Source organism: Micromonospora sp. NPDC049048 (genome assembly GCF_043197615.1).
In the GTDB taxonomy this organism is placed as follows: Bacteria; Actinomycetota; Actinomycetes; order Mycobacteriales; family Micromonosporaceae; genus Micromonospora.
In genome coordinates this window covers 1-115,343 of record NZ_JBICTM010000012.1, presented here as the reverse complement: position 1 = coordinate 115,343, position 115,343 = coordinate 1, and the positions used below count along the sequence as shown (strand labels likewise).

At 72.8% G+C, this 115,343-nt stretch carries 80 protein-coding genes (1 of these 80 running past the window's edge); 53 read left to right on the top strand and 27 right to left on the bottom strand.

Annotation, left to right across the window (positions count from 1 at the left end):
* The 7 genes in view from ACGFIG_RS29245 to ACGFIG_RS29215 are tightly spaced (each overlapping or abutting the next) and all read left to right on the top strand, a layout consistent with a single transcriptional unit that may run on beyond the window.
* Positions 1 to 4,095 carry the 3' portion of an SDR family NAD(P)-dependent oxidoreductase gene (locus ACGFIG_RS29245; RefSeq protein ID WP_393008355.1) on the top strand. Its footprint begins 1,182 nt before the window's first position, so the window shows 4,095 of its 5,277 coding nt (coding positions 1,183-5,277); its start codon lies beyond the left edge, outside the window; it ends in the stop codon at positions 4,093 to 4,095.
* On the top strand, positions 4,092 to 6,248 hold the full coding sequence (locus ACGFIG_RS29240; protein WP_393008353.1) for a lantibiotic dehydratase: 2,157 nt from the start codon (positions 4,092 to 4,094) through the stop codon (positions 6,246 to 6,248). Before ACGFIG_RS29245 ends, ACGFIG_RS29240 begins: the two co-directional genes overlap by 4 nt.
* The gene (sbnB, locus tag ACGFIG_RS29235) at positions 6,242 to 7,249 is read left to right on the top strand and encodes a 2,3-diaminopropionate biosynthesis protein SbnB (protein WP_393008351.1); all 1,008 of its coding nucleotides are present in this window, start codon (positions 6,242 to 6,244) and stop codon (positions 7,247 to 7,249) included. The genes ACGFIG_RS29240 and sbnB overlap by 7 nt, the downstream gene beginning before the upstream one ends.
* Positions 7,246 to 13,590 (top strand): amino acid adenylation domain-containing protein, encoded by a 6,345-nt coding sequence (locus ACGFIG_RS29230; RefSeq protein ID WP_393008349.1) that lies wholly within the window; start codon positions 7,246 to 7,248, stop codon positions 13,588 to 13,590. Before sbnB ends, ACGFIG_RS29230 begins: the two co-directional genes overlap by 4 nt.
* Entirely contained in the window at positions 13,587 to 20,990 is a 7,404-nt protein-coding gene (locus ACGFIG_RS29225) for an amino acid adenylation domain-containing protein (RefSeq protein WP_393008347.1), read from the top strand. Before ACGFIG_RS29230 ends, ACGFIG_RS29225 begins: the two co-directional genes overlap by 4 nt.
* Positions 20,987 to 21,838: an ABC transporter ATP-binding protein gene (locus tag ACGFIG_RS29220; protein WP_393008345.1), complete on the top strand. Its 852-nt coding sequence runs from the start codon at positions 20,987 to 20,989 to the stop codon at positions 21,836 to 21,838. The genes ACGFIG_RS29225 and ACGFIG_RS29220 overlap by 4 nt, the downstream gene beginning before the upstream one ends.
* Entirely contained in the window at positions 21,835 to 22,662 is an 828-nt protein-coding gene (locus ACGFIG_RS29215; protein ID WP_393008343.1) for an ABC transporter permease, read from the top strand. The genes ACGFIG_RS29220 and ACGFIG_RS29215 overlap by 4 nt, the downstream gene beginning before the upstream one ends.
* A 4-nt stretch (positions 22,663 to 22,666) precedes the next feature.
* On the opposite strand, the gene ACGFIG_RS29210 is transcribed toward ACGFIG_RS29215, so the two are convergent.
* Entirely contained in the window at positions 22,667 to 23,713 is a 1,047-nt protein-coding gene (locus ACGFIG_RS29210; RefSeq protein WP_393008419.1) for a pyridoxal-phosphate dependent enzyme, read from the bottom strand.
* 100 nt (positions 23,714 to 23,813) lie between these two features.
* On the opposite strand from ACGFIG_RS29210, the gene ACGFIG_RS29205 reads away from it, so the two are divergent.
* From ACGFIG_RS29205 to ACGFIG_RS29175, 7 genes are read left to right on the top strand one after another with little or no spacing between them, the layout of a single operon-like run.
* On the top strand, positions 23,814 to 29,201 hold the full coding sequence (locus tag ACGFIG_RS29205; protein WP_393008341.1) for an SDR family oxidoreductase: 5,388 nt from the start codon (positions 23,814 to 23,816) through the stop codon (positions 29,199 to 29,201).
* Positions 29,191 to 30,165: an LLM class flavin-dependent oxidoreductase gene (locus tag ACGFIG_RS29200; protein ID WP_393008339.1), complete on the top strand. Its 975-nt coding sequence runs from the start codon at positions 29,191 to 29,193 to the stop codon at positions 30,163 to 30,165. Before ACGFIG_RS29205 ends, ACGFIG_RS29200 begins: the two co-directional genes overlap by 11 nt.
* Positions 30,162 to 32,345 (top strand): lantibiotic dehydratase, encoded by a 2,184-nt coding sequence (locus tag ACGFIG_RS29195; RefSeq protein WP_393008337.1) that lies wholly within the window; start codon positions 30,162 to 30,164, stop codon positions 32,343 to 32,345. Before ACGFIG_RS29200 ends, ACGFIG_RS29195 begins: the two co-directional genes overlap by 4 nt.
* Before the next feature lie 5 nt (positions 32,346 to 32,350).
* Positions 32,351 to 32,560, top strand: coding sequence for an MbtH family protein (locus tag ACGFIG_RS29190; RefSeq protein ID WP_101415078.1), 210 nt, complete (start codon positions 32,351 to 32,353; stop codon positions 32,558 to 32,560).
* On the top strand, positions 32,557 to 33,300 hold the full coding sequence (locus tag ACGFIG_RS29185; RefSeq protein ID WP_393008335.1) for a thioesterase II family protein: 744 nt from the start codon (positions 32,557 to 32,559) through the stop codon (positions 33,298 to 33,300). The genes ACGFIG_RS29190 and ACGFIG_RS29185 overlap by 4 nt, the downstream gene beginning before the upstream one ends.
* A gap of 27 nt (positions 33,301 to 33,327) precedes the next feature.
* Positions 33,328 to 34,317 (top strand): ATP-binding cassette domain-containing protein, encoded by a 990-nt coding sequence (locus ACGFIG_RS29180; RefSeq protein ID WP_393008333.1) that lies wholly within the window; start codon positions 33,328 to 33,330, stop codon positions 34,315 to 34,317.
* Positions 34,314 to 35,090, top strand: coding sequence for an ABC transporter permease (locus ACGFIG_RS29175; RefSeq protein WP_158242009.1), 777 nt, complete (start codon positions 34,314 to 34,316; stop codon positions 35,088 to 35,090). Before ACGFIG_RS29180 ends, ACGFIG_RS29175 begins: the two co-directional genes overlap by 4 nt.
* 1,846 nt (positions 35,091 to 36,936) lie before the next feature.
* Here the strand turns inward: ACGFIG_RS29175 and ACGFIG_RS29170 are convergent.
* The 5 genes from ACGFIG_RS29170 to ACGFIG_RS29150 are packed head-to-tail and all read right to left on the bottom strand — an operon-like array spanning position 36,937 to position 41,350.
* Entirely contained in the window at positions 36,937 to 37,884 is a 948-nt protein-coding gene (locus tag ACGFIG_RS29170) for a 3-hydroxyacyl-CoA dehydrogenase family protein (RefSeq protein WP_393008331.1), read from the bottom strand.
* Positions 37,881 to 38,909 (bottom strand): HAD-IIIC family phosphatase, encoded by a 1,029-nt coding sequence (locus tag ACGFIG_RS29165; protein WP_393008329.1) that lies wholly within the window; start codon positions 38,907 to 38,909, stop codon positions 37,881 to 37,883. Before ACGFIG_RS29165 ends, ACGFIG_RS29170 begins: the two co-directional genes overlap by 4 nt.
* On the bottom strand, positions 38,906 to 40,060 hold the full coding sequence (locus ACGFIG_RS29160) for an acyl-CoA dehydrogenase family protein (RefSeq protein ID WP_393008327.1): 1,155 nt from the start codon (positions 40,058 to 40,060) through the stop codon (positions 38,906 to 38,908). The genes ACGFIG_RS29165 and ACGFIG_RS29160 overlap by 4 nt, the downstream gene beginning before the upstream one ends.
* Positions 40,057 to 40,326 (bottom strand): acyl carrier protein, encoded by a 270-nt coding sequence (locus ACGFIG_RS29155; RefSeq protein WP_393008325.1) that lies wholly within the window; start codon positions 40,324 to 40,326, stop codon positions 40,057 to 40,059. Before ACGFIG_RS29155 ends, ACGFIG_RS29160 begins: the two co-directional genes overlap by 4 nt.
* A 13-nt stretch (positions 40,327 to 40,339) precedes the next feature.
* Complete coding sequence (locus tag ACGFIG_RS29150; protein WP_393008323.1) at positions 40,340 to 41,350, bottom strand: 3-oxoacyl-[acyl-carrier-protein] synthase III C-terminal domain-containing protein; 1,011 nt, start codon at positions 41,348 to 41,350, stop codon at positions 40,340 to 40,342.
* Positions 41,351 to 41,569: 219 nt separating this feature from the next.
* Between ACGFIG_RS29150 and ACGFIG_RS29145 the strand changes: the two genes are divergently transcribed.
* The 6 genes from ACGFIG_RS29145 to ACGFIG_RS29120 all read left to right on the top strand — a co-directional run bounded on the left by ACGFIG_RS29145 (position 41,570) and on the right by ACGFIG_RS29120 (position 54,483).
* A complete protein-coding gene (locus ACGFIG_RS29145) occupies positions 41,570 to 43,408 on the top strand; it encodes a condensation domain-containing protein (protein WP_393008321.1) in 1,839 nt (612 codons plus the stop codon).
* On the top strand, positions 43,405 to 50,751 hold the full coding sequence (locus ACGFIG_RS29140) for an amino acid adenylation domain-containing protein (RefSeq protein ID WP_393008319.1): 7,347 nt from the start codon (positions 43,405 to 43,407) through the stop codon (positions 50,749 to 50,751). Before ACGFIG_RS29145 ends, ACGFIG_RS29140 begins: the two co-directional genes overlap by 4 nt.
* A complete protein-coding gene (locus ACGFIG_RS29135; protein WP_393008317.1) occupies positions 50,748 to 52,421 on the top strand; it encodes an amino acid adenylation domain-containing protein in 1,674 nt (557 codons plus the stop codon). The genes ACGFIG_RS29140 and ACGFIG_RS29135 overlap by 4 nt, the downstream gene beginning before the upstream one ends.
* Positions 52,422 to 52,606: 185 nt before the next feature.
* The gene (locus ACGFIG_RS29130; RefSeq protein ID WP_393008315.1) at positions 52,607 to 53,170 is read left to right on the top strand and encodes a hypothetical protein; all 564 of its coding nucleotides are present in this window, start codon (positions 52,607 to 52,609) and stop codon (positions 53,168 to 53,170) included.
* 105 nt (positions 53,171 to 53,275) lie between these two features.
* Positions 53,276 to 53,938, top strand: coding sequence for an HAD family hydrolase (locus ACGFIG_RS29125; protein WP_393008313.1), 663 nt, complete (start codon positions 53,276 to 53,278; stop codon positions 53,936 to 53,938).
* Between the two features lie 77 nt (positions 53,939 to 54,015).
* The gene (locus tag ACGFIG_RS29120; protein WP_393008311.1) at positions 54,016 to 54,483 is read left to right on the top strand and encodes a hypothetical protein; all 468 of its coding nucleotides are present in this window, start codon (positions 54,016 to 54,018) and stop codon (positions 54,481 to 54,483) included.
* Positions 54,484 to 54,548: 65 nt separating this feature from the next.
* On the opposite strand, the gene ACGFIG_RS29115 is transcribed toward ACGFIG_RS29120, so the two are convergent.
* From ACGFIG_RS29115 to ACGFIG_RS29100, 4 genes are read right to left on the bottom strand one after another with little or no spacing between them, the layout of a single operon-like run.
* Positions 54,549 to 54,893, bottom strand: coding sequence for a YrhB domain-containing protein (locus ACGFIG_RS29115; RefSeq protein WP_393008309.1), 345 nt, complete (start codon positions 54,891 to 54,893; stop codon positions 54,549 to 54,551).
* A 47-nt stretch (positions 54,894 to 54,940) separates the two neighbouring features.
* Entirely contained in the window at positions 54,941 to 55,792 is an 852-nt protein-coding gene (locus tag ACGFIG_RS29110; RefSeq protein ID WP_393008307.1) for a MaoC family dehydratase N-terminal domain-containing protein, read from the bottom strand.
* A gap of 43 nt (positions 55,793 to 55,835) precedes the next feature.
* On the bottom strand, positions 55,836 to 56,633 hold the full coding sequence (locus tag ACGFIG_RS29105) for an HpcH/HpaI aldolase/citrate lyase family protein (protein WP_393008305.1): 798 nt from the start codon (positions 56,631 to 56,633) through the stop codon (positions 55,836 to 55,838).
* A complete protein-coding gene (locus ACGFIG_RS29100) occupies positions 56,630 to 57,790 on the bottom strand; it encodes an acyl-CoA dehydrogenase family protein (RefSeq protein WP_393008303.1) in 1,161 nt (386 codons plus the stop codon). The genes ACGFIG_RS29105 and ACGFIG_RS29100 overlap by 4 nt, the downstream gene beginning before the upstream one ends.
* Before the next feature lie 106 nt (positions 57,791 to 57,896).
* Between ACGFIG_RS29100 and ACGFIG_RS29095 the strand changes: the two genes are divergently transcribed.
* Entirely contained in the window at positions 57,897 to 58,556 is a 660-nt protein-coding gene (locus ACGFIG_RS29095) for a GntR family transcriptional regulator (RefSeq protein WP_393008301.1), read from the top strand.
* A 9-nt stretch (positions 58,557 to 58,565) separates the two neighbouring features.
* On the opposite strand, the gene ACGFIG_RS29090 is transcribed toward ACGFIG_RS29095, so the two are convergent.
* A complete protein-coding gene (locus tag ACGFIG_RS29090; protein WP_393008299.1) occupies positions 58,566 to 59,450 on the bottom strand; it encodes an SMP-30/gluconolactonase/LRE family protein in 885 nt (294 codons plus the stop codon).
* A gap of 13 nt (positions 59,451 to 59,463) precedes the next feature.
* On the opposite strand from ACGFIG_RS29090, the gene ACGFIG_RS29085 reads away from it, so the two are divergent.
* The 7 genes from ACGFIG_RS29085 to ACGFIG_RS29055 all read left to right on the top strand — a co-directional run bounded on the left by ACGFIG_RS29085 (position 59,464) and on the right by ACGFIG_RS29055 (position 67,488).
* Complete coding sequence (locus tag ACGFIG_RS29085) at positions 59,464 to 60,579, top strand: CaiB/BaiF CoA transferase family protein (protein WP_393008297.1); 1,116 nt, start codon at positions 59,464 to 59,466, stop codon at positions 60,577 to 60,579.
* 7 nt (positions 60,580 to 60,586) lie between these two features.
* Complete coding sequence (locus ACGFIG_RS29080) at positions 60,587 to 61,741, top strand: hypothetical protein (protein WP_393008295.1); 1,155 nt, start codon at positions 60,587 to 60,589, stop codon at positions 61,739 to 61,741.
* Entirely contained in the window at positions 61,738 to 62,139 is a 402-nt protein-coding gene (locus ACGFIG_RS29075) for a Zn-ribbon domain-containing OB-fold protein (protein WP_393008293.1), read from the top strand. The genes ACGFIG_RS29080 and ACGFIG_RS29075 overlap by 4 nt, the downstream gene beginning before the upstream one ends.
* Positions 62,140 to 62,252: 113 nt before the next feature.
* Positions 62,253 to 63,377: a sugar ABC transporter substrate-binding protein gene (locus tag ACGFIG_RS29070; RefSeq protein WP_393008291.1), complete on the top strand. Its 1,125-nt coding sequence runs from the start codon at positions 62,253 to 62,255 to the stop codon at positions 63,375 to 63,377.
* A 40-nt stretch (positions 63,378 to 63,417) separates the two neighbouring features.
* Positions 63,418 to 64,488 (top strand): ABC transporter permease, encoded by a 1,071-nt coding sequence (locus tag ACGFIG_RS29065; RefSeq protein ID WP_393008289.1) that lies wholly within the window; start codon positions 63,418 to 63,420, stop codon positions 64,486 to 64,488.
* On the top strand, positions 64,485 to 65,918 hold the full coding sequence (locus tag ACGFIG_RS29060) for an ATP-binding cassette domain-containing protein (RefSeq protein WP_393008287.1): 1,434 nt from the start codon (positions 64,485 to 64,487) through the stop codon (positions 65,916 to 65,918). The genes ACGFIG_RS29065 and ACGFIG_RS29060 overlap by 4 nt, the downstream gene beginning before the upstream one ends.
* Before the next feature lie 22 nt (positions 65,919 to 65,940).
* The gene (locus ACGFIG_RS29055) at positions 65,941 to 67,488 is read left to right on the top strand and encodes an amidase family protein (RefSeq protein ID WP_393008285.1); all 1,548 of its coding nucleotides are present in this window, start codon (positions 65,941 to 65,943) and stop codon (positions 67,486 to 67,488) included.
* Between the two features lie 18 nt (positions 67,489 to 67,506).
* Here ACGFIG_RS29055 and ACGFIG_RS29050 read toward each other — a convergent pair whose 3' ends face one another.
* Positions 67,507 to 68,175, bottom strand: a complete 669-nt coding sequence (locus tag ACGFIG_RS29050; RefSeq protein ID WP_393008283.1) for a GntR family transcriptional regulator — start codon at positions 68,173 to 68,175, stop codon at positions 67,507 to 67,509.
* A complete protein-coding gene (locus ACGFIG_RS29045; RefSeq protein ID WP_393008281.1) occupies positions 68,172 to 69,548 on the bottom strand; it encodes an MmgE/PrpD family protein in 1,377 nt (458 codons plus the stop codon). Before ACGFIG_RS29045 ends, ACGFIG_RS29050 begins: the two co-directional genes overlap by 4 nt.
* Positions 69,549 to 69,625: 77 nt before the next feature.
* Here ACGFIG_RS29045 and ACGFIG_RS29040 point away from each other — a divergent pair, with 77 nt between their 5' ends.
* The 8 genes from ACGFIG_RS29040 to ACGFIG_RS29005 all read left to right on the top strand — a co-directional run bounded on the left by ACGFIG_RS29040 (position 69,626) and on the right by ACGFIG_RS29005 (position 76,739).
* Positions 69,626 to 70,042: a Zn-ribbon domain-containing OB-fold protein gene (locus ACGFIG_RS29040; RefSeq protein ID WP_393008279.1), complete on the top strand. Its 417-nt coding sequence runs from the start codon at positions 69,626 to 69,628 to the stop codon at positions 70,040 to 70,042.
* Positions 70,039 to 71,193: a thiolase family protein gene (locus ACGFIG_RS29035; protein ID WP_393008277.1), complete on the top strand. Its 1,155-nt coding sequence runs from the start codon at positions 70,039 to 70,041 to the stop codon at positions 71,191 to 71,193. The genes ACGFIG_RS29040 and ACGFIG_RS29035 overlap by 4 nt, the downstream gene beginning before the upstream one ends.
* Positions 71,190 to 71,708, top strand: a complete 519-nt coding sequence (locus ACGFIG_RS29030; protein ID WP_393008275.1) for a hypothetical protein — start codon at positions 71,190 to 71,192, stop codon at positions 71,706 to 71,708. The genes ACGFIG_RS29035 and ACGFIG_RS29030 overlap by 4 nt, the downstream gene beginning before the upstream one ends.
* Complete coding sequence (locus ACGFIG_RS29025) at positions 71,705 to 72,496, top strand: SDR family NAD(P)-dependent oxidoreductase (protein WP_393008273.1); 792 nt, start codon at positions 71,705 to 71,707, stop codon at positions 72,494 to 72,496. The genes ACGFIG_RS29030 and ACGFIG_RS29025 overlap by 4 nt, the downstream gene beginning before the upstream one ends.
* Positions 72,497 to 72,501: 5 nt before the next feature.
* On the top strand, positions 72,502 to 74,136 hold the full coding sequence (locus ACGFIG_RS29020) for a class I adenylate-forming enzyme family protein (RefSeq protein ID WP_393008271.1): 1,635 nt from the start codon (positions 72,502 to 72,504) through the stop codon (positions 74,134 to 74,136).
* On the top strand, positions 74,126 to 74,875 hold the full coding sequence (locus ACGFIG_RS29015) for a carboxymuconolactone decarboxylase family protein (RefSeq protein ID WP_393008269.1): 750 nt from the start codon (positions 74,126 to 74,128) through the stop codon (positions 74,873 to 74,875). Before ACGFIG_RS29020 ends, ACGFIG_RS29015 begins: the two co-directional genes overlap by 11 nt.
* A gap of 113 nt (positions 74,876 to 74,988) precedes the next feature.
* Entirely contained in the window at positions 74,989 to 75,768 is a 780-nt protein-coding gene (locus tag ACGFIG_RS29010) for an electron transfer flavoprotein subunit beta/FixA family protein (protein WP_393008267.1), read from the top strand.
* A gap of 11 nt (positions 75,769 to 75,779) precedes the next feature.
* Positions 75,780 to 76,739 (top strand): electron transfer flavoprotein subunit alpha/FixB family protein, encoded by a 960-nt coding sequence (locus ACGFIG_RS29005; protein WP_393008265.1) that lies wholly within the window; start codon positions 75,780 to 75,782, stop codon positions 76,737 to 76,739.
* A gap of 140 nt (positions 76,740 to 76,879) precedes the next feature.
* Here the strand turns inward: ACGFIG_RS29005 and ACGFIG_RS29000 are convergent, their stop codons facing one another.
* Both ACGFIG_RS29000 and ACGFIG_RS28995 read right to left on the bottom strand, forming a co-directional pair.
* Positions 76,880 to 77,755 (bottom strand): alpha/beta fold hydrolase, encoded by an 876-nt coding sequence (locus ACGFIG_RS29000; protein ID WP_393008263.1) that lies wholly within the window; start codon positions 77,753 to 77,755, stop codon positions 76,880 to 76,882.
* 478 nt (positions 77,756 to 78,233) lie between these two features.
* The gene (locus ACGFIG_RS28995) at positions 78,234 to 78,902 is read right to left on the bottom strand and encodes a DedA family protein (protein ID WP_393008261.1); all 669 of its coding nucleotides are present in this window, start codon (positions 78,900 to 78,902) and stop codon (positions 78,234 to 78,236) included.
* A 216-nt stretch (positions 78,903 to 79,118) separates the two neighbouring features.
* Between ACGFIG_RS28995 and ACGFIG_RS28990 the strand changes: the two genes are divergently transcribed.
* The gene (locus ACGFIG_RS28990; RefSeq protein ID WP_393008259.1) at positions 79,119 to 81,365 is read left to right on the top strand and encodes an NACHT domain-containing protein; all 2,247 of its coding nucleotides are present in this window, start codon (positions 79,119 to 79,121) and stop codon (positions 81,363 to 81,365) included.
* Between the two features lie 59 nt (positions 81,366 to 81,424).
* Here the strand turns inward: ACGFIG_RS28990 and ACGFIG_RS28985 are convergent, their stop codons facing one another.
* Positions 81,425 to 82,405, bottom strand: a complete 981-nt coding sequence (locus tag ACGFIG_RS28985; protein WP_393008257.1) for a DUF2804 domain-containing protein — start codon at positions 82,403 to 82,405, stop codon at positions 81,425 to 81,427.
* Positions 82,406 to 82,583: 178 nt separating this feature from the next.
* Here ACGFIG_RS28985 and ACGFIG_RS28980 point away from each other — a divergent pair, with 178 nt between their 5' ends.
* Together ACGFIG_RS28980 and ACGFIG_RS28975 are read left to right on the top strand one after the other, a co-directional pair.
* Positions 82,584 to 83,945 carry an MFS transporter gene (locus ACGFIG_RS28980; RefSeq protein WP_393008255.1) on the top strand — a complete coding sequence of 454 codons (1,362 nt, stop codon included), beginning with the start codon at positions 82,584 to 82,586 and terminating at the stop codon, positions 83,943 to 83,945.
* Complete coding sequence (locus ACGFIG_RS28975) at positions 83,942 to 85,744, top strand: glycoside hydrolase family 2 protein (protein ID WP_393008253.1); 1,803 nt, start codon at positions 83,942 to 83,944, stop codon at positions 85,742 to 85,744. Before ACGFIG_RS28980 ends, ACGFIG_RS28975 begins: the two co-directional genes overlap by 4 nt.
* 23 nt (positions 85,745 to 85,767) lie before the next feature.
* On the opposite strand, the gene ACGFIG_RS28970 is transcribed toward ACGFIG_RS28975, so the two are convergent.
* A complete protein-coding gene (locus ACGFIG_RS28970) occupies positions 85,768 to 86,595 on the bottom strand; it encodes an SGNH/GDSL hydrolase family protein (RefSeq protein ID WP_393008251.1) in 828 nt (275 codons plus the stop codon).
* Positions 86,596 to 86,812: 217 nt separating this feature from the next.
* On the opposite strand from ACGFIG_RS28970, the gene ACGFIG_RS28965 reads away from it, so the two are divergent.
* Both ACGFIG_RS28965 and ACGFIG_RS28960 read left to right on the top strand, forming a co-directional pair.
* Positions 86,813 to 87,352 carry an RNA polymerase sigma factor gene (locus tag ACGFIG_RS28965; protein ID WP_393008249.1) on the top strand — a complete coding sequence of 180 codons (540 nt, stop codon included), beginning with the start codon at positions 86,813 to 86,815 and terminating at the stop codon, positions 87,350 to 87,352.
* Entirely contained in the window at positions 87,345 to 88,616 is a 1,272-nt protein-coding gene (locus tag ACGFIG_RS28960) for a hypothetical protein (protein WP_393008247.1), read from the top strand. The genes ACGFIG_RS28965 and ACGFIG_RS28960 overlap by 8 nt, the downstream gene beginning before the upstream one ends.
* Before the next feature lie 64 nt (positions 88,617 to 88,680).
* On the opposite strand, the gene ACGFIG_RS28955 is transcribed toward ACGFIG_RS28960, so the two are convergent.
* On the bottom strand, positions 88,681 to 89,289 hold the full coding sequence (locus ACGFIG_RS28955) for a TetR/AcrR family transcriptional regulator (RefSeq protein ID WP_393008245.1): 609 nt from the start codon (positions 89,287 to 89,289) through the stop codon (positions 88,681 to 88,683).
* A 112-nt stretch (positions 89,290 to 89,401) separates the two neighbouring features.
* On the opposite strand from ACGFIG_RS28955, the gene ACGFIG_RS28950 reads away from it, so the two are divergent.
* A complete protein-coding gene (locus ACGFIG_RS28950) occupies positions 89,402 to 89,866 on the top strand; it encodes a MarR family winged helix-turn-helix transcriptional regulator (RefSeq protein WP_393008243.1) in 465 nt (154 codons plus the stop codon).
* Positions 89,863 to 91,503, top strand: coding sequence for an MDR family MFS transporter (locus ACGFIG_RS28945; protein WP_393008241.1), 1,641 nt, complete (start codon positions 89,863 to 89,865; stop codon positions 91,501 to 91,503). Before ACGFIG_RS28950 ends, ACGFIG_RS28945 begins: the two co-directional genes overlap by 4 nt.
* A gap of 178 nt (positions 91,504 to 91,681) precedes the next feature.
* Here ACGFIG_RS28945 and ACGFIG_RS28940 read toward each other — a convergent pair whose 3' ends face one another.
* Positions 91,682 to 92,548 carry a hypothetical protein gene (locus tag ACGFIG_RS28940; protein ID WP_393008239.1) on the bottom strand — a complete coding sequence of 289 codons (867 nt, stop codon included), beginning with the start codon at positions 92,546 to 92,548 and terminating at the stop codon, positions 91,682 to 91,684.
* A gap of 482 nt (positions 92,549 to 93,030) precedes the next feature.
* Positions 93,031 to 94,131: a cellulose binding domain-containing protein gene (locus tag ACGFIG_RS28935; RefSeq protein ID WP_393008237.1), complete on the bottom strand. Its 1,101-nt coding sequence runs from the start codon at positions 94,129 to 94,131 to the stop codon at positions 93,031 to 93,033.
* Between the two features lie 268 nt (positions 94,132 to 94,399).
* Between ACGFIG_RS28935 and ACGFIG_RS28930 the strand changes: the two genes are divergently transcribed.
* Together ACGFIG_RS28930 and ACGFIG_RS28925 are read left to right on the top strand one after the other, a co-directional pair.
* Positions 94,400 to 95,635 (top strand): S8 family peptidase, encoded by a 1,236-nt coding sequence (locus ACGFIG_RS28930; protein WP_393008235.1) that lies wholly within the window; start codon positions 94,400 to 94,402, stop codon positions 95,633 to 95,635.
* Positions 95,636 to 95,917: 282 nt separating this feature from the next.
* Positions 95,918 to 97,372, top strand: a complete 1,455-nt coding sequence (locus ACGFIG_RS28925; RefSeq protein WP_393008233.1) for a cellulase family glycosylhydrolase — start codon at positions 95,918 to 95,920, stop codon at positions 97,370 to 97,372.
* A 76-nt stretch (positions 97,373 to 97,448) separates the two neighbouring features.
* On the opposite strand, the gene ACGFIG_RS28920 is transcribed toward ACGFIG_RS28925, so the two are convergent.
* Positions 97,449 to 99,530, bottom strand: a complete 2,082-nt coding sequence (locus ACGFIG_RS28920; protein ID WP_393008231.1) for a penicillin acylase family protein — start codon at positions 99,528 to 99,530, stop codon at positions 97,449 to 97,451.
* Between the two features lie 310 nt (positions 99,531 to 99,840).
* On the opposite strand from ACGFIG_RS28920, the gene ACGFIG_RS28915 reads away from it, so the two are divergent.
* Genes ACGFIG_RS28915 through ACGFIG_RS28895 form a run of 5 tightly spaced genes read left to right on the top strand, consistent with a single transcriptional unit; the run spans position 99,841 to position 106,621 of the window.
* Complete coding sequence (locus ACGFIG_RS28915; protein WP_393008229.1) at positions 99,841 to 101,397, top strand: pyridoxal phosphate-dependent decarboxylase family protein; 1,557 nt, start codon at positions 99,841 to 99,843, stop codon at positions 101,395 to 101,397.
* A gap of 28 nt (positions 101,398 to 101,425) precedes the next feature.
* Complete coding sequence (locus ACGFIG_RS28910; RefSeq protein WP_393008227.1) at positions 101,426 to 102,724, top strand: lysine N(6)-hydroxylase/L-ornithine N(5)-oxygenase family protein; 1,299 nt, start codon at positions 101,426 to 101,428, stop codon at positions 102,722 to 102,724.
* A 5-nt stretch (positions 102,725 to 102,729) separates the two neighbouring features.
* Positions 102,730 to 103,296: a GNAT family N-acetyltransferase gene (locus ACGFIG_RS28905; protein ID WP_393008417.1), complete on the top strand. Its 567-nt coding sequence runs from the start codon at positions 102,730 to 102,732 to the stop codon at positions 103,294 to 103,296.
* Complete coding sequence (locus ACGFIG_RS28900; protein ID WP_393008225.1) at positions 103,293 to 105,116, top strand: IucA/IucC family protein; 1,824 nt, start codon at positions 103,293 to 103,295, stop codon at positions 105,114 to 105,116. Before ACGFIG_RS28905 ends, ACGFIG_RS28900 begins: the two co-directional genes overlap by 4 nt.
* Positions 105,113 to 106,621 (top strand): MFS transporter, encoded by a 1,509-nt coding sequence (locus ACGFIG_RS28895; protein WP_393008223.1) that lies wholly within the window; start codon positions 105,113 to 105,115, stop codon positions 106,619 to 106,621. The genes ACGFIG_RS28900 and ACGFIG_RS28895 overlap by 4 nt, the downstream gene beginning before the upstream one ends.
* 82 nt (positions 106,622 to 106,703) lie before the next feature.
* On the opposite strand, the gene ACGFIG_RS28890 is transcribed toward ACGFIG_RS28895, so the two are convergent.
* The 4 genes from ACGFIG_RS28890 to ACGFIG_RS28875 form a co-directional block, all read right to left on the bottom strand.
* The gene (locus tag ACGFIG_RS28890; protein ID WP_393008221.1) at positions 106,704 to 107,264 is read right to left on the bottom strand and encodes an NADPH-dependent FMN reductase; all 561 of its coding nucleotides are present in this window, start codon (positions 107,262 to 107,264) and stop codon (positions 106,704 to 106,706) included.
* Positions 107,265 to 107,275: 11 nt separating this feature from the next.
* Complete coding sequence (locus tag ACGFIG_RS28885) at positions 107,276 to 108,211, bottom strand: ROK family protein (RefSeq protein ID WP_393008219.1); 936 nt, start codon at positions 108,209 to 108,211, stop codon at positions 107,276 to 107,278.
* A gap of 8 nt (positions 108,212 to 108,219) precedes the next feature.
* On the bottom strand, positions 108,220 to 108,573 hold the full coding sequence (locus tag ACGFIG_RS28880; RefSeq protein ID WP_393008217.1) for a DoxX family protein: 354 nt from the start codon (positions 108,571 to 108,573) through the stop codon (positions 108,220 to 108,222).
* A gap of 91 nt (positions 108,574 to 108,664) precedes the next feature.
* Positions 108,665 to 109,096 carry a type II 3-dehydroquinate dehydratase gene (locus ACGFIG_RS28875; RefSeq protein ID WP_393008215.1) on the bottom strand — a complete coding sequence of 144 codons (432 nt, stop codon included), beginning with the start codon at positions 109,094 to 109,096 and terminating at the stop codon, positions 108,665 to 108,667.
* Positions 109,097 to 109,431: 335 nt separating this feature from the next.
* On the opposite strand from ACGFIG_RS28875, the gene ACGFIG_RS28870 reads away from it, so the two are divergent.
* Genes ACGFIG_RS28870 through ACGFIG_RS28860 form a run of 3 tightly spaced genes read left to right on the top strand, consistent with a single transcriptional unit; the run spans position 109,432 to position 112,458 of the window.
* Entirely contained in the window at positions 109,432 to 110,595 is a 1,164-nt protein-coding gene (locus ACGFIG_RS28870; protein WP_393008213.1) for a DegT/DnrJ/EryC1/StrS family aminotransferase, read from the top strand.
* Positions 110,592 to 111,725 carry a Gfo/Idh/MocA family protein gene (locus ACGFIG_RS28865; RefSeq protein WP_393008211.1) on the top strand — a complete coding sequence of 378 codons (1,134 nt, stop codon included), beginning with the start codon at positions 110,592 to 110,594 and terminating at the stop codon, positions 111,723 to 111,725. The genes ACGFIG_RS28870 and ACGFIG_RS28865 overlap by 4 nt, the downstream gene beginning before the upstream one ends.
* Before the next feature lie 37 nt (positions 111,726 to 111,762).
* The gene (locus tag ACGFIG_RS28860) at positions 111,763 to 112,458 is read left to right on the top strand and encodes an HAD-IA family hydrolase (protein WP_393008209.1); all 696 of its coding nucleotides are present in this window, start codon (positions 111,763 to 111,765) and stop codon (positions 112,456 to 112,458) included.
* 138 nt (positions 112,459 to 112,596) lie between these two features.
* Here ACGFIG_RS28860 and ACGFIG_RS28855 read toward each other — a convergent pair whose 3' ends face one another.
* On the bottom strand, positions 112,597 to 113,427 hold the full coding sequence (locus tag ACGFIG_RS28855) for a peptidoglycan DD-metalloendopeptidase family protein (protein ID WP_393008207.1): 831 nt from the start codon (positions 113,425 to 113,427) through the stop codon (positions 112,597 to 112,599).
* A 90-nt stretch (positions 113,428 to 113,517) separates the two neighbouring features.
* Positions 113,518 to 115,343 (bottom strand): condensation domain-containing protein (locus tag ACGFIG_RS28850; RefSeq protein WP_393008205.1); only part of this gene is annotated, 1,826 nt, incomplete at its 5' end.

The following is a 115,343-nucleotide window of genomic DNA, read 5'->3' as shown; positions in this document are numbered from 1 at the left end:
GTCATCGCCGACCGGCTCACGCCGCTGACCCGCGCCCCCGGAGTGCCCCTGGTCGGCGGGGTCAGCTCCTTCGGCGTGGGGGGTACGAACGCCCACGTGGTCATCGAGGAGCCCCCGGCGCGCGTACCGCAGCCGGTGCGGGCACAACCCCGGATCGTGGTGTGGTCGGCGCAGAGCGAGGTCGCCGGGCGGCAGTACCAGGAGAACCTGGCCCGGTACTTCACCGACCACGACCCGCAGACGTTCCCCGCGGCGGTGCGCACCCTGCAGCACGGCCGGCGGCCGTACCCCCTGCGCTCCGCCATCGTCGCGGACGACCCGGCGGTGGCCGCCGAGCGACTCGCCGCCGACGACGGCGTGCTGCGGGGAGCCGGCGCGGAACGGCGGGACCTGGTCTTCGCCTTCCCGGGCCAGGGCTCCCAGCGGGCCGGAATGGGACACCGCCTCTACCGCGAGGACAAGGCCTTCGCCGAGGCCATGGACGAGGTGCTCGACCTGTTCGGGACGCACGGGATCGAGGTCCGGGAGGACTGGCTCTCGGGCGACCCGGAGCGGTTGACCGGCACCGTCGCGACCCAGGCGTCCCTCTTCGCCGTCGAGCACGCGTTGGTGTGTGCCCTGCGGGCCCGGGGGGTCCGTCCCGGGGCGGTGCTCGGGCACAGCGTCGGTGAGCTGGCCGCCGCCGTGACGGCCGGGGTGTTCTCGCTGGCCGACGGGGTGGCCCTGGTGGCGGCGCGGGCCCGGGCCATGTCCGCCGTCACGACGGGTGCGATGCTGGCGGTGGCCGCTCCCCTGGACGACCTCCCCACCGAACTGCTGGCCGGCCTGACGGTGGCCGTGGTGAACGAACCCCGACAGGTCGTCCTCAGCGGCAGCCGCGACGACGTGCTCGCCGCGCGGTCCGCGTTGCAGAGCCGCAAGATCCTGGCCACGGTCCTGCCGACCGCCGGCGCCTTCCACAGCCCGTTGATGATCCCGGCCGCGGTGCAGTTCGCCGCCGCGTTCGACGGAGTCGAGCTGTCGGCGCCGACGATCCCGTTCTACTCCGCCGCCGCCGGCGGTCTGATCGGCGAGGACCAGGCTGTCGACCCGAACTTCTGGGCCGACCAGGTGGCCGGCGTCGTCCGGTACGACCGGGCCGTGGCCGCCGTGCTCGCCGACGGGCCACGCCGCGTGCTCGAGGTCGGGCCGGGCCGCGTGCTCAGTGACCTCGGCAGGGGAACCGGGGGGCCGGGCTCCTCGTTCACGCCCGCCCTGCCGCGAACCGACACGGACCTCGCCGGGCTGCTGGCGGTGGTGGCGCGACTCTGGGTCGACGGACACGACGTCGAGTGGCCCGAGCCGGACGACGCCGGCCCGGTCCGACGGGTGCCGCTGCCGGGCTACCCCTACCAGCGGCGCCGGCACTGGGTGGACGCACCGGCACTGACGACGCCCCCGGCGGTGGCGGCTGTCCCGGCGGTCGAGGCGGCCCTGCCGGTCAGCGGTGAGCCGACCGAGGCCGGGACACCACTGTCGACCGTGGTGTGGACCGAGACGCAGGCGCTGCCGAGGAGCGCCGTGTCGGGGCTGTGCCTGCTCCTGGCACCGGCGTCCGAGGCGGACAGCCTTCCCGTCGTACTGGCGGTGCAGCAGGCCGGCGCCGCCGTGGCGATCGCCCGGCCGGCGGAGGCGTACGCCGAGGTGGGCGCGGAATTCCGGATCCGCCCCGGCTCCCGGGTCGACCTGGACCGGGTGCTGGCCGCGCTGGCCGGCCGGGGGACACCGGTGACGCTCGTGGTGCACGCCTTCACCGCTGGGCCCAACCCCGCACTGACCAGCGCGGGCGTGAACCGGGCCGTGGAGGCCGGCTTCACCAGCCTCTTCGTCACCGCCCAGACGGTCGCCGCCCTGCCGGCGGGCGGCGCGGCGGGGCTTCTGGTGCTCACCCGGGGAGCGGTCGACATCACGGGCGCCGAGCCGCTCGACCCGACCGCCGCGATGCTCGTCGGGTTCGCCCGTTCGCTGGCGAAGGAGGCGCCCGAGCTGGGCTGCCGCGTGGTGGACGTGGCCCTGCCCGCCGACCACGAGCTCGCGTGCGAGCTGGGCCAGTGGCGGCGGCACGAGGTCGTCGCGCTGCGCGGTACGCGGCGGTGGATGCCGACCCAGGTGGCGTTCGACGCGGCGCCGTGGGAGTCGCCGTCGCCGCTGCGGCGCCAGGGGGTCTACCTGATCACGGGCGGCACCGGCGGACTCGGCATGGCGCTGGCGCGCGGTCTCGCCGGCACCGGGCTGCAACCCCGGCTGATCCTGCTGAGCCGCACGGGCCTGGACGACGACGCGACGGACGAACGCTCCGAGCGCCTGCGCGCCCAGCTCGCGGAGATCACCGGACTTGGCGCACAGGTCCGCGTCCTGACCGCCGACGTCGCCGACCGCCGGGGACTGCGGCGGGCCCTCGACGTCACGGTGTCCAGGTTCGGGCCGGTCAACGGGGTCTTCCATCTGGCCGGGTTGCCTGGCGACGGCCTGGTTCGGCTGCGGGAACCCGACGACGTCGCGGCGGTGCTCAGCCCCAAGGTCCGGGGGACGGTGGTGCTCGACGAGGCGTTGCGGTCCGGCCCGCCACTCGACTTCTTCGCCTGCTTCTCCAGCCGGGCCGCCCATGACGGGCTCGTCGGCAGCGCGGACTACGCCGCCGCGAACGCCTTCCAGGACGCGTACGCCGTGACGCTGCGCCGGGCGGGGGTGCCCGCGGTCTCCATCAACTGGCCGTCCTGGGCGGAGGTCGGGATGGCCGCCGAGTACGGGGTGCGGACCTGGTCGACCACGATCGGTCCGGCGCTCAGCCCCATCATGGACGAGCACCGGCTGGAGGGCGCGGCGATCCTGCCCGGGACCGGTCAGCTGGACCTCATGCTGCGCGGCTACTGCGAGCTGACCGGGCGGGACCTGCCGGTGCGGCTCACCGACGTGGTCTACCACCAGGTCCTCGCCACCGAGGACGAGCGACGGGTGGAGATCCGGCTGCACACCGACGGCACCCTGGAGTCGTGGTCGCGTTCGGGCAGCGACCCGGGCGCCCCGGCGGTACGGCATGCCAGCGCCCGGGTCGCCGCGGCGGGTGAGCCGGGCGGGCCCCGGCCGATCGGGGAGCTGCGCTCGTCCTTCACCCACGAGCTGATGGAGTCGGAGGCTGACGGGCCGAGGCTGTTCCACCTCGGCCGCAGGTGGGACAACACCGTCGCCACCTGGACCCGGACGCCGGAGGACACCTCCGAGTTGCTGGTGCAGCTGCGACTGCCCGAGGAGTTCGCCGACGACCTGGCGGTGCACCCGGTGCACCCCACCCTGCTGGACTCGGCGTCGACGGCGTTCCGTCGGCCCGACGACGGCTTCCACCTGCCGTTCTGCTGCGAGTCGATCGTCTTCCACGGCCGGTTGCCGGCGGAGGTGTTCGTGCATGTGCGGCGCAAGCCCAGCGGGCCGGGTGTGATCCGGGCGGATCTCGAGTTGCTCGGGTTCGACGGGCAGCCGCTCTGCGTGGCGACCGGGTACACCCTGCGCCAGATACAACCCGGCACGAAGGTGACCGCCCCGGCCGGCGGCGGGGAGAGCGGGGCGGCCGACGGGATCCCGCCCCGGCTGGGGGTCGCGCTGACCCTGGCCATCCTCGGTGCCCGGCACCCCGGGCAGGTGCTCGTGGAGAGCAATGCCCAGCCGCTGCGCGGCCGCGAGACGCCCGAACGGCCGGGGCCGACCGCTCCCGTCGTCGATCAGCGCCCGACGGCGGTGGCTTCCGCCGCGGCCGCCGACGCCCTGGCCGACACGGTCGCGGGGATGGCGTCGGCCGGACCGGTGGCGGCCACCGCCGGGCCGGGCGACGCGAACAGCCTGGAGTCCCGGATGAAGGCGCTGTGGGTCGAGGCGATCGGCGACCCGGACATCGGCATGGACGTCGACTTCTTCTCGGTCGGCGGCAACTCGCTCACCGCCATCGCGCTGATCTCCGCCATCCGGGAGACGTTCCAGGTGGAGCTCTCGATCGGGGCGATCTTCGATTACCCGACGATCGCGGCACTGGCCACGTTGCTGCGGGAGCAGGGACTTCGGTGAACGAACCCGTCGTGCTCACCAGTGACTGGGCGCTGTGGCCGGTGGCCCCGGTACGTGCCGCCGGCATGCCGTTCGACTGGCTCGCCGGCTTCGCCGAGGACGGGCTCGCCGCCGTCCGGGAGCTGCTGGCCGAGCCGGACTTCCTCGCCGCGCTCAGCTGGCAGAACCCGGCAGTGGCCGAGTGGGCGCGGCGGCCCGGCTCCGCGCTCACCTCGTACCGGGCGGGTGTGCTGACCAGGTACGCCCAGCGGTACTGCGCGAAGAACGACAGCATCGGCTTCTTCGGGCCGGTCGGCTGGGCCACCTTCGGTGGTGCCGGCGACTCGCTGGAGGTGACCGGGACGGCGGGGGTGCGCAGCACCAGCGCCTCGTTCGAACTGTGGGCGGTGCGCGCGCTGGCGCAGCGGTGGGCCGAGGATCCCGCCATCCGGCCGCACCTGCCGGTGCGACGGGTGCCCAGCGTCAGCGTCCACGAGGGACAGGCGTACCGGCCGTTCCAGGTGCCGCTGGCGTTGGCGCCGGCGCAGCTCGCCCTGCTGGACCGTCTCGCCAGGGCCGGCTGCACCGAGGCCGACCTCGACGCCGACGAGCGGTCGGCCCTGGCCGGACTGGTCGCGCACCGGATCGTCGTCGCCGAGTTCGTGCTGCCGCCGTGCGCGCATCCGGAGCGGGAACTGCTGGCCCAACTAATGAAGCTGCCGGAGAGCGGGGCCCGCGACCAGGCGGTCGCGGACCTGACGGGCCTCATCGACCAGCTCGCGGCGGCCGAGCGGTTCGTCCGGCAGCCGGCGGAACTGGCCCCGGTGCTGACGGCGGTGGAACGGCGGTTCGCCGAATTCGCCGGCCAGACCGCCCAGCGGACCAAGGACGAGGCGGCGGCCGGACGCACCCTCGCGTACGTCGACTGTCGTCGGGACCTCGACGCGGTGGTGCCCGCCGGGCTGGTCGACCAGGTGGCGGAGCCGCTGGGGCTGCTCCTGCAATCGGCCCGGTGGCTGACCGCCGAGGTGCGGGCGGCCGTGGACGAGCGGCTGTGCGAGACGTACGCGGAGCTGCGGCACCGGCGGGAGACCGTCCTCCTCTCCGATCTGCACATCGCCGCGGCGGACGTCCTGGCCGGCGCCCCCGGTACGCTCATCGACGAGATCGGCGAGGACTTTCGGCTGCGGTGGTCGGAGATCCTGCGCGACGCGACCGGCCCCGATCCGGTCCAACTGGCCAGCGAGGACATCGAGGCGCTGGTCGACCGGCTCTTTCCCCCGTGCGAGCCCGGCTGGGCGGCGGCCCGGCAGCACAGTCCCGACCTCATGCTCGCCACGGGCCGGGGGCGGCCGCTCTGGGTCCTCGGTGAGCTGCACACCGCCATGAACACTCTGGAGTCGCGGTTCTTCCATACCCTCGCGGACGAGCCGGGGCGACTGGTGGAGCTGACGGCCCGGGACATGGCTGGTGGCCGGATCGTGCCGAGTTACCCGTACGGGCCGCAGATCGACTCGCGTCGGTATCCGCCCCTGACCGTGCACGTGCCCGACCGGTACCTGTACTGGGCGCACAGCACGGACATGGGCGCCCCGGACGGTGTGTCGGTCCTGCCGGCGACGGGACTCGTCGTCCGGGACCGGGACGAGGGGCTCACCGCAGGCCCCCGGGACGGGCGGTGGGAGCTGCCGGTCGCCGAGTTCTTCGGCGAGTTCCTCTCGGCCATCACGGTCAACCGGTTCCGGATTCCCGGGCCCGGCCCGCGGATCACCCTGGACGACCTGGTCATCCGGCGGGCGACCTGGGCATTCGCGGTCGACGACCTGCCGCCGAAGGTGCTCGGTGCCCGTGGCTACCGGCCCGAGGTGCTCAGCGACTTCCTCACCGAGCGGGGCCTGCCACGGCACCTGTTCGCGCAACTGCCGGGTGAACCGAAGCCGTTCTACGTCGATCGTGACGCGCCGCTGCTGGTGACGAACCTGGCTCGCAGTTGGCGGCGGGCCGCCCGGGGGCCGGTCGTCCTCCAGGAGATGCTGCCCGGCCCCGACCAGCTGTGGCTGCGGGATGCGGCAGGACGGCGTTACACCAGCGAGTTCCGCATGGTCGCGGTGGACCGTAAGGCGCGGGTGCTGCCCGGCCTGGCTGACGCAGGGCGAACGGAGAACCCATGTTGATCCTCACCAGCACCGACGTGCGCGCGGCCCTGCACGGCAGGGAGGCCGAGGTGCTGCATGCGGTGGAGCAGGCGTATCTCGCACACGAGGCGGGGCGGTCGGCGCTGCCGCACTCGGTGTTCCTCCGGTTCCCCGACGACGACCGGAACCGGATCATCGCGCTGCCGGCGTATCTGGGCGGCCCGGAGCCGACGGCCGGGGTCAAGTGGATCTCGTCGTTCCCGGCCAACATCGGGCAGGGGGTGCCGCGGGCGTCGTCCGCCATCATCCTCAACTCGATGCGCACCGGGCAGCCCGAGGTGCTGCTCGAAGGCGCCCGGGTCTCCGCCTGGCGTACGGCCGCCAGTGCCGCCCTGGCGGCCCGGCTCCTGCCCGCCGAGACCGACCAGGCCGGGGTGACCCTGCTGGGCTGCGGGGTCATCAACTTCGCCGTGCTGCGGTTCCTCAGCCAGGTCGTCTCCGGCCTCACCGACGTCACGGTGCACGACGTCAGCACGGAGCGGGCCACCGCGTTCCAGGCCCGGTGCGCGGAGGTCCTGCCCTCCCTCACGGTGCACGTCGAGACGGACCAGGGGCGGGCGTTGGGCCGCAACACCCTGGTGAGTGTCGCGACCAACGCGCTGACGCCGTACCTGGACACCCGGCTGCTGCGGCCGGGCACGCTGGTGTTGCACGTCTCGCTGCGGGACGTGCTGCCCGACGCCGTTCTCGAGGCGGTCAACGTGGTCGACGACGTCGACCACGTGCTGCGTGCCGCCACGTCGGTCGACGTCGCCGCACGACAGGTCGGCCACCACGACTTCATCGCCGCCACCATCGGTCAACTCGCGGCCCGGCCGCAGACTCCCCCGAGGGATCCGCACCGGGTCACCGTCGTCTCTCCGTTCGGGCTCGGCGTGCTCGACCTGGCGGTGGCCGGGCTGGTCGTCAGGATCGCCCGGGACACGGGCCTCGGCGCGCGGATCGAGAACTTCGTCCCGGCGAAGGAGGACCTGTCGTGAGTGCCGAACTCTCGCCGCTCCAGCGGCAGTTGCTCGCCCAGATCATCAAGGGCGGGGGCGTGGGCGCACCGATACCGGCGCCGGCGACACTGCCGCGCCGGCGCGGCAACGATCCGGTGCCGCTCTCGTACGCCCAGGAGGCGGTCTGGCACCTGCACCAGATCGCCGGTGACGTGCCGCTGTTCAACGTGGTCGCCGCCGACTGGATGGCCGACGGCACGGACGCGGCGAGCTTCGTGAGGGCGCTGCGCGGGGTCGTCGAGCGCCACGACGCGATGCGGATGGCGATCAAGGCGGGCGCCGACGGCAGACCGCTGCTGACCGTGGCGGCCGAGGTGCCCGTCGAGGTGGAGGAGTTGACGGCGGCGGACGGGGACGGTCCCGACGGCGTGTTCGCCACCGCCCTGGCCGTCACCGCCCGGCCGTACCGGCTGGACCAGGCGCCGCTGTGGCGGGCCGCGGTCATCACCACGCCCTCGGGGCGCCGGCTGGCCCTGTTCGCCGCGCACCACATCGCCCTGGACGCCGCGTCGCTCGCCCTCGTCATCGACGACATGGCGACCGGGGGGAGTGCGCCGCCCGTCGGGTTCCTCGACTTCGCCGTCTGGCAGCGGGAACAGATCCGCGACGGCGGCGCGAAGGCCGACCTGGACTACTGGCGCGGACGGCTCGCGGCGCTGCCCGATCCGCTGGCGTTGCCGACCGACCGGCCCCGGCCGGCGCACCGCGACCTCTCCGGCGCGACCATCCACCGGGACGTGCCACGGGCGGTCGTGGACCGGGTGCACGCCGTCGGCCGCGCGTCCGGCGCGACCACCTACATGACGATGCTCGCGGCCTACTTCGTGCTGCTGCACCGCTACACCGGCGACTCGGATCTCATCGTCGGGGCCAGCGTGTCCGGTCGGGTCCGGCCCGAGCTGCAACGGATGATCGGCATGCTGGTCAACGTGGTGCCGATCCGCGCCACGGTCACCAGCCGGGAGAGTTTCCAGACGCTGCTGCCCCAGCTCCGTGACCGGGTGGCGGAGGCCCTGGAGCACCAGGGCGTGCCGTTCGCCGTGGTGGTGCGCGAGACCAGCCCGACGCACAGTCCCAACCAGCCGCCGCTGGCCCAGGTCGGCTTCAACATGCCGACGCAGGAGAACAACGCCTACCGGGTGCGGCCCGCGCTGCCGATCACGCCGCAGGGGTCGCTGCTCGACTTCACCGTGCACGTCGTACCGGCCGCCCAGGGCGCCCTGCGGGTCGAGCTCGAATACTCTACCGCGCTGTTCGACGAGTCGACGGCCACGGACCTGCTGACCACGTACGTCGAGCTGGTGGACCGGCTCACGGCGGACCCGGCGCTCGCGGTGGGCCAGGTACCGGTCACCGCCAGGTCGGCAGTCACCGGCGGGACCGGGACGCCACCGGCGCTGTTGCCCGAACTCGTCGCCGCGCAGGCCGCCCGCACCCCGGACGCCGTGGCGGTCGAGGACGGCGGCACCTCCCTGACCTACCGGGAGCTGCTGGACCAGGTGCAGTCGCTGGCCGCCCGGCTGGCCGAGCGGGGGGTCGGGCCGGAAACCCCGGTCGGGGTCCACCTGCCGAGGGGCGCCGCCGCGGTGGTGGCCCTGCTGGCGGTCTGGCGGGCCGGGGGCTGCTACGTCCCGCTCGACCCCGAGCACCCGCGGGCGCGCATCGAGACGATCGTCGCCGACGCGGGCGTACGGACCCTGCTCGCGGCCCCGGCCGACACCGGACGGTTGGCGGAGCTCGGAGTCACAATCCTCACGGTGGACGGATCAGCGCGCGGCGTCCCGTTCCCCCAGGTCCGGCTTGCGGCGGAACACGCGGCGTACGTGATGTACACCTCCGGCTCGACCGGGCGGCCCAAGGGCGTGGTCGTCACCCACGGCGGCATCGCCAACCGGGTCTGGTGGCCGGTCAACCGGCTCGGACTCGGCGCGGGCGACCGGGTGCTGCAGAAGACGGCGCTGACCTTCGACGCCGCGGGCTGGGAGATGTTCGGCCCGCTGATCAGTGGCGGCACCGTGGTCGTCGCCCCGCCCGACGCGCCGCGTGACGCGGCGGTGATGCTGCGCGCGGTCGCCGAGGGGGCGGTGACCGTGCTCCAGGTGGTGCCCTCGGTGCTGCGGCGGTTGCTCGCCGTCGACGGATGGGCCGACTGCACCTCGCTGCGGCTGCTGTTCAGCGCCGGCGAGCCGCTCACCGGTGAGTTGTGTGCGCAGGTCCGCGACCGGGTCGACGTCACGGTCGTCAACACGTACGGACCCACCGAGTGCGCGATCGACGTGACCGCGTACCGGTGGCCGCAGGAGCAGCGCCGGGGACCCGTGCCGATCGGCAGCCCGCTGGACGGGCTGCGGGCGGTCCTGCTCGGGCGGGACGGCGAACTGGTGCCCCGGGGTGCCGTCGGGCAGCTCTACGTCGGTGGCGTCAACGTCGGCCGGGGGTACGTCGGGCGGCCCGACCTGACCGCCGCCCGGTTCGTGCCCGACCCGTACGGGCCACCCGGATCGCGGATGTACCACACCGGCGACCTGGCGCGGCAACGGTCCGGTGGGGAATTCGAGTTCGTGGGCCGGGCGGACGACCAGATCAAGATCAACGGTGTCCGCGTCGAGCCCGGCGAGGTCGAGCGGGCGCTGGAGACGCATCCCCTGGTGCGGGCCGCTGTCGTGCTGGGGCGTCCGCGTCCCGACGGGGGGCGTCAGCTCGTGGCGTTCCTGGTCACCGACGCCGCCATCGAGACCGGTGCGCTGCGGGCGCACCTGCGTCGGACCCTGCCGGAGGCGATGCTGCCCGGGCTGTTCGTCCGGGTGGACGCGATACCCGCCACGTCCAGTGGCAAGACCGACGCGGTCGCCCTGCTGAACGGGATTCCGGACGGGTTGCCGCCCGGCGAGCGGGCGTTGCCCACCGACGAGGTGGAACAGGTCGTCGCGCAGGAGTGGGCCACGGTACTGGCGAGCGCCGGCACCGTCGGCAGGCACGACGACTTCTTCGCGCTCGGTGGGCACTCCCTGCAACTCGGCGAGCTGGCGGCCCGGCTGCGGGCGCGTACCGGTGCGGGCGTCTCGCTGGCGCAGCTGTACCAGGCCACCACCGTCGCCGCCCAGGCCGACCTGCTGCGCCGGGACGCGGCGGCGGCCGGCGGCGGGAACGACGCGGCGGGTCGAACCACCGCACCCGAGATCGAGGTGCTGCCCAGGACCGGGCTGCTGCCGTTGTCGGCCGGACAGCAGCGGATGTGGATGGCGGAGCAGCTGAGTCCGGGCAGCCCGGAGCAGATGGTGCCGGTGGTGGTGCCGCTGCCGGCGCGGATGACGCTGGCCGAGGTGAGCGCCGCGCTCGCCCGCGTGGTCGAGCGGCACGAGATCCTGCGTACCCGCTACGAGATGGTCGACGAGCAGCTCACCCAGGTCGTCGATCCGCCCGCCCCGGTCGAGATCGAACTCGTCGAGGCCACCGGCGAGGACGCGGCGACCCGGCAGATCAGGGAGCTGACCCAGCGGCCCTTCGACCTGGCCACCGATCCGGTCCTGCGCGCCCGACTGGTCCGCTCCGGCCCCGACCGGCAGTCGCTGGTCCTGCTCGTGCACCACATCGCCTGGGACGGCGTGTCGACGGAGATCCTCGCCGCCGAACTGTCGTCCCCCGACCCGGCCGCCGCACCGGCCGTCCAGTACGCCGACTACGCCGCCTGGCAGTCGGCCTGGTCGCAGGGCCCGCAGGCGGCCAGCGGGCTCGAACACTGGCGGCGGCAGCTCGACGGGGCACGCGCCACCGAACTCCCCACCGACCTGCCCCGTCCCGCCCAGTGGCAGGGCCGGGGCGCGTTGTACGTGTTCCGGGTGCCGGCCCCGGTCGCCGCCCCGGTCGTGCAGGTCGGGCAGCAACTCGGCGCCACCCCGTTCATGACCTTCCTGGCCGCCTTCAACTGCCTGCTCGCGGAGTTGACCGGCACCCGGGAGATCGTCGTCGGCGCACCCGTCGCCGGTCGGACCAACCCGGCGGTGGAGAGGCTCATCGGCTACTTCGCGAACATCCTCGTGCTGCGTACCGAGGTGGACCCCGGCGACGACTTCCGGGCCGTGCTGCGGCGCACCCGGGAGACCTCCCTGGCCGCCTACGCGCATCAGGACGTCCCGTTCGACCGTGTCCTGGACAGCCTGCGGATCGCCCGCGACCGCTCCCGTAATCCCCTGTTCCAGATCATGTTCGAGGTGGGGCAGGCGCGGCCGTCGTACCTGCCCGACCTGCCGGAGCAGCTGGATCTGCTGTCGTTGCCGTGGCCGACGGCGATCTACGACCTCACCGTCACGCTGAGCGAGGAGCCGGACGGTGGTTACCTGGGGCTCGTCGAGTACTCGACGGACCTCTTCCGGCCGGCGAGCGTCGAACGGCTGATCCGCCGCTACCGGCAGCTGCTCCAGCAGGTCGCCACCGATCCGGACGCGTCCGTCGGCGGGCTGGCCGTCCGTACCCTGCCCGAACTGCTCCGGCGTCAGGCGGCGGCGCGGCCGGACGCCGTCGCGGTCGAGCAGGGCGGCGACCGCCTCAGCTACGGCGAGTTGGCGCGGCGGGTCGATGTGGCGGCGGCCCGCCTGCGTGCCGCCGGGGTGGGGCCCGAGTCGATCGTCGCGGTCTGTCTTCCCCGTGGCCTGGACCTGATCGTGACCGCGCTGGCGGTGATGGCGGCCGGCGGTGTGCACGCCCCGCTCGACGTCGCCGGGCCCGGAGCGCGGCTGGCGTCGATCGTGGCGTCGCTGGAACCCGCCGTCGTGGTGGTGACGCCGGACGCCGTCGGGTTGGTGCCCTCCGGTGGCCCCGCGGTGCTGGTGCCGGAGGACCTGCGGACGTCCGCGCCCACCGACGGCGGGGGAGAGCGCCGCGCCGCCGTCGTCGCCGGACAGCTCGCGTATGTCATCCACACGTCCGGCTCCACCGGCGAGCCCAAGGGCGTGCAGGTGGAACACGGCGCGTTCCTGGCCCACTGCGAGGACGTGGCGCTGCGGTACGGGCTGGCCGCCGACGACCGGATCCTGACGACGAGTCCGCCCTTCGTGGACGTCGCGATGGAACACCTCGGCATGACCCTGGTGTCGGGCGCGACCCTGGTGCTCGCCGCCGCCGGCGGGTGGAGCCCTGCCGACCTGCCCGACCTGGTCGCCGCCACCCGGGTCACCTTCCTCGACCTGCCGCCGATGGCGTGGCGGGACATGCTCGACCGGGTCGTGAAGGCCGACAGCCGGCTGGACACCCTGCGCGCGGTCAACATCGGCACGGACGTGGTGTACGCCGAGGACGTGCACCGGTGGCACGAACTCGGCATCGACGCTCGCTTCATCGCCTGTTACGGGCCGACCGAGACCGTCGTCACGTCGACCCTCCACGAGGTCACCGAGGCGCGTGCCGCCAGCCTGCCGCCCGGGGCGGTGGTGCCGATCGGCACCGAGGTGGGCCGCACCGTCGGCTACGTGCTCGACGAGCGGCTGCGACCGGCGCAGCCCGGTGTCCGGGGCGAGCTGTTCCTGGGGGGCAGCCTCGCGCGGGGCTACCACGGACGCCCCTCGCTGACCGCCGAGCGCTTCCTGCCGGATCCGTTCTCGACGGTGCCCGGGGCCCGGATGTACCGCACGGGTGACGTGGTCAGCCGGAACGCCGACGGGGTGCTGGACTTCCACGGCCGGGCGGACCGTCAGGTGAAGATCAACGGCTTCCGGGTCGAGCCCGCCGAGGTCGAGGCGTGCCTGCTCACCCACCCGGGGATCCGGGCGGCGAGCGTCACCGCCGCGACGCGGGACGGCGCCACCCAGCTCGTCGGCTACGTCGTGGCCGCCGAAGCCACCCCACCGGACGCGCGCGATCTCGGTGCGTACCTGCGGGCCCGGCTGCCGGAGGCGATGGTCCCGCGGCACTGGGTCTTCCTCGCCGAGATGCCGAGGACCGGGGCGGGGAAGGTGGACCTGCGGGCGCTCCCGCCGATCGCCGCCGACGACGAGGGCGAGCGCACCGAGGAGGCATCCGCCGAGGCGAGCGTCGAGGAGCTGATAGCCGAGATCTGGTGCGCCGTGCTCGGTCTCCCCGCGGTCGAGCACGACGCCGACTTCTTCGCGATCGGCGGCAACTCGCTGCTGGCCACCCGGGTCCGTACCCGCATCCAGGACCTCTTCGCGGTGACCATCCCGCTGGGGGACCTGTTCGGGGCGACGACGGTCGAGCAACAGGTGGACCTGGTCACCCGGCTCGTCGTCGACGAGGTCGACGCGCTGCCCGAGGACGAGGTGGCCGCGCTCCTGCTGGATCAGGACGAGCCTGGGGAGAGACGATGAGCGACACCGAGGGGCCACGTCCGGCAGCCGACAGCGGGGCCGAACTGCGTCGCCGGCTGGTGGCGCAACGCCTCGCGGGCCGGGTACGGCGGCGCGACGACGGGTCCGCCGCCGATGCCGCTGCCGGCGTGACCGACACCGGGCCGGCGCCACTGTCGTCGGCGCAGCGCCGGATGTGGTTCCTGGACCAACTCGCGCCCGGCGGGGTGGACTACCTGGTGCCTCTCGTGCTGCGGCTGCGCGGCGTGCTCGACGTCGAGGCGCTGCGCGTCGCGTTGACCGGCCTGGCCGCCCGGCACGACATCCTGCGGACGAGGTACGAGCTGCGCGACGGCGAGCCGGTCCAGGTGATCGATCCACCCGCGCCGGTCGACCTGCCGGTCGTGACCACCGACGAGGCCGGGCTCGCCGCCCTGCTGGCCGACCAGGCCGGGCGCGGATTCGACCTCGCCACCGGCCCGGTCTGGCGAGCGGTCCTGGTGCGGTTGGGCGACGACGAACAGGTGCTCGTCGCGCACCTGCACCACATCGCCTGCGACGGTTGGTCCGTGCAACTGCTCTGCGCCGACCTCGCCGAGCTCTACCACGCGGCCCGGACCGGGGCGCCGCAGCCTGCCCGGCCGGGACAGTTCGCCGAGCACGCGAGGTGGGAGCGGCGACACCTCGGCACCGCGGAGGCACAGGCCGGTCTGCGGTGGTGGCAGGACACCCTGGCCGAGCTGACCGAACTCGACCTGCCCGCCGACCGGCCCCGCGCGACCCCGCGGGATCCGGCCGGCGCCCGGGTGACCTTCGCGGTGCCGGCGCACGTCGATCGGGCCTGCGCCGAGCTGGCCCAGCGGCACCGGACCACGCCGTACGTGGTGCTGCTCGCCGGTTTCGCCGCGCTGCTGGCCCGGCTGATGCGGCAGGACGACGTCGCCGTCGGCATGCCGGTGAGCGGCCGGACCCGGACGGGAGTGGACGCCGTCGTCGGTCCCTTCCTCAACACGCTGGTGCTGCGCTGCGACTGCTCCGGTGACCCCAGCTTCGACCTGCTGGTCGATCGGGTGCGGGACACGCTGCACGCCGCCGTCAGCCACCAGGACATCCCCTTCGACCGGGTCGTCGACGCGGTCGCGCCGGAGCGGGACCTGTCCCGCAACCCGCTGGTGTCGACGATGTTCCTGTTCGAGGACGAGAACGGAGGGCTGCCGGGCCGCTTCGACGACCTCGATGTCGTCGACGTCGCCACCCCGCCACGGGGCGTGAAACTCGACCTGAGCATGGGGCTGCGGCGGACCGCCGACGGGCTGTTCGGCGCGATCGACTACGCGACCGCCCTGTTCGACGAGCGGACCGTCGACGAGCTCGTCACCCGTTACCTCGTCCTGCTGGAACACGCCGTCACCGCGCCGGGGGCGTCGGTCGGCGCGCTGGACGTCCTCGACGAGGCTGAGCGCCACCGGCTGCGGACGGTGCTGACCGGCGCCCGCCGGGATGTTCCCGACAGCCCCCTGCACGAGCTGGTCCGGGACCGCGTCCGGCGGGACCCGGCGGCGGTCGCGGTACGGGACGGGCGGCGCAGCTGGAGCTACGGCGAGCTGGACCAGCTCTCGGACGCCCTGGCCCACACCCTGCGCCGGCACGGCGTCGGCCGGGGCGACGTCGTCGGGGTCTGCCTGCCCCGCAGCGCGGAACTCGTCTGCGCGCTGCTCGCGGTCCTGAAGTCCGGCGGCGCCTACCTGCCCCTCGACCCGGAGGACCCGGCCGCGCGCCGGGCGGAGGTGGCGACCGACGCCCAGGTCCGCGCGGTGGTGGCCGGAGCCGACCACGCGGCCGCCTTCGGCGACGTGCCGGTGGTCCCTCCGGTGGCACCGGGAGACGGGGCGACCGACCTCCACGGGCAGCTTCCGGCACTGACCGCACACGACCGGGCGTACGTCATCTACACCTCCGGTTCCACCGGGCGCCCCAAGGGCGCGGTCATCGACCACGGCGGGATAGTCAACCGGCTCACCTGGATGCAGGAGAGCTACCAGCTACGACCCGGCGACCGGGTGTTGCAGAAGACGCCGTTCACCTTCGACGTGGCCGTGTGGGAGTTCTTCTGGCCGCTGATCACGGGCGCGACCATCGTGGTGACACCGCCGGGCGTGCACCGGGACCCGCTGGAACTGGACCGCCTGATCCGGGCCGAGGCGGTGACGCACCTGCACTTCGTGCCGTCGATGCTCGACGCCTTCCTGGCCGTCGTCGCGCAGGCGCCGCCCAGCCTCAGGCACGTGTTCTGTAGCGGCGAGGCGCTGCGTGCCGTCACCGCCCGGCGCTTCGCGGCCTGGTCGTCGGCGGCGTTGCACAACCTGTACGGCCCGACGGAGGCCTCGGTCGACGTCACGGCCCAACGGGTCGACGAGCGGCTGCTCGCCACCCTCGACACCGCCGGCGTGCCGATCGGCACGCCGATCAGCAACATCCGCGTCCACATCCTGGACGAGCGGCTGCGGATGGTGCCGGTGGGCTGGCCCGGTGAGCTCTACCTGGCCGGCGTCGGGCTGGCGCACGGGTACCGCAACCGGCCCGGCACCACCGCCGAGCGGTTCGTGCCGGACCCGTTCTCGTCCGTGCCGGGCGAGCGGATGTACCGCACCGGCGACCTGGTCCGGCTGCGCGCCGACGGGACCATCGACTTCCTCGAACGCATCGACGCGCAGGTCAAGCTGCACGGCGTCCGGATCGAGCTGGGGGAGATCGAAGCACGGCTGATGGAGCACCCGGCGGTCGCCGAGGCGGCGGTCGCCCTGCACCGGCCCGCGGACCTGCCCGCCCAACTGGTCGCCTACGTCGTGGCACGCGACGGCGCGGACGCCACGCCGGACCGGCTCCGCGCCGGGCTCTCCGGAGTGCTGCCGGCGGCGATGGTGCCCGGCCGGTTCGTGTCCCTGGACGCACTTCCCCGGACCAGCAGCGGGAAGATCGACCGTCGCGCCCTGCCCGCCCCGGAGCAGGGCCGCACGACCAGCACCGCGTACGTCGCGCCCAGCACCCCGGAGGAACACCTGGTCGCGCGGGTGTGGGCCGAGGTCCTCCAGGTGCCACAGGTGGGCGGCGCGGACGACTTCTTCGCCCTCGGCGGCGACTCGATGCGCGCCATCAGACTGGTCGGCGCGCTGCGCGAGGCTGGCCTGGCGGTGAGCGTGCAGGACCTGTTCCAGCACCGCACCGTCGCCGCCGTCGCCGCCGTGGCCCGACAGTGCCTCGACGAGCGGCCGGACGACCTGGTGGCCGAGGAGTTCGGGCAGATATCGGCCGCCGACCGGGAGAAACTCCCGGAGGACGTGCTCGACGCCTACCCGTTGTCGGACGTCCAGGCCGGCATGCTCTACGAGCTGATGGCCGACGAGGAACGCCGGCCGTACCAGAACGTGACGCTGTACTTCGTCGACGACGGTAAGCCGCTGTCGGCCGCCGCCCTGCGTACCGCGGTGCGGCAGGTCGTGGTCCGGCACGACGTGCTGCGTACCTCCTTCGACCTCACCAGCTACGGCGAGCCGCTGCAACTGGTGCACGCGGAGGCCCGGGCCGAGGTGGTGGTGCAGGACCTCGACGGGCTCGACGAGGCCGAGCAGGAGCTGCTCATCCGAGAGGAGGCCGCCCGGCACCGGCTGGCTCCCGTCGTGCTGGACCGGGCACCGCTGTGGCGTCTCTTCGCGTACCGCACCGGTGGCACCCGGTGGGTGCTGGCCTGGGTGGAGTGCCACGTCATCCTCGACGGCTGGAGCCACAACTCGCTGCTCGGCGAGCTGATGGACCGCTACGTGGCGGTGCGGGACCAGCGGACGCCGCCGTCGATGGAGCGGCCGGCGCGCCGCTGGGCGGACTTCATCGCCATGGAACGCGCGGTGGTCGCCGATCCGCAGAGCCGCGAGTACTGGACCAGCGTGCTGGACCGGTACGAGACACTTCGCCTTCCGCAGGAGTGGGGGGCGGCCGGATCCGGTGCCCCCCACACGGTGGCGCAGCCGCTCGGCACCGACGTCGACCGGCTGCGCGAACTGGCCGCGGCGATCGGCGTTCCGATGAAGAGCGTCTACCTGGCCGCGTTCTTCAAGACGATGAGCGTCCTGAGCGCCGGGGACGGCTTCCTGTGCGGCCTGGTGAGCAACGGCCGCCCGGAGGTCAGCGGCGGTGACGAGGTGCTCGGGATGTACCTCAACACGCCGCCGGTGGTCGGCGAGCGCCCGCGCGGCACCTGGCTGGACCTGATCCGGGCCGCCGCCGAGGCGGAGACCGCACTGCTGCCCCACCGGCGTTTCCCGCTGCCCCGGCTCCAGTCGCTGGCCGGTACGACGCAGCCGCTGGTCGAGGCGGTCTTCAACTTCCTCGACTACTACCTGCTGCGCGACACGGCGGTGCAGACGACCCAGACCGAGGACGACAGTCCCAACGAGTTCCCGCTGGCCGTGACCGTCCTGCCCGGGTACGTCATGTTCACCGCGATGCCGGAGCGGGTACGCCCGGAACGTCTGAACTGGCTGGCGCAGGCGTACCACCGGGTGCTGACCGACATGCTCGCCGATGTCGGCGCGTCCGCCACCGGGCCGCTGCTCTCCGGCGCCGAGCTCGCGCGGCGGCTGTCCGGACCGGTGGCCGCGCCGCTCGCCCTGGCCGAGACGACGCTGCACGGAGGCGTCCTCCGGCAGGCGGCGGCGACCCCGGACGCCGAGGCGGTCCGCGACGCCACCGGGACGCTCACCTACCGGGAGCTCGTCACCGCCGCCACGGCGCTCGCCCGGCGACTGGCGGCGGCGGGGGCGGGGCCGGACCGGCCGGTCGCCGTCTGCATGCGGCGCAGCGTCCATCTGGTGACCGTGCTGCTGGGGATCCTCCAGTCGGGTGCGGCGTTCGTGCCGCTCGATCCGGACGATCCGGCGGCGCGGCTGCGGCAGCGGCTGGTCGGCGCGGACGTCGCGCTGGTGGTGGCCGACGAGGAGCTGCACGAGGTGCTGGCCGGCGTCGTGCCGGTGCTCGGCCCCCGCCCGGGCGGTCCGGAGCGGACACCGGTCGAGGTGACCGGAGGCCACCCCGCCTTCGTCCTGTTCACCTCGGGGTCCACGGGCGGCCCGAAGGGTGTCGCCGTGCCGCACCTGGGCGCCGCCAACTACGTGCACTGGCTGCAACGGGCGCTGCCCCTGCGCGGTGGCGACCGGGTCGTCCAGAAGACCCCCTACACCTTCGACGTGTCGGTCGGCGAGATCTTCCGGCCGCTGGTCGCCGGGGCGACGCTGGTGATGGCGCCCGACAAGCTGCACCTCGACCCGCTGGGTCTGGCCGCGTTCATCGAGCGGCACCAGGTCAGCCATGCGGCCTTCGTGCCGTCGATGATGAACGCGTTCCTCGACGCCGTACCGGGGATCCCCGCCTGTCTGCGTGAGGTCATGCTGCTCGGGGAGAAGTTCACCCTGTCGACCGCCCGGCGCCTGGCCGAGCGGACCGACGCCAGGGTGTACAACCTCTACGGGCCGACCGAGGGATCCATCGCCTGCACCTGGTACGAGGTCGCCCCGCAGCCGCACCCGGGGGCGACGAGCGTGCCGATCGGCCGTCCGATCGACAACGTGACGAACCACGTCCTCGACGTCGACCTCAACCCGGTGCCGGTCGGCGTGCCGGGCGAGCTGTATCTCGGCGGGCACTGTGTCGCGCAGTCCTACCTGGGCCGACCGGCCGAGACCGCCAGCCGGTTCGTGCCGGACCCGTTCGGTGCACCCGGTGGGCGGCTGTACCGGACCGGTGACCTCGTACGGTGGCTCGACGGCGACGTCATCGAGTACCTGGGCCGGCTCGACCAGCAGGTGAAGATCAGTGGGGTCCGGATCGAGCCGGGCGAGATCGAGCGGGTGCTGTCGGCTCATCCCGCGGTGCGGGCCGCGGCGGTGACCGTGGTCTCCGACGACGGCGCGCCGCGCCTGGCCGCGTACCTGCTGGCCCGCCCCGACGTCGAGTGGGACGTCGACGCGGTGCGGGCGCACGCCCGCGCCCAGCTGCCCGCGCTGCTGGTTCCCGCGCACTTCGTCGTGTTGCCCGAGTTCCCGATGACCGTGAGCGGCAAGATCGACCGGCGGGCGTTGCCCAGGCCGGAGGACGACGGCAGGACGGCGGCGGACCACGTCCCCGCGCGCAACGCGCTGGAGCGGACGATCGCCGGGGTGTGGCAGCGCGAGCTGGGCTGCGGCGAGGTCAGCGTCGAGCGTGACTACCTGGAACTCGGCGGGGACTCGCTCGGGGCGATGCGGATCGCGATCCGGCTCGGCCGGCAGCTCGACATGGTCATCTCACCGACGGACATCCTGGTGCGGCGGACGGTGGCGGCCCTGGCCGAGCTGCTCGCCGGGCGGCAGGGCGCCGCGCCGGAGGCCGCCCGTACGGGCCCCGGCGGTGCCGGGCAGCAGCCCGATTCGCGGCCCGCCGTCCCGGCGGCGTCCCCCGGGCCCGACCGGCCGGCGCCCGACCCGCGGGCGAAGGTGCTGTCCGTGGTCGGGACGGCCGATTCCAGCCAGATCCGGGTACGCCGCACCGGCAGCCGGTCGGTGCTGCACTGCGTGCACCCGGGCGGGGGAAGCGCGCACTGGTACGAGAACCTGGCGCGGCACCTGCCGGAGAGCCTGGACGTGGTCGCGTACCAGCATCCCGGTCTGTTCGATCCGGGGGAGGCGGCCCGCTCGACCGCGGACCTGGCCCGGCGCTACCTCGACGAGCTGCGTACCGATCAGCCCCAGGGGCCCTACCACCTCTTCAGCTGGTGTGGCGGAGGGCCGATCGCCTGGGAGATGGCCCGAGGGCTGCGCGCGATGGGCGAGAGCGTGACGCTCATCCTCCAGGACCCGGTGCTCCAACTGCCCGACGTCCCCGGCGACGGCGGCGAGAACCTCCGGCTGCTGGCCCGGTGCGATCGGGCGTACCAGGAGCTCGCCCAGGACCCGCCGCCCGGACGCGCCGCCGAACTGCGGGCGGAGATCGCCGGCCTGCTGCCGCGCATCGTCGTGGAGGGCTTCCACGACGCGCTGCGCGATCCCGATTTCGACCACGTCTGGCCCCTGGCGGTGCGGTCGTGGCGGCAGCAGATGGAGGCCCGGATCTCGTACCGGTACCAGCCGTACGAGGGACCGCTGCACCTGCTCACCTGCGACGACCTCGTCAACGGCACGCACGAGAGCCTGGCCGGTCTCGAGCCTGAGGGCTACGTCGGCCGGTGGCGTCGCCTGGTGCCGGCCGGCGTCGAGGTGCACCGGATATCAGGCGGCAACATCACCTCGATGCTGCCGCCCCACATCGAGGGGCTCGGCAAGGTCGTCGCCGGCATCATCGGACATCCTGAGGAGACTGCCATGGGACACCCCGAGGAGGTGCGTGCCACATGACCAGCCCCGTGGTGACGGTGCGCGGCCTGCGGCGCAGCTACGGCACGGTCGTCGCGCTGGACGGCATCGACCTGGACATCCAGGAAGGTGAGGTGGTCGCGTTGCTGGGGCCCAACGGCGCCGGCAAGACGACGACTGTGGAGATCCTCGAGGGGCACCGGCGGCGGGACGCCGGCGAGGTCCGCGTGCTCGGCGTGGACCCCTGGCGAGCCCCGTTGGCCTGGCGGTACGGCATCGGCATCGTCCTTCAGGAGGCCAGCGACGCGGGGGAGCTGACGGTGCTGGAGACGCTGCGCCACTTCGGCGGCTACTTTCCGTCCCCGCACGATCCGACCGACCTGCTGCGGCAGGTCGGCCTGGCGGAGGCGGCCGGGCGCCGGGTCCGCACCCTCTCGGGCGGCCAGCGGCGTCGGCTCGACGTCGCCGTCGGGGTGGTGGGCCGACCGCGGCTGCTGTTCCTCGACGAGCCGACCACCGGGTTCGACCCGCAGGCGCGCCGGCAGTTCTGGGAACTGGTCCGCGGCCTGCGGGACGAGCAGGGCACCACCGTGCTGCTGACCACCCACTATCTGGAGGAGGCCGAGGCGTTGGCGGACCGCGTGGTGGTGATCGCCGACGGGGTCGTCCGCGCCGACGGTGACCCGGCGACGCTCGGCGGCCGGATGAGCGGGGAGGCCACGGTGAGCTGGCTGGAGAACGCCGAGGCGCGCAGCGCCCGGACGGCCGACCCGGGGGCGTTCGTCAACGAGCTGGTCGCCCGGCTCGGGCCGTCCGTGCCCGGGCTGACGGTCAGCCGCCCCCGACTGGAGGACGTCTATCTCGACCTGGTGGGAGGGAACAAGCCGTGACCACGCAGGCGACGACAGTCCCGTTGACCCGTACGGGCCGGCTCGGGCTGGCCCGTGGGGCCGTGGAGATCAGGACCTTCTTCCGGGAACGCGACACGGTGCTGTTCACGTTCGCGCTGCCGATCGTCCTGCTCGTGCTGCTTGGATCGATCTTCTCCACCGAGTACGCCGGCACCGGGGTGACCGCGAGTCAACACATCACGGCGAGCATGATCGCGGCGGGCATCGCCTCCGCCACCTTCGTCACTCTCGCTGTGGGCATCGCTGAGGACCAGGCCAACGGGACGCTGAAGCGGTTGCGCGGGATGCCGGCCCCGCCGGCCGCGTACGTGCTGGGCAAGCTGTTTCTCGTGCTGGTGGTCAGCGTCACCGAGGCGGTGCTGATGGTGGCCACGGGCGTGCTGCTGTTCGACCTGGCGCTGCCGGCGGACGCCGGGTCCTGGCTGACCCTGGCCTGGGTGTTCCTGTTGGGAGCCACGGCGTGTTCGTTGCTGGGTATCGTCCTGAGCGGGCTGGCCAGATCGGTCCGGGGGGCGAGCGCGGCGGCGAACCTGACCTATCTCGTCCTGGTCTTCACCTCGGGCATCTTCGTCACCCCGATCACCGTGCTGCCGGCGCCGTTGACCACGTTGTCGTCCCTGTTCCCGCTGAAGTGGATGGGCCAGGGGTTCCGGGCGGCGTTCCTGCCGGACACCATGGCGACGCAGGAGCTGGCGGGCTCCTGGGAACTGGGGCGGGTGGCCCTGGTCCTGGGACTGTGGTGCGTCGTCGGTCTGCTGCTGAGCCTGGCCGTCGTCCGGCGGGGCCTGCGGCGGCGCGAGTGACGGGTCAGCCGGCCCGCGCCGGCTCGCTCGCCTTGAACGACAGGCCCTGCCGGCGGAACGACCGGATCGCGGACTCGACCGCATCGAGCAGGCCGACCTTGGCCAGCCAGGCGTCGTCGTAGACCGTGTCCTCGTACTTGCTGGCGTCGTCCGGCATCAGCAACAGGGGGAACGCCGGAGCCGCCGGTCCGAACAGGTCGGTCACACACGCCGTCAGCACGCAGCCCGCCGACCCGCCGATGCCGATCATGGTGTCCTCCCGCAGCATCCGGCACATCGCGATCGCGTCGCTGTCGCGGATCTGGTGGCGGCCGTCGACGGAACCCGCCTCGAGGAACGACGACCGGCGGCTGGCGCCGATCCCCGGGAGGAGACGGGCGGTCGCCGGCATCTCCGTGCGCGGGCCCGGGCAGACCTCGCTCGCCAGCGAGTGGAACACGTCCACGGCGATCACCCGGATTCCTCTACCCGACCCGCGGACGTGCCGGGCGATCCCGGCGGCGGTGCCACCGGTGGAGACCGCGACGTAGACGGCATCCAGGTGCTGGCCGCCCTGCTCGATGATCTCCGGCGCCGTGCTCTCCTCGTGGATATCCGGATTCGCCGGGTTCTCGTACTGGTTGGGCCAGCGGTAGTCCGGTCGTGACCGGAGGATCCGTCGTACCGCGTCGAGCCGGGTGAGCAGGTATCCACCCTGGCCGTCGTGCTCCTCGACGAGGTGCAGCTCGGCGCCGGCCTCGGTGAGCGCCCGGAGGGAGACGGCCGGGGTCTTCGGGTCGACGACCGCGATGAAGTGACAACCGATGTCGGCCAACAGCCGCGCCATCGCGATGCCCAGGTTGCCCGATGTGGACTCCACCACCACCGTGCCCGCCACCAGGGGGCGCTCCCGGTCGAGGGCACGCAGCAGACCGAGGGCGGTCCGTTCCTTCACTGAGCCGGACGGATGTTGGCACTCGTGCTTGAGGAGTACCGTGTGATGGTCGCCGCCACGCGTCACGAGAAGCTCTGAGACCGGGGTCGGCGCGATCCTCCGATTCCTGTCCAGCATTGCCAAAGGATGCAAGGTCGCCCGGTGGCCGGGAAGAACCTGGCGAGTTGTCGCCAGGAACTCGCCGCGACCTTGATGCGTGGACCCACGAGAAACAAGCATGTGCCCCATGGCGCATCAGGCTGGTCTTGATCCCGTCGCCCGGACGGCTGGACAACCCATCGCGATTATCGGTATGGCGGGTCGATTCCCCGGTGCCCGCTCCGTTGAGGAGTTTCGCGACAACCTTCTCGACGGCGTCGAGTCGATCTCCTTCTTCGACGACGAGGAGTTGCGGGCCGCCGGCGTGACCGACGCCGAGCTGGCCGACCCGGCGTACGTGCGGGCAGCTCCGGTCATCGGCGACGTCGACATGTTCGACGCCGCCCTGTTCGGGCTCAGCAGCCGCGAGGCCCAGCTGGTGGATCCCCAGTTCCGGGTGTTCCTCGAGACCTGCCACTCGGCGCTGGAGAACGGCGGCGTGGTTCCCGGTCAGGGCAGCGACCGGATCGGTGTCTACGCCGGTTCGCGGCCCAACAACTACCTCGAGGACAACATCTACCGCAGCGCGCAGGCGATGCGCAGCGCCGGCAACCTGCTGGCCTCGATCAGCAACCACACGGACTACCTGGCCACCAGCGTGGCCTACCGGCTCGGCCTGACCGGCCCGGCGATCAGCATGGTGACCGCGTGCTCGACCTCCCTGGTGGCCGTCCACGTCGCGGTGCGGGCGCTGCGCGCCGGTGAGTGCGAGGTCGCCCTCGCCGGTGGCGTCGAGATCTGCCTGCCGGAGATCGGCGGGTACGCCTACAAGGAAGGCGGGATCTTCTCGCCGGACGGCCGGATCCGGCCGTTCGACTCCCAGGCCCAGGGCACGGTCTTCGGCAACGGATGTGGTGCCGTCCTGCTCAAGCCGCTGGCCGCCGCGCTGGCCGACGGCAACCCCGTGCACGCCGTCATCCGCGGCACGGCGATCAACAACGACGGCAGCGACAAGGGCGCCTTCTCGTCACCCAGCGCCTCCGGCCAGGTCGCGGTGGTCCGCGCCGCGTTGCGGGACGCCGACGTGCATCCCGCCACCATCGGCTACGTCGAGGCGCACGGCACGGGCACCCTCGTCGGCGACCCGATCGAGGTCGGCGCGCTCAGCACCGCGTGGCGTGAGCAGACCGACGAGGCCGGCTACTGCGCGATCGCGTCGGTCAAGGCCAATGTGGGTCACCTCGGGGCGGCGGCCGGCGTCGCCGGTCTCGTCAACGCGGTCTGCACCGTTCGGGACGGGGTGCTGGCCCCGGTCATCAACTTCGACGAGCCCAATCCGCGCATCGACTTCGTCAACGGCCCGTTCTACGTCAGCACCGAACTGCGCTCCTGGCCGGCGTCGGAGCGCCCCCGGCGGGCCGCGGTGAGCTCGTTCGGGATCGGTGGGACCAACGCCAACGTCATCATCGAGCAGCCGCCGGCCCGCGCGGCGTCCCGTCCCGGGCGGCGTGCCGTCCAGCTCATCCCCGTCTCCGCCCACACGCCGGAGGCGCTCGACGCGCTCACCGGCCGGCTGGCCGACTGGCTGTCCGGCACGGACGAGGAGCTCGCCGACCTCGCGTACACCCTGAGCACGGGCCGCCGGGCGCTGCCGCTGCGCCGCTTCGTGGTGGCCGCCGACCCGGCGGAGGGCGCCGCCCGGCTGACCGTCGACCTGCCCGCCTTCCGGGCCACCGCGGCACGCGGCGCCACCTTCCTCTTCCCCGGTCAGGGGGCGCAGTACCCGGGAATGGCCAGGGAGCTGTACCACTCGGAGCCGGTGTTCCGCGCGGAGTACAACGCCTGCGCGGCGGCGCTGCGCGCCACCCACGACGTGGACCTGCTGCACCTGCTGCTCAAGGCGGACAGCGAGACGCAGAACCAGACGCGCAACACCCAGCCGCTGCTGTTCGCGATCGAGTACGCGCTGGCCAGGACGATGCAGAGCGTCGGCGTCCAGCCGACCGCGATGCTCGGGCACAGCATCGGCGAGTACGTGGCCGCGACCCTGGCGGGGGTCTTCAGCCGGGACGACGCGGTGCGGCTGGTGGCGGAGCGGGGTGCTCTCATGCAGACGGCCGAGAGCGGCTCGATGCTCGTGGTGACCCTGCCCGAGGAGCTGCTCGTCCCGATGCTGGACGACACGCTGGACATCGCGGCCATCAACGCACCCGGCGTGTGCGTCGTCGCCGGCCGGACCGAGGACGTGGAACGGTTCGAGGACGAACTGATGCTGCACGGCGTCTCCAGCCGCCGGGTGCACACCTCGCACGCGTTCCACTCCCGGACGATGGACGGCATCCTCGACCGCTTCGAGGAGGCGGTACGGAAGACCACCCTGCGCCCGCCGACGATTCCCTTCGTGTCGAACCTGACCGGCACCTGGATCGCCGACGACGAGGCGACCGACCCGCGCTACTGGGCCCGGCACCTGCGCGGCTGCGTCCGGTTCGCCGCCGGCGTGGAGCTGCTGACCACCGACGGCAACCGGGCCTTCGTCGAGGTGGGACCCGGCCGGACGCTCACCGGCTACGTCACCGCCCAGGACCGCTCGGCGGTGGCGGTGGCGACGCTGCGCCACCCGAAGCAGCAGCAGTCCGACGCGGAGACCCTGCTCGGCGCGGTCGGCCGGCTCTGGGCCGAGGGCGTGCCGGTGGACTGGGCCGGGTTCTGGTCGGACGAGCGGCGCAACCTGCTGGCCCTGCCCGAGTACCCCTACCAGCGTCAGCGCTACTGGATCGAACCTGACGAGGAAGAGCCGGCCGCCGTCGGCGGGACGGCCGTCGCGGCCGGACCGGTCGGTGCGTACACGGCACCGGTGTGGCTGGAGACCCCGGCACCGGACCCGGCCGCCGCGGAAGGGACCTGGCTCGTCCTCTCCCCGCCGGACGACACCGTCCTGCCCCGAGTGGCGGAGCGGGCCAGGGCCGCCGGCGCCAACGTGCTGCTGGCGACGACGGATGAGCAGGCCATGGCGCTCCTGGCCGACCTGCCCGCAGACCTGCCGACGCCGGTGACGCTGGTGCACGGGCTCTGCGTCGGGACCCGGCCCGAGGGCCTGACCGAGGCCACCGCCGCCGAGCACTGGCTCAGCAACGGCTTCCACAGCGTGCTGCGAATGCTCCAGGAGGCCGTTCGCCGGCTGCCGGGTACGCCCGTCGAGCTGGTCGTCGTGACGAGCCAGATGCAGGACGTCACCGGCGACGGCCTGGTCGAGCCGGCCAAGGCGGCGGTACTGGGCGTGGTCAAGCTCGCGCCGAAGGAGCTCGAATCGGTCACCAGCCGCAGCATCGACCTCGGCGGGACGTACCGCGAGGACCTGGCGGTGGCACAGCTCTTCGCGGAGATCGCCGGGAAGGGCCCGGAGCAGCAGGTCGCCTACCGTGGTCGCAAGCGCTGGGCCTGGTCGTACGCCGGGATCTCGGTGACGGCGCCGGCGGGTGCCCCGCCGGCGCTCCGCCAGGGGGGTGTCTACCTCCTCACCGGCGGCCTGGGCGGGCTCGGCCTGGTCCTCGCCCGTCAGCTCGTGGACCTGGTGTCGGCGAAGGTGGTGCTGCTCGGCCGCAGCGGGTTGCCCGACCGGGCGGAGTGGCCGGCCGTGCTGGCCGACACCCCGCAGGCGCCGGTCGCGCACCGCATCCGCGCGGTCCAGGAGATCGAGGAGTCAGGTGGGCAGGTCCTGACGCTGGCGGCGGACGTCACCGACGCCGACAGCATGCACGCGGTACGCGACCGGGTGCTCGACCACTTCGGGCCGGTCGACGGGGTGTTCCACCTGGCGGCCGTGGCGGGTGGCGGCATGCTCGAGACCCGGTCCCACGAGGACGCGCAGGCGGTGCTCGCGCCGAAGGTGCGCGGCACGTACCTGCTCGACGAGATCTTCCAGCCCGACCTGATGGTGCTGTACTCGTCGATCGCGGTGCTCTCCTCCGACTTCGGCCTCGGCGACTACGTCGGTGCCAACGCGGTGCTCGACGCCTTCGCGCAGGCACGGTGGGCGGAGGGCCGGCACACGGTCTCCATCAACTGGCCGCCGTTCGCCGAGGTGGGCATGGCGCAGGAGGTCGAGGCACCGTCGGTCTTCGCCCAGATCGCCTGGGGGGAGCAGCCCGCCGCGGCGGACGCCCGTCCGGTGGCCCACCCGATGCTCTCCGCACGGACCGACGTCGACGACTCGCTCAGCACCTTCGACGTCGACCTGTCCGCGACGAACTGGGTTCTCGACGAGCACCGGATGACCGGCATCCCGACGATGCCCGGCACGGGGATCATCGAGCTGGTGCGTGCCGCGTTCGCCGAGCTGACCGGCGAGCAGCACGGTGAGATCACCGACCTCATGCTCATCCAGCCGCTGGTCGCCCACCCCGGCCTGCGGTGCCAGCTCGATCTGCGCCGGCAGCCCGACGGGTTCGAGGTGGTGCTGCGCAGCCCCGACGGCAACCAGTACGCACAGGGCCGGGTCGGCCCGGGCGGCGCCGTCGACCCCGCCAAGCACGACCTGGCGCAGCTGCGGGCAGAGGCGACGGAGATCCCCGTCCCCGATCTCGCCAACTTCGAGGGCGTGCTCAGGTTCGGACCCCGCTGGTCCGGAATCCGGGGCCGTTGGTCCGCGCCGGGCATGGAGCTGGTGACCGTCGAGCTCGACGAGCGGTTCCGCTCCGACCTCGACGAGTACCACCTGCACCCGGCGGTCCTGGACTGCAGCATCGGGATCGGCCAGGTCATCCGGGGCGAAGGCTTCTACCTGCCGTTCAGCTACGGCCGCATCCGCGTCCACAGCGCGCTGCCGGGTCGGGTGCACGCCATCATCCGGCACCTCGACGACACCCTCGGCGAGACCGCCAGCACCGACGTGACGCTCGTCGACGACGACGGCAACGAGGTCCTGACGGTGGAGCGGTTCACCATCTTCCGGATGCCGGAGGATCTGCCCGAGCGGACCCAGGGGACGGCGGTCGCCGCACCGGCAGTCGCCGAGCCGCTGGACGAGGTCACCCCCGAGGCCGGGGCGGAGGCACTGCGGCTGATCCTCGGTGGCGCGGTGGGCCCGCAGGTCATCTGGTGCCCGGAGGGCCTCGACGTCCGGTTGCGGCGTACCTCGAAGGTCAACCGGGCGGCGGTCACCGAGCAGTTGACCGCCGGCGGTGCCTCCACGGGCACGGCACGGACCCTGTCCACGCCGTACGTGGAGCCGAGCACCGACCTCGAGCGGGCCCTGGCGCAACTCTGGTCGGACACGGTCGGCGTCGAGCAGATCGGGGCCGAGGACGACTTCTTCGACCTTGGCGGCAACTCGTTGTTCGCGGTCCAGCTGGTGTCCCGGATCCGGCAGCGCTTCTCGGTTGACGTCTCGGCCGCGCAGCTGTTCGACTCCCGCCACGTCCGGGGCCTGGGCCAGGTCATCGAGGCCGCCCTGGTGGCGAAGATCTCGGCGATGTCGGATGAGCAGGTCGCGCAGACGATGGGGCTGACCACCGATGCCGGCTGACCGGCCCGCCATCGGGGCCGTGGTGGGCGGCCAGGGCATGTCGGCGCAGCACATGTTCAGGCTCACCAGGGACGTGGAACAGCTGGGCATGGACTCGGTGTGGCTGCCGCAGATGCCCAATCAGCTTGAGGTCGGCACGCTGCTCGCCGGGCTGGCCGTCAGGACGGAACGACTGCGCCTGGGCACGGCGATCCTGCCGATGTACTCGCGCCCTCCGGTGGTCATGGCGCAGACCGCGGCGACCATCGACGAGATGTCCGGCGGGCGGGTGAACCTCGGGCTGGGACTGGGCCACCGGGGGATCGGCGACTGGATGGTCGGCGGCCGTTCCGTGCCGGCGCTCGCGGGGACCCGCGAGTATCTCGGCGTCGTCACGCAGCTGTGCCACGAGGGCGAGGTGAACGTCGACGGCGAATGGTACGGCGGGCACGCCTCGCTTCCGCCCGGGCGGCGTGACGACCTGCCCGTCCTGCTCGGCGCCTTCGGCCCGCGGATGCTCGAACTGGCCGCGGAGGTCGCCGACGGGGTGATCCTCTGGATGTGCACGCCGCAGTACGTCACCGACGTCGTGCTGCCCGCGTTACGTCGCGGCTGGGCGAAGCGGGGTGGGCGCCCGGACGGCTTCCGCGTGGTCGCGATGATGCACGCGGCGGTCAGCGACGAACCCGACCGCGACCGCGAACTGTTCGGCCGGCTCCTCGCGTCGTACCTGCGGGTGGCGACCTACCGCGCGCTGTTCCGCAACAGCGGGTTCGCCGACTGCGTCGAGACGGGCAGGGCCGACGCCGGGATGGTGTCGGCCCTGGCCGCGATCGGCCCCGAGGAGGCGGCCCGTGGTCTGGCCGCCTTCCGGCGGGCCGGCGTCGACGAGGTCGTGATCGCCCCGGCGGGCACCGCTCAGCGCGGCTACGAGACCTGCCTTCAGACGCTGCGCGCCACGTACGGGATCAGCGCCAGCGCATGATCCCCGATCATCTGCTTCCGTTGGGCGACGAGGAGTTCTCGGTCTGGCGTCGGTTCTGCCTGCGTAGCACCGGCATGCCGTTCGAGTGGGTCGCTGACCCGGAGATCGTCCGGCAACCGTCGTTCCTGGAGGCGCTGACCTGGCAGCACCTCGAGGTCGCCGAGCTGACCCGGCGTCGGGTCACCGACGGCAGGCCGATGAAGCGGGATCTGTCGAGGACGCTGGCGAGCTACCGGTCGCGGTACTGCGCGAAGAACGACTCGATCGGGTTCTTCGGACCGACGGCCTGGGGCCGCTGGACCGACGGTGACACGGTCGTTCCCGAGCAGGGGTCGGTCACCCGGGGGCAGGTGTTCTTCGAAATGTGGGCCGTCCAGGCGGTGGGCAGGGCGCTCGCGGAGCGCTACGACCTGCATGACTGGACGGTCCCGCAGGTGGCCTCGGCCGTGGCAGCGGGGCCGGGCGGCGTCCACCTGGGCGACGGGTCGTTCCTGTCCCTGTCGGAGTTGGGCCAACGGGTCCTCGGGGCGGTCGACGGCTTCCGGACCGTGGCGGATGTGGCGGCTGTCCTGGACGACGGGACTACCGACGCCGCGCGGGTCGTCACCGAGATCCGTAAGTTGCAGGCGATGGGGGTGCTGACCCGTGGGTTCTTCATTCCGCAGGCCCAGCATCCCGAGCGCCGGCTGGCCATGCAGTTGGCCCGGGTGGCCGATCCCGCGCGCCGGCAGGCGGCACAGGACGAACTGACGTCGCTGGTACGGGCCCGGGACCGGGTCGCGGCCGCGGTGGGCGACCCGGCCGCGGTGGCCTCCGCGCTGGAGGCGCTGCACGAACGGTTCACCACCGTCGCCCTGGAGTCGTCGCGGCGGCACGACGGCAGGTACTACGCCGGACGGACGGTCGTCTACGAGGAGTGTCGCGCCGACACCGTCCCGGAACTCGGGGCGGAGCTGCGGGCTGACGTGGCACCGGCCCTCGGCCTCCTGTTGCAGAGCGCGCGGTGGTTCTCGGTCGAGATCGCCCGGGGATACCGGTCGTTGGTCGGCGAGCTGCTCGCGCAGGAGCCCGACCAGTCGGCCGACGGCTACCCCCTGCCCAGGTTGCTCGCCCAGCTCGCACCGACCTTCCAGGACAGTACGACCGGACCGACCGGCGCCGCAGCGCGTGAACTGCGCCGACGCTGGACGGAGATCCTGGCCCCCCAGCCGATGGCCGGGCCGGTGACCTATTCGTCGCAGGAACTGCGGGACAAGGTCCTGACGGCCTTCCCCGCCACGGCACCGGGCTGGCCGACGGCACGGTGGCACAGTCCGGATCTCATGCTCGCGGCGGCCAGTCCGGAGGACCTGCGCGACGGCCGGTGGTTGGCCGTGCTCGGCGAGGTCCATCCCACGATCAACTCGCTCGACCAGTTGTGCTTCTCGTGGTCGCACCCCGACCAGGCGGGGCTGCGCCGGGACATCGACAGCGACATGCCGAAGCGGATCGTCCCGCTCTACTCGATGACCGACGGCCTGGTGAACTCCCGTACCGGGCCGCCCGAGGCGTACCACTCGCCCGGCTACACCTACCTGGGGGTCTCTTCCGAGCAGTCGTACGCGCCACCGCGGGCGAACGTGGTGGCGGCGGGCGCGCTGCGGGTGCACCGGGAGGGTGGCCGGCTGGTGGTCCGCTCCGTGGTGGACGACTTCGAGGCCGATCTCATCGAGGTGCTGGACGACTACCTCGCCCTGGCCGCGTTCAACCGGTTCGGGCTGCTGGCCCCGTCCCCGTACCAGCCTCGGATCCAGATCGACCGGGTCGTCGTGTCGCGGGAGCGGTGGCAGCTCCCGCTCACCGGGTTCGCCGAGTTCGCACAGGCCCGGTTGGCGACGGTGGCGTCGCACGTGCGGCAGGTCGCGGCGGACCGGGGGCTGCCCGACGTCGCGTTCTGGGTCGTCGCGGGTGAGGCCAAGCCGATCTACGTCGACCTGCGCGACGACACCCTGATCGACACGCTCTGGGCGAAGCTGCGCCGTGGCCGGCAACGTGATCCCGGTGGCAGCGTCTCGGTCACCGAGATGCTGCCGGGACCCGACCAGTTGTGGCTGCGTGATTCGCAGGGCCGCCGCTACACGGCGGAGTTCAGGCTGACCTGCGTCGACAGTCAGCAGTACCGAGGCGAGAACGGAGAGTGAGCAGGTTGTTCGACGACGACGGGCGCACCTACCAGGTGGTCATGAACGACGAGGAACAGTATTCGATCTGGCCCGACGACCGCCCGATCCCGGCTGGGTGGACGGCGTCCGGCCCCTCCGGCCCCCGGCAGGAGTGCCTCGACCACATCGCCACGGTCTGGACCGACATGCGGCCCCGCAGCCTGCGCCTGCTGATGGAGGCCGACTCGGCATGACCGTCCGCCCCCAGTCCACCATCGTCCGGATCGGTGCGGTGACCGACCCGCGAGTCCGGCTGCTGTGTTTCCCGCAGGCCGGCGGCGGTACGGCGACCTTCCGGCCGCTCAGCGCCGTCTTCCCGCCGAGCGTCGACCTCTGCGCCCTGCGACTGCCGGGCCGGGAATCCCGCCGACGGGAGACCCCGCTCACGGACATGCACGAGACCGTCGCGGAGGTGATCAAGACTCTGGGCGAGTGGGACGACGTGCCGCTGGCCTTGCTGGGTTACTGCTCGGGGTCGTTCGTCGCCTACCAGGTGGCGCGCGAGCTGACCCAGGCGGGCCGCCCGCCCGTCCGGCTCATCGTGCTGGCCTCGCCCGGGCCGAGGGTGGTCGCCCCGGAACGTCGCATACACACGCTGGCCGAGCCGGACCTCATCACCTACCTGCGGGACTCCCGCATCACCCCCGAGTCGGTGCTGTCGGACCGGAACCTCTTCGGCATGTTCGAACCGGCCATCCGCGCCGACTTCGCCGTCTACGAGAACTGGGACTACCAGCCCGGTGCGCCACTCGGGATGCCGGTCACGGTCGTCGGCGCCCGGGAGGACGCGTCGGTGGACTTCGCGGACCTCGCGATGTGGCAGGACCACACGAGCAAGGACTTCACCCTGCGGATCATGCCGGGCGGGCACGACTTCCTCGGGTCGGCCTCGGCGCGACTCGGCGAACTGTTGCTGGCCGAGCTCGACCTCTGACATCCACGAAGGACGAGAGGAACGCACATGGCCGAGATGGCCATCCAGGTACGTGACCTGGTCAAGAGCTACCCGCGGGGCGTCCGGGCCCTCGACGGGCTGAGCTTCGTGGTGCCCGAGGGCACCCTGTTCGGGTTGCTGGGGCCCAACGGGGCCGGCAAGTCCACCGCTGTGCGGATCCTCTCCACGCTGGCCCGCGCGGACTCGGGGCAGGCACTCGTCGCCGGGTACGACGTCGTTCGGCAGGCGACCGAGGTGCGTAGGCGGATCGGGCTCGTCGGACAGCGCCTCAGCGCCGTACCGACCGCCACCGTGCGCGAGAACGTGCTTCTCCAGGGGCGGATGTTCGGACTCAAGGGCCGGGCGTTGGCGACCCGCACCGACGAGGTGCTCTCGATGCTGGCGCTCTCGGACGTCGCAGGCCGGCAGGCGGGTTTCTGCTCCGGTGGCATGAAGCGTCGGGTCGACATCGCCATGGGGATCGTGCACCGCCCCCGGGTCCTCTATCTCGACGAGCCGACGACCGGCCTCGACCCCGACATCCGCGTGCAGCTCTGGGCCGACCTCACCGCGCTGGTCCGGCAGGAGGGGATCACCATCCTGCTGACCACCCACTACCTCGAAGAGGCCGACGCGTTGGCGAACGACGTGGCCATCATCGACCGCGGCAAGATCGTGACGACGGGCAGTCCGGAGACGCTGAAGCAGAAGCTGCGGGGGGACACCCTGCAGGTCGAGTTCGAGTCCGACCAGTCCGAGGAAGCGATCCGCGGCGCGCTGGCAGGGCTCGACGGTCTCGACGAGATCCGCGTCGACGGGCGCCGGCTGCATGCACGGGCGTCAAGCGGCGGTGCGGCGGTGCCGGTCGTCCTCGCGCGGCTCGGCCAGGAAGCCATGGCGGTACGGTCGGTGAGCGTGTCCCAGCCGACCCTGGATGACGTGTACCTGGCGTACACGGGACGCAGATTCGCCACCCAGGTGGATCCCGGGGCGACCGCCGGAGGGCAGGCATCGTGAGTGAGCTCGTCGGGCAGTCCGCCTACATCGCGCGTCGGCACATCCTGCACACGTTTCGTCAACCGTGGCTCATCGCGATCAACCTCGTCCAGCCGTTCCTGTGGTTGCTGCTGTTCAGCGGGACCTTCCGCCGTATCGCCGACATCCCCGGATTCGGGTCGGACAACTACGCCCAGTTCTTCCTGCCGGGGCTCATCGTGATGACGGTCCTGCTCGCGAGTGGCTGGAACGGTCTGTCCCTGCTGGCGGACATGGAGCGGGGCACCCTTGACCGGCTGCTGGCGTCCCCGGTGCGCCCGATCGCCCTGATCATCGGTCCGCTGGTGCAGCAGGTGGTCAACGCGGTGATCCCGACGGCCATCCTGCTCGTGGTGGGCTACGGGCTCGGGGTGAGATTCCACGGGGGCGTGCTCGGAGTTGTCGTCATGATCCTCGCGCTCGCGGGGGTCGCCTGCGCGCTCGCCGCACTGTCGAGCACCGTCGCGCTGATCGTGGGGCGGGAGGAGTCCCTGATCGCGATGGTCAACTTCATCGTGATGCCCCTGACGTTCCTCTCCAGCGCCTTCATGCCCAAGGACCTGGTGCCGGGCTGGGTCGCCGCGGCGATCGCCGCGAACCCGGTCAACTGGGCGGTGGAGCTGTGTCGCGACTCGTTCAACGACAGCCTGGAGCTGGGGAAGGTGCTGACGGGCCTGGGCCTGCTGGCGGGGTTGGCGGCGGTGGCCATGGCGACGACCGGCGTGGCGTTGGCCCGGCATCGTCGGCGTTCCTGAACGGTGCCGGTACCCCGTCGCGGCGCGCGCCCCTGAGAAGGGCCTCGCGTCAGCGACGGGGTGGCGAGGCGGGGGCGGCCGACCGCGAGGGCGGCGGCACGTACGCGCCGATGCCATGCGACTTCACCGACCCGTGCGTCGGTCTGCCCGGCCGGGATGGTGGCGACGCGCACCGGCGAGTGGACCCGGTGCCGCCGGGGCCCGGAACTCCTCGCCCAGTTCGTGAGAGCGCTTTCGAGAGGGCGAGTACCGCGCCAGGACACCCCTAATCGACGCGTCATACCTATCGGGAACCCTTAATGGCCACCCCTTGTCTGTTTTGCCCGGAAGCTTGCTGCGGGTTCGGGCGGGAGTCCGAAACGGGATGATCAGAATCAGACGGTGGTGAAGCGTTTATTCCGCCAGCGCGAAAGTGGCCCGATTTGTCGCTGGTCAATCCCCACCTTGGGTGACCAGGTGATCGCGTGAAGTGCAGACCTTTTGCTGTTTCGTGATAATCCCCACTTGGTGTCCCTCTGGCAGAATGAGTCTCGCGTTGGGTGGTCGGCTTCAGCGTCGAAGTCCGCGCTTGCCTCGTGGTGACTGCTGGATAAGGAAGATGGGATGACGAAGAGTAAGTTCGGCGGAGCTGTTCGTGATCGGGCTGGCAGTGAAGCTTTTCCTCTGAAGCCAATTCCTCCCCACCTGGACGTAATCGTCGCGGCCTTACTCAGTGGGGCAACGGACGTCGCCGCGAGTCACCAGTTGAATTGTTCGCCCAGAACCTTCAGTCGACGAGTCGGCGAACTGTTGGAGTATCTCGGGGTCCAGACCAGGTTTCAGGCCGGGGTCAAGTTGGCTATGCCGGAAAGTAGCCCGCTGAATCGTTGGGGCGCAGCTGCGGATTCGGCGATCCCGCCGTCCCTGCCCTAGCCTCGTCCCCTTCGTCAGATTCTCAAGGGGTGGGCCGGAAGCGGAGAGTGCCTTCTGCTGAGGAGAACGGGATTGCCGAAGGTCTCCTGTCCTGTTCGCGGAAGGCACCTGCTGGTGAAGGCTCCCGCAGCGCGTTCGAAGATCACGGTGACCGGTGACGGGCGGGGCGTCATCGGTCACGCTGATGCCCGACTGCCCGCCCGCCTGCCGCCTGCCTGCCGATCTCGCCGATGCGACCGGCTGATCAGCGCGTTCAGTGCCGTTCCGGCGGGTCTGCGGCAGCGCGGCGGTGGACACGACCGGGGCCGGATCGGACCGCCGATCACGTCACCGCCCTCGACAAGGCATTGGCTCAGCTCGCTGACCAGCTGCGCCGGCGCCTCGATTCTGTCGGCGCAGATTATCCGGGGATCCATTCACGCGTCTGCGGCCCAGACTCGTGACCTGAGTGAGCAGCACGTCGACATGTGATCCGGTGCGCCGTCTCCATCCTGTCCGGCGGTGGGATTCGATGTGGTGCGAAGACGACGAGCGCCCGCACGATCGTGGTGGACAGCCCCGCAGATCGACCAGGATCCCCCAGGTCCCGGGCGGGACGACCGCCCGTTCACGGCAGGCGCGAGCAGGATCGGCGGGGTGGGCTCGACGGCGCGGGATCTTCGCGTCGGCGCGGTTCACGGCTTTCTGCCCGTGTCACAGCTTCGGCCGAAAGGCGCCCCGCTTGAAGGGGTGCGTACGCTGCCGCGGGCAGCACAGCCTCTGCCGCGGAGGTCATCACGTTTGCCCTGAGCCTTCCTCATCCTGATCGTGCAGGTCAGGGCGGTTGTGCGTGGCCGGGAATCGTCGCGGGTGAGGCTCCAGGCAAGACAGCGAATTGACCGACACCCGATGCCCCGACGAGGCCTCGCATCGTCGTCCACGACTTCGGCACGGGCTACGGGCCGGCGGACGGCCGCGGGTACTGGTGGAAACCACTGCCGCTCTTGCGGCCGTACCGGCCCGCGTCCACCAGCTCCCGCAGGGTGCGCCCGGGTTGAAAGCGCGGGTCGCCGGTGCACTCGAACAGCACCAGAAGGGTGTCCACGACGGTGTCCAGGCCGATCAGGTCGGCCGTGCGCAGCGGGCCCATCGGGTGCCCGAGGCAGTCCCGGAAGAGCCGGTCGACGGTCTCGGCGTCGACCGTGCCCTGGCCGAGGACCTCGGCGGCCTCGTTGACGGTGAGCATCAGCACGCGGTTGAGCACGAAGCCCGGCCCGTCGGCGACCACGATGCCGGTCTTGCCGATCGTGGCGAGCAGGTCGAGGGTGCGCCGTAGGGCCTCCGCGCCGGTCCGCGCCGCCCGCACCACCTCGACGCCGTCCTTGAGCGGCGCGGGGTTCATGAAGTGCGTCCCGACGACCCGCTCCGGCCGGCGGGTGCGGGCGGCGAGCCGGTCGATCGGGATGGCGGAGGTGACCGAGGCGAGCACCGTCTCCGGTGGACAGGCCGCGTCCAGCTCGCCGAAGATCCGTTCCTTGAGCGGGATGCGTTCCGGCGCGCACTCGATGACGTACCCGGCCCGGTGCAGCGCGGCGACCCGGTCGGTCCAGCTGATCCGCTCGACGACCCGGGTCACCGGCTCGTCCGCGTGGCGCGCGCGCAGCAACCGGGCCTGCCGCAGCTCGGTGCGCAGCCGGGTCCGCGCCGCCGCCACCCCGGCCGCCGACCCGAGCGCCGGGTCGACCACGACCACGTCGTACCCGCCGGCGGCGAGGCACTGGGCGACGCCGAGCCCCATCGTGCCGGCGCCGACCACCCCGACGGTCCCGCCCACGCCGTCGCCCCGCGCGGCGTACGCGTTCGGCCCGGCCGCGCCGGGTCCGGCGGTCCGCTGCCCGGTCACGCCGCCACCACCCGCACCGGGTGCGACCGCGCGGCCAGCGGTCGGGCCGGATCGACCGCCAGTGTCCACCGGTCGCCCGCGTCGTCCTCGACGGCGAAGCCGGCGAAGCGCAGGGTGACCAGCATCTGGCGGTTGGCCGCGGTGGGTACGAACTCCGCCACCGGTCGCCGGCCCGCAGCCAGGGCGGTGTGCACGAGGTGGTCCAGCAACGCCGCGCCGGCACCGCGGGACAGCACCCGGCACGACATCAGCAGCAGCCGCAGCACGGTCGCGGCCGGCCGCAGCTCGGTGACCGCCAGCCCGACGGTGCCGTAGGAGCCGAACCGGTCGTGCAACCGCGCCACCAGCACCTCGTGCCGGGGCGACGCGCACAGCTCGCGCAGCTCCGCCGGGCTGAACGTGACGCCGGTGGTGTTCAGCTGGTGGGTGCGTACGGTCAGCTCGTGGGCCCGGGCGAGGTCGGCCGGGCCGGCCCGGCGCACCCGCAGCACCAGGCCGAGCGAGGCGAGGAACTCCGCGGGCGGCCCGGCGTGCGCGGCCTCGGCGGCCCGGCGCCGGTCGTCGACCCGGTAGAGCTGGCGGCGCCGCCGCGACTCCTCGGTGGGGGGCCCGCCGGTGAACTCGGGTCGGGCCGGCAGGTCGGCGACGGCGTCGGCCGGGTGGCAGCGTACGGCCGGCAGGGCGGCGGCGACCTCGGCGCGCTCCACCGGGTCGTTGTCGACGAACGCGACCGCGTCCAGGCTGATGCCCAGGTCGCCGGCGATCCGGGCGACCGCGGCGGACTTGGCGCCCCAGCCGACCTCGACCCGGGTGAACAGGTCGAGCAGTCCGTGCGCGGCGAGGTGGGCGGTGGCGGGGGCGCGCTCGCCACGGCTGGCCACGGCGTGCAGGACGCCGCGCCGGTCCAGGGCGCGCAGCGTGCGTACCGCCGCGGGGAACGGCACCGGGGCGTCGCCCTCCAGCACGACGCCGTCCCACAGCGTGTCGTCGAGATCCCAGACCAGGCACTTCACCAGCTTGGTCACCGTCGTCCCCCTGGTCCCGTCGCGCGGGTCCGCCGCAGCAGATGGTCGGCGACGTGCAGCTCGGCCACCTGGGCGGAGCCCTCGATGATCTCCATGACCTTGGCGTCCCGGTAGAACCGGCCTGCGCGGCTCTCCGGGGCGCAGCCGGCCGCGCCGAGCACCTGCACGGCCGTGCCGGCGACCGAGGCGGCGGCGCGGGCCGCCGCGTACTTCGCCGCGACCGTGCCGGCGATCGCGTCGGGAGCACCGGCGGCCCGCCACCGCGTGGCCCGGGCGGCGAGTTCCCGCGCGCCGGCGGTCTCCACGGCGGCCCGACCCAGCAGCGCGCGTACGCTCTGGTGCTCGGCGAGCAGGGTGTCGCCCTGCCGGCGGGTGAGCACGTGCTCGGCCATGTCGCGCAGGCACGCCTCGGCCATCCCGACGCAGCCCCAGCCGACCGTGAACCGCCCGTGGTCCAGCGCGGTGGCCGCGACGTGGGACAGGCCGAAGCCGGGCGGCGCGACGCGGTTCGTCGCGGGGACCCGTACGCCGTCGAGCCGGATGTCGGCCAGCTGGGCGGCGCGCAGACCGAGCTGACCCTCGACCGGCTGCCGGGTCACGCCGGGCCGGTCGGTCTCGACCAGCACGGCGGTGTGCCGGCCGTCCAGCACACCGAGCACCAGCACCACGTCGGCGACCTGCCCGAAGCTCACCCAGCGCTTGACCCCGGTCAGCTCCAGGGTGGGCTCCCGGCCGTCGGCGACGGCGCGGACGCGGGTGTCGACGGCGGCCAGGTCGCTGCCCGCGCCGGCCTCGGTGGCGGCGAAGCCGGCGAGCAGTTCACCCCGGGCGAACGCGGGCAGCCAGCGCGTCCGCTGCTCGGCGGTGCCCCAGCGCAGCACGGCCGCCGCGACCATGGCCTGCACGGTGACCAGCGCCCGCAGCGCGCCGCACACGCCGCCGAGGCGGGCGCACAGCTCGCCGACCTGCGCCGGGCTGGCGCCGAGACCCCCGTAGCCGACCGGCAGGTCCGCCGTGAGCAGCCCGGCCTGCGCGGCGGCGCCGCGTACCGCTGCCGGCAGCGCGCCGTCGCGGTCCCAGCGGGCTGCCTGGCCGTACGCCGTCGCGGCGAGGTCCGCGCCGAGGTCGTCGAGCGCCGGCGGGGCGGTCACGCCGTCGTCCCGGCCCGGCGGGCCAGCTTCGCCAGCACGAAGTCGGTCAGCCGGGAGATCGTCCGGAAGTGGCCGAGGTCGAGGTCGGCCACCTCGACCTCGAGGCCGAAGCGCTCCTCCACGAAGACCACCAGCTCGATCGCGAACAGCGAGTTGAGCAGGCCGAGCGCGAAGTAGTCCTCGTCGGGGCCGATCGGCCCGGACAGCGCCGGGGCGATGAAGTCGTGCAGCTCCCGCGCCACCGTGGCCCGGTCGGGTGCGTCCATCCCCACTCCCATCTCAGTCGACCGTCTCCGGGGACACCGGGCCGCCGTCGAACTCGACCAGCACCAGGCTCCAGGCGGCCACGGGGCTGGAGTTGACGAGAACGGCCCGCTGGCCGCCCCGCAGCCGCCCCGCCCCGATCTCGGTCGCCAGGTTCAGCAGCACGTCGTTCGGGCCGAGGTGGCCCAGGTCGCGCAGGTTGTCGTGGCAGGTCGAGGAGACGCTCACGCCGAGCGTCTCCTCGACGAAGCGGAACGCTCCGGTGGAGAGGTTGTGGCTCAGGTGCCGGGCGATGTCCGTCGGCGCCAACCCGTTGCGCTCCAGCAGGCGCTGGTACATCGTGCGCAGCCGGTTGCGGCTCTCCAGCGCCAGCTGGAAGGAGTACTCCCGGGGGTCGCGGCACCGCTCGGTCCAGCGGGCCGACGGGCGGTCCCGGTAGTCCACCCGGAACAGGTCCCAGTAGCGGCCGTCGGTCTCCTGCAGCACGTCGAGGACCCGCAGCGGCCCGTCGCGCGAGACGACCGCGGCCAGCCCGCCGTCGCCGCTGACGGTGACCGGGTGCCGGTAGCGCCGTGGCGTGGCCGGCGTGCTGCCGTGCACGACGAGGACGTCGGACAGCCCCGGGTCGGCGGCCAGCAGGCCGCGCGCCACCAGCAGCGCCGGCGTGACCGACACGCAGCCCAGCCCGCCGACGGAGAACGTCAGCGCCCGGTCGGTGCCGAGGTGCGCCTGCAACCGGGTCTCGGCGGAGCTGACCAGCGTTGCCGGCGCGCGGGACTCCACCACGACCAGCGCGCCGACCCGCTCCGGGGCCAGCCCGGCGGCCGCCAGGGCCCGGCTGGCGGCGCCCGCGGCCAGGTCGAACGCGTCCAGCCCCGGGTCGGCGCGGACGCGGTCGATGCCGAGGCCGGCGCAGAGTTCCCGCTCGCCTGGCCCGAGGTACGCCAGTTCCGGCAGCTCCGCCACCGCGACCGACCGGTGCGGCAGGAAGGACGCCATGGTCCGTACCGCCATGGTTGCGGGCATGTTCGCCGCCCTTCGGTAGCAGGGGCCGTCGTGGGTGTCGCGTCGCGGGCCGCCGGCCGGTGGCCCGCATCCGCCGACTCGGTGCCACTGTGCCGAGCACGGCGGGCGGCGGGACAGAGAAGGACCGGCAGAGGCGTTGCCGGTCCTTCTCTGGTACCGGCCAGCCGGCGTCCACGAGTCTCGATCCGATGCCGACCGCCGGTGAAGGGGGAGACGCCGATGCCGAGCCGGATGCCCACCCAGACGAACGCCCCGCCGCGCGGCAGCGGGAACCGGATCCGGCCGGTGCCGCGTGGCGGCCCGCTGCGGCTGTCGCCCGGGCAGGAGCGCCTGTGGTTCCTCGACGGGCTGCGCGGCGACGGTACGGAGTACCTGGTCTGGCTGCGGTGGCGCCTGCGCGGACCGTGGGATCCCGAGGTGTTCGCCCGCGCGGTGACCGAGGTCGTCCGTCGGCACGAGGTGCTGCGCACCCGGTACGGCGACGGCGACGGCGGGCCGGTGCAGCTGGTCGACCCGCCCGGCCCGGTGGACGTCACCCTCGTCGACCTCGCCGGCGCACCGGACGCCGGCACCCGGGCGGCGGCGCTGCTCGACGCGACCGGCAACCGGCCGTTCGACCTGCGCCGGGAGCACCCGCTGCGGGTGGTGGTGGCCCGGCTCGCGCCGACGGAGCACCTGGTCGGCCTCACCCTGCACCACATCGCGGCCGACGCGTGGTCGTGCGACGTGCTGCGGCGTGACCTCGACGACGCGTACCGCGCGGTGCTGACCGGCCGGCGCCTGCCGGCACCGCCGGCGGTGCAGTACGCCGACGTCGCGTCGTGGCAGCGGGCCCGGCGCGAGGCCGCCGGGGCGGCCGGCGTCGACTACTGGCGCGACCAGCTCGCCGGACTCGAACCGGTCCTGCTGCCCACCGACCGCCCGCGTGACGCCCGCCGGGATCGCCGTGGCGACGTGCTCACGTTGGACGTGCCGGCGCACGTCGCGCGGCTGGTCGACGCCGTCGGCGAGCGGTACGGGACGGGCGCGTTCATGACGCTGCTGGCCGCCTTCCAGGTGCTGCTGGCGCAGCGCACCGGCCGCACGAACATCGCGGTCGGGATGCCCGCCGCGGGGCGGGACGCGCCGGAGACCGAGGACCTGGTCGGCTTCTTCGTCGACACCCTGGTGCTGCGGACCGACCTGGCGGGCGGGCCGTCGTTCGTGCGGGTGCTGGAGCGGGTGCGGGCGACCGTGCTGGCCGCGCTCACCCACAACGACGTCCCGTTCGAGGAGGTCGTGGCGGCGGTCCGGCCCCGCCGGGATCCCGCCCGCAATCCGCTCTTCGAGATCATGTTCCAGGTCCTGCACACGGGGGAGACGCCCGGCACGCTCGGCGGCGCCACGGTCGAGCCGCTGCCCCTGACCGCCACCGACGCCAAGTTCGACCTGGTGTTCACCGTCTGCCGGGGCGCGGCCGGCGACCTGAGCTGCGTCCTCGAGTACGCCCGCGGACTGTTCGACCGCGCGACGATGCGACGGCTCGCCGAGGACTACGTCACGCTGCTGGAACGGCTGGCCGGCGAGCCGGAGGCCCGCGCCCTCCAGCCGGCCCCGGCGCCCGGGGCCCCGCCCGTGTCCGGGGCCCCGCCCGCGTCCGACACCTCGCCCGCGTCCGACACCTCGCCCGCGCCGGGCGCCCCGCCCGCGCCCGGCGCCCCGCCCGTGCCGGCCGCCGCCGACGGCGGCGTCGGGCGGGCGTCCGCCGTCGGGGCGCCGACCGACCCCGTCGAGCAGGCCGTCGCCGGGATCTGGGCGCGGCTGCTCGGCGTCGACGACATCGCGGCCGACGACGACTTCTTCGACCTCGGCGGCCACTCGCTGCTGGTGGCCCGGGTGCGTACCGCGCTGCGGCAGGCGTTCGCCGTCGAGCTTCCCCTGCACGTCCTGTTCGAGGCCACCTCGGTGGCCGCCCTCGCGGCCGCGGTCACCGCCGCGGTCCGCGCCGACGTCAGCCGACTCTCCGAGAGCCAGGCACGGGACCTGCTGTCCCGCGCCGCCCGGGAAGGAACCCGATGACCGAGACCGCGAAGCCGCCCACCCCGCACGAGCAGCTGCTCACCCGCCGGCTGCGCGGCCTCGACCCGCTGCCCGAGGCGGGCATCCCCCGGGCCTGCGGGGCGCAGCCGCCACCGCTGTCGTACGCGCAGCGCCGGCTGTGGATCCTGGACCGGCTGCGCCCCGGCGGCGTCGAGTACCTGGTGCAGATCGCGCTGCACCTGACCGACCGCCCGGGCGGCCGGCTGGACGTCGCCGCGCTCCGCGTCGCCCTCGACGGGCTGGTGGCCCGGCACGAGGTGCTGCGCACCCGCTATCCGGTCGGCGCCGACGGCGAGCCGGTACAGCTGGTCGACCCGCCCGCCCCGGTGCCGCTGCCGGTCCGCGACCTCACCCACCTGGACAGCGAGACGCAGTGCGCCCTGCTGAACCGGCTCGTCTCGGTCGACCGCGAACCGATCGACCTGGCCGCCGGGCCGATCCTGCGCGCGCTGCTCGTACGCCGGGAACCCGACCAGCACCTGCTGCTGCTCACCACCCACCACATCGCCGTGGACCACTGGTCGGAGGGCCTGCTGCTGGAGGAGCTGCGCCACCGCTACGCCGCCGCGATCGATGGCCGCCCCGCCGACCTGTCCCCGCCGCCGGTGCGGTACGCCGACGTGGCGGTCTGGCAGCGGCTGCGCGGGGACGCGCTGCGGGAGGCCCAGCTGCCGTACTGGCGCCGCCAGCTCGCCGGCGTCACGCCCGTGGAGCTGCCGACCGACCGCCCCCGCCCGGCGGTACGGGACACCGCCGGCGACGTCGTGCCGTTCACCGTGCCCGCCGGGGTGGCCGGGGCGCTGGGCCGGCTGGCCCGCCGGCACCGGGCCACGCCGTTCATGCTCCTGCTGGCGGCGTACGCGGTCGTCCTCGGCCGGTGGGGCGGCACCAGCGACGTCACGGTCGGCACGCCCGTCGCCGGACGCGGGCACGACGACGTGCAGGACGTCGTCGGGCTCCTGGTGGACACCGTCGTGGTCCGCACCGACCTGACCGAAGACCCCACGTTCGGCGAGCTGGTCGAGCGGGTCCGCCGCACCTCGCTGGACGCCTTCGCCCACCAGGAACTGCCGTTCGAGCAGCTGGTCGAGGAGCTCGCGCCGGACCGAGACCCGGCGCGCACGGCACTGTTCTCGACGATGTTCGTCTGGCAGGAGGCCGGGCAGGACGCCTTCCAGGTGCCCGGGTTGGACGTCCTGCCGGTGCCGATCCCGTTCGCCGACGCCAGGTTCGACCTGACCCTGTCGGTCTCCCCGGAGCCGGACGGCTCGCTCTCCGGCGCCCTGGTCTACGCCACCGGCCTGTTCGACCGCGCCACGATCGAGCGCTTCGCCGCGCAGGTCGGGCAGCTGCTGGCCGGCGTGGCGGCGGCCCCGGACACCCCGCTGTCCGAGATCGACCTGATCCCGCCGGCCGAGCGCGAGCGGCTGCTCGTCGGCTGGAACGACACCGCCACCGAGGTGCCCGCCGGCACGGTGCCCGCGCTGTTCCGGGCCCAGGTGGCCGCGACGCCGGACGCGGTGGCCGTGCGGGCGGCGGGGCACACCCTGTCGTACGCCGAACTCGACGCCCGCGTCACCGCGCTGGCGGCACGGCTGCGCGCGGCGGGTGTCGGCCCCGAGTCGGCGGTCGGGGTGTGCCTGGAGCGCGGCCCGGAGCTGGTGACCGCGCTGCTGGCCGTGCTCACCGCCGGCGGCGCGTACCTGCCGCTGGACACCGAGAGCCCGCCGCGGCGACTGGAACAGCTGCTCACCGACGCCTCGGTACGGGTGGTGGTGACCGACCGGGCGGCAGTCGGCACCACCGCGCGCACGCTGCTCCGGCCCGACGTGGGCACCGCCGCGCCGGCCGGGCCGCTCGGCGACCCCGACCCGGACCACCCGGCGTACGTGCTGCACACCTCCGGCTCGACCGGCCGACCCAAGGGCGTCGTCGTCACCCACCGCGCGCTGGCGAACCGGCTCGCCTGGATGGGGCGGGCGTACCCGCTCGACGGCACCGACCGGGTGCTGCACAAGACGCCGTACGGCTTCGACGTCTCGGTCTGGGAGCTGTTCTGGCCGCTGGTCAGCGGCGCGACGCTGGTCGTGGCCCGTCCCGGCGGGCACCGGGACCCGGCGTACCTGGCCGCCACGATCGCCGAACACGGCGTCACCACACTGCACTTCGTCCCGTCGATGCTGCGCGCCTTCCTCGACACGCCGACCGGCGAGCTGCCGTCGCTGCGCCGGATCTTCGCCAGCGGCGAGCCGCTGACGGCCGAGCTGGCGGCGGGCGTGCACCAGCGGTTCGGTTGCGAGCTGCACAACCTCTACGGCCCCACCGAGGCGACGATCGACGTGACGGCGGCGCAATGCCTGCCGGGGGAGCCGGTCACGATCGGCCGGCCGGTCGCCAACACCCGCGCCTACGTCGTCGACGCGGACCTGCGGCTGCTGCCGGCGGGCGTGCCCGGCGAGCTGGTGGTGGCCGGCGTGCAGCTCGCCCGCGGCTACCTCGGCCGCCCCGGGCACACGGCCGACCGGTTCGTGCCGGACCCGTTCGGCGCCGCGCCCGGCGGACGGCTCTACCGCACCGGCGACCTGGTCCGGCACCGCACCGACGGGACGATCGAGTACCTGGGCCGGCTGGACCGGCAGGTGAAGCTGCACGGCCAGCGCGTCGAGCCGGGCGAGGTGGAGGCGGTGCTCGGCACACATCCGGACGTCGCCGCCGCCGTGGTCGCCGTGCGTGACGACCGGCTCGTCGCGTACCTCGTCGGCGCGCGCGACGCGGCCGGTCCGGCGCTCGACCGGGACGGGGTCGCGGCGTACGCCCGGGCCCGGCTGCCCCGGCACCTGGTGCCGGCGCGGTGGGTGGTGCTCGACGCGCTGCCGCTGACCACCGCCGGCAAGGTCGACCACCGGGCGCTGCCCGCGCCGCCCGCCGACGACGCGCCGGCCGGGGCCGCGCCCCGGACCGCGCTGGAGCGGACGATCGCGCGGGCCGTGGCCGACGGGCTGGGTGTCGACTCGGTGGGCCGCGACGACGGGTTCTTCGCGCACGGCGGCGACTCGATCCGGGCGATCCGCGCCGTCGGGGCACTGCGGGCGGCCGGCCTGCCGCTGTCGGTGCACGACCTGTTCCGGCACGCCACCGTCGCCGAGCTGGCCGACCTCGTCGGCACGCGGACGCCGGACGGCCCGGCCGACGCGCCCCCGTGCGCAGTCGAGCCGCCGGTCGTGGCGCCGTTCGCGCTGCTCTCCGACGCCGACCGGGCGCTGCTGCCGCCGGGCCTGGTCGATGCGTACCCGATGGGCGAGACGCAGGCGGGAATGGTGTACGAGATGCTGGCCGCGCAGCGGCCGGTCTACGTGAACGTGAGCTGCTACCGGATCGAGGACGAGACGCCGTTCGACCTGGCCGACCTGCGCGCGGCGGCGGCGCTGCTGGTACGCCGGCACGAGATCCTGCGTACCTCCTTCGCGCTCGCCGGCTACACGCGGCCGCTGCAACTGGTGCACGCCACCGCCGAGCTGCCGGTGGACCTGGACGACCTGCGGGACCTGCCGCCGGCCGCGCAGCGTCAGGTCCTCGACGAGTTCCTGCTCGCCCAGCGCGCCGCGCCGTTCGACCTGGCGGTGCCGCCGCTGCTGCGCTACACGGTGCACCGCACCGGGGAGCGCGAGTGGTGGCTCACCCATGTCGAGTGCCACGCGATCCTCGACGGCTGGAGTCACACCTCGGTGATCGCCGAGCTGCTCGCGCACTACCGGACACTGCGCCGGGGCGGCGTACCCCGGCCGGCCCCGCTGCCCGCCGTCCGGTTCGCCGACTTCGTCGCCGCCGAACAGGAGTCGCTGCGCTCAACGGTGGACCGGGACTTCTGGACCGCCACCATCACGGCCGACGACAAGCTGGAGATCCCCACCGAGTGGGGCGCCGGGACGGACGGGCCGGGCGACGACGCGCCGGACTCGGTCGTCGTCGCGTACGCCGACCTGGAGCCGGCGCTGCGTCGGCTCGCGGCCGACGCGGACGTGTCGCTGAAGAGCGTGCTGCACGCCGCCCACCTCGCGGCCTGGGGCCTGCTGACCGGGCGGCAGCGCTTCTTCACCGGCCTGGTCGGCAACGGCCGGCCGGAGCGGCTGCGCGGCGACGAGGTGATCGGCATGTACCTGAACACGATGCCGTTCCCCGTCGACCTGACCGCCGGGAGCTGGCCGGGGCTGGTGCGGGCGGTCTTCGACCGGGAGACGCGGCTCTGGCCGCACCGCCGCTACCCGATGGCCGCGATGCGGCGCGACGGCCGGCACGCCTCGGCGCTGGTCGACGTCAGCTTCACCTACCTGGACTTCCACGTGCTCGACTGGGACTCCGGCATCGACCTGGAGTCCGACTTCAGCCCGAGCGAGCAGCCGTTCTCGGCGGTGTCGTTCCCGGGTCACCTGCGCCTGCTGGGCCGGCCGAGCCGGATCGACCGGCCCTACCTGGAATTGGTCGGCCGAACCTACCGGCGGGTGCTGGCCGCGATGGCGGCCGGCGTCGCCCCCGCTCCCGACGCCGTTTCCCATTCCGGCGTCGCCCCCGCTCCCGACGCCGCCCGGGGCGCCCTCCTGGATGAGGTGCCGGCCGCGGCGGGATCGCCGCGGACGGTGACGCTGGCGCCGGCCGACCGCGACCGGGTGCTCGTCGAGCCGAACCGCACCGAGCGGGCCTTCGACAGCGACGAGCCGGTGCACCGGCTCGTCGAGCGGCAGGCCCGCGCCGCGCCGACCGCCGTCGCGCTGCGGCAGGGCATCGTCAAGGTCTACTACGCCGAGCTGGAGCTGCGCGCGAACCGGCTGGCGCACCGGCTGCGCACCCTCGGCGTCGGCCCGAACTCGGTCGTCGGCGTCTGCCTGCCCCGGACGCCCGACCTGGCCGTCTGCGTACTGGCCGTGCTGAAGGCGGGCGGCGCGTTCCTGCCGCTGGACCCGGCGTACCCGGCCGAGCGGCTGCGGTTCATGCTCGCCGACACGGCGGCCACGGTGCTGCTCACCGCCGGGCGGCCACCGGCCGGCCTCGCCAAGTCCGGCCCGAGGAACGTGCCGACGGTCGACGTGACCGACGAGTCCGCCCAGCTCGACATGCCGGTCGCCGCGCCGGAGGTGACGGTGGCGCCGGACGACCTCGCGTACGTCATCTACACCTCCGGCTCCACCGGGCGGCCCAAGGGGGTGGCCGTGCCGCACCGGGCGCTGCGCAACCTCCGCCACGCGCAGCAGGAGGTCTTCGACCTCCGGCCGGGCGACCGGATGTTGCAGTTCTTCCCGGTCGGCTTCGACGCGTCGGTGTCCGAACTGGTCGCCGCTCTCACCGCCGGCGCCGAGCTGGTGCTGCCCGCGCCCGACCGCGACCCGGACGACCTGCGTGGCGAGGCGGCCACGCTGACCCACCTGTTCCTGCCGCCGTCGATGCTCAGCCGGCTGGACCCGGCGGACTTCCCGCGCCTGCGGGTCACCCTGGTCGGCGGCGAGGCGTGCCCCGCCGGGGAGGCCGACCGGTGGGCGTGGCACGCCGCCTTCGTCAACCTGTACGGCCCCACCGAGGCGTGCGTCGCCGCCACGTACGCGCCGGTCGCCGCCGGCTCGCCGGAGCGGATGCCGTCGATCGGCACCCCGCTGGCGAACGTGCGGTGCCACGTCCTGGACGCCGAGGGGCGACCGCTGCCCGCCGGGGTACGCGGCGAACTGCACGTCGCCGGGGCGGGCCTGGCCCGTGGCTACCTCGGCCGCGCGGGGCTGACCGCCGAGCGGTTCGTCCCCGACCCGTTCGGACCGGCCGGTACCCGGATGTACCGCACCGGTGACGTGGTCTCCCGCGCGGCAGACGGCACGCTGCGCTTCCACGGCCGCGGCGACCAGCAGGTCAGCGTCCGCGGCTTCCGCATCGAGCTGGGCGAGGTCGAGCACGCGCTGCAGACGCACCCGGCGGTGGCCGCCGCGGCCGTCGCGGTCGCCGCGGCGGGCACGGAGGAGGCGACGCTGGTGGCGTTCGTCCGGCCCACCGCCGGCAGCTGCGGCGCCACCCCGTCCGCTGCCGAACTGCGCGAGCACGTACGCCGCCGGCTGCCGGCGCACCTGGTGCCGACCCGCTGCCACGTGGTGGAGGAGTTCCCGGTGACCGCCTCCGGCAAGGTCGACCGCGCCGCGCTGGTCGCGACCGAGCCGCGACCCGCCGAGCGGAGCACGCGGGTGGCGCCCCGTACGCCGCTGGAGCGGGCCATCGCCGACGCGTGGGCGCAGGTGCTGCGGCTGGACGAGGTCGGCATCGACGAGGACTTCTTCGACCTCGGCGGCCACTCGATGGCGATGATGCGGATCATCTCGCTGGTGCGGGAGTCGCACGGCGTGGAGCTGACGTTCCGGGCCTTCCTGGAGCACCAGACCGTCGCGCGGCTGGCCGCCGCGATCACCGACGGGGCGGTCGGCGGCCCGGAGGCGCCGGCCGAGCCCGGCAACCGCAACCGGGCGATGCTCTGGCTGCGCCGGGGCAGCGCCCCGCCGCTGTTCTGCATCCATCCCGGCGGCGGCAGCGCCCACTGGTTCCAGCGCTTCCTGCCGTACCTGGACCCGCAGTTGCCCCTGGCCGCGTTCGAGTGGCCGAAGCCGCACGGCGACCACGCGACGATCCCCACCGCCGCCGAGATGGCCCGCCGGCACCTCGACGAGCTGCGGGCCGCCCAGCCGCACGGGCCGTACCGGCTGTTCAGCTGGTGTGGCGGCAGCACCATCGCGGCGGAGCTCGCCACCCTGCTGCTCGACGCCGGTGAGGACGTCACCTTCATGCTGCTCGACCCGGTGCTCGACGCGCAGACCCGGCCGAAGTTCTACGAGCAGATGGGCTTCGTGCGCCGGCTGGAGAAGCTGGTCCTGGAGATCGACCGGGGCGGGCCGGAGGCGGACACCCCCGAGCGCCGGGCCGAGATCATGGACCTCTACGAGCGGGTGGCGAACGACATCGACGAGAAGGAGGGCATGGCGCTGCCCGAGCGCGGCGTCGGCACCGCCTGGCCGCGGATGGTACGGGTCTGGCGCGAGTCGTTGCAGGCGCTCATCGAGTACCCGAACCCCCGCTACGCCGGCAAACTGCACCTCATCGCCAGCGACGCGCTCGCCAACGGCCAGCACGTGGTCTCCTCGGGCCAGACGTTCGCCGACTACCTCGCCCGCTGGGAGGAGTTGGTCGGCGGCGGCATCGAGCTGCACCGGGTGCCGGGGGACCACATCGGGATCATGAAGCCGCCGCTGCTGGTGCATCTGACCGACGTGATCAGCGCCGTGCTGGACGGCGACCGGTGACCGCCCCGGCCGGCGGCCGGTCGCCAGCCCCGGCGACAGCCGACGCGGCGGCCCCGGCGACAGCCGACGCGGCGGCGCGACAGCGGGCGTGGAACCGTACGGGCCGCGCGTACGCGGCGGACGGCCCGGTGCACCGGCTGTTCGAGGCGCAGGCCCGGCGCCGCCCCGACGCCGTGGCGGTGCGCTGGGCCGGCGGCGCGCTGACCTTCGCCGAGCTGGACCGGCGCACCAACCGGCTGGCGTGGGCGCTGCGCGACCACGGGGTCGGCCCCGAGACGCCGGTGGGCATCCGGGTGCCGCGCGGCCCGCTGCTGGCCGTCGCCGTGTACGGGGTGTTGAAGGCGGGTGGCTGCTACGTGCCGGTCGAGCCGACGCTGCCCGCCGAGCGCGCGCACACCCTCCTGACCGAGGCCGGTGTGCGGCTGCTCGTCGTCGCCGGGGGCGAGGACGGCTGGCGGGTGCCGCCGGGGGTGCGCCCGGTGGCCGCCGACGCCCCGGTCGCGGACCCCCGCGAAAAGCACCCTCCGGATCCCGGCACCGGCGCGGACTCCACCGCCTACGTGGTCTTCACCTCCGGCAGCACCGGCCGTCCCAACGGCGTCGCCGTGGCGCATCGCCCGCTGCACAACCTCTTCGCCTGGTGCCGCCGTACGCACGGCTTCGGCCCGCACGACCTGGGCCTGTCGGTCACCTCGCTCGGCTTCGACCTGTCCGTCTTCGACCTGCTCGGGCTGCCCGCGTACGGGGCGGGCGTCTACCTCGCCGACGACGCGCAGCGGCGCGACCCGGAGCTGCTGCGCGACGTGCTGCTGCGGGAGCCGGTGACGTTCTGGAACTCGGCGCCGACGACGCTGGCCCACCTCGCGCCGCTGCTCGGCGCCCACCGGGGCGCCGACGGCACCGGCGACCTGCGGCTGGTCTACCTCAGCGGCGACTACACGCCGTTGACGCTGCCGGACGAGGTACGCGCCGTCTTCCCCGGGGCGACGGTCGTCAGCCTCGGCGGCGCGACGGAGGCGACGGTGTGGTCGAACTGGTTCGAGGTCGGCGAGGTCGACCCGACCTGGCGCAGCATCCCGTACGGGCGGCCGATCGACAACGCGCAGTACTGGGTGGTCGACGAGGAACTGCGCCCCTGCCCACCGGGGGTGCCGGGCGACCTGCTCATCGGCGGCGACGTCCTTGCCCTCGGCTACCACGGCCAGCCGGAGCTGACCCGGCAGCGGTTCGTCCCGGACACGCTCGGGCCCGACCCGGGCGGCCGGCTCTACCGCACCGGCGACCGGGCGAGCTTCGGCCCCGACGGGACACTGACCTTCCTCGGCCGGGCCGACGGGCAGGTCAAGATCCGGGGCGCCCGGGTGGAGCTGGCCGAGGTCGAGCACCGCCTGCGCGGGCACCCGGGCGTACGGGAGGTGGTGGCGCTGGCCCGACCGGACCGCGACGGCGACCGCGCGCTGGTGGTCTACGTCGTGCCGGCCGCCGGTTGCCGGCCGACCGTACGGGAGTTGCGCCGGCACGCCGCCGCCGCGCTACCGGACTACATGGTGCCGGCCGCGGTGGTGTTCGTGGACGGCTTTCCCGCCACCGCCAACGGCAAGCTCGACCGCGCGGCGCTGCCGTGGCCGACACGTACCGGCAGCACGCACGTGCTCGGGGTACCGGGGTGAGTTGCCGGCCGACCGCACGCAGGACGGCGTCACGAATCTCCCGACACGGGTCACAAGGCCATGGTCAGGGCCAGGGAACGGGGACCAGAAAGGAGTTCAACGAGCGCCGAGTGACCTGGTAGCAGGCCCTGCTAGCGTCAGCCGCACACAATGATCAGCCGGAGGCAGCAGGAATGATTCCCACGTTGCCCGAGACCCGCCTGCTGGCGGGTGATCTCTTGCTGCGGCCCTTCGCCGCGAACGACGTCGAGGAAAATCAGGCTTGCGCGGACCCGCTCATCCAACAGTGGCTCCCCCTGCCTCAGCCCTATACCCGGCAGAACTCGGCACCGGCGCTGACCAGGCGCCCCGGACAGCTCAGATCCGCCGGGAGCGATCTTTCAACTGGCGGTGCGGGGATCTTCCTTGTCCTGACTGTTCCGATGCGCCACTGTCGCAGTGTGGGCAGGAGCAGGAAACAGAAGGGCTTGGCGGCAGTGGGGCGGCGCCTACAGAGGGAACACGACGAAGACTGGGTGTCGCTGGGATCATCCGAGGACCAGGCCACCGCGATGGCTCAGGCGTGGAGGCGCTTGACTGACCTTGGCGTTGATCTGCCACCGCGATCGACCCGCCGAGATTTCTGGGCCGCCGGCATCGCGGACACGGATATCAGGATCGACCACTTCTACCTCGGTCCAGAGCGGGGTGTCTGCGCGATCCAGATCAGTGTTCGTAGAGCAGCACTGGATTCCGCGCGGCGCTATTGAGACTCGTCCGGTAGCACGCTCCACCTTGTCCCTTCCGGGAAGGATGGGCGGTCTGATGAATCTCGACGAGGGGATCCGCTTCTCTCGACCGATACGTTGTCCACCATGCAGCGGTTGGCGCTCTTCGATCTCGACAACACCCTCGTGGACCGTTCGGAGGCGTTCCGGCGCTGGGCGGTCGAGTTCTGCGCCGACCGCGGACTGCCGGACGACGCGTTGGCCTGGCTGATCGTCACGGATCGAGACGGGGTTGTGCCCCGCGATTGGTTCTTCGGCAAGGTGACGAAGCGTTTCGGACTGGCAGCCTCGGTGGACGAAACATGGAGGCAGTACCGCCGCCGGATGCCCGAGTTGGTGAGCTGCCGCCAAGAGGTGCTGGCGTCGCTGACCCTACTGCGCGACGACGGCTGGGCGGTCGCGATCGTGACCAACGGCCAGGCCGACAACCAGCTAGGGAAGATCAGGCGTACGGGGTTGGACCGGTGCGTCGATGCTTGGGCAGTGTCCGGCGAGCTGGGCATCCGGAAGCCGGCACGTGAGATCTTCGAAGCGGCAGCCCATGGGTGCGGCGTGGATCTGCGGAGCGGCGGTTGGGCGATCGGGGACAGCCCGGTATTCGATGTCGAGGGTGGCCGTGCGGCGGGGCTTGCCACCCTCTGGGTCAGCCGAGGGATGGACTGGCCGGCGGAGCTCCCCCTGCCTGACCGCACCGTCACGGACGTCGTGGCCGCGGTCCACGTACTGCGCGGTGAGGAGTCCGGCCGGTAGCACCTGACCGGGCATCCGCGATCTTCTTCCTGATCCCCAGGCCGCGCGAGCTGCGGCGTTCCGCTACGGTGCGGCCCATGCGCAGGGAGTTCCGGCGGGAGTCTTGCAGCCTGACCGCGTGGACTGGCGACGCCGGCCCGACGCCGGCCGAGATCGACGTCGTCGGCGTCGAGTACCGGGGTCGTCTGGGACACTCGTCCTCGTACGGCTTGCTGATGGCGCGTGTCAGTGACTCGCCTGGAGTCCAGTTCGACCTCCATCCGCCCGTCGCGCTCTCCGTTCCATGTGATGAGGTCAGGGTCGGGCCGCCCGAGCCGGAGTACGCCGAGGCTCTCCACGCCGCAGGCCGGAACCTCGCCACGGGTCTGGTCGTCACGGCCGTGGGCGAGGGCTTGTATGGCTCCTCGGTCGTGGTCTTCACCCGCCTGGTCGCGGTCATCTCGCTGCTGCTGGCGACGGGTGTGGAGTCGGCTGGCGAGGTTGACGTCTGGGCGAGTTGGGACAGCGCGTGGCCGTCTCCACGTGCCGATAGTCCGGCATCTTGAGCGATCCCCAGACGGAACGGCTGCTGTGCACCAGGTTCTTGCCGCCTGTCCTGCATCGCCGCGGCTCAGGCAGAAAAGCTTACTCTGCCTGTCCGCTTGTTCACCACGACGGGGACATTGCCGGCCATGGCCTGATGCCAGTCATCGGCTTCGACGTACGCCTTCCCGTTGTAGGGAAAGACGTACGCCTCGTCAAGGTCCTCGACAGCGGAGTCCACGATGACCACCGGATGACTGAAGTGACCTCTGACCTCAGCATCCAGGAACCGTTCGGCGAGCTGCCGGGCAGAATCCAGTGAGATCACCGTCTCATGATCCCTCGTCACCGTGCCCGTTGCGTTCCTGGTGGCACGGACGCCGAGGGCGATGGTGATCAGCTTCTGAGCGTGGTGGCCGGTGTGCCGTCGCACGAGGGGTGCAGCAGTTTCCTGTGGCCCTCGGGCGCTGCGCCGGCGCGTCACTCCTCGTTCGACACCGTTCCCGTGGCGGTGACTCGTCCGCTGTCGTCGCGCACGTGCACGTTCCAGCCGTGGGGGCTCGGCTCCGAACCGGTGACCAGGCCCTGGTGTTCGAGCAGGGGGGAGACCAGGCGGTAGTTCATGGTCAGGCGTCCCACAGCTCCGGCTGCCCGCGCCGACTCGGCCATCAGGAGGGCCTGTAGCGGGCCGTGGACCACCAGCGCCGGGTACCCCTCGACAGACCTCGCGTACTCGTGGTCGTAGTGGATGCGGTGGGCGTTCCTCGTGAGCGCCGAGAACCGGAACAGATGGGGCGGATCGAGCGCGACCCTGCGCTCGCCGGCAGCCGGGGGCACGGCGACGGGGGCGGGTGTCGCGGCCGGGCCGTCAGGGGTCGGGACCGGTCCGGGGCCGTCCGGGGCCACGGCCTCGCGGTAGACGATGTCCTGTTCCTCCACCACGCAGGTCACGCCGTCCTGGGTGATCCGGTGCTCGACCACGACGAAGGTGAGGGGGCCGGAGCGTCCCTGTTTGGTGGTGGTCGACACCACCTCGCTACGGCGTACGGCCGTGCGGCCGGTGACGAGAGGGTGCCGGGTGCGGACCCGTCCGCCGGCCCACATCCGCCGCTGACCGGGAGCCGGCGGCACCGGGAGACTTCCCCGGGTCGGGTGCCCGTCAGCGCCGATGTCGCGTTGCGCCGGCCAGACCGAGAGGTACAGCCAGTGCCACAGCAGGGGCAGGCCGTCGGCGGCCAGGTCCGGCACCGGTACGTCGACGAGGGAGGCGAACGCCTCCGCGTGCTCGGGGGTGAGTACTTCTTCGTGCGTCAGCACGGTGGGGCGCTCCATCAGTTTTCTCCGAACGGCAGGCCGGGCAGGGTGGGCTCCCGGGTCAGATCGTCGATTCCAGGATCGCGTGGGCTCGTTCGATGACGGGTCGGTCGATCATCTCGCCGTCCGGGCCGAGCACGGCTCCCCGGGTGTCCGCTGCTGCGGCCAGCACCGCCCGTGCCCAGCTCAGCTCCGACTCGGAGGGTGCGAACGCCGTACGGACCGGCGCGATCTGCCTCGGGTGGATGCACAGCTTGCCTCCGAACCCCAGCTCGCGGGCCAGCCTGGCGTCGGCCGCGGCTGCCTGCGGGTCCTGGACGTTGGCGGTCACGCCGTCGATCGGGGGTACGAGGTCGCCGAGGCGGGATGCCAGCACCAGCTCACTGCGTGCGGCCAGGAGCGCCCGGTCCGTCGGCGCGCAGTGCAGGTCGTGGGCGAAGTCCAGCGAGCCGAAGGCGATCGCCACGACGGCGGGCGTCCGAGCCAGTTCGCGAGCCCGGTCGAGTCCCCGCGCCGACTCGACGAGGGCCATCACCGGCCGCGCGAGGCGATCCCCGACGTGCTGGAGTACGCCGGGATCCTCGGCCTTGGGGACGACGACGCCGGCCAGGCCGTCGAGGCGTTCGAGGGCGGCGACGTCCGACTCGTACCACTCGGTGGACGCCGCGTTCACCCGGACCCAGGTGGGGGGACTCGACGCCAGCCAACGGGCGGTGGTCTCGCGGGCGCCGTCCTTGTCCCGCGGATCGACGGCGTCCTCCCAGTCGACGATGACCTGACTCGCCCCGGCGCTGTGCGCCTTCGCGAAGCGCGGTTCCTGCGTGCCGGGCACGAAGAGCCAGGGCCCACCCAACCTCACGACGACACCTTGGAGCGCGCCACGAGCTGGCGGGCGATGACGTTGCGCTGGATCTCGTTGGTTCCCTCGCCGACGATCATCAGGGGAGCGTCCCGGAAGTACCGCTCGACGTCGAACTCGGTGGAGTAGCCGTATCCGCCGTGGATCCGGATGGCGTCCAGGGCGATCTTCATGGCGGTCTCGGAGGCGAACAGTTTGGCCATCCCGGCCTCCATGTCGGCTCGTTCGCCGGACTCGTACTTGCGGGCCGCGTACATGACGAGCTGTTCGGCTGCGGTCAGCTGGGTCGCCATGTCGGCCAGGTAGTTGCCGATGGACTGGTGCTTCCAGATCGGCTGCCCGAAGCTCTCGCGCTGCTGGCTGTAGCGCAGCGCGTCCTCCAGCGCGGCGGCGCCGACGCCCAGGGCGCGGGAGGCCACCTGGATCCGCCCGATCTCCAGGCCGCGCATCATCTGCGCGAAGCCCTGGCCCTCGACGCCGCCGAGCAGCGCATCCTCGGGCGCCCGGAAGTCGTCGAAGGAGAGCTCGCAGCTCTCGACGCCCTTGTAACCAAGTTTGGGCAGGTCCCGGGAGACCTCGAAGCCGGGTGCCCCCTTCTCGACGAGCAGGATGCTCATCCCGCGGTGGGTCGGCTCGGCGTGCGGGTCGGTGCGGCACAGCAGCGCCACGAGCTGGGACCGGCGGGCGTTCGTGATCCAGGTCTTGGAGCCGTTGACGACGTACTCCGAGCCTTCCTTGCGGGCGATGGTGCGCATCGCCTGGAGGTCGGAGCCGCCGCCGGGTTCGGTCAGGGCCATCGTCGCCCGGATCTCGCCGGTGGCCATCCTCGGCAGGTAGCGGTCCTGCTGCTCCCGGGTGCCGTAGCTGAGCAGCAGCTTGGCGACCACGCTGTGGCCGCCCATCGCGCCGGCGAGGCTCATCCAGCCGCGTGCCAGCTCCGCGGTGACGGCCGCGTAGCAGGGGACCGAGACGGACGCGTCGTTCCACGGCTCGGGGATGACCAGGCCGTAGATGCCCATCCGCTTCATCTGCTCGATGAACTTCTCCGGGTACGTGTTGCTGTGTTCGAGCTCCTGCACCTGGGGCTTGACCTCGCGGTCGATCCAGTCGCGGACCAGCGCGACGATCGCGCTCTCTTCCTCATTGAGCTCGTACACGGCAGGGCCTCTCTGCAGGGGCGGGACGAAGGCGTACCCGGATCGTACACGCAACTTGGATATCGTATATGTGTGAGCGATCCCGCATATGTGGCAGAGTGTGGGCGTGAGCCGGAGCAAGCCGCGCGAGATCGCCGACCATGTCAGAGAGCTGATCGTCACCGGCCAGGTCGTGCCCGACTCCTTCCTCCGGCTCGACCTGCTGGCCGCCGACCTGAACTCGAGCGTCACCCCGGTCCGCGAGGCGCTGATCCAGTTGGCGACCGAGGGCTTCCTCGAGCAGTACCCGCGCCGCGGCTTCAAGGTGCTGCCGATCACCGACCAGGACCTTGCCGACGTGTACGCCGCCCAGAGCTGGCTCTCCGGGGAGCTGGCGGCCCGGGCGGTGCGGACCATGAGCCGGCGCGACCTCGACGGGCTGGAGCGACTCCAGGTGGAGCTCGAGGCCGCCGCGGCCCGTGGAGCGGCCGACGAGGTCGAGCGGTGCAACCACGGCTTCCACCGGACGATCAACGTCGCCGCCGAGGTGCCGCGCCTGGCTGTGCTGCTCAAGCTGACCTCCCGCTACGCGCCGCGCCTGTTCTTCGCCAACGTGAGCGGCTGGCCCGAGGCCTCGGCCACCGACCATCGGCAGGTGATCGTCGCGCTGCGGGCCGGGGACCCCGACGCCGCCCGGGAGGCGATGTCGGCCCACGTCCGGCGTGCGGGGGAACTCCTGGTCGCACACCGCGCTCGTGGGGCGGGCGTCGGGGTCGCGCCGTCCTGACGCGTCGGCTCAGCGCATGACCGGAAGTGGCAGGCCGGGGCAGTCGACCGGCGCCGCCAGCACCTGCCCGCCCTTGGGCATCGTCACCACCAGGGTGCGCAGGTCCTCCCCGGCGAAACACAGGCTGGTCACCATGTGGCCCACGGGGAAGTCGATGGTGCCCGCGACCGTGCCGTCGGCGCCGAAGACGACGATGTTCGCGCCGGTGCTCCCGGCGACCCAGACCCGACCGAGCGCGTCGAGCGCCAGGCCGTCGGGATGCCCCTCGGGCATCCGGGCGATCCAGCCGTCGGGCGTCGCGGCGCCGCCGGAGAGATCGTAGCGACGGATCCACCGTGCCCCGGTCTCGGCGACGAGGAGGCGGGTGCCGTCGGCGGCGAAGGCGAGGCCGTTGGGGAACGCCAGACCGGTGATCACATCGGCCATCACCCCGGTGCTGAGGTCCAGCGCCCGCACCGCTCCGGTGCCGGTGGGGCTGTCGAGGTCGTGCGCCGAGGGATCGGTGAACCACAGCCGACCGTCCGGGCCGAGGACGCCGTCGCTGGGGGAGTGGACGTCGGTGGTCACCGTGCTCACGGTGCCGTCGGCGGCGATCCGCTGGATGCCCGGCTGTGCGGGGACGGCGGACCTGGTCGGCATGACCGTCGCGCCGGACTGCATCACCAGCAGGTCGCCCTCGGTGCCGACGGCGAGTCCGTTCGGGCCGCCGCCGGTCTCGGCGAACTCCTCGGCCCCGTCGCCGGACAGGGCTACGCGGTAGACCAGGCCGCGGGTCATCGAGGTGACCAGGACGTCGGAGGTGCCGGAGCGGGCCGGGCCCTCGGTGAAGCCGATCCCGGCGGCGACGCTCCGGAAGGTCGCCGGGGTCAGCGACAGGTCGTGGAAGGGTTGCATCGGGCCTCCTTTGATGTTAAATATTGTATCCATTATGAAGGTGCAACGAGGTCCGCTGACAGGTGTCCGGGTGGTCGAGATGGCAGGGCTCGGACCCGTGCCGTTCGCGAGCATGATGCTCGCCGATATGGGCGCCGACGTGGTCCGTATCGACTCGCCGCCGCGTGACCCCGAGGACCCTCACGACCACTTCGGCCCGATCTGGCGCGGCCGGGCGGCGTACGAACTCAACCTCAAGGACGAGAAGGCCCGCCAGCGCGCGATCGACCTGATCAACCGGGCCGACATCGTCCTGGAGGGGTTCCGCCCCGGCGTGATGGAGCGGTTGGGCCTCGGTCCGGACGTGTTCGAGGAGAGCAACCCGGGGCTGATCTACGGCCGGATGACGGGCTGGGGTCAGGGTGGCGAACTGGCGCGCAGCGCCGGCCACGACGTCAACTACCTCGCCGTCGGCGGGGTCCTCCACCACCTCGCACGCCACGGCGAGCGCCCGCTGCCCCCGCTGAACCTCGTCGGTGACTACGGCGGCGGGGGGATGCTCCTGGTCGTCGGCGTGCTCGCCGCGTACGTTGAGCGCACCCGCTCGGGCCGCGGTCAGGTGATCGACGCGGCGATGCTCGACGGCGCCGCCCTGCTGATGACCTCGGTCCTCGGCTGGCGCGGTCGTGGGAACTGGAACGACGAGCCCGGCACCAACACCATCGACACCGGATCGCCCTTCTACGAGGTCTACCGCACGGCGGACGACCGCTTCCTCGCGGTCGGCGCGATCGAGCCGCGGTTCTACCGCCAGGTCCTTGTCGGCCTCGGGCTCGACGAGGGCGACCTCCCGCCGCAGTACTCCCGCGAGGACTGGCCGGCGATGAAGGAGATCTTCGCGGCTCGCATCGCGCAGCACGACCTCGCGCACTGGGACAAGGTGTTCGCCGAGCTGGACGCGTGCGTCAGTCCGGTGCTGAACCTGGACGAGGCCGCCCGGCACCCGCACGTCGCGGAGCGCGCCGTCTACGTGACCGACGACGGCTACCTGCACCCCAGCCCCGCGCCGCGCTTCTCCCGGACGCCGTCGACGCGCGCCGAGACGCCGCCCCAGGAGACCCTGGACGACCTGCTGAGTCGTTGGGGCTGAGGTGACCATGCCCGCGACCGCGGTCGTGATCGGGATCGGCTCGACCGGCTTCGGCGTACACCCCGGCCGCACGGCCGACGACCTGGCCGTGCAGGCCGTCGAGGCGGCGTTGGTGGACGCCGGGCTGGCTGCCCACGACCTCGACGGCCTGATCACGCAGCGGGTCAGCTCCTACGAGACGATCGCCGCCCGGCTCGGGATCTCGCCCGCGTTCTCGCTGCAGGTGCCGGCCGAGGGCCGGATGACGGGCCCGGCGATCGCCCTGGCCGCCCGCGCGGTGGAGGCGGGCGAGTGCACGGCCGTCGTCCTCGCCTACGGCAACGACAGCCGCTCCGGAGGGCACACCTACGGCGGCCTGGGCGCGACATCGAGTGTCGCGGCGGAGGGCTACGGCAGCCACCCGGAGCTGCACCGCGCGTACGGGCTCACCTCGCCGGGGGCGTTCTACGCGCTGATGCTCCAGCGCTACGAGGCCGAGTTCGGCTCGGCGTCCGCGGCGCTGGAGACGATCGCGGTCACCTTCCGGGACCACGCCATCCGCAACCCCGGCGCGGCGATGAGCGTACCGCTGACGCCCGAGGAGTACCGGGCCAGCCGCGCCATCGTCCGGCCGATGCGCCTGCACGACTACTGCATGATCAACGACGGTGGGGTCGCGATGGTGGTCACCACGGCGGAGCGGGCGGCGGATCTGCCCGGGGTCGCGGTGCAGATCGCGGGCTGGGGACAGCAGAGCCGACTGGCGAGCTCCGACCTTCCCCCGGCCGACTACTGGCGTACGGCCGCCCGTGCGGCCCACGAACGCGCGCATCGCATGGCCGGGACCACGGTCGACGACCTCGACGTCGCCATGATCTACGACAACTTCAGCCCGAACGTCCTGTTCACCCTCGAGGGCATGGGGGTCTGCGGCCCGGGGGAGGCGGCGGACTGGGTTGTCGACCAGGGCGTCGGGACGGACGCGCCGCTGCCCCTCAACACCGCCGGCGGGCACCTCTCCGAGGGGTACATGCAGGGCTGGGCGTTGAACGTGGAGGCGGTGCGGCAGGTGCGCGGTGACGCCGTCGCGCGACCGGCGCGCCCAGCGCGGCTGGTCGCGTACGCCGCGACCGCGCCGGTGAGCTCCACGATCCTCTACCGCCGGTCCGGGGAGGGGCGATGAGCGTCCCCGAGCCGACTGCGACGTCTGCGGCCATCGCCCCCCACCTGGCAGGTCTGCGGGCGGGCGAGATCGTGCTGGCGACCTGCGGCGGGTGCGGGCTGGTGAGTCTGCCCCGGCCGGATCGCTGCCGTCGGTGCGGGGGCGGGCGGCACGAGTGGCGCCGGCAGGCCGGCGAGGGCCGGATCTGGTCGTTCGTGGAGTTCGTCAAGGACTACCTGCACCGCCCGGATCTGTCCGTGCCGTACGTGGTCGCCCTGGTCGAGCTGGACGCCGGCGCCGTGGTGATGGCCTCGGTGGCGGGGAGCCGCTACGGCGACCTCCGGGTCGGGCAGCGGGTGCGGGTCGGGGTCGAGTCGTACGCGGCCGGGCCGCGACTCGTGGCCCGCGCGAATCCGTAACACAAATTTGATTCGCTTCTGCGTCCGCAGGAGCTACCAAGTGTATATTGGATACAACATCGAATCGGGAGGACAGCGTGGCACGGTTCACGGTAGGTGTCGCTGCGGGGTGCGTGGCACTCCTGAGCCTGACGGCGTGCAGCAGCAGTTCGGACGAGACCAGCGGCGGTGGCGGTGGCGCATCGCCGGAGCAGGTGGTCTCGAAGCTCAAGACGGCGGGTCTCCCGCAGGTCGCCAAGTCGCTCGAGTCCGCCGTGCAGTTCGAGGGCAAACTCGAGGACGGCACGCCCTTCAAGATCGACGACCGGATCCTGAAGAAGGTCGAGAGCGGCCAGGCCATCAACTACGTCTTCTCCTACCAGTCGACGAGCGTCGCCCTGCTCTCGTACCAGCTGAAGAGCGGGTATGACGCCAGCCTCCCCCTCGCCAACGAGATGCTGCCCCTGAAGGGCAAGGCGCTGGCGCCCTCGGCGGCCACGGACACGCCGGCCCAGATCGCCCAGGTGCAGGCGCTGCTCGACACCAACCAGATCGACTGCCTCTCGATCCAGCAGGCCGACCTCAACGCGATGAACCAGATCCGGGACCAGGCCCTGGCCAAGGGTATCCCGGTGTTCATGGTGAACGTCGAGTCCAACGGTGCCGAGATCTCGCAGTTCCGGCAGGACCGCACCAAGGAGGGCGTCGGCGCGGCCAACACCCTGATCGAGTGGATCAAGGAGACCGGCACCGCGCCGAAGAAGATCGCGCTCAGCAGCGGGGAGCCCTCCGCCGCCTGGTCCACCGGGCGCCTCAACGGCTTCGTCGACACGCTGAAGAAGGCGTACCCCGACATCACGTTCGCGAACACCCCGCAGGCGCCCCTGAAGGCGCCGTACGACCCGGCGCAGGCCTACGACGCCTACAAGGCGTTCCTGACCGGCAACACCGACGTCGACTTCATCGTCAACGCCGACCTCTCGATCGAGCAGGCCGCCCGGGCCATCAACGACCTCGGGCGCACCGGCAAGATCCACACGCTGGGCTGGAACCCGAGCGAGGGCCAGTTCGAAGCGATCGAGAAGGGCACCCAGGTCGCGAGCCTCGACCAGGGCTGGCCGGAGCATGGCGGTTTCGGCGCGGTCGCCTGCGCCAGCCTGCTGGGGCGCAACCTGGTGATGCAGAACACCCAGGAGCCGGGCGTGATCACCCGCGCCAACCTCGACGAGGCTCGCGCCGCGCTGAAGCAAGCCTCCTGACCCCCCGAGTCGGGACGAAGCGAAAGGGATAGGAACGACCGTGTCGTCCAGTAGATCCGCGTCGACCGACTCCTCGGCGTCCACGCCTGCGACGAAGTCCTCGTCGCAGGCGTGGTTCCGACCGGAGCTGCTCGACGCCTTCCGCCGTACCGGTGGACTGGTTCTGGCCATCATGATCGCCGCGGCCGTGTTCGGGGTGCTCTCGGAGGGCTCGTTCTTCGAGCCGCAGAACCTCCTGGGCGTGCTGCGGGCGATGAGCACCTACGCCATCATCGGCCTCGGGTTGACCGTCGTGCTGGTCGTCGGAGAGATCGACCTCTCCTTCGGCAGCGTCTACGGCGTGGTGGGAACCACCATCGCGGTCGCCTGGATGGTGTGGGGGATGCCCCTGCTCCTGGCGGTGGCCATCGGGTTCGCCCTTGCGCTGGTGATCGCCGCGGTCAACGCCTTCCTGGTCTGCGTCGTGCGGGTGCCGTCGTTCATCGCGACGCTCGGCACCAGCACCCTGGCGGTCGGGCTGACGCTGCTCATCGGCAACGCCGAGCGGTTCGCGCCGGCCTACCCCACGCCGGGCCAGCACGTCTCCGAGGGGTCCCTGAGCACCTTCACCGGCATCTCCAACCGCTCGCTGCCCTTCGACATCCCGATGCAGGTCGTGTGGATGCTGATCGTCGCCGGGATCTTCGTCCTGGTGCTGCACCGGTCGCTGTACGGCTTCCGCGCACGCGCCGTCGGGGGCAACGAGAACGCGGCGAGGTTCGGCGGGCTCAAGATCGGTCGTACCAAGCTGCTCGCGTTCCTGATCGTCTCGGCGGCCGCGGCGTTCGCCGCGCTGCTGGACTTCTCGTTCATCGGCTCGGTCAATCCCGACAGCGGAACCTCGCTGCTCTTCCCGGTCTTCGCTGCGGTGATCATCGGTGGCGCGAGCCTCAACGGTGGCCGGGGCACGGTCGCGGGCGCGCTGCTCGGCGCCCTGCTGCTCGCGGTGATGAACAACGGCCTGGCCCTGATGGCCGCCGCGCCCTACGTGCAGCAGGTCTTCCTCGGCCTGGTCACCATCGGCGCGGTGGTGCTGGACCAGCGGACCCGTCGATCGGCGAAGTCGTCATGAGCGGTTCGGGTCTCCAGGTCCGCGGGGTCGAGAAGCGGTACGGCGCCACGCGTGCCCTGCGCGGCGTGGACCTGATCGCCCCGCGCGGCCAGATCACCGGCATCGTCGGCGCCAACGGCGCCGGCAAGTCGACCCTCATGAAGGTGCTCGCCGGCGAGGAACGATGCGACGCCGGCACGTTCACCCTCGATGCGAACCCGTTGGACCCGCTGCGGTCCGACGCCGTGGCGATCGTCCACCAGGAGCCCTTCGTCTATCCGAACCTGACGGTGGGGGAGAACCTCAGCATCGGCCGCGAGCTGATGCGGCGTGGCCGTCCCTTCCTCACCCCGGAGCGGATCGAGATCGCGGCCAGGTTCCACCTGGACCGGGAGCTGGACACGCCGCTGGAGCGACTGCCGTTCTCCTTCCGCCAGCGCGTCGAGATCGCGCGGGCGATGGACACGCAGGCGGAGGTCTTCCTGTTCGACGAGCCGAACTCGGCTCTCGGGCCGGACGACTCGGCCGCCCTGCTGCAGAAGATGGCGGAGATCGCCGCCGAGGGCAAGGTCGTCTGCCTCATCTCGCACCGCCTCTCCGAGGTGGCCGAGGTGTGCGACTCGGTCGTCGTGATCAAGGACGGCCTCGCGGACGCCACGCTCGAGGGCGACGGGATCGACGCGGACTCGATCGCGACCGCGATGATGATGGGCTCCACGGCCGTCGGGGCGGGCGCGCGGGCGGCTGTCGAACGCGGCCGCGTGGTCGTGGACCTGGCCTCGCGTGGCGTGCGCAACGAGGTGCCCGAGACGGCCGTCCGGCTGCACGGTGGCGAGGTCGTCGCCGTTGTCGGCCTGGAGGGCTCGGGATCCCGGGCGATCCTCGCCAAGATCGCCGACGACTCCCAGGCGGACACCCCCTCGGTGTTCATCGTGGGCGACCGCAAGGCGAGCCTGGTGCAGGAGATGTCGGTCGAGGAGAACCTGGTCATCCGCGACAGTGGACGGTTCCGCAGCCGGTGGGGCCTGTTCGACCGCCGCAAGGCGCGCAGTTTCGCCCTGGACGCGATCGCGACGTACCGGGTCCGCTGCTCCGGGCCCGCGATCGCGGTCAGCTCGCTCAGCGGAGGCAACCAGCAGAAGGTCGCGATCGCGGCAGGTCTGGCGGTCGACCCGACGCTCCTCGTCGTCGACGAGCCCACCCGCGGCATCGACCTCGACAGCCGCCGGGAGATCCACCAGTTCCTCCGGGACCACGCGGGACGGGGAAACTGCGTCGTCTTCCACACCTCCGAGGAGAATGAGGTGCCGGAGCTCGCCGACCGGGTGCTGATCGTCCGCGACGGCACGATCTGCGAGGAGTTCAAGGTCGCCGAGCACCCTGATCCGCAGGAACTGGCCGCACTGGTGACCGCGGCGCAGTCGGGACTGGCCACGACGGCCGGACAGTAGAGACATCATCCGGGAGGAATCGGTGGACCACGGGCCCGTCGAGCTGACGCGTGAGGACGTTGCCGCCGCGCTGCGCAGGCTCGGGCTGGAGAAGGACGAACTGCCCTGGGACAGCGTCCTGCAGGTCGCGAACCACGTGCTGCGGCAGGCCGACGAGTTCCTGGCGGGCAACCCTGATCCGCTGCGGCGGAAGGTGGTGCGCCGGCCGGTCGTGCGGGCGACCCACGACGACGACCCGCTCAACGCCATCGTGCACTGGTGCGACGTCGCGGGTGCCGGCGACGGGCCGCTGGCCGGGATGCGGGTCGCTGTCAAGGACATCATCTCGGTGGCGGGGGTGCCGATCACGGCCGGCTCGCCGATCTTCGCCGACGCGGTGCCGGAGCTCAACGCGTCCGTCGTGGACCTCCTGCTCGAGGCCGGCGCGCGGATCGTGGCCACCACCAACTGCGAGGACATGTGCATGTCCGCCGGTGGCGAGACCAGCGTCTTCGGGACGACCCTGAACCCGTTCGACCCGACGCGGACGGCGTCGGGGTCCTCCGGCGGGTCGGCGGCGGCGCTCTCCTACCCGCAGGTCGACGTTGCGCTCGGAACCGACCAGGGCGGGTCCATCCGGCTGCCCGCCGCGTGGTGCGGCGTGCTCGGGCTCAAGCCGACCTTCGGCCTGGTGCCCTACACCGGAATCATGTCGATGGACAAGACCCTCGACTACTGCGGTCCGCTGACGCGGACGGCCGACGACATGGCCCGCCTCATGCAGGTGATCGCGACGCCGAGGGCCGGCGACCCGCGTCAGGCCGGCGTGACCGCGTTCGGTCAGGACTTCCTCGGCGCCGTCCGCGATGCGGCCGACAGTCTGGCCGGCCTCCGGGTCGGCGTGGTGGCGGAGGCGCTCCCGTCAGGCGACGAGTTCATGGCGCGGACCACCCGCGCGTTCGCCGCGGCGATGGAGTCGATGCGCGAGATCGGCGCCGAGGTGGCCGAGGTCTCCCTCCCCGAGCACACCCAGGGCAACCGGATCATGTTCGCCGTCCTGGTCGAGGGGATGGCCGCGACCGCCCACACCTTCGGCGAGGGCCGGTTGTGGCGTGGTGACTACCGCCAGGACCTCGCGGACGCCTTCGCCGCGGGATTCCCCGCCCACGGTCACAAGGCGTCGGTCGCGTACCTGGCGATGATCGCCGTCGGTGAGCACCTGCGTGTCTCCTCCGCCGGGCGGCTGTACTCCTCGGCGCAGAACAACATTCCCCGCATCAGGTCCGCCTACGACCGGATGCTCGACCGGTACGACGTACTGGCGATGCCGACCGCCCTGCACGCCGCGCACCGCTGTGGCGAGGGCGACCTCAGCCCGGCCGAGGTCGCGATGCGTGGGTGGACGATGGTGGGCAACACCAACGTCCACAACGCGACCGGTCATCCCGCGCTGTCGGTGCCACTGGCCGAGCACGACGGCCTGCCGGTCGGCGTCATGCTGGTCGGCAAGCACGGCGACGACGCGCGGCTCGTCTCGATCGCACGTACGCTCGAGGCGACGATCGGGTGGCGACCGCAGCGGACCTGGTGACGGACGCGCGCGGGGTGCTCAGTCGTCGGTGAGCACCCCGTCGCGCCGGAGCTTGGCGACGATGTGTTCCGCCTCGTGCTCCAGGTGCCGGCGGGCCGTGGCCTCGGCGCGGTCGCCGTCCCCGGTGCTCAGCGCGGCCAGGAGTTCGGCGTGGTCTGCGAGCGCCTCGGGGCTGGCCGCGGGTGCGACCTGGTAGATCTCGCGCGGCAGGTTCATCGACAACTGGCGCATGATCGACAGCAGGCGGCGGCTGCCCCCGGTCTGGTTGATCAGAGCGTGGAACTGCCAGTTCAGGTCGTGCTGCTCGTCGTTGTCGGTCGCGTCGGTCAGCGCCTTGTTCAGCGATCCGAGGCGTTCGAGGGCCTCGGGAGCGATCCGCGTGGAGGCCCGCTTGGCCGCCCAGCCCTGGAGCAGGCCGAACGCCCGGTAGTGGTCCTCGATGTCCTCGCGGCGGATGGGGATGACGAACGCCCCACGGTGGGGGACGAGCTCGACGAGCCCCTCGGCCTCCAGGGAGATCAGGGCTTCGCGGATGGGCAGACGGCTGACGCCGAGGGCGTCGGCGACCGCGGCCTGCGGGATCCGTTCCCCGGGCCGGAGCTCGCCCCGGTAGATGGCGGACTTGATGTACTCGGCAGCCTGCTGGGCAAGGCTGAGGCGCGCAATCCTGAGGTTCTGGGGACTCACGCGCGCGTCTCCTCTGGAGGGGTCAACGAAACTTCAGCGGCAGATTGTAGCGGTGCGACGAGGTCTCGGGAGGATCTGCCCCGTTCCTCGAACAGGATCGAGCGGAACCGCTCGGCCTGTGCGGTGGTGAGCCGTCCGTGGCTGTAGCGGCGGTACTTCTCGACGACCTCGTCCGCCGAGAGCCCGACGCCGGAGGCTTCCGCTGAGTGCACGCTGCCGTCGTCGAGGGTGGCGACCACACGCGACGCCGGCCGCGCCGGGTACTGCGCCGCCAACTCGGGGACCGACCGTACCGAGGTGACCTGCGCCAGCCGACGGATCTCGGCGGGAAGCGGGCCCAGGAGCCGGCTGGGAGACGGTGCGCCGTCGACCAGGGTGGCGGCGAGGTTGAACTGGTTGCTCATCTGACGCGAGATGGGATCGTCCAGGCTGTCGGCGTTGTCGCAGCCCGGGTAGTAGGCGGCCATGTCGTAGCTCTCGATCCGCAGGGCCCGGATCGAGGCCGGATCGACCGACTCACGCAGGCGCTGGCCGGCGAGCACCGTCTCCTGTGTGAAGGCGCACGCCGGGAAGCGCTTGAAGTAGGCGGCGTCGATCGCCAGGGACGTCGGGGCCGGCGTGGGAAGTTCGCCCGCCTCCAGGCGTAGGGCGGCGAGCATGCCGGCGGGACCCTCGATGGCGGTACGCGGGCCGGTGAGCCCCTCGGCGGCCAGGAACGCGGCCTGGACGCCGCCGCGGGCGGCCAGAGCGTTCTGGGCGAAGACGTCCGAGGTGCCCGCCCGGGCCCATTCGGTGGCGCCTCCCGACGCGCTCGAGGCGATGGCGAGCGCCGCGACCAACTGGTCGGGGGGCAGGTCGAGCAGGTGCCCGACGGCGACCGCCGCGCCGAAGGGGCCCAGGACCCCGCTGGGCCGCAGCGTCCCGCGGACGAACGCGGGCTGGTCGAAGACGTCCCCGAGCTGGCCGATCGCCTCGTAACCGAGCACCACGGCGTCGAGCAGGCGCTCGACCGGCGTGTCCAGCTCACCGGCGACCGCGAGCGCGGCGGGGATCACGACGGTGCCGGCGTGGACGCGGCTCGCCGGATGCATGTCCTCGTGGATCAACCCGTGCGCGGCCACCGCGTTGGCGAACACGGCGCCGGTGAGCGAGGTGGTCAGCGCGGTGCCCCAGAGCGGCACCGGTCCCGCGCCGTCGATCCGCGCCGCGGCGCGCTGGGCCGCGCGGGTCGAGGGCAGGTCCTGCCCGCCGATCGCGCAGGCCACGGAGTCCAGCACGCACAGGGCGGCACGGTCGCGTACGGCGGACGGGAACCCGGCGCCGACGGTCGCCGCGAGTCGGGTGACGAGTTGCTCCAGGAGGGTCCTGCTCATGGGTTCCTCTCGTGCCTCGGCAGCTGGTCGACTGCCTCTCGATACAGGATATGATATCCAAAACTGAGGAGGTTGTGATGGCACCCAGCACGGAACTGCCGCCGTTTCGGGCCGGCTTGTTCCAGCTCGATCCGTTCGCCCTGTTGGGCACTCGCTGCACCGCGTGCGGCGAGGCGGGATTCCCGGCTCGCTCGTTCTGTGCCGGATGCCGGGCCGACGGCGACGCGATCGTGCCGGCGACGTTCGCCGAGCGCGGCGAGGTGGTGAGTTTCACCGTGGTCCGTCAGGCCCCCGCCGGCGTGGAGGTGCCGTACGTCCTGGCCCGGGTGCTGGTCGACGAAGGCCCGCGGGTGATGGCACAGATCGTCGGCGCCGCGAGCACCGAGGTGGAGATCGGCGATCGGGTGCGTGTCGTGCCGGCCGTCTTCCCGTCCGCCGACGGCTCGGACCGGGCCGGCTTCGCTTTCCAGATCGAGCAGGAGGAGAACGCGTGACGCTCGCATCGGCCCACGTCGCCGGGGTCGGCATGGTCCGCTTCGGCAAGCACCCGGTCAGTGTGACCCTCGAGGACCTCGGCGAGCAGGCCGCCCGCTCGGCGCTCGCCGAAGCCGGGGCCGCGTCGGCGCAGGTCGACGCCGTCTTCGTCGGCCACGTCTTCGGCGGCCCGGTGGCCGGCCAGCGGATCGCCGTCCGGCTCGGCCTGGACGGCAAGCCGGTGTCCAACCACGAGAACTACTGCGCCAGCGGTGCGACCGCGATCCGGGAGGCCTGGACGGCGCTCGCCGCCGGACTGCACGATGTCGTGCTGGTGATCGGGGTCGAGAAGATGACCGACCGGATCTCCGGCGGCGTACGCCCCGACCCCAACGACCTCGACGCCGCCGTGGGCTACGTCATGGCCGCGGGACACGCGATGAGCGCACGGCGGTACATGGCCGACCACGGCGCCACGCGGGAGCAGATCGCGATGGTCGCGGTGAAGAACCACGCCCACTCCGTCCACAACCCGTTCGCCCAGTACCAGCGGGCCATCTCGCTCGACGAGGTGCTCCAGGCCCGACAGATCGCCGAGCCGCTCGGCCTGCTCGACTGCAGCCCGATCTCGGACGGGGCCGCGGCCATGGTGCTGTGCAGCCCGCGCGGAGCCCAGCGCCTGGGGCTCGCGGCGGGAGCTCCGCGGGTCCTCGGCTGCGCGCTGGTGAGCGGGTCGGTGGAGCGTGCCGGCGAGAGCATCAACGCCGAGCGGGTCTCCCGCAACGCCGCCGAGCAGGCATGGCGCCTGACCGGCGTCGACCCGGCGGACATCGACGTCGTCGAGATGCACGACTGCTTCACCATCGCGGAGATCGTCCGCCTGGAGGGCCTGGGTCTCGTGCCGGTCGGCGAGGGCGCCCGGTGGACCGCCGAGGGGCACACCTCCCTGGGCGGCCGCCTGCCGGTCAACCCGAGCGGTGGGCTGCTGTCGCGTGGGCACCCGGTCGGCGCGACCGGCGTCGCCCAGGCGGTCGAGCTGACCTGGCAGCTGCGCGGCAGTGCCGGCGGACGCCAGGTCGAGAACGCCCGGGTCGGGCTCGCGTACTGCAAGGGCGGCACGGTCAGCGGCACCGACGGCGGCTCGGTGACCACGCTGGTGATGGCGCGATGAGAGTTCTGCTCGGGCCGGGCCGGGCCGCCGCCACGCAGCTTAAGCCGCTGCTGCGGCAGGACGGCGAGCCGGCCGCAGAGCCCACCCACCTGCTTCTCGCCGCGCGCCCGGTCGACGCGGCCGGGACCACCCAGCTGCACGAGGATCCGGAGCAGGTCATGCGGGTCCTGGCCGAGGTCGTGGGCTTCGTGAAGGAGGCCCTCGCGAGCCGGTCGGGCACTCTCGACACGATCACCATCCTGGTTGGGGAGCCCGAAACCCTCGGGATGGAGGGCCGTCATCTCGACTCGGCCGTCGCCGGTGCGCTGCTCTCGATGGGCCGGACCTGGGCGATCGAGTTCGCCCGCGACGGGATCAGGGTCAACACGCTGGTCCACGGCGACCTCGACGACCCGGGCATCCTCGCCGCCGTCGTCGGCCAGCTCGGCCTGCTCGGCTCGCCGCAGGGGCGTGCCATCACCGGCCAGGAGATCTACCTGTGCGCGGGTGCGGACCTGGGGAGGTTGCACGCATGAATCAGCACGCTCCGACCACGATCCTGGTCACCGGTGCCGGTGGCGGGATCGGTCGGCAGATCGCCGTCGAGCTCGCCGGCTCGGGTCACCGGCTCGTGCTGACCGACCACGCCACGGAGCCCCTGGAGCAGACCGCCGCGCTCGTGACGGCAGTGGAGGGCGCCGCCGCCCCGGTGGCGCTGGCCGCGGACATCAGCGAAGCGGGCGAGCGGGACCGGATCGTCGACGCCGTACGGTCCGCCGGCGAACGCCTGGTCGGCCTGGTCAACTGCGCCGGCGTCCTGCGCGACGCGCGGCTGGCCAAGCTCGACGACGAACTCTTCTCGCTGGTGACGGCGGTGAACCTGGTCGCCCCGCTGGACCTGGTGCGCAAGACGGTCGACCTCTTCGGGCCACAGGGCGGATCGATCGTCTCCATCGGCTCCCGCGCCTGGCTGGGCACCTTCGGCTCGACGGCCTACTCGGGCACCAAGGGGGCCCTGGTCGGCGCGTCCAGGTCGCTGGCGCTGGAACTGGGACCGCGCGGCATCACCGTCAACATCGTGGCTCCCGGCTTCATCGAGTCGGCGATGACCGCCGCGCTGCCCGAGCCGATCCGCGAACGGTCGATCGCGGCGATCCCGGTCGGGCGCCCCGGCCGACCGGACGACGTGGCCCGGACAGTCCGGCACCTGCTCTTCCACGCCCCGTACACGACCGGGCAGGTCCTCGTCGTGTGCGGAGGCCGCAGCATCGGCTCACCGCTCGCCCCCGCCTCGTCCGCGCCCACCTCCCCCGAGAAGGGATGACGTCCGTGAACCTGCCCACCTCTCCCGCAGCGACGGCCAGCCAGCTGATCCGGCACTGGGCCGGGACGACCCCGGACGCCGTGGCGATCTCGTTCGAGGGTCGGCACGAGACCTTCGCCGACTTCGACCGGACCGTCGACGAGTGGGCCAAGGCGCTGCTCGCCCTCGGCGTCTCCCGGGGAGAGGGGATCTCCATCCTCTCCGGGAACCACCCCGACTTCCTGCACCTGGCCTTCGCCGCCGCCAGGGTGGGGGCGCACCTGGTGCCGCAGAACACCTGGCACCACGCCGAGGAGATCGCCTACACGCTTGAGCACTCCGAGTCCACGTGGCTGTTCACGGTGCCGAGCCTGCGCCGGCACGACTACGCCGCCGGGCTGGCCCAGATCCTGCCCGAGTTGGCGGAGTCCGGCGCGGAACTGCACAGCGCCCGCTTCCCGCACCTGCGCGGTGTCGTCAGCCTGCGCGGTGAGATCGCGGGCGCCCGGACGCTGGCCTCGGTGCTGGCCGCCGGCGAACAGGTGCCCGCGGAGGCCCTGGGCGAGCGGGAACGGCAGAACCGCCCCGAGGACCTGATGTACCTGCTCTACACCTCCGGGAGCACCGCCAAGCCCAAGTCGGTGATGCTGGCGCAGGGCGCGATGATCGAGAACAACTTCCACATCGGCGCCCGTCAGGGTGTCGACGCGCAGGACCGCACCTGGCTGGCCACGCCGTTGTTCTACGGGCTGTCGGCGATCCAGGGGCTGTTCAGCACCTGGACCCACGGTGGCCGGGTCGTGCTCCAGGAGGTCTTCGACGCCGCCGCGGCGCTGGAGATGCTGGAGAAGGAACGGTGCACCGTCTACTACGGCTTCGGCAACCTCACCCGCAAGCTGCTCAGCACCCCCGGCTTCGACAAGTCGCGCCTGTTCCTGCGCAAGGGGATGATCGGCTTCTCCTACGAGGACCGCAAGCTCGCCCTGGACGACCTCGGCATCACCTACGGCACCAGCGTCTACGGGATGACCGAGCTGTACGGCCTGGCCACCCTCACCGCCTGGGACGACGACCACGAGACCATCCTCACCACGCAGGGACTGCCGGTCCCCGGTCAGGAGGTGGTGATCGTCGACCCCGAGACCGAGGAGCCGCTCGCACCCGGTGAGGTCGGTGCCGTGCTGGTCCGGGGGCGGGTGACGCCGGGCTACTTCAAGGACCCGGAGCGGACGGCGGAGACGATCCGGGAGGACGGGTTCTTCCGGACCGGCGACCTGGCACGGTTCGACGAGAACGGCCGGATGGTCTACCAGGCCCGCGCGACCGAGATGATGAAGCCGGGCGGCATCAACGTCTCGCCCCAGGAGGTCGAGTCGCTGCTCGACGGCCTCGACGGCGTCAAGCAGGCCCACGTGTGCTCGATCCCGGACGACGAGGCGGGCGAGGTGGTCGTGGCCTTCATCGAGGCGGATCCGCGGGAGCTCCCGCTCGAGCGGATCCGCGCGACGCTGGCGCAACGGGCGGCCAGCTACAAGATCCCGCGGATCGTCCACTACCGCACCGACGAGCAGATCCCGCGGCTGTCCAACGGCAAGGTGCCGCGTACCGCCCTGCGTGCCGAGGCCATCGCCCTGGCGAACGGGGCGCGCGATGACCACTGAGACGCGCCAGGTCGAGGATGTCGACGTTCGCTCGGCGGTGCGGGAGGTGTTCGGGACGGTGTCGACGGGGTGGGATCAGCTGATCAGCCGCGATTCGGCCTTCGCCGCCGCGGCCATCGCGTACCTGCGCTCGGCCCACCAGGCCGACGCGCTGCCGCCGGCCATCCGCGAACTGCTCCTGGTCGCCCACGACGTGTCGATGACGACCCTGGACGCCGCCGCGGTGGAGGAGCGAATGGTGCTCGCGCTGGAGGCGGGGGCGAGTGCCGCGGACGTGCTCGAGGTGATCCAACTACTCACCGCCCTGTCCACGCACGGGCTGGCCAGCGGGCTCACCGAGATCCTGGGTCCAGGGGAACAGCCCGCCAGCCACCAGGGACCGTACTGGGACACGTTCGAGAGCCACTTCCCTGGTCTGCACGGTGCCATGGCGGACCAGCTCCCGGAGTACTTCGACGCCTACCGGCGGCTCAATCGCGCGGTCTGGCGACGCGACGGCCTGGCGCCTCAGTGGAAGGAGCTGGTCTTCGTGGTCGCGAACCTCTCGACGAACCACCTCTTCGTCCCCGGTGCCCGACTGCACGCGGCCAACGCGCTGCGGTACGGGGCGACGCCCACACAGGTGGCGCAGGCGATCGCGCTGACGGTGGTCCCGGTGGCCCGCTCCATCGACGTCGGGCTGCCGGCCCTCGAGCGGGCCCTGGCGCGGGTCGCGTCAGGCGTATCGCCTGCGAAGTGAGGTATGGACCCTTCCCCTGGGCACCGCCGGGCGATCCTCACGGGTAGCCCCTGTCGGCGCCCCCGTCGCGGCTCGTCGCGGCGGATCAGTCAGAGAGAGGTTGTCGAAGCGCGATGAATATCGTCGTACTCGTCAAGCAGGTGCCCGATTCGGGCGCGGACCGCAGCCTGCGTAGTGACGACAACACTGTCGACCGCGGTTCGTCGAACAATGTCATCAACGAGATGGACGAGTACGCCATCGAGGAGGCGTTGAAGGTCAAGGAGGCGCACGGGGGTGAGGTGACGGTTCTGACGATGGGTCCGGACCGGGCGGCCGAGTCGATCCGTAAGGCGTTGTCCATGGGTCCGGACAAGGCGGTGCATGTGGTGGACGACGCCCTGCACGGTTCCTGTGCCGTCGCCACCTCGAAGGTCCTCGCCGCTGCGCTCGGTCAGTTGAACGCCGATCTGGTGTTGTGTGGCAGTGAGTCGACCGATGGTCGGGTGCAGGTGATGCCGCACATGATCGCGGAGCGGTTGGGCATCGCGGCGTTGACGGGTGCCCGCAAGCTCACCGTCGACGGTTCGACGTTGACGGTCGAGCGGCAGACGGAGGAGGGCTACGAGGTGGTGACCGCTTCGACGCCCGCGGTGGTGTCCGTCTGGGACACGATCAACGAGCCGCGTTTCCCGTCGTTCAAGGGGATCATGGCGGCGAAGAAGAAGCCGGTGCAGACGCTGTCGCTGGGTGACCTGGGTGTGGCTGCGGCTGAGGTGGGTTTCGAGGGTGCGACCAGTGCCGTGTTGGAGCACAGTAAGCGTCCGCCGCGTTCGGGTGGGGCGAAGGTCACCGATGAGGGTGATGGTGGCGTGAAGTTGGTCGAGTTCCTGGCCACCGAGAAGTTCGTGTGAGGGGTGTGAACGTGTCTGAGGTTCTCGTCGTCGTCGAAGCTACTCGGGAGTTCGGCGTCAAGAAGGTCACCCTGGAGATGCTCACCCTCGCTCGCGAGTTGGGTACCCCGAGTGCGGTGGTGCTCGGTGGCCCGGGTGCCGCGGAGGCGTTGGCCGCCAAGCTGGGTGAGTACGGCGCGGAGAAGATCTACGCGGCGGAGAGTGAGGAGATCGACGGTTACCTGGTGGCGCCGAAGGCGAGCGTCGTGGCTGATCTGGTCTCCCGGACCCAGCCGGCGGCGGTGTTGTTGGCGTCGTCGCAGGAGGGCAAGGAGATCGCTGCCCGCCTGGCGGTGAAGTTGGACAACGGGATCCTGACCGATGTGGTGGGTTTGGCCGCGGATGGTACCGCCACGCAGGTGGCGTTCGCGGGTTCCGCGATCGTCACGTCGAAGGTGACGCGTGGTCTGCCGTTGGTGACGGTGCGGCCGAACTCGGTCACCCCGGTCCCGGCGGCGGCGACCCCGGCGGTGGAGCAGCTGACTGTCGCGGTGGCGGAGGCCGACAAGCTGGCGAAGGTCGTGGAGCGGGTCGCCGAGCAGAAGGGCTCCCGCCCGGAGTTGACCGAGGCGGGTGTGGTGGTCTCCGGCGGTCGGGGTGTGGGTAACGCCGACAACTTCAAGCTGGTCGAGGAGTTGGCGGACCTGCTCGGTGGTGCTGTCGGCGCGTCGCGGGCAGCCGTGGACTCCGGCTACTACCCGCACCAGTTCCAGGTGGGGCAGACCGGTAAGACGGTGTCCCCGCAGTTGTACATCGCGCTTGGTATCTCCGGGGCGATCCAGCACCGGGCTGGTATGCAGACCTCGAAGACCATCGTCGCGGTCAACAAGGACGGCGAGGCGCCGATCTTCGAGCTGGCCGACTTCGGCGTCGTGGGCGACCTGTTCAAGATCGTCCCACAGGCCGCGGACGAGATCCGCAAACGCGGGTGACGCGCATCGCCCCGGCCGGGGCCAGTTCCCTGTCGTCGGTGACGCGCACACGCAGCACCGGGTTCGGGTGCTGCCGAACGGCGTAGCGGCCGACCAGGAGGCGTCGTGCGCGGAACGCCGCGCTGTAGCGGCGCGTCGGCTCACGCGTTGTCGAGCACGAACGCCCGCATCACCTCGGCGCACTCGACCGCGTGCGTCTCCAACAGGAGGTGCCCGCCGTCGTAGATGTGCGCGTCCATGCGATCGAGGACGCGGTGGTAGGCGAGGACCTCGTCGACGTCGAAGTACGGGTCGTGCCGTCCCCACAGTACGAGCGCCGGCGGCTGGTGAGCGCGGTGGTATTCGGCGAGTTCGTCGAAGCGGGCGACGTGGTTGGCGTAGTCGGTGAACAGCGCGAACTGCGCGTCGACGTTGCCGGGCCGGCTCATGCGCTCCCAGTCGAGGTGCCACGACTCGGGAGCGTGCAGGGTGCGCAGGTGTTCGGGCAGCCCGGCCAGGTACTGGTCGCGGGTGCCGGCGAAGTTCAACCAGTCCGGCAGCGCGGCACGCTTCTCGGCGGTCGGGTCGGCCCAGTAGGCCCTGGCGCTGTCCCACTGCTCGCCGAGGCCGTCCTCGTGCGCGTTGCCACTCTGGACGACGAGGCCGCGGACGCGGGCCGGGGCGCGGGTGGCCAGGTGGTATCCCACCGGCGCGCCGAAGTCGTGCAGGTAGACGAAGAAGCGCTCGACCCCGAGCTGGTCGAGTAGCCTCTCGACCGTCCACGAGAGGTTCTCGAACGTGTAGTCGTAGTGGTCGATGGTCGGCGACGCCGACATGCCGAAGCCGGGCAGGTCGGGGGCGATCACGTACGCGACGTCGGCGAGCGTGGGCATGATCTCGCGGAACGTGTGCGACGAGCTGGGGAAGCCGTGCAGCAGCAGTACCGTGGGCTGGCCGGGGCGCCCGGCCTCGCGGTAGAACACCGCCAGGCCGTCGACGTCGGCCTGTCGATGGCGGACCTTCCGGATGGCCTGCATCGCGTCCTCCTCCTGGCTGGCCTTGGCGGGGGGTCACCCGCCGGTGTCGGCGCCGCGACCGATGAGTGTGGCGCCGGCGATCACCGTCGCGATCCCGCTGGGAGGATCGGGTACGCGCCGAACAGCGGCGGAGCACCGGCCGCCCGTGCCGGGGCAGACGGTGCCTGGCCCGGCCCGCGTACGTGAGCGACCCGCAGGTCACCCGGCACCAACGGCCCGTGGCGGCACGGCGAGCCGCCCATCTCGCCACGCTACGTGAGTGAGCGCCCGACGTCGGCGGAAAACGCGGGAAGATCGATGCGTTCCCGAGCTGACGGTGCCGGTGGCGCCGACGCTGGATTGGCGACCGGCACGAGCAGGCGGCCGCGTCCCGCCCTCCGCCGTCGTCGTCACTGGGTGAGTTCGGCGACCTGCTCGGCCGTCAGGCGCAGTTCGTCGGTCGGGCGTCCTGAGCGTCAGCGCCGCAGGGCCGGCCGGGTCACCGGTCGGCAGACGTCCCCGGTCCACCTGGCCCAACCCGGTGACCCGCTGGGCCGCCGCGCCGACCGCGTCGCATCCGACGCCGCCACACCTGTAGCGCCACGCCGCCGACGATCAGGGCCAGCAGGACCCACTCACCGATCCTCAGTTCCCGTTCCAGGTACTGGTAGGAGGCTCCGCCGAGGTAGCCGAGCAGCGCCACGGCCGTCGCCCACACCAGGCCGCCGGCCAGGTTCGCCCGCAGGAACGGCGGCCACGGCATCCCGCCGGCGCCGGCGACCATCGGCACCCCGACCCGCAGGACTGCCACCCACCGGCCCGCCACCACCGCCCACGTCCCACGCCGGGCGATCAGGCTGCGGGCCCGCCCGATGTCGGCGTGCCTGCGCAACGCGCGTGGGGCGCGGGTCAGCATCTTCGAGCCGTACCGTCTGCCCAGGGCGTAGCCGACCTGGTCGCCCAGACACGCGCCGACCGTCCCGGCGACGATCACCGCCCACAGCGGCAGTTCGCCGCCGTGGGCGGCCAGCCCGCCGAGCAGGATCGCCGTCTCGCCCGGCACGACCAACCCGAGCAGGGTCGAGGACTCCAGGGCCGGCAACACGAGCACCAGCGCCAGGACGACGACCGGCGGCAAGCCGGTGAGCACGGCGACCACCCTGTCCACCTGCTGATTGTCGCCCCTGACGGGTTGTTTCCGGACGAGAACGTCCGCTCCGGACGGTGGCCGGACCGGATCGGGTCGGCCGAACGATGGACAGCCCGTCCCACTTCTCCGACGGCGCCACGATCGCGCTCGCCGGACGCCGACCCGCGTGCACGTCGACCCACGAGAACAGCCCGTGTCGATACAGTGGGGTTTCCGTCAGAGCAGGAGAACTCCATGCGGCGTTTCCTCGGGCCACTGACCGTGGTGCTGGCCGCCGTGCTCGCCGTCGTCGTCAACCTGGCCACCAGCACGGTGGAGCTGCCGTCCTGGTTGGACGAGGGCATCTGGGTTCCGTTCGCCCTGGTGCTGGTCGCCTACGTGTGGGTGGAGTGGCGGCGCGGTCAGGATGAGCCGCAACTGCCGGAGGCGGAGCAGCTCGTGGCGGCAGCCGACGTGCTGGCCCGGGCGACCCTGTCGCAGTGGTCGGCGCAGTCCGAGGCCTGGGGCATCGGAACGACCGCCGACCCGGTGCGGGTCACCTGGCGGTGGGACCACGAACGGTCGCTGCCGACATCCGAGGTGTTCGGCCGTACGGGTGGGAAGGTTCCCCGCAGCCGGGGCGCCGGCCGCCGGAACCCGGCCGCGGACGGCCGGGGCGAGCGGGGCGTGGTCAGTGATCTGCATGCGGACCTCTACCGGCGGATCCAGCGCCACCAGTTGGTCCTGCTCGGCCCGGCCGGTAGCGGGAAGACCGCGGCGATGCTGATGCTGCTGGTCGAGGCAGCCGAGGAATGCGTCGAACCCGTCCTGACAGGGGGCCACGCCGGCACGCCGGTGCCGGTCTGGGTCACCCTGGGCGGCTGGAACCCGGACGAGAGGTCGCTGCTCGACCACGTGGCCAGCGAGCTGGAGACGACCTTCCGGGCACTGCGGCACCCGCGCTACGGCGCGCGCGCCGCGCGCCGCCTGATCGACGAGAGGCGGGTGGCGCTCTTCCTCGACGGTCTCGACGAGATGCCTCTCCTGGGGCAGCAGGCCGCGCTCGACGTGATCGCGCACGAGGCCTCCGGGCTGCGCGTCGTCCTCACCTCCCAGGTCGAGGGATACGACAGCGCGCGGGCGGGGGGACGGCTGCCACGCCCGGTCGTCCTCCAACTCGACCCGGTCGGGCCGGACACCGCCGCCGAGTACCTCCGCCGTGGCCATGACGACGACCGGCGACGTCGGTTCTGGCGGCGGATCGCCGACCATCTGCACGACCGGCCCGACTCGCCGGTCGCGCAGGCGTTCGCCACCCCCCTGATCCTGAGCCTGGCCCGGGACGCGTTCGACGGGCCGGACGGTGAGGCACCCGACCCGGCGGAGCTGCTCGGCCTCTCCTCGGTGGCGGAGGTGAAGGCCCACGTGATCGGCCAGTTCCTGGAGCGGGCCTACCCGACCGGTTCCCGCCCGCGCGACAGGCGCGACCGGCGACGGAACCGACGTCACCTGTTCTACCTGTCCTGGATCGCCCACCACCTCAGGGGACGTCGCGACCTGCGCTGGTGGGAGATCCCGACCTGGGTTCCCTACGGACCGCTGTCGGTCGTGGTCGCGATCGGATTCGGACTGTCGGCGGCCGTGCTGGCGGGGACGTACGTGGCGGTCGTCCATGGGGCCGGGTCTGACCGGCTGTGGACTCTGCTCGGCGCGTTCTTCGCCGTCGCCGGTATCGCGGGCGCATGTGTCCGGCCGCCCGCCCCCTCCGGCGAGGAGGCAACCTCGTCCTCCTCTCCCGGCGGGGAGGAGACGCCGCCCGAACCCATCGGCATGAACCTGCGGTGGCCGACCCGGGCGGAGCTGCGGACGCTGTGGGCGCTCGGCTCGGGACTGCCGCTGACCGTCGGCGTGGGCACCGGGTTCCTCGTCGGCCCGTTCGCCGGGGTGCTCGCCGCGTTGAGCACGATGGTCCCGCTGATCTTCGGCTCGTCGGTCGGCCGGGCCAACGTGACGTTCGGCTTGCTCGGCATCTGGCTGAAGCCACTGGCCGACTCGCCGGCGAGCACCCCGGACGGAACGTTCCGGGCCGACCGCAGCCGCACCGCGGTGGCAGTCATCTCCAACGTCGTCTTCGGTGGAGTCCTGTTCACGCTGTTCGAGGTCGTGTACCCGCCTCAGCCGGAGGCATGGTCGCTCGGACCGGAGGTCGGCCTCGTGGCCGGCATGATGTACGGCATCATCAGCGGTCTCGGCCCGGCGGTCCTGACCGGCTTCACCCAACTCGTGCTCCTGCTGCGGGGGCGTCCGCCGATACGGTTCACCGCGCTGTTCCGGGAGTCGCTGCGGCGCCAGGTGCTGCGCCAGGCCGGTGTCGTCTACCAGTTCCGGCACGCCGAACTCCAGGACCATCTGGCCGCCGCCTACCAGCGACGGCTGGACGCCGGTCCGGCCCCCCGACGGTCGACGGCTCCGCGCGGTGTGGCGTCCGGCGACCCCGCCTGAGCGTCCGCCTCGCCGTCACGGCCGCTCGTGGCGGCCAGCCCTCTCGCGGACCATCGCCCTCACCAGCGGTTGCGTGCCTCCTCGGCCCAGCCGACCAGGCCGTCCAGGTCGACCCGCTCGCCGTCGTCGGCCGTCGCCCAGCCGGTGAAGTGCCCGAAGCACTGGTGCGTCTCGTTGGCGAGCACCCCGAAGTTGGTCCGGGCGACCTTCTCGTGGAAGGGGTGGAACTCCACCGTCACCCGTTCGCCGCTGATCCGCCACGGCCGTAGCCAGTCGGTGCGGTCGTACTCCCAGCGCAGCTCGTCGCCGATCTTGTGCAGCCGGCCGTCGAGGAAGAGGCCGTTCTCGGTCGAGCCGGTGCCGTCGGTCCACTTGCCGCCGAGCTGGATCGCCCGACCCGGGCTGCTGCCGGCGGCCCAGTTCCAGCGGATCGCGTACGGCCACTTGCCGCGACCGTGGTCGAGGACGGCGAACGAGTCGGTCTCGTCGACCGCGTGCTCCACCCCGTCGACCCGCAGGGTGCCGCGTACCGGGCGGCCGAGGTCCTTGACGGTGTACTGGAACCGGCGGGTGCTCCACGGCACCACCACGCCCAGCGACTCGTGCCCCGCCGGCAGCGGCACCACGAGGTCGACCTCCAGCCCGGGGGCGGTGGCGCGGATGGTGGTCTGCGTCGCCGTCTGGTCGATGTCGATCGAGAGGCCGCCGCCGCGCGCCCGCACGGCGCCCGCCCCGCTGACCGGCGGAAAGACCGTGCCCCGGGCGAGGGGCACCACCGCGTTCCGGTCGATCTCGACCTTCGTCGTGCGGTCGAGCACGTAGAGGCTGTGCACGCCCGCGTAGTCCAGCGACGAGGCGACCAGACCGACGATGTGGGTCGGCGTGACGACGCCCCAGTACTCCCAGCGCTTGTTGCGGCCCCAGCCGCGCAGGTTCGCGCGGTGCAGCGGGTGGCGGCTCCAGCCCACGGCGGCGGGATTGAGCCGTCCGCCCGGAAGGCACAGGTCGACGGGCTCGGTGATCTCGTTCTCGTGGGTCACGATGGCGAGGGTATCCGCCCCGGGTCCGGCGGTGACGCCGGCTGTCGCCGCGCGGCGGCGGTGGGGTGACGGTCGGGGGCGCGCACGCGACCGTCGGTGCGCGCCTCGGGCCGGGCGGGCCCCGTGAGCAGGGGCGGCGGGCGAGGGCTCATCATGTGCTGACCACCGAGGAGGTCCCATGCCCGTCCCGCACCAGGCGCCGCCCCCGGCGTCGCCGAGCGCCGACCCGCGGGGCGCCGCCACGCCCGCCGCCGATCCCGTCCGCCTGCGACCGCGTACCTGGGTCGCGGTGGTGCTGCTCGGTCTGGTCGGCCAGATGGCCTGGACGGTCGAGAACATCTACCTGAACCTCTTCGTCTACGACACCGTGACCGACGATCCGACCGTGATCGCCACGATGGTCGCCGCCAGCGCGGCCACCGCGACCGTCGCCACGCTGCTGCTGGGCGCGCTCTCCGACCGCACCGGGCGGCGCCGGGTGTTCGTCGCGGGCGGCTACCTGCTCTGGGGCGTCTGCACCGCCGCGTTCGGCTTCCTCACGGTGGGCACGATGGGGCAGCTCGCGCCGGTGGCGAACGCCGTCCTGCTCGCCGTGCTCGCGGTGATCGTGCTGGACTGCCTGATGTCGTTCCTCGGCTCGGGCGCCAACGACGCGGCGTTCCAGGCGTGGGTGACCGACGTGACCCGGCCGGCCAACCGGGGTCGGGTGGAGTCGGTGCTGGCGATCATGCCGCTGCTCTCCATGCTGGTGATCTTCGGCGGCTTCGACGGGCTGGCCCGCGCCGGCGACTGGCGAACCTTCTTCCTGATCATCGGGGCGGTGATGGCCGTGGCCGGCGTCGTCGCGTGGTTCCTGGTCGAGGACAGCCCCACCCTGGTACGCAACGACGCCGGCTACCTGCGCGCGGTACTGCACGGCCTGCGGCCCTCGGTGATGCGCGCCAACCCGGGCCTCTACCTGGCCCTGACCGCCTGGTCGGTCTGGGGGATCTCGACGCAGGTCTTCCTGCCGTACCTGGTGATCTATCTCCAGCGCTACCTCGAGGTCGAGGGGTACGCGGTGGTGCTCGCCGTCGTGCTGGTGACCGCGTCGGTCATCAGTGTGCTCTCCGGCCGGGTGATCGACCGGGTCGGCAAGGTCCGGTTCCTGCTGCCCGCCGCGGCGGTCTACGGCACCGGCCTGCTGCTGATGTTCCTGGCCCGCGCCACGCTGCCGGTGGTCGGTGCCGGGATCGTGCTGATGTCCGGCTTCATGCTGGTGCTGGCGCCGTTGGGGGCGCTCGTGCGGGACCACTCGCCGCCGGGGCGGGCCGGTCACGTGCAGGGGCTGCGGATGATCTTCGCCATCCTGGTCCCGATGCTGATCGGTCCGTACCTGGGCGCGGCGGTGATCAGCAACGCCGGCGAGACGTACCAGGACCTGGGGGTGGTCCGGCAGGTGCCGACGCCGGGCATCTTCCTGATGGCGCTGGCCGTGCTGGCGCTGATCGTCGTACCGGTGCTGGCGCTGCGGCGGCGGGGCGGGAGGGTGGACGGATGACGTTGACGACGCAGTGGGGCGAGGCGCTCGACCCCGATCGGGTGCTGCCGGAGTATCCGCGCCCGCAACTGGTCCGGGACAGCCACCTCAACCTCAACGGCCGCTGGGCGTACGCCATCACCGACGACGCCCGGGAGCCGGCGCGCTACGACGGCGAGATCCTGGTGCCCTTCTCGCCGGAGGCGCCGCTGTCCGGGGTGGGGCGGCAGTTGCTGCCCGGCCAGACGCTCTGGTACCGCCGCACGGTGCGCCTGCCCGACGGCTTCCGCCGGCCCGGCGACCGGGTGCTGCTGCACTTCGGCGCGGTGGACCAGACCTGCGTCGTCCTGCTCAACGGGGTGCCCGTCGGCGGGCGCACCGGCGGCTACCTGCCGGTGCGCTGCGACGTCACCGACGCGCTGCGCGACGGCGAGAACGTGCTGGTCGTCGCGGTGCGCGACGAGAGTGACACCGGCCACCACGCGCGCGGCAAGCAGAAGCTGCGCCGGGGCGGCATCTGGTACACGGCCCAGTCCGGGATCTGGCAGAGCGTCTGGGCCGAGGCCGTCCCGGCGGCCCACGTCGAGCGGCTCACCCTCACGCCGCACCTGGCCGACGGCTGCGTCGAGGTGACCGTGCACGCGAGCGCCGCCGCGGGCGACGCGCTGATCCGGGTCCTCGCCGACGGCGTCGTGGCCGCCGAGGCGCGCGCCGCCGCCGGGACCGCCGTGCGGCTGCCCCTGCCCGAGGTACGCCCCTGGACCCCCGAGGACCCGTTCCTGTACGACGTGACCGTCGACTACGGCGACGACCGGGTGCGCGGCTATGTGGGCATGCGCTCGTTCGGCGTCGGGCCGGACGCCGACGGGGTGCCGCGGCTGCTGCTCAACGGAGAGCCGTACTTCCACGCCGGGGTGCTCGACCAGGGATACTGGCCGGACGGTCTCTACACCGCGCCGTCGGACGCGGCGCTGGTCGCCGACATCGTCGCGATGAAGCAGCTCGGCTTCACCATGCTGCGCAAGCACATCAAGATCGAGCCGCTGCGCTGGTACCACCACTGCGACCGGCTCGGCATGCTGGTGTGGCAGGACATGGTCAACGGCGGGGAGGCGTACCGCCCGCTGGTGGTCACCGCGCCGGTGCTGACGCCGCTGCGGCTGCCCGACCGGGGCCGGTGGCGGCGGTGGTTCGGCCGCGCCGACGCGGCCGGGCGCGACGAGTTCCGCGCCGAGGTACGCGAGACCGTCGAGCACCTGCGCAACGTGGTGAGCATCGCCGTCTGGGTGCCGTTCAACGAGGGCTGGGGGCAGTTCGACGCCGCCGAGGTCGCCCGGGAGGTGGCCGCCCTCGACCCGACCCGTACCGTCGACCACGCCAGCGGCTGGCACGACCAGGGCGGCGGCGACCTGCGCAGCCTGCACGTCTACTTCCGCCGCTTCCGCGCGCCGCGGCTCCGGGCCCGGCGCGGCGCCGCGCAGGGCGGGGACCGGCGGGCCCTGGTGCTCTCGGAGTACGGCGGGTACACCCTGCGCGTCGACGGGCACACCTTCGGGTCGGCGGAGTTCGGGTACAAGCGTTTCCGCACCGCCGCGGAGTTGGCCGAGGCGTTCACCCGGCTGCACGACGAGCAGATCGTGCCCGCGGTGGGGGTGGGCCTGTCGGCCACCGTCTACACCCAGCTGTCCGACGTGGAGGACGAGCTGAACGGGCTGCTCAGCTACGACCGGCGGGTGTCGAAGCTGCCTGCGGAGGTCATCCGGCGGGTCAACGACCGGCTGCGTCTCCCGTCGCCCGCCCGCCCGGCGCCGCCCCGCTGACGCGTACGGCCCGCGGTCCGTGGTCAGGACCGCCGGGCGGCGGTGCCGCCGAACGCCGCCTGCACCATGGCGGTGTACCCGACGTGACCGGCCCGGTTGGGGTGGTAGGACTCGCCGAGCGGGTTCGAGGTGCCGTTGAGCCACTCGACGTCGTCGCAGACGGCGTGGCCGGTGAACGGGCCCCGGGCGTCGAGGAAGGCGAAGCCGTGGGCGACCGCCCGGCTCCGGATGGTCGTGGCGAGCAGGTCGGCGGCGGCGTTCAACTCGGCCTGCTCACCGGGGGAGATCCTCGCGATGAGGTTGCACTCCTCGCCGTTGAACAGCCGCGGGTAGCCGACCACCGCGACCTGGGCGTTCGGGGCGAGACCGCGGATCCGGGAGTAGAGCTGGTCCAGGCGGCCCGGCAGGGTGTCGCGGATCTGGTTCTCGGCGTTGTCGATCTGCGACCAGCAGGTGGCGGGCCAGGGCAGCGCGCACTGCACGATCACCGACGACCAGCCGATGTCGTTGCCGCCGGCGCTGACCGTGACGTGGTCCGTCGTGGCGTTCAGGCTGCCCAGCTGCCCGTTGAGGACCCCGGAGACCGTCGCGCCGGCGCAGGCGGGGAAGGTGAGCGTGGCGCCGAGCCGGGCGGCGGTCAGGACCGGGTAGGAGTGCCGGGAACGTTGGCACGAGCCGCTGTCGGAGTAGTACTCCCGGGTGCCGGTGCCCGAGGCGTACGAGTCGCCGAGGGCGGTGTAGGTCGGGGCGTCGGCCCGGGCGGGCGCGGCGGCCAGGCCGACGGTGAGCGCGGTGAGCACGGACAGGGCGATCGCGGCGCGGGCGGACGCCGTACGACGGAGAAACGACACGGGGCGCTCCTGGCATCGAAGACGGTGGATTACAGGTTGGCAGACGCCCGCGCCGGGTGGAAGTGGTCGCCTGTCGCAGGCGACGGGAGCGACCCCGCGGACGGGAAGCCGAACCGCGTGTCGGTCGGGCCCCGGCCGGGTTCGGCGGGCCGAGGGTGTCACCGGGGCGGCCTCTGGTTGGTCTCAAGGGTGCATGGGACGAGGAGGAGGAGACGATGTGACGCCCCAGGAACAGATCCGGGAGTTGTACGCCGCCGCGGCGCCGCGGCTGGTGTCGCAGTTGTTCGCCATCATCGGCGACCACGCGGAGGCCCAGGACGTCGTGCAGGACGCCTTCGTACGGGCACTCGCCCGGCCCGGCCGGTTCGGCGAGTTGGAGCATCCGGAGGCGTGGCTGCGTACGGTCGCCCTGAACATCGCCCGCAGCCGGTACCGCAGGACGGCGGTCTTCGCGCGGCTGGCCCGCTCCGGCCGGCTCGATCCCGATCGGGGGAGCGCGGGCCTGTCGCCCGACCACGTCGCCCTCGTCGCCGCCCTCCAGCGGCTGCCGCGACCGGCGCGCGAGGCCGTGGTGCTCTACCACATCGCAGACCTGCCGGTCGTCGACGTCGCGGCGGCCCTGGGCTGTTCGGTGGAGGCGGTCAAGACCCGGCTCGTCCGGGCCCGCCGCGCCCTCGCCGCCGACCTCGACGACACCGCCCACCTGACGACCGCCTCGCCGGGCACCGTGGACAAGGGAGGTTCCCGCCATGCCTGAGCTCGACTTCGCCGGTCTCGACCGGGCCGCCCAGGCGGCCTTCAGGCCCGACTTCGCCGAGGTGCGGCGCCGCGCGCGCCGTCGCAGGCGCAACCAGGCCGCCGCCCTGTCGCTGACTGCGTTGACCCTGGTCGCGGCAGCGACGACCGTCGCTGTGCGCGCCGGTGAGCCGCCGGTGCCGGCGCCCGGCACCGACCCCACCCCGACACCGGTCTTCGTCCCGTCGCCCGGGCCCAGCGCGAGCCCCGCCCCCGGTGCGGGACGCACCGTGCGTACCGGTCCGATGGTCGCGGGCGACCTCGACCACTTCTACCTGCGGTGGCACGACTGCCGCGAGGAGGACTGCGTGGTGCTGGTGGCCGGCACGGCCGACCGGGGGGCGACCTGGCGCACCTTCCCGCTCCCGTTGCCACGTGCCGCGACTTCCGTCGTCGCGGCGGCCGGTCGGCGGACCCTGGTCGCGCGGTACCAGTACGGCGCCGGGGCGGTGCCGATGCGTCAGGGCTGGCTCGCGAGCGTCGACGGCGGTGAGCGGTGGCGGGAGGTGACGCCCCGTACGGCCGACCGGGTGCCCGAGGGCTGGCGGGTGGTGAACCACTGGCTGGGGTCCCGATTCGAGGAGATCGTGGCGGCGGACCCGGTGACCGGTGACGTCGTGCTGGTGCCGCAGACCTCCGGGCTGAAGCAGGCCGCCCTGGTCGGCGACGCTCCGGCGGCGGCGGGCATCTGGGTGAGCGGCTACGCGGACGAGTCGGTCGTCGACGGCCGGTACGTCGGCCGGGGCAGCGCGCTCGCGGTGAGCCGCGACGGGGGCCGTACCTGGGACCGGCACGTCTTCACCGGGGCGCTGACCGCCGGCGAGGACGTGGCGCTGGACGTCGCGACGCGGGACGGCCACACCGTCTACGCCGTGGGCCGTACCGGTGCGGCACTGGTCGTGCACCGCAGTGACGACGGTGGGCGGACGTGGCGACGCACCACGGGTGGCGCGACTGTCGGCGAGCGGTCGGTCCGGGCCTCCGTCGGCCCCGACGGCACCCTGCTCGTCCAGGCCGGTGTCGTCGCCGCCGACAGCCCGCTGATGTTCACCAGCCGCGACGCGGGGCTGAGCCTGGTCCCGACGGACCCCGCGCCGGGGGCCGCGGCGGATCCGGTGCCCGACGGCGGCGGGTACGTCCAGCGGACCTGGCCGTACACCTCGGGTCTGTGGTGTTCGGCCGACGGGACCACCTGGAGCTACGTGAGCCCGCCCGAACTGCCCTGACGGCGGCGCCTCCCGCGGCGTGGCGGGGCCGTGCCACGGGCGCGGCCCCGCCACACCGGGGCCGTCAGGCGGCCGGCGGCGGCGCGGACGCGGCGGGGTCGGGTTCGGCGAGCGCGATCCGGAGGACGTCGAGCAGCGGTCCGTCGGGGTGGTCGATCCAGTGCTGGATGGCCACGCGCAGGGAGGCCAGGAAGGTCGCCGCCAGGACCCGGGACCGCAGCGTACGGTCGGGGCCGGTCAGCCGGTGGGCGACGTCGTCGGCGAGCTCGCGCTCGATGGCGCTGTAGGCCGCGACCTGGTGCGCGACGAGGCCGGGGTGCCCGCGTAGCTGCCGGCGGTGCAGCAGCCAGGAGGGCGGGGCGTTGCCGTACGCCTCGACGGCGAGGCGCTCGGCGGCCCCGCTCAACGCCTCCCACGGCGGCGCGTCGGGCGGCTGGCGACGGATGAGTTCCAGCAGCCGGCGCAGCCGTACGGCGTCACCGTGGAAGACCGCCGCCTCCTTGCTGGAGAAGTAGTTGAAGAACGTCCGGCGGGAGACGTTCGCGGCATCGGCGATGGCCTCCACGGTGACCCGGTCGAGCCCGTGCTCGGTGGCGAGGCGCAGGGCCGCCTCGTGCAGGGCGAGGCGGGTGGCCGCCTTCTTGCGCTCCCGCAGCCCGGTGATCTCCTCCATGGCGACAGCCTACGGGGCGTGACTTACTTCTCGTCGCGCAAACTTGCACGTTGGGCAAGATCGGCAGATGCTTGTGTGCGGCAACCATCTGCGACAGGGAGAGGAGGGCGTGGTGACTGACGGCCGCGAACTCGGTACGAGGTTGTCCGAGCTGGCCAGGAGCGTCCGGCTGATCAGGCGGCGCCGAGCCGAGGTCCGGCCGGGCGTGCCGGTCGGCCTGGCGGGTCTGCTCATGCAGATCGAGAGGTTCCCCGCCGACTGCCACGCCCGCGAGTTGGCGGTCCGCAGCGGGCTCGACCCGTCGACCGTCAGCCGCTCCATCGCCACGCTGGTCACCCACGGCCTGGTCGAGCGGCGTGCCGACCCCGCCGACAAGCGGGCCAGCCTGCTCACCGTCACCCCGGCCGGGAAGGCCGCCCTGACCGACACCTACGACTGGTACGGCCGGATCCTCGACACCGCGCTCGCCGACTGGACCCCGGCGGAGGTGGCGGCGTTCGCCACCGCGATCGGCCGGTTCACCCGCGACATCGAGACCGCCCTCGGACACCACGACAACCTGGAGGCCGCGCGATGAGCGCACCCACCACCACGGCGGACGACGCGCCGATGACCCACCGGCAGACGCTGGAGGCACTCAGCGGCCTGCTGCTGGTGCTGTTCGTCGCGATGCTCAGCGGCACCGTCGTCTCGACGGCGCTGCCGAAGATCATCGGAGCGTTGAACGGGTCGCAGACCCAGTACACGTGGGTGGTCACCGCCACCCTGCTCACGGCGACCGCGACCACCCCGATCTGGGGCAAGCTCGCCGACCTGTTCAACAAGAAGCTCCTGGTGCAGATCGCCATCGTGGTCTTCCTGGTCGGCTCGGTGATCGCCGGGTTCGCCCAGACCGCCGGCCAGCTCATCGGCGCCCGCGCGTTCCAGGGCATCGGTGTCGGTGGCCTCCAGGCCCTCGTCCAGGTCGCCATCGCCGCGATGATCCCGCCCCGGGAGCGCGGCCGGTACAACGGCTACCTCGGCGGCGTCATGGCGGTGGCGACCGTCGGCGGCCCGCTGCTGGGCGGGCTCATCGTCGACACGTCCTGGCTCGGCTGGCGCTGGTGCTTCTTCGTCGGGGTTCCCGTCGCCGCCATCGCGCTGGTCCTCCTCCAGGCCACCCTGCGCCTGCCGACGGTCCGCCGCGAGAACGTGAAGATCGACTACCTGGGTGCGTCCCTGATCGCCGCCGGGGTCAGCGTGCTGCTGATCTGGATCTCCTTCGTCGACGACTCGTTCGCCTGGGTCTCCTGGCAGAGCGCCGCCATGGTGGGCGGCTCGCTCGCGCTGCTCGCCCTGGCGGTCTGGGTCGAGGCCCGGGCGGAGGAGCCGGTCGTCCCGCTCAACCTCGTCCGCCAGCGCACCACCGCCCTGGCCATCCTGGGCAGCCTCGCGGTCGGCATGGCGATGTTCGGCGGCGCCGTCTTCCTCGGCCAGTACTTCCAGATCGGGCGCGGCTACAGCCCGACGGAGGCCGGCCTGCTCACCATCCCGATGATGGCCGGTGTCCTCATCTCGTCGATCGTCGCCGGCCGGCTGATCACCAGGACCGGGAAGATCAAGCCGTACATCGTGTTCGGCGCGATCGTGCTCGTCATCGGGTTCGCCCTGCTCGGCACGATCGACCACGAGACCTCGCTGACGCTGGTCGGCGCGGCCATGTTCGTCGTCGGCGTCGGGGTCGGCATGACGATGCAGAACCTCGTCCTCGCCGTGCAGAACACGGTCTCGCTGAAGGACATCGGCGCGGCCAGCTCCACCGTCGCGTTCTTCCGCTCGCTCGGCGGCACGATCGGTGTCTCGGTGCTCGGCGCGGTGCTCGCCCGGCGCGTCACCGACCAGATCACCGCCGATCTCTCCGCCGCCGGCATCCCCGCCTCCGCCAGCTCCGGAGCCGGCAGCCTCAACCTCGACGCCATGCCCGCCGTGGTCCAGCAGATCGTCCGTGCGGCGTACGGGGACGCCACCGGCCACATCTTCCTGATCTCCGCCGCGATCGCCGTGGTCGGCGTCATCGCCGCGGTCCTGCTGAAGCCGGTCGGGCTGCGCAGCAGCCTGGATCTGCCGGACGCGGCCAGGTCGACGGCCGTGGCCGCCGACGCCGTCGACGGGGCTCCGGCCTTCGACCAGGTGCCGGTGGACGCCGCCGGGCGGGAGACGCCGGCGCGCCGCTGACGCGCCGGAAACGACCGCGGGGCCGCACCGTCTTCGGACGGGGCGGCCCCGCGGTCGTCGGAGCACCGGCGTCACGACCGCGTCGGCATCCACCGGTGGGACGCCGTCAGCCGCTGCCGAGGGGAGAACGACGGTGGGGAGGGACGCCGCGCGTCCCTCCCCACCGTCGTCGCGTCGGTCAGGACAGGAACTTGTCCAGGGCGGCCTCGATGCTGCCGGAGTCCGGCGAGGCGTACGACCGCATGGTGGTCTTGTTGTACGAGATGAAGCTCGGGCAGCGCGCCGCCGGGGCGCTGATGGTGCCGCCGTCGCCGATCTTCTCGCCGGTCTTCGCGGCGTAGAAGGTCATGGTGTAGCGCGACGAGATGTAGTCGATGGTGACCTGCTTGTCGGAGCTGTCCTTGTACTGGCACTTCTTCGGCGCGCCCTCGCTGCCCTCCACGAACTTGAGGCAGCCGACCACCGACACGGTCGTGAAGTCGGCGCTCTTGGCGTAGTACGGCTTGTTCGAGGCGATCGACTTCGACGACCAGAAGGTCAGCCGGTCGGGGTTGTTCGAGAACGTGTACGCCTTGGCGCCGGACGGGCCGGTGTAGGGGGCGGCGTTCAGGATCTGGCCGCCGTCGCAGACGTTGGACAGGTCGCTGGAGTAGCGGGCGGTCACCGCGTTGTTGCTGGGCTCCTGCGTCTGCTGCTGGTCCGGGGTGGGGGAGGCGTCCGGGCCGGGGGTGCCGGTGGCGTCGGGGCCCGCGGTGGGGGCGGCACTCGTGACCGTGGTGGGCTCGTCGTCGTCACCGCTGACGAGGATGAGGCCGATGCCGGCACCGCAGATGGCGAGGACGAGGACCACCGCGCCGGCGACGAGCCCGATGATCAGACCCTTGTTCGACTTCTTCGGCGGCGGGAAGGGAGCACCGAACTGCGGCGCCTGCGCTGGCTGCCCGTAACCCGGGTATCCGCCCTGCTGCGGGGCCGGCGGTCCGCTCCAGGGGGTGACGTTCGGGTCCGGCTGCTGCCCTCCGTACGGAGGGTAACTGTCGCTCATGTGAAGCCCTTATCGATGTCGACGTGTGCCCGGGCACGGGATCAACGATCAGGGTAGTGAGCGCCGCAAACCGTGATGGGGTGCGGCGGAGCCGGCGGAGACCGTCACTCGCTGGCGGGGGCGCCGCGCGTGACTCTGCGTGCGAGTTACGGATCGGTACGTATCGAGACGCCCGGTCGCCGGGGTGCTGCCGAGGGCGTGGATCCGGGCCGGCGAAAGGGAATTCCGTTGTGTGGCAGCGGGGTTTCGGCCGGATCGGCCGCCGGTTGCGGGCGTGTGATGAGGATCACCAAACTGAGGGGCGAGATGTGGGCGACACCGAGCTATGGGACGCCGCTCCTCCTCGTCGGGCCGGGCCTGTCGTCTCCGTCGCCGGTCGGCCCGGAAGCCTGCGTAACTTCCGGGCCGACCGCGCCGGTCCGGCCGGTGGCTCCCGCGTCAGGGATTCGTGCAGCTCGCCGGCCCGGCCGGTGGCTTCCGCGTCAGGGGGTCGTGCAGCTCGCCGGTCCGGCGGCGGTGCCGCCCGAGGTGCTGGCGAGGAAGCCGAAGGTGGCCTGCGCGCCCGGGGCGAGGGCGCCGTTCCAGTCGACGTTGCGGGCGGTGACCTCGGCCCCGCTCTGCGACAGCTGGGCGTTCCAGGACTGGGTGACCCGCTGCCCGTCGGCGAAGGCGAAGCGGGCGGTCCAGCCGGAGAGCGGCGCGGCGCCGGAGTTGCGTACCGTCACCTCGCCCTGGAAGCCGCCCTGCCACTGGCCCACCACGCGGTAGCTCGCGGTGCATCCGGCGGCGGGAGCGGTCGGCGTGGCCGTCGGGCCGCCGGTCGGCGTGAGCGTCGGGGTGGCGGTCGGCGTCGGGGTGACGCCGCCCAGCGCCGCGGTCAGGGCCGGGTACCACCGGTCGGCCATCTTCCGGTCGCCGGAGGCGTTCGGGTGCACGCCGTCGTAGGTGTCGGTGGCCGTGTCGAACCCGGTCCACTGGTCGACCACCACCACCGGCGAGCCCGGGGTGGTGGTCGCCGCCGCCCATCCGTCGATCGCGGCGTTGAGGGCCGTCACCCGTTGGCCGCACTCGGGGCACGTGGGCGGCGCCATGGGAATGATCTTCGCGACGAGGACCTTCGTCGCCGGGTTGGCGGCGCGCATCTGCTCCACCAACCGGCCGTACGCGGCGAGGATCGTGGCGGGCGCGATGTTGCTCCACACGTCGTTGGTGCCGAAGTGCATGAGGACGATGTCGGGTCGGGTGGCGGCGAGCCACCCCGGCAGCAGGTTCTGGTTGGCCACGTTGGTCACCAGGTAGCCGCCGTGGCCCTCGTTGTCGCCGTCGTAGGGCTCGCCGCATCCCTGCGGGCCGAGCGTGCCGACGAAGTCGACGTCGGTGTACCCGGTGGACTGGAGGCGGTTCCAGAGCGCGGCGCGCCAGCAGCCGGGCGAGCCGGTGATCGAGTCGCCCAGCGGCATCACCCGCACCGGCGCGGCGGCCGACGGCAGGGCGGGGGAGGGGGCGGTGAGCCCGGCGGCGAGGGCGAGGGGGATCGCCGCCAGGGCGGCGAGCAGGGCGTGGAGCAGGGGCCTTCGGAGCATGGTGGAGGAACTCCTGTCGCAGGTCGAGACGGATGTGTGACGGCCCGGTGCTCCCTCCGCAGTCAACCAGGAAAGTAGACGCTTCTCAATGGAATCCTTACTCACGCAAGGTATTCACGAATACTTTTCTCAACATCGTCCTCATATCGTGAACATCAACAAGATTTACGATCATGAATGTGCTGGCTAAGGTTTTGGTCAACGTCCAGACCGCCTGTCGGGTGTGCCACAAGCCGCCCGCGGGCCACCACAGTAGGAGGACCGGGGTATGACATTCCCCCGCACTCATCGGCGTGCCCTCGCCGCTGCGGCCAGCGTGTTCGCCAGCGCCGCCATGGTCACCACCATGATCGGCGCACCGGCGGCGGCCGCGGCCACCGGTGAGATCCGCGGTGCCGGTGGCGCGACCGCCGTGGCCGACAGCTACATCGTGGTACTCAAGGACACCAGCGTCGGGGGCCGCGCCGGCACCCGCCAGGGCGAGGTGAAGAGCACCGCCGGCTCGCTCGCCGCGCGCTTCGGCGGCAGTGTCGGGCACGTCTACGGTGACGCGCTCAACGGCTTCGAGGTGAAGCTGTCCGAGCGGGCCGCCAAGCGCCTCGCCGCGCACCCCGACGTCGCCTACGTCGAGCAGAACCACACCGTGTCGCTGGCGGCCACGCAGAACAACCCGCCGTGGGGCCTGGACCGCATCGACCAGCGGGCCCTGCCGCTCAGCCGCACCTACACCTACAACAGCAGCGGCACCGGCGTGACGGCGTACATCATCGACACCGGCATCCTGACCAGCCACAACGACTTCAACGGCCAGGCCGTCGACGGCTACGACGCGATCGACAACGCGCTGCCGGCCGCCGACTGCAACGGCCACGGCACGCACGTCGCGGGCACCGTCGGCGGCGACACCTACGGTGTGGCCAAGAACGTCCGGCTGGTGGCCGTCCGGGTGCTGAACTGCTCGGGCAGTGGTACCTGGGCGCAGGTCATCGCCGGCATCAACTGGGTCACCTCGAACCACCAGGCCGGTCAGCCGGCGGTGGCGAACATGAGCCTCGGCGGCTCCACCAACACGTCCCTGAACACCGCGGTCGCGAACTCGATCGCCGACGGCATCACCTACGCGGTGGCCTCCGGCAACTCGAACGCCAACGCCTGCAACTTCTCGCCGGCCTCGGTGCCGACCGCGCTGACCGTCAACGCCTCGCAGAGCAACGACGCGCGCGCCTCGTTCTCCAACTGGGGCACCTGCACCGACCTGTTCGCTCCGGGCGTGAGCGTCCTGTCGGCCTGGTACACCAGCAACACGGCCACGAACACCATCAGCGGCACCTCGATGGCCTCGCCGCACGTCGCCGGCGCGGCAGCCCGGGTGCTCAGTGTCAACCCGAGCTGGACGCCCGCGCAGGTGCACTCGTACCTGGTCAGCCAGGCCACCACGAACGTGATCACCAGCCCCGGCACCGGTTCGCCGAACCGCCTGCTCTACCTGGCTCCCACCTTCTGACCGACACCGTCGGCACACCGGCCCCGGGGCGTCCGCGTCCCGGGGCCGGCGTGTGTGGAGGTCGACGTACGTCCATGTTGCGAATGGCGGGCCGGCCCGCCTAGGCTGCGTCATGGGAGCGCTCCCGGCCCCGTGGGCAGGGTGTGCCGCGGGCCTCCCGGCTGGCGCTCCCGTCCGTCGGGCCGCCGGCGTACGAGCTGCGCACCCGTCCGGGCGGACGTGGCGTCCCGCCGCCCCCGCGCTGCCGCACTCCCACCACCCATCGGAAGCGAAGGCACCCGCATGAAGTTCCTACCGCGCCCGTCCCGGCGCACCCTGCTCATGGCCGGCGCCCTCGGCGCGCTGACCGTCGCGGCCTCGGCCGCCGTACCGGCCGCCGACGCCCAGGCCGCCACCGGCTGCGCCGTCACCTACACCACCAACAGCTGGGCCGGTGGCTTCACCGCCAACATCACGATCAGGAACCTGGGCGACGCGGTCGACGGGTGGACACTCGGCTTCGCCTTCCCCGACGCCGGCCAGCGCGTCGGCCAGGGCTGGTCGGCGACCTGGAGCCAGACCGGCGCCGCCGTCACCGCGCGCAACGTGAGCTGGAACGGCGCGCTGGCGTCCGGCGCGTCGACCAGCATCGGGTTCAACGGCACCTGGAGTGGCGCCAACCCGGCGCCGACGACGTTCACCCTGAACGGCACCGCCTGCACCGGCGCGACCACGCCGACCACGCCGCCGCCCACGACCCCGCCGCCGACCATGCCACCGCCGACCACGCCGCCGCCCACGACCCCGCCGCCCGACGGTCAGACCCCGGTCGCGATCAACGGACAGCTGCGGGTGTGCGGGGTCAACCTGTGCAACCAGTACGGCCGGCCGATCCAACTGCGGGGCATGAGCAGCCACGGCATCCAGTGGTTCGCCCACTGCCTCAACGACGCCTCGCTCGACGCGCTCGCCGACGACTGGCGGGCCGACCTGCTGCGGATCGCCATGTACGTGCAGGAGGACGGCTACGAGACCGACCCGCCCGGGTTCACCAACCGGGTCAACACCCTGGTCGACGAGGCCGAGCAGCGCGGCATGTACGCGTTGATCGACTTCCACACCCTGACGCCGGGCGACCCGATGTACAACCTCGACCGGGCCAAGACGTTCTTCGCCGCCGTCTCGGCCCGCAACGCCGCCAAGAAGAACGTCGTCTACGAGATCGCCAACGAGCCCAACGGCGTCAGCTGGGCGACCATCAAGAGCTACGCCGAGCAGGTCATCCCGGTCATCCGCGCCAACGACCCCGACGCGGTCGTCGTGGTCGGCACCCGGGGCTGGTCCTCGCTGGGCGTCTCCGACGGCTCGAACGCCAACGAGGTCATCAACAACCCGGTGAACGCGACGAACGTCATGTACACGTTCCACTTCTACGCCGCGTCCCACCGGGACAACTACCGCGCCGAGGTGGAGCGGGCCGCCGCCCGGCTGCCGCTGTTCGTCACCGAGTTCGGCACGGTGGACTACACCGGTGACGGCGGGGTCGACGTCGCCAGCAGCAACGCCTGGATCGACCTGCTGGACCGGCTGAAGATCAGCTACGCGAACTGGACCTACTCGGACAAGGCCGAGGGCAGCGCCGCGCTGCGGCCGGGCACCTGCGCCGGCAGCACGTACACCGGCCCGGACGTGCTCACCCAGTCGGGCGCCCTCCTGCGCGAGCGCATCCGTACGCCGGACAACTTCCCCACGTCCTGACCGACCCGCTCCCGCGAGGCCCCGTCGCATCCGGCGGGGCCTCGCGCGTCGCTCCGGTGCGATCCGGGCCGTCCACTCAGGCCGGTGCGGCGTGCTCCGACTCGCGCCGTTCCCGGGTCAGTTCCCGCCAGTCGGTGACCACCGGAACCAGTTCGCCGCCGGCCCACAGGGGCAGTTGGTCGTCGAAGTGCGGGTCGCCGGGTCGCCCGGACGCGCCGAAGGGGACGATCCAGCGGCTCCGCGCGCGGTCGGTCAGGTCCCACACGTAGCGGGCCACCGGGCCCCGCCAGCAGGCGTCGGACACGCCGGGCACGCTCGACGTGGCGAGCACGCAGTCGCCGTCGCCGGCCAGCGTGACCCGCTCGCGCATGGCCCGTACCGCCTCGTCGACGGCCGGCGCCACGCCGAGGTGGACGGGGTGCAGTACGTGGCGCCGGCCCCACGGCCCGGGCGGGTCGCCCGCCGCGACATCCTCGAGCGCGCCGGCCGCCACCGGGCCGATCTCACCGCCCAGGCGGTGCAGCCCGGTGGCCACCCCGTCGAGGGCGTGCCCGATGCGCGACAGCGGGTCGGTCCACGGCGCGAAGAGGCCGTCGAACGCGCCGGGGGTCTCGTGCAGGGGGCGCAGGCACGGGTGGTCGTACAGCCGGCGGGCCAGCGCCGCGCGCCACGCGGCCCAGGCGCCGGCGTCGGTGCTCTCGGCCCCCATCCGGCCGTCCCACGTGGTCAGCCGGTCCCGCAGGCGCCGCGCCGGCTCGCTGAGGCCGCCGGGGTCGAGCCGGTCGAGCACGCCGCGCAGCGCCCCGGTCTCCAGCCGGGTGTCCATGTGTACGGCCTCCGCCCGGACCCCGTCGGCGAGCAGGGCACGGATGCGGCGGGCCCGGTGCGGCGGGGCGAAACCGCTGCCCAGGTCCGCCACGTCGGGGCGGCGGTCGTTGGCGCAGACGGCGAACCCGTCGACGGTGCTGCGGCGCGGCTCGGCGTAGCCGCCGTGCCAGTGGTACCGCGGATCCGCGCCGGGCACCGGCTCCCGGCGGCACCGCTCGTCGCGCAGCGGGACGAGCCCGGCGACCAGTTGGTGGACGGTGCCGTGCCGGTCGGCGACGAGGACGCTGTTGACCGGCTCGACCCAGTCGCGCAGGGCGTTGGCGACGTCGTCGGCGCTGCGGGCCCGCAGCAGCGGCAGCAGCGCGTTGAAGCCCAGGCGCTGCTCGACCCGGCTGGGCACGCGCAGGCTGATCGCCTCGCCGGTGCCCCGGTCGTGGTCGACGACGGGCCCGCGTGGCGTCTCGATCACTTCGACGGACCGGGGTTCGCCGCCGCGGACCTCGATCCGCTCGACGTGCCGGTGCGCCGGCACCCAGCCGTCCGCCTCGCGGACCAGGACGCGTTCGCCGTCGTGGCGCAACTCTTCGCGGTAGAGGTCCTGGTAGTCGGCCATGGCGTTGGTGACGGCCCAGGCGACGTCGCCGGCGTGCCCGAAGTGGGGGAGGCCGGGGACGCCGGGGAAGGCGAAGCCGAACACGTCGAACTCGGGGCAGGCGAGGCGCACCTGCTGGTAGATGCCGGGCAGTTCGAGGACGCGGTGCGGGTCGCCGGCGACGAGCGGCGCCCGTTCGGTGCCGGGGTCACCGGGCACGGCCCACGCGTTGCTGCCCGATCCGCCGGGGCCCTCGACGGCGAACAGGTCGACCGCCGACGGGCCGAGGGTGGCGGCGACGTGGGCGTGCCACAGCTTGGTGGGGAAGGTGGAGAAGAGGATGTGCTGGACGAGGAAGACACCCAGCGGGGACCACGGCCGCCACCGGCCCGGGACGCAGCCGACCGCCGCGAACTCGGGTGCCGCGGCGGCGCCCTCGGCCAGCCCCTCGTTCACCCCGTCGACGTACGCCGTCACCCACCGTCGGGTGGCGGGGGCGAGCCGCTCGAAGCAGCGCCGGGCGGTGTCGTCGAGGCGGGCCCGGCGGGCGAAGACGTCCCAGCCCAGTTCGGCCGGGCCGACGTGCTCGGCGAGCCGACCCTCCGAACGCCACCGTTCCACTTCGATCTGCCAGGTCCGGTCGACGGCCGCGACCCGCCCCTGCAACCGGGCGAGCCCGTCGGCGCTGTCGGCGCGCAGGTGTGGGATTCCCCACCGGTCACGATAGACGCCGGTCATCGTCGTGCCTCGCGAATGGGCGGTCGCGCCACCTGCCACAGGAATGTCAACTTAGGCTACCCTCCCCTAACCGGGGCCGACCTTACCTGGCGGGTGCGTGCAGCGGAACCGGGCGGCCCTGGTGCTCAGGGCGACGGGCGCCCGGGCGCCGACGAGGCGTCGAGTTGAGTGATATCGCTCAATGTGGGGAGCGATATTGACACGAGCTTAGGTTAGGGTAACCTAAGCTCGCTCGATCACCGACTGCGGGCGGCTGGTGACATCCCGCCATCCTGCCCCGTCCGTCCATTCCCGACCGCTGAGGACCCGCATGAGCCTGCCCGGACCCACCGTCCAGGTGCCTTCGACCGGAGTGACCCCCGGGTCGGAGGGTGCCCGCGCCCACCTGTTCACCGCCGGCACGGTCGAGGAGTACCGGCGGGTGCTGACCGAGGGGATCGGCCGGGTGGCGGCCCGGGTGGCCGAGGTGGACCGGCCGTTCACCGGCGTGACACCGGACGAGCTGGCCCCGCGGATCGCCGGCATCGACCTGGACCGGCCACTGGGCGACAGCGGCGCCGCCCTCGACGAACTGCACGACGTCTACCTGCGTGACGCCGTCTACTTCCACCACCCCCGCTACCTGGCGCACCTCAACTGCCCGGTGGTGATCCCCGCGCTGCTCGGGGAGGCGGTGCTCAGCGCCGTCAACTCCTCGCTGGACACCTGGGACCAGAGCGCCGGCGGCACCCTGATCGAACGCCGGCTCGTCGACTGGACCACCGACCGGATCGGCCTCGGCCCGGCTGCCGACGGCATCTTCACCAGCGGCGGCACCCAGTCCAACCTCCAGGCGATGCTGCTGGCCCGCGAGGAGACCTGCGCGAACCTCGTCGGCCGGGCCACCGAGCGGCAGTCCCGCCCGGAGCTGCTGTCCCGGCTGCGCATCATCACCTCGGCGGCCGGGCACTTCAGCGTGCAGAAGGCCGCCAAGATGCTCGGCCTCGGCGCCGAGGCCGTCCTCACCGTGCCCACCGACGCCGACCGGCGGATGCGTACGGCCGACCTGGCCCGGGAGATCGCCCGGTGCCGGGAGGAGGAGCTGGTGGTGATGGCCGTCGTCGCCACCGGCGGCACCACCGACTTCGGCACCATCGACCCGCTGCCGCAGATCGCCGACATCTGCGCCGCCGCCGGCGTGTGGCTGCACGTCGACGCCGCGTACGGCTGCGGGCTGCTGGTGTCGCCGACCCGGCGGCACCTGCTCGACGGCATCGAGCGGGCCGACTCGGTCACCGTCGACTACCACAAGTCGTTCTTCCAGCCGGTCAGCTCCAGCGCGCTGCTGGTACGCGACCGGCGTGTGCTGCGGCACGCCACCTGGCACGCCGACTACCTCAACCCGGCCCGGATGGTCGAGCAGCGCATCCCCAACCAGGTCGACAAGAGCATCCAGACCACCCGCCGCTTCGACGCCCTCAAGCTCTGGCTGACCCTGCGGATCATGGGGCCGGACGCGATCGGCGAGCTCTTCGACGAGGTGGTCGACCGCGCCGCCGCCGCGTGGCAGTTGCTCACCGAGGACCCCCGCTTCGAGGTGGTGACCCGCTCGCAACTGAGCACCGTGGTCTTCCGCTACCTGCCGGCCGCCGCCGGACGGGAGGTCGTCGACGACGCCAACCTGTACGCCCGCGAGGCGCTGGCGGCCTCCGGCGCCGGCCTCGTCGCCGGCACCAAGGTCGACGGCGCGCACTACCTCAAGATCACCCTGCTCAACCCCGAGACCACGCTGGACGACATCGCCCACGTCCTCGACCTCGTCGCCGAACACGCCGGCTGGTACGCGCAGACCAGGGCCACCGTCGAGCTGTCCTGCCCCGTCGGCTGACGATCCCCATCCCGCATCGGAGAACCACATGTCGACCCACGACTTCATCGCCGTCGGGCTGGGCCCGTACAACCTGGGCCTGGCCTGCCTGACCGAGCCGATCGACGACCTCGACGGCATCTTCCTGGAGGCGCGGGAGAGCATCAGCTGGCACCCCGGGATGCTGCTGGAGTCGACCCGGCTCCAGACGCCGTTCATCGCCGACCTCGTCACGCTCGCCGACCCGACCTCGCCGTACTCCTTCCTCAGCTACCTCAAGGAGTCCGGGCGGCTGTACCCGTTCTACATCCGGGAGAGCTTCTTCCCGCTGCGCAGCGAGTACGACGACTACTGTCGCTGGGCCGCCGGCAAGCTGAGCAGCGTCCGGTACGGACAGCAGGTCACCGCCGTCGAGTTCGACCCGGCCGACGAGCACTACACGGTGCGGGTCACGGTCACGGCCACGGGAGAATCGGTCACCTACCGGGCCCGGCACCTGGTGCTCGGCACCGGCACCCCGCCGTACGTGCCGGACGCCTGCGCGGGGCTCGGCGGCGACGTGATCCACAACTCGCGGTACCTGGAGCGGCGGGCGGCGCTGCGCGCGAAGCGGAGCATCACCGTGATCGGCAGCGGGCAGAGCGCGGCCGAGATCTACCACGACCTGCTCAGCGACATCGACACGTGCGGCTACCAGCTCAACTGGGTGACCCGCTCGCCCCGGTTCTTCCCCCTCGAATACACCAAGCTCACCCTGGAGATGACCTCGCCGGACTACGTGGACTACTTCCACGCCCTGCCGGAGCCCACCCGCTACCGGCTGGAGTCCGCGCAGAAGGGGCTGTTCAAGGGCATCAACGCCGACCTGATCAACGAGATCTACGACCTGCTCTACGCCAAGAGCCTCGCCGGTCCCGTACGCACCCGGCTGCTGACCAACACCGAGCTGACCACCGCCACCTACGACGAGCCGGGCGGCACGTACACGCTGGGCCTGCACCACGTCGAGCAGGGGCGCGACCTCACCCTGGACACCGAGGGGCTGGTGCTGGCCACCGGCTACCACTACCGCGTACCGGAGTTCCTGGAGCCGGTACGCGACCGGATCCGCTGGGACGCGCACGGGCGCTTCGACGTGGCCCGCAACTACAGCATCGACCACACCGGACGCGGCATCTTCCTACAGAACGCCGGCACCCACACGCACAGCGTCACCTCGCCCGACCTGGGCATGGGCCCGTACCGCAACTCGTGGATCATCCGGGAACTGCTCGGCCGCGAGCACTACCCGATCGAGAAGGGCATCGCCTTCCAGGAGTTCGGCGTGCCGGCCGGGGCCGCGTCGTGACCGAGATGGTCCACCGCCGGGTCGACGAGCGGCTCGGCGAGTTCACCCTGCGTACGCTCGACCCGGACGCCGACGCGCCGCTGCTGCACCGCTGGGTGACCCACCCGAAGGCGGCGTTCTGGCTCATGCAGGACGCCGACGTGACCCGGGTCGCCGAGGAGTACCGGCGGATCGCCGCGCACCCGCACCACGACGCGTTCATCGGCCTGCACGAGGGCCGCCCGGCCTTCCTCGCCGAGCGGTACGACCCCGCCCACGTCGAACTCGTCGGCCTGTACGACGCGGCCGACGGCGACGTCGGCATGCACTTCCTCTGCGCGCCCGCCGACGCGCCGGTGCACGGCTTCACCCTGGCGGTGATCACCACCGTGATGGCATGGCTCTTCGCCGACCCGGCCACCCGCCGGGTCGTCGTGGAGCCCGACGTGCGCAACACGGCGGTGCACGCGCTCAACGCGGCCGTCGGCTTCACCGTCGTCGGCCCGATCCGCAAGCCCGAGAAGGACGCGCTGCTCAGCGTCTGCACCCGTGACCAGTTCCACGCCGCAACCCGAGGAGACGTGCCCGCGTGAACCCGCTCGCATCCGTGGCCCACCTGACGCCCGCGAACTGGGCCCAGGCCAACCGGCTGCTGGTCCGCAAGGCGCTGGCCGAGTTCGCCCACGAGCGGCTCCTCGCGCCCGAGCCCGTGCCCGCCGACGAGCCCGTCCCCGCCGACCCGGCCACCGCCGCACGCCGGTACCAGGTGCGCGGCGACGACGGCGAGGTCGTCTACCGCTTCACCGCGAGCCTGCTGGCCCTCGACCACTGGCGGATCGACGCCGACAGCATCACCCGGCACCGTGGCGACACCGAGCTGCCGCTGGACGCGCTGGAGTTCTGCCTCGACCTGCGCGGCGCGCTCGGCCTCACCGACCAGATCCTCCCCGTCTACCTGGAGGAGATCAGCTCCACCCTGGCCAGCACCGCGTACAAGCTCGACAAGCCGGCGGTCAGCGCCGCCGACCTCGCCGAGGCGGACTTCCAGGCCATCGAGACCCAGATGACCGAGGGCCACCCCGGCTTCGTCGCCAACAACGGCCGCATCGGCTTCGGCATCCACGAATACCACGCGTACGCCCCGGAGGCCGGCAACCCGGTGCGGCTGATCTGGCTGGCCGCCCACCGCGACCGGACGACCTTCACCTGCGCCGCCGACCTCGACTACGACACGCTGATCCGCGCGGAACTCGGCGACGACACCCTCGCCGGGTTCGCGGACACCCTCACCGGGCTCGGCCTCGACCCGGCCGACTACCTGCTCGTCCCGGTGCACCCGTGGCAGTGGTGGAACAAGATCTCCGTCACCTTCGCCGCCGAGGTGGCGCAGCGCCGGCTCGTCTGCCTCGGCCCCGGCCCCGACGAGTACCTCGCCCAGCAGTCCATCCGCACCTTCTTCAACGTCACCGACCCGTCCCGGCACTACGTCAAGACGGCGATGTCCGTGCTGAACATGGGCTTCATGCGAGGGCTGTCGGCCGCGTACATGGAGGCCACCCCGGCCATCAACGACTGGCTCGCCGACCTCATCGACGGCGACGAGGTCCTCAAGGGCACCGGCCTGACGATCATCCGGGAGCGGGCCGCCGTCGGGTACCGGCACCTGGAGTACGAGGCGGCCACCGACCGGTACTCCCCGTACCGCAAGATGCTGGCGGCCCTGTGGCGGGAGAGCCCGGTGCCCACCCTGGCGCCGGGCCGGCGGCTGGCCACCATGGCGTCCCTGCTGCACACCGACCGCGACGGCCGCTCGTTCGCCGCCGCGCTGATCGCCCGCTCGGGGCTGGCGCCGCAGGTGTGGCTGCGCCGCTACCTCGACGCCTACCTCACCCCGCTGCTGCACAGCTTCTACGCCCACGACCTGGCCTTCATGCCGCACGGCGAGAACGTCATCCTCGTCCTGGACGGCGCAACGGTCGAACGGGCGATCTTCAAGGACATCGCCGAGGAGATCGTGGTCATGGACCCCGACGCCGACCTGCCCCCGCCGGTCCGGCGGGTCCGGGCCGACGTGCCGGAGGACATGAAGCTGCTGTCCATCTTCACCGACGTCTTCGACTGCTTCCTGCGCTACCTCAGCGCCATCCTGGTCACCGAGGACGTGCTGGACGAGGAGACCTTCTGGCGGACGGTCGCCGAGTGCGCGATCGACTACGCCGACAGCGTCCCGCACCTCGCCGAGCGGTTGCGACGCTACGACCTGTTCGCCCCGGAGTTCGCGCTGTCCTGCCTGAACCGGCTCCAGCTGCGTAACAACCAGCAGATGGTCGACCTGGCCGACCCCTCGGCCGCCCTGCAACTGGTCGGCAACCTGACCAACCCCATCGCCCGCTTCGCCCCGGCCGCGCGATGACGGCCACGTCGCTCGCGCCGGCCGCCGGGGCACCGGCCGACGGCGGGGACGGCCGGGTACGCGGCCGGTGGCTGATCCTCGTCGTACTCTGCCTCGCCCAGGTCACCGTGGTGCTCGACAACACGGTGCTGACCGTGGCGATCCCCGTGCTCACGACCGAACTGGCCGCCAGCACCGCCGACGTGCAGTGGATGATCAACGCGTACGCGCTGGTGCAGTGCGGGCTGCTGCTCACCGCGGGCAGCGCCGCCGACCGGTACGGCCGCCGCCGGATGCTGCTGGCCGGGCTCGTGCTGTTCGGGCTCGGCTCGCTGGCCGCCGGGCTCGCCCAGTCCAGCGGGCAGCTGATCGCGGCCCGCGCCGGCATGGGCGTCGGCGGCGCGCTGCTGGTCACCGCCACCCTCGCGGTGGCGATGCAGGTCTTCGACGGCGCCGAGCGGACCCGGGCGATCGGCCTCTGGGCGGCGGCGAGCGCCCTGGGGTTCGCGGCCGGGCCGCCCTTCGGTGGGCTCATCCTCGCCCACCTGCCGTGGGGGGCGATCTTCCTGGTCAACGTCCCGATCGTGCTGGTCTGCCTGGTGGCGGCGTGGGCGCTGGTGCCCGAGTGGCGCCAGCCGTCCGGCAGCCGCCTCGACCTGGGCGGGGTGCTGCTCTCCACGACCGGCCTGACCGGGGTCGTCTACGCGATCATCGCCGGGCCGGAGCAGGGCTGGACCGCCGCCCCGGTGCTCGGCACGGCGGTCGCCGGGGTGCTCCTGCTCGCCGCCTTCGTGGCCTGGGAGCGGCGGGTCGCCGATCCCATGCTGGACATGCACTTCTTCCGCAATCCGCGCTTCGTGGGCGCGGTCTCCGGGGTCGTCCTGATCACCTTCGGGGCCACCGGCGCGCTGTTCCTGCTGACCCAGCACCTGCAGTTCGTCCGCGGCTACCCGGCCTGGGAGGCGGGGCTGCGGATGATGCCGTTCGCGCTCTCCATCGTCGTGCTGAACCTGGGCGGGATCGCCGCGCGGGTGATCCGCCGGCTCGGGCTGGCGTGGTCGATCGCCCTCGGCATGACGCTGCTCGCCGGTGGTCTCGCCCTGATCACCCACGCCCCGTCGGACAGCTACGGGGTACTGCTGCCGGGCCTACTGATCATGGGCGCCGGCTGCGCCGTGGCCAACCCGGCCATCGTCGAGGCCGTGCTGAGCGCGATCCCGCCGGAGAAGGCCGGGGCCGGCGCGGGGGTGGACGGCACCATGACGGAGGTCGGCAGCAGCCTCGGCATCGCCGTGCTCGGTGCCATCCTCAACGCCCGGTTCGCGGCCCTGCTGCCGGCCGCCGTGGCCGGCGCCGGGTCCTTCCCCGCCGCGCTGGCCGCCGCGCGGAGCGAGCCGGAGCGCGCGGCGGTCGCCGCCGCGTTCCGCTCCGCACTGGAGACCGGTCAGACGGTCGGCGCCGTGGCCGTCTTCGCGGGTGGCTGCGTCGCCGCCGCGCTGCTGCTGCGGGCCGAGCGGGCCGGCTGACGCCGGCCCGCTGGCGGTTCCGCTCCGGCGCACTGACGCCTGACGCTGCCGCACTGCGGCACTGCCGCACTGCGTGCCGGCGTCAGGGCCGGCGCAGCGTCCGCAGCGCGCCGGCCCAGGCGACCACCTCGTCGAGCATGGTTCCGACGGCCTGCTCGTGGTGCGCCGCGGGCCGGAAGTCGCGGAAGTTGACGAAGTCGGTCGTCAGGGAGAGCGCGACCTGGGACCGGACGTCGGCCACACCGAGCTGCCCGAGCACCAGCCGCAGGTGCTCCGCCGCCCGGGTGCCGCCGTGCACGCCGTAGCTGACGAAGCCGGCGGCGGCGTGCTGCCACTCCTGGTACAGGAAGTCGACGGCGTCCTTCAGCGCGCCCGGGATGGAGTGGTTGTACTCCGGGGTGACGAAGACGAAGCCGTCGCACCGGGCGACCGTCGTCGCCCAGCGGCGTACGGCGGGGCGCCTCGACGGCGCCATCGAGGGCGGCAGCATCTCGTCGAAGTGCGGCAGGGCGTAGTCGGCGATGTCGACCAGCTCGACCGTGGCGTCGCCCCGCTTGGCGGCGATGTCGTGCACCCAGCGGGCCACGGCGTCGGCCTTGCGGCCGGGCCGCGTGCTGCCGACGATGACGCCGATCCTGACCATGCTGATCTCCTCTACGAGGTGGGGGTGGGACGCGCGGGGGCCGGCGGGCCCGTCAGGTCACGGGCCAGCTCCACCGCGCCGTGCAGGGACGACAAGGCGCCGAGGGCGGCGGGGCGCACCGGTGGCGCCGGCCGCCCGGGCCGGCCGGCGGAGCGGGCCCGCTCCGCGACGAGCGGCACGAAGCCGGGCAGGCCGGCGGCGAACCCGCCGCCCACGATGGCCAGCGCGGGATCCAGCAGCTCGCCGAGGCTCACCACCGCCGCCGCCAGCGCCCGGCAACTCGCGTCGACCGCCGCCACCGCCCAGGGCTCGCGCCCGTCCAGCCCCGCCCGCAGGTCGTCGAAGCTCACCTCGCCGCCACGTCCGGCACCGGCCCGGCGCAGGGTGGCGGGCCCGGACGCGATCGACTGGAGACAGCCGTGCCGGCCGCAGTCGCAGCGCTCGCCGTCGAGGGCGACGACCACGTGACCGATCTCGGCGGACGAACGGCCGGGCACCGACCGTCCGGCCAGCACCACGCCGCCGCCGATCCCGGTGCCGACGCCCAGGTAGACCACGTCGTCCGCGCCGGCGCGCCGGGCCTCGGCGAGCGCGGCGAGATCACCGTCGTCGGCGACGGCGGTCGCCGCGTCGGGAAAGAGGCGGCGCAGCGCGCCGGTGAGGTCGAGCCCCACCCAGCCGGGCCGCCCGGGCCAGGTGGTGACGGTGCCCGTCGGGTCCGTGGTCGCCGGCATCGCCACCCCGACCGCGTCCACCGGTCCCCACCCGTCGCGCAGCCGGTCCACCTCGGCGGCCAGCACCGCCAGGTCGGCGGCCGGGTCGGCGCCGTGGGGCCAGCGGAAGGTCCGGTCGTACGCCGGCCGTCCGGGCGCCTCCGCGCGTAGGGCGACCTTGGTGCCACCGACGTCGACGCCCAGTACGCCGCCGCGGCGCTGCGGACCGGACACGCCCGGCCTCAGCCCAGCCGCACGTGCAGGTAGACGAGCGCCAGGGCGGCCACCGCGAAGATCACCGGCGTCAGGGTCATCGCGGCCGGGTCCTTCGCCCGGGCGTGGTAGACGACCGCGCCCACCATCTGCAGGGCGAGACCGATCGCCGCCGCGACGCCCAGCGGCGGCCAGAGCAGGCCGAGCAGCAGCCCGGCGACCGCGGCGAGTTCCAGCACCCCCAGCACGCGGGTCAGCCCGGGCGAGATGCCGAGGTGGTCCATCCGCTCGCGCATCTGTGCCTGCCCGGTGAGCTTCGGCACGGCGGTGCCCACGAACACCGCGGCGAGGATGAGGGTCAGGACGAGAACGGGAATGTGCACGTGAGGTCCTTCGGGAAGAGTCGGGACGTGCGGACGACCGTACCGCTGACGTGGCGGCGCCGACGGCACCGGCGGGCGGGGTGTCCGGTCGTCATCGGACGGTCGCGACGAGGGCGCGGGCGGCCAGCCGGTAGCCCAGCGACCCCAGCCCGACGATGACGCCGCTGGCCAGCGGGGCGATCACCGAATCGTGCCGGAAGCTCTCCCGGGCCCAGACGTTCGACAGGTGCACCTCGACGAAGGGCCGGGGATAGTTGGCCAGCGCGTCGCGCAGGCTCCAGCCCGCAATCATGAGGGCGCCCGGGTTCACGATGGCGCCCACGGTGTCGTAGCTGTTCTGGATCGCGTGGATCAGCGCACCCTCGCAGTCGTGCTGCTCGGCCACCACGCCCCAGCCCCGGGCGGCGACCTCCTCGCCGACGGCGCGCTCGATGTCGGCCAGGGTGTCGGTGCCGTAGACCTCCGGTTCCCGCCGGCCGAGGATGCCCAGGTTCGGGCCGTTCAGCAGCAGCACGTCCGACACACTTCACCTCGCGGGGCACGGCCCTGTCCCGCAAGGCCCGATGATCTGGTCCACCGCAGTCTTACTACGCCCACGGCCCCGGGCGAACCGGCGGCGGCCGTGACGCGGGCGGACTAAGGGGTGGCTAGGGGCTGTTAGGGGCGGTGACCGCGCATCCGCTTCGGTTACCGTCCTCCCTGCTGAAGCGACGCCGCCGGCTCCAACGGAAGCGTCTCCTACCGCGAACCGGCCATCCGGCGCCCCGATGGGCCGGACCGCGTACCGGCGGTTTCGGGTCGTCCCGCCCGATGGTCCGGCGAAGCCCCTGGTCTGCCCGAGTTGGGAAGTGGGAAGTCATGAGTGGTCAGCCCTCGACGGTGTCGGAGTTCCCCGAGTGGCCGCAGTACGGCGACGAGGAGCGGACCGGACTGATCCGCGCGCTCGAACAGGGCCAGTGGTGGCGGATGGGCGGCAGCGAGGTCGACTCCTTCGAACAGGAGTTCGGTGACTACCACGGCAGCCCGCACGCGCTTGCCGTCACCAACGGCACCCACGCCCTCGAGGTCGCGCTGGAGGTGCTCGGCGTCGGACCGGGTACGGAGGTGATCGTCCCGGCCTTCACGTTCATCTCGTCCTCGCTGGCCGCCCAGCGCCTCGGCGCGGTCGCCGTGCCGGTCGACGTCGACCTGGACACCTACTGCATCGACCCGGCCGCCGTCGAGGCCGCGATCACCCCCCGTACCAAGGTGATCATGCCGGTGCACATGGCCGGGCAGTTCGCCGACATGGACGCGCTCGACAAGCTCGCCGCCGACGCCGGCGTGGCGCTGCTGCAGGACGCGGCGCACGCCCACGGCGCGCAGTGGCAGGGCAAGCGGGCCGGGGCGCTCGGCTCGGTGGCCGCCTTCAGCTTCCAGAACGGCAAGCTCATGACCGCCGGCGAGGGCGGGGCGGTCGTCTTCCCCGACGAGGAGCTGCGCGAGCGGGCGTTCCTCGTGCACAGCTGCGGCCGGCCCCGCACCGACCGGGACTACCTGCATGGCACCACCGGCTCGAACTACCGGATGGGCGAGTTCACCGCCGCCGTGCTGCGCGCCCAGCTGGCCCGCCTCGACGGGCAGATCGCGCTGCGCGAGCAGCGCTGGCCGCTGCTGTCGCGCCTGCTCGCCGAGATCCCCGGTGTCGTCCCGCAGACCACCGACCCGCGTACCGACCGCAACCCGCACTACATGGCGATGTTCCGCATCCCCGGGATCAGCATCGAGCGCCGCCGCGCCGTGGTGGACGCGCTCATCGCCCGCGGCGTTCCGGCGTTCGTGGCGTTCCGGGCGATCTACCGGTGCGAGGGCTTCTGGAAGGCCGGCGCGCCCGACGAGTCGGTCGAGGCGATCGCGGCCCGCTGCCCCAACGTCGAGCAGATCCACTCCGACTGCGTCTGGCTGCACCACCGCACCCTGCTCGGCACGGAGCAGCAGATGCACGAGATCGCCGCCGTGCTCGCCGACATCCTCGCCGGATGACGGCCCTGCCCCCGTCCGTCGCGTCCGACCGACCGGTGCGGGTCGCGGTGGTCGGCCTCGGCTGGGCCGGGCGGGAGATCTGGCTGCCCCGGCTCGCCGCGCACCCCGGCTTCGAGGTGGTCGCCGTGGTCGACCCGCAGCCCGGGGTCCGCGACCGGGCCCGCGACGCCCACCACGTCGCGTCCGCGTACGCCGACGTCGAGGACCTTCCGGCCGGGGCGGTCGACCTGGCGGTGGTCGCCGTACCGAACCACCTGCACGCCGCCGTCGCCGTCCGGCTGCTGCGCCGGGGCGTACCGGTGTTCCTGGAGAAGCCGGTCTGCCTGACCTCCGCCGAGGCGGGCATGCTGGCCGACGCGGAACGCGACGGCGACGCGGTGCTGCTGGCCGGCAGTGCCGCCCGCTACCGGGCCGACATCCGGGCGCTGGTCGACGTGGCCGGCGGGCTGGGCCCGATCCGGCACGTCGACGTGGCCTGGGTCCGCGCCCGGGGGGTGCCCGACGCGGGCGGCTGGTTCACCCGCCGCGACCTCTCCGGCGGGGGCGCGCTGGTGGACCTCGGCTGGCACCTGCTCGACACGGTGCTGCCGCTGCTCGGCCCGGCCCGCGTCACCCACGCCGTCGGCAGCGTCTCCGACGACTTCGTCAACGACAGCGCGGCCCACGCCGCCTGGCGCAGCGAGGCCGACACCGCCGGCCACGTTCCCGGCGACGTCGAGGACACCGCGCGGGGCTTCCTGGTCACCGCCGACGGGGCCTCGGTCGCCCTGCACGCCTGCTGGGCCTCGCACGAGTCGCTGGACCGCACCACCGTCACCGTGCACGGCGCGGCCGGATCGGCGACGCTGCGCTGCACGTTCGGCTTCAGCCCCAACCGGGAGCCGACGCCGGTGCTGACGCGTACCCGCGCCGGCGAGACCGTCCGGCTGCCGTTGGCCGAGGAGCCGATCGGCGCCGAGTACGACCGCCAGCTCGACGCCCTGCCAGGGCTGCTCGCCGACCCGGCGGCCCGGGGCGCGGCCGTCGCCGAGGCCCGTCGGACCATCGACATCATCGAACGGATCTACCAGTCCGCCCGGCCCACCAGGCCGGAGCGGCAGCACGCGCTGGCGGGTCGTCGCGACGGGTGAGATCCACCGTCGGCCCCAACCGCTTCCGGGAGCAGCCATGAGCCATCCATCATCCACCGTCGAGGTGACCCCGCCGTCGCCGGCGCGCGGCCCGATCCGCGCGGTCGTGTTCGACCTCGACGGCGTCATCGTCGACAGTTCGGCCGTCATGCGGGAGGCGTTCAGCATCGCGTACGCCGAGGTGGTGGGCGACGGGCCGGCGCCGTTCGAGGAGTACAACCGGCACATGGGCCGGTACTTCCCGGACATCATGCGCCTGATGGGGCTGCCGCTGGAGATGGAGGAGCCGTTCGTCCGCGAGAGCTACCGGATGGCCCACCTGGTGCCGCTCTTCCCCGGCGTACGCGAGACCCTGGAGACGCTGCACGCGCGGGGCATCCGGATGGCGGTCGCCACCGGCAAGGCCGGCCCCCGGGCCCGGTCCCTGCTCGACCAGCTCGGCGTGCTGGGCCTCTTCGGCCAGGTGATCGGCTCCGACGAGGTGGCCCGCCCCAAGCCCGCCCCGGACATCGTGCTCCAGGCGCTGGGCCACCTCGACGTGCCGCCGCACCAGGCCATGATGGTGGGCGACGCGGTGATCGACCTGCTCAGCGGTCGGGACGCCGGGGCGACCGCGGTCGCCACCACCTGGCACGGCGGGGACGTCGCCGCGCTGCTCGCCGCCGGCCCCGACCTGGTCGTGCACGCCCCGACGGAGCTCCTCGCGCACTGCCCGGCAGCCCTCGTCCACTGAGACCCGTTCATCCGTTCCCCGTCGTGACCGGAGCGGACCGGTCGTGCGCCGGGCCCGCCCCGCCTCGGGGCGTCGGGCTGGGACACCGTGTGGAGTCCCAGCCCGCCCGGGGTGTCCGGCGTGGCCGGTCGGGTCGGTTCAGCCGTTCTGGCTGACCGGCGCCGTACCCACCACGTAGTTGGTGCCGACCTCGACGCTGTTGGGGATCTCGCGGCTGGTCTGCGTGTCGCAGTTGACGATGTTCCAGTGCAGGTGCGGGCCGGTCACGTTGCCGGTCGCCCCGGAGGTGCCGATCCGCTGCCCCTGCGCCACGCGGTCACCGTTGTTGATGATCGTGGCACTCAGGTGGGCGTACTGGGAGCACCGGTTGTTGCCGTGGTCGACGAGCGCCATGATCCCACCGCCGCCCGCCCAGCCCTCGAAGCGGATGGTGCCCGCGGCGGACGCGAGGATCGGCACGCCCACCGGCATGCCGAAGTCGATGGCGTGCCGGTTGTAGGCGTCGTTGTGGGAGAAGCTGCTGCCCGCCGCCTGGGTGATCGGGTAGGCACGTCCGGCGGCGAACGGCAGCTTGAACTGGGCGGAGCTGCCGCAGAGCGGGACGACCGGGCCGTTCGAGCCGGTCTCCAGGAATCCGTCGGTGACCCACCCGCCGCCCGAGAGCTTGTTCCAGATGTTGGTGACGCCGGCGAATCCCTGGACGGAGTCCCCGCGCACGTGGCAGGTGATGGTGACGGTGTTGCCGTTGGGGATACTGCCGATCACCGCGCCGCTCAGCGCCGGGGCGTTGCGGATGTTCAGCGGGAGCCCGCTGGGTACGTACACCCTGACCTGGGCGGCGGCGTGTGCCGGCACCGCCGCCAGGGCCACGGTCAGACAGGAGACCAGGACAGCGATCAGGGTCTGCGTTGTGCGGCGCAGGGAACTCACCTCCGACTGGCCCGCCGGGGGCGGGCAATCGATCATCATCGACAGCGTGATGCTAGCCCCAGCGGGGCCGTCGCGATACACGCCGATGCGGTTCAGCCGGCCGGTCGGGACGGGACCGCCACCGCGTTCTCAGTGCGTCCCGGCGACGCTCTCGGGCCCGGCTTCCAGGAAGCGCAGCATGTCGGTGGCCAGGATCTCGGCGACGGGGGCGGGGACCAGGTCGGTACGGACGGTGACGCGCAGGAGGGTGCCCCTGTCGCCGGGCAGCACCTCGGCGACACAGGCGCCCGACCACTCCCGGGCGTACGGCTCGACGACCTCCTCGGTGCGGCAGCCGGGCAGCTCCAGCGGGAGGACGAGGTTGTCCTGGTACGCGAAGGAGGGCAGGCTGTTGGCCACCTCGCGGGACATGCCGAGGACCGGGTCGGTGGTCATCTCCAGGAAGGAGACGTCCTGGGCGGCCATCAGCCCGTCCGCCGTCTGCTGGACGGCCCGCAGCAGGTTCTGCTCCGGGCCGTCGAACCGGACCCGGAGGCAGTTGTTGCTGATCCTGCTCGTGAAGGTGGAGTCGAGGATCCGGCTGCCGCGCTGGGCGACGATCATCAGCATGGCGATGTCGTCCTGCTGGTGGATGGTGCGCAGCGCCGAGGCGTAGGCGGCGGCGAAGTAGGTGGAGCGGCTGAACCGCTGTTCGCGGGCGGCCCGGTCCCAGCGGTCCAGCACCTCGGGGGTGACGGCGACGATGTGCCCGGTCTTGGGGCCCCAGGTCGGGGTCTGCTCCAGCAGTTCCTGGGGCCGGCCCTCGCCCTGGCGGGTGAGTCCGCGCAACTGCTCGCGCCAGTACGCCCGCTGCGCGTCGAGGTCGGTGGCGTTGCGCAGGCGGGTGTGCTCGTCGAAGAACTGGCGCAGGGTGGGCGCGGGGCGGTCCCACACGGGTGCCTGGCCGGCCTGGCGCGCGGTGTAGGCGTGGCTGAGGTCGCGTACGAGCAGGGTGTGTGACCAGCCGTCGAAGGCGATGTGGTGGATGCCGATGCCGAACAGGATTCGTTTGGTGGTCTTGTTGCGGATGAGGGCGGCGCGCCAGTTGCGGCCCTGGGTGTAGTCGAGTGGTTGTTGGACGGCGTCGGCGAGTTGGTCGAGGGCGTCTTGTTCGGTGGTGGCGTCGGTGAGTAGGCGTAGCTGTGGCATGCCGGGGTTGGGCGGGATGATGGCGACGGGTGGGTCGGTGCGTCGGTAGCGGGCGTGGAGGGCCTCGTGGCGGCGGTGGACGTCGCCCATGGCGGCCATCAGGGCGCGTAGGTCCAGGTCGCCCTCGATCCACCAGGTGGTCGGACAGACCAGGTCGAAGGGGAGCCAGACGAACTTGCCGACCGCCAGGGTCAGCGGGACGGGGCCGGTCGCGGCGGGGCGGCCGGCGACGGGCGGTGCCTCTTCGGCGGCGGGGCGGCGGGGCGCGGTGGTGAGCCACCGGGCCAGGTCGTGCGGGGTGGGCGTGCGGTGGATCTGCGAGACGGGTACGACGACGTCGGCGGCCTCGTCGATGGCGGCGGCGACGGCGGCGGATTGCAGGGAGGTGCCGCCGAGGGCGAAGAAGCTGTCCCGGGTGCCGACGGGTTCGATGCCGAGTACGGCGGCGAACACGCCCGTGACCATTCGTTCCTCGTCGGTGGCGGCCTCGACGTAGGCCACGCCGAGGTCGGGGCGCTGCGAGCCCGGCTCCGGTAGTGCCTTTCGGTTGATCTTTCCGGTGCCGCCGGTGGGGAAGCGGTCGAGGATCATGATGACGGCGGGGACCATGTAGGGCGGGAGTATGGCGGCGGCGTGGTCGCGTAGCTCTGCGGTGGCGGGGGTGCGGCCGTGGCGTCCGGTGACGTAGCCGACGAGTCGGGCGATGCCTTGGTCTTCGCGGCGGGTGACGACGGCGGTGCCGACGTCGGGGTGTTGTTCGAGGGTGG

Bases quoted from the DNA above. Each gene is read 5' to 3' on its own strand.
- ACGFIG_RS29075 (WP_393008293.1), top strand. From the start codon at position 61,738: ATGAGCGTCCCCGAGCCGACTGCGACGTCTGCGGCCATCGCCCCCCAC.
- ACGFIG_RS28915 (WP_393008229.1), top strand. From the start codon at position 99,841: ATGAGCCTGCCCGGACCCACCGTCCAGGTGCCTTCGACCGGAGTGACC.
- ACGFIG_RS28960 (WP_393008247.1), top strand. From the start codon at position 87,345: ATGCCTGAGCTCGACTTCGCCGGTCTCGACCGGGCCGCCCAGGCGGCC.
- ACGFIG_RS28870 (WP_393008213.1), top strand. From the start codon at position 109,432: ATGAGTGGTCAGCCCTCGACGGTGTCGGAGTTCCCCGAGTGGCCGCAG.
- ACGFIG_RS28860 (WP_393008209.1), top strand. From the start codon at position 111,763: ATGAGCCATCCATCATCCACCGTCGAGGTGACCCCGCCGTCGCCGGCG.
- ACGFIG_RS29080 (WP_393008295.1), top strand. From the start codon at position 60,587: ATGCCCGCGACCGCGGTCGTGATCGGGATCGGCTCGACCGGCTTCGGC.
- ACGFIG_RS29155 (WP_393008325.1), bottom strand. From the start codon at position 40,326: ATGGACGCACCCGACCGGGCCACGGTGGCGCGGGAGCTGCACGACTTC.
- ACGFIG_RS28905 (WP_393008417.1), top strand. From the start codon at position 102,730: ATGGTCCACCGCCGGGTCGACGAGCGGCTCGGCGAGTTCACCCTGCGT.
- ACGFIG_RS28910 (WP_393008227.1), top strand. From the start codon at position 101,426: ATGTCGACCCACGACTTCATCGCCGTCGGGCTGGGCCCGTACAACCTG.
- ACGFIG_RS29040 (WP_393008279.1), top strand. From the start codon at position 69,626: ATGGCACCCAGCACGGAACTGCCGCCGTTTCGGGCCGGCTTGTTCCAG.
- ACGFIG_RS29180 (WP_393008333.1), top strand. From the start codon at position 33,328: ATGGCCGAGATGGCCATCCAGGTACGTGACCTGGTCAAGAGCTACCCG.
- ACGFIG_RS29195 (WP_393008337.1), top strand. From the start codon at position 30,162: ATGATCCCCGATCATCTGCTTCCGTTGGGCGACGAGGAGTTCTCGGTC.
- ACGFIG_RS29000 (WP_393008263.1), bottom strand. From the start codon at position 77,755: ATGCAGGCCATCCGGAAGGTCCGCCATCGACAGGCCGACGTCGACGGC.
- ACGFIG_RS28980 (WP_393008255.1), top strand. From the start codon at position 82,584: ATGCCCGTCCCGCACCAGGCGCCGCCCCCGGCGTCGCCGAGCGCCGAC.
- ACGFIG_RS29205 (WP_393008341.1), top strand. From the start codon at position 23,814: ATGTGCCCCATGGCGCATCAGGCTGGTCTTGATCCCGTCGCCCGGACG.
- ACGFIG_RS28920 (WP_393008231.1), bottom strand. From the start codon at position 99,530: ATGACCGGCGTCTATCGTGACCGGTGGGGAATCCCACACCTGCGCGCC.
- ACGFIG_RS29015 (WP_393008269.1), top strand. From the start codon at position 74,126: ATGACCACTGAGACGCGCCAGGTCGAGGATGTCGACGTTCGCTCGGCG.
- ACGFIG_RS29045 (WP_393008281.1), bottom strand. From the start codon at position 69,548: ATGAGCAGGACCCTCCTGGAGCAACTCGTCACCCGACTCGCGGCGACC.
- ACGFIG_RS28940 (WP_393008239.1), bottom strand. From the start codon at position 92,548: ATGAGCGACAGTTACCCTCCGTACGGAGGGCAGCAGCCGGACCCGAAC.
- ACGFIG_RS28855 (WP_393008207.1), bottom strand. From the start codon at position 113,427: ATGATGATCGATTGCCCGCCCCCGGCGGGCCAGTCGGAGGTGAGTTCC.
- ACGFIG_RS28975 (WP_393008253.1), top strand. From the start codon at position 83,942: ATGACGTTGACGACGCAGTGGGGCGAGGCGCTCGACCCCGATCGGGTG.
- ACGFIG_RS29090 (WP_393008299.1), bottom strand. From the start codon at position 59,450: ATGCAACCCTTCCACGACCTGTCGCTGACCCCGGCGACCTTCCGGAGC.
- ACGFIG_RS28935 (WP_393008237.1), bottom strand. From the start codon at position 94,131: ATGCTCCGAAGGCCCCTGCTCCACGCCCTGCTCGCCGCCCTGGCGGCG.
- ACGFIG_RS28925 (WP_393008233.1), top strand. From the start codon at position 95,918: ATGAAGTTCCTACCGCGCCCGTCCCGGCGCACCCTGCTCATGGCCGGC.
- ACGFIG_RS29225 (WP_393008347.1), top strand. From the start codon at position 13,587: ATGAGCGACACCGAGGGGCCACGTCCGGCAGCCGACAGCGGGGCCGAA.
- ACGFIG_RS29030 (WP_393008275.1), top strand. From the start codon at position 71,190: ATGAGAGTTCTGCTCGGGCCGGGCCGGGCCGCCGCCACGCAGCTTAAG.
- sbnB (WP_393008351.1), top strand. From the start codon at position 6,242: ATGTTGATCCTCACCAGCACCGACGTGCGCGCGGCCCTGCACGGCAGG.
- ACGFIG_RS29200 (WP_393008339.1), top strand. From the start codon at position 29,191: ATGCCGGCTGACCGGCCCGCCATCGGGGCCGTGGTGGGCGGCCAGGGC.
- ACGFIG_RS28895 (WP_393008223.1), top strand. From the start codon at position 105,113: ATGACGGCCACGTCGCTCGCGCCGGCCGCCGGGGCACCGGCCGACGGC.
- ACGFIG_RS28865 (WP_393008211.1), top strand. From the start codon at position 110,592: ATGACGGCCCTGCCCCCGTCCGTCGCGTCCGACCGACCGGTGCGGGTC.
- ACGFIG_RS29085 (WP_393008297.1), top strand. From the start codon at position 59,464: ATGTTAAATATTGTATCCATTATGAAGGTGCAACGAGGTCCGCTGACA.
- ACGFIG_RS28930 (WP_393008235.1), top strand. From the start codon at position 94,400: ATGACATTCCCCCGCACTCATCGGCGTGCCCTCGCCGCTGCGGCCAGC.
- ACGFIG_RS29185 (WP_393008335.1), top strand. From the start codon at position 32,557: ATGACCGTCCGCCCCCAGTCCACCATCGTCCGGATCGGTGCGGTGACC.
- ACGFIG_RS29010 (WP_393008267.1), top strand. From the start codon at position 74,989: ATGAATATCGTCGTACTCGTCAAGCAGGTGCCCGATTCGGGCGCGGAC.
- ACGFIG_RS28990 (WP_393008259.1), top strand. From the start codon at position 79,119: ATGCGGCGTTTCCTCGGGCCACTGACCGTGGTGCTGGCCGCCGTGCTC.
- ACGFIG_RS29210 (WP_393008419.1), bottom strand. From the start codon at position 23,713: ATGCTGGACAGGAATCGGAGGATCGCGCCGACCCCGGTCTCAGAGCTT.
- ACGFIG_RS29110 (WP_393008307.1), bottom strand. From the start codon at position 55,792: ATGGAGCGCCCCACCGTGCTGACGCACGAAGAAGTACTCACCCCCGAG.
- ACGFIG_RS29145 (WP_393008321.1), top strand. From the start codon at position 41,570: ATGCCGAGCCGGATGCCCACCCAGACGAACGCCCCGCCGCGCGGCAGC.
- ACGFIG_RS29220 (WP_393008345.1), top strand. From the start codon at position 20,987: ATGACCAGCCCCGTGGTGACGGTGCGCGGCCTGCGGCGCAGCTACGGC.
- ACGFIG_RS29140 (WP_393008319.1), top strand. From the start codon at position 43,405: ATGACCGAGACCGCGAAGCCGCCCACCCCGCACGAGCAGCTGCTCACC.
- ACGFIG_RS29025 (WP_393008273.1), top strand. From the start codon at position 71,705: ATGAATCAGCACGCTCCGACCACGATCCTGGTCACCGGTGCCGGTGGC.
- ACGFIG_RS28955 (WP_393008245.1), bottom strand. From the start codon at position 89,289: ATGGAGGAGATCACCGGGCTGCGGGAGCGCAAGAAGGCGGCCACCCGC.
- ACGFIG_RS29120 (WP_393008311.1), top strand. From the start codon at position 54,016: ATGCGCAGGGAGTTCCGGCGGGAGTCTTGCAGCCTGACCGCGTGGACT.
- ACGFIG_RS29125 (WP_393008313.1), top strand. From the start codon at position 53,276: ATGCAGCGGTTGGCGCTCTTCGATCTCGACAACACCCTCGTGGACCGT.
- ACGFIG_RS29150 (WP_393008323.1), bottom strand. From the start codon at position 41,350: ATGCCCGCAACCATGGCGGTACGGACCATGGCGTCCTTCCTGCCGCAC.
- ACGFIG_RS28945 (WP_393008241.1), top strand. From the start codon at position 89,863: ATGAGCGCACCCACCACCACGGCGGACGACGCGCCGATGACCCACCGG.
- ACGFIG_RS29060 (WP_393008287.1), top strand. From the start codon at position 64,485: ATGAGCGGTTCGGGTCTCCAGGTCCGCGGGGTCGAGAAGCGGTACGGC.
- ACGFIG_RS28890 (WP_393008221.1), bottom strand. From the start codon at position 107,264: ATGGTCAGGATCGGCGTCATCGTCGGCAGCACGCGGCCCGGCCGCAAG.